The 115,343-nt window shown below is 55.9% G+C and carries 119 protein-coding genes and 1 tRNA gene (1 of these 120 only partly in view); 84 read left to right on the plus strand and 36 right to left on the minus strand.

Annotation, left to right across the window (positions count from 1 at the left end; all coding sequences use genetic code 11):
- Window positions 1-453 carry the end of a universal stress protein gene (locus A6F49_RS12495; RefSeq protein WP_043058804.1) on the plus strand. It extends 522 nt beyond the left edge of the window, so only the last 453 of its 975 coding nucleotides appear in the window; the start codon falls outside the window, past its left edge; its stop codon occupies window positions 451-453.
- 32 nt (window positions 454-485) lie between these two features.
- On the opposite strand, the gene A6F49_RS12500 is transcribed toward A6F49_RS12495, so the two are convergent.
- A complete protein-coding gene (locus A6F49_RS12500; protein ID WP_150119490.1) occupies window positions 486-1,247 on the minus strand; it encodes an IclR family transcriptional regulator in 762 nt (253 codons plus the stop codon).
- Window positions 1,248-1,401: 154 nt separating this feature from the next.
- Here A6F49_RS12500 and A6F49_RS12505 point away from each other — a divergent pair, with 154 nt between their 5' ends.
- Complete coding sequence (locus A6F49_RS12505) at window positions 1,402-2,076, plus strand: hypothetical protein (protein WP_043058802.1); 675 nt, start codon at window positions 1,402-1,404, stop codon at window positions 2,074-2,076.
- 33 nt (window positions 2,077-2,109) lie between these two features.
- On the opposite strand, the gene A6F49_RS12510 is transcribed toward A6F49_RS12505, so the two are convergent.
- Window positions 2,110-3,462: an MFS transporter gene (locus A6F49_RS12510; RefSeq protein WP_043058801.1), complete on the minus strand. Its 1,353-nt coding sequence runs from the start codon at window positions 3,460-3,462 to the stop codon at window positions 2,110-2,112.
- 171 nt (window positions 3,463-3,633) lie between these two features.
- Window positions 3,634-4,293, minus strand: coding sequence for a GntR family transcriptional regulator (locus A6F49_RS12515; RefSeq protein ID WP_043058800.1), 660 nt, complete (start codon window positions 4,291-4,293; stop codon window positions 3,634-3,636).
- Window positions 4,294-4,454: 161 nt separating this feature from the next.
- Between A6F49_RS12515 and glyA the strand changes: the two genes are divergently transcribed.
- Genes glyA through A6F49_RS12545 form a run of 6 tightly spaced genes read left to right on the plus strand, consistent with a single transcriptional unit; the run spans window position 4,455 to window position 12,227 of the window.
- Window positions 4,455-5,771 (plus strand): serine hydroxymethyltransferase, encoded by a 1,317-nt coding sequence (glyA, locus tag A6F49_RS12520; protein ID WP_043058799.1) that lies wholly within the window; start codon window positions 4,455-4,457, stop codon window positions 5,769-5,771.
- 2 nt (window positions 5,772-5,773) lie between these two features.
- The gene (locus A6F49_RS12525) at window positions 5,774-6,991 is read left to right on the plus strand and encodes a sarcosine oxidase subunit beta family protein (RefSeq protein ID WP_043058798.1); all 1,218 of its coding nucleotides are present in this window, start codon (window positions 5,774-5,776) and stop codon (window positions 6,989-6,991) included.
- Between the two features lie 15 nt (window positions 6,992-7,006).
- Window positions 7,007-7,297: a sarcosine oxidase subunit delta gene (locus A6F49_RS12530; RefSeq protein WP_043058797.1), complete on the plus strand. Its 291-nt coding sequence runs from the start codon at window positions 7,007-7,009 to the stop codon at window positions 7,295-7,297.
- Between the two features lie 29 nt (window positions 7,298-7,326).
- Entirely contained in the window at window positions 7,327-10,251 is a 2,925-nt protein-coding gene (locus A6F49_RS12535; protein ID WP_052505042.1) for a 2Fe-2S iron-sulfur cluster-binding protein, read from the plus strand.
- Entirely contained in the window at window positions 10,244-10,831 is a 588-nt protein-coding gene (locus tag A6F49_RS12540) for a sarcosine oxidase subunit gamma (RefSeq protein WP_235604988.1), read from the plus strand. Before A6F49_RS12535 ends, A6F49_RS12540 begins: the two co-directional genes overlap by 8 nt.
- A gap of 4 nt (window positions 10,832-10,835) precedes the next feature.
- Window positions 10,836-12,227: an L-serine ammonia-lyase gene (locus A6F49_RS12545; RefSeq protein ID WP_043058796.1), complete on the plus strand. Its 1,392-nt coding sequence runs from the start codon at window positions 10,836-10,838 to the stop codon at window positions 12,225-12,227.
- A gap of 4 nt (window positions 12,228-12,231) precedes the next feature.
- On the opposite strand, the gene A6F49_RS12550 is transcribed toward A6F49_RS12545, so the two are convergent.
- Complete coding sequence (locus A6F49_RS12550) at window positions 12,232-12,768, minus strand: dihydrofolate reductase family protein (RefSeq protein ID WP_150119491.1); 537 nt, start codon at window positions 12,766-12,768, stop codon at window positions 12,232-12,234.
- Between the two features lie 404 nt (window positions 12,769-13,172).
- On the opposite strand from A6F49_RS12550, the gene A6F49_RS12555 reads away from it, so the two are divergent.
- From A6F49_RS12555 to A6F49_RS12620, 13 genes are all read left to right on the plus strand, one after another.
- A complete protein-coding gene (locus tag A6F49_RS12555) occupies window positions 13,173-14,177 on the plus strand; it encodes a methionine ABC transporter ATP-binding protein (protein WP_201120321.1) in 1,005 nt (334 codons plus the stop codon).
- Complete coding sequence (locus A6F49_RS12560) at window positions 14,177-14,854, plus strand: methionine ABC transporter permease (protein ID WP_235604989.1); 678 nt, start codon at window positions 14,177-14,179, stop codon at window positions 14,852-14,854. The genes A6F49_RS12555 and A6F49_RS12560 overlap by 1 nt, the downstream gene beginning before the upstream one ends.
- Window positions 14,855-14,883: 29 nt before the next feature.
- Window positions 14,884-15,729, plus strand: coding sequence for a MetQ/NlpA family ABC transporter substrate-binding protein (locus A6F49_RS12565; protein ID WP_150119492.1), 846 nt, complete (start codon window positions 14,884-14,886; stop codon window positions 15,727-15,729).
- Between the two features lie 1,132 nt (window positions 15,730-16,861).
- Window positions 16,862-17,476, plus strand: a complete 615-nt coding sequence (locus tag A6F49_RS12575) for a metal ABC transporter permease (RefSeq protein WP_235604990.1) — start codon at window positions 16,862-16,864, stop codon at window positions 17,474-17,476.
- 327 nt (window positions 17,477-17,803) lie between these two features.
- On the plus strand, window positions 17,804-19,021 hold the full coding sequence (locus tag A6F49_RS12580; protein ID WP_043058792.1) for a sarcosine oxidase subunit beta family protein: 1,218 nt from the start codon (window positions 17,804-17,806) through the stop codon (window positions 19,019-19,021).
- Window positions 19,022-19,034: 13 nt separating this feature from the next.
- Window positions 19,035-19,334 (plus strand): sarcosine oxidase subunit delta, encoded by a 300-nt coding sequence (locus tag A6F49_RS12585; RefSeq protein WP_043058791.1) that lies wholly within the window; start codon window positions 19,035-19,037, stop codon window positions 19,332-19,334.
- Window positions 19,331-22,258 (plus strand): FAD-dependent oxidoreductase, encoded by a 2,928-nt coding sequence (locus A6F49_RS12590; RefSeq protein ID WP_082911774.1) that lies wholly within the window; start codon window positions 19,331-19,333, stop codon window positions 22,256-22,258. The genes A6F49_RS12585 and A6F49_RS12590 overlap by 4 nt, the downstream gene beginning before the upstream one ends.
- Complete coding sequence (locus tag A6F49_RS12595; RefSeq protein WP_043058790.1) at window positions 22,245-22,865, plus strand: sarcosine oxidase subunit gamma; 621 nt, start codon at window positions 22,245-22,247, stop codon at window positions 22,863-22,865. Before A6F49_RS12590 ends, A6F49_RS12595 begins: the two co-directional genes overlap by 14 nt.
- Window positions 22,866-22,973: 108 nt before the next feature.
- Complete coding sequence (locus A6F49_RS12600) at window positions 22,974-24,140, plus strand: RtcB family protein (RefSeq protein WP_043058789.1); 1,167 nt, start codon at window positions 22,974-22,976, stop codon at window positions 24,138-24,140.
- Between the two features lie 24 nt (window positions 24,141-24,164).
- Window positions 24,165-24,443 (plus strand): hypothetical protein, encoded by a 279-nt coding sequence (locus A6F49_RS12605; RefSeq protein WP_043058788.1) that lies wholly within the window; start codon window positions 24,165-24,167, stop codon window positions 24,441-24,443.
- A 2-nt stretch (window positions 24,444-24,445) separates the two neighbouring features.
- Complete coding sequence (locus tag A6F49_RS12610; RefSeq protein WP_043058787.1) at window positions 24,446-24,880, plus strand: FAS1-like dehydratase domain-containing protein; 435 nt, start codon at window positions 24,446-24,448, stop codon at window positions 24,878-24,880.
- Between the two features lie 10 nt (window positions 24,881-24,890).
- Complete coding sequence (locus A6F49_RS12615) at window positions 24,891-25,358, plus strand: MaoC/PaaZ C-terminal domain-containing protein (protein WP_043058786.1); 468 nt, start codon at window positions 24,891-24,893, stop codon at window positions 25,356-25,358.
- A gap of 4 nt (window positions 25,359-25,362) precedes the next feature.
- Complete coding sequence (locus A6F49_RS12620) at window positions 25,363-26,469, plus strand: UDP-N-acetylmuramate dehydrogenase (protein ID WP_043058785.1); 1,107 nt, start codon at window positions 25,363-25,365, stop codon at window positions 26,467-26,469.
- Window positions 26,470-26,549: 80 nt separating this feature from the next.
- On the opposite strand, the gene A6F49_RS12625 is transcribed toward A6F49_RS12620, so the two are convergent.
- Window positions 26,550-28,817: a YhgE/Pip family protein gene (locus A6F49_RS12625; protein WP_043058784.1), complete on the minus strand. Its 2,268-nt coding sequence runs from the start codon at window positions 28,815-28,817 to the stop codon at window positions 26,550-26,552.
- Window positions 28,818-28,917: 100 nt separating this feature from the next.
- On the opposite strand from A6F49_RS12625, the gene A6F49_RS12630 reads away from it, so the two are divergent.
- Both A6F49_RS12630 and A6F49_RS12635 read left to right on the plus strand, forming a co-directional pair.
- The gene (locus A6F49_RS12630) at window positions 28,918-29,577 is read left to right on the plus strand and encodes a TetR/AcrR family transcriptional regulator (RefSeq protein WP_082911775.1); all 660 of its coding nucleotides are present in this window, start codon (window positions 28,918-28,920) and stop codon (window positions 29,575-29,577) included.
- A gap of 158 nt (window positions 29,578-29,735) precedes the next feature.
- On the plus strand, window positions 29,736-30,566 hold the full coding sequence (locus A6F49_RS12635; protein ID WP_052505013.1) for an IclR family transcriptional regulator: 831 nt from the start codon (window positions 29,736-29,738) through the stop codon (window positions 30,564-30,566).
- A gap of 19 nt (window positions 30,567-30,585) precedes the next feature.
- Here the strand turns inward: A6F49_RS12635 and A6F49_RS12640 are convergent, their stop codons facing one another.
- From A6F49_RS12640 to mshD, 11 genes are all read right to left on the minus strand, one after another.
- Window positions 30,586-32,010 (minus strand): MFS transporter, encoded by a 1,425-nt coding sequence (locus A6F49_RS12640; RefSeq protein ID WP_043058782.1) that lies wholly within the window; start codon window positions 32,008-32,010, stop codon window positions 30,586-30,588.
- A gap of 394 nt (window positions 32,011-32,404) precedes the next feature.
- Window positions 32,405-32,935 carry a DUF4442 domain-containing protein gene (locus tag A6F49_RS12645; RefSeq protein ID WP_201120322.1) on the minus strand — a complete coding sequence of 177 codons (531 nt, stop codon included), beginning with the start codon at window positions 32,933-32,935 and terminating at the stop codon, window positions 32,405-32,407.
- A gap of 186 nt (window positions 32,936-33,121) precedes the next feature.
- Entirely contained in the window at window positions 33,122-33,598 is a 477-nt protein-coding gene (locus A6F49_RS12650; protein WP_043058781.1) for a GNAT family N-acetyltransferase, read from the minus strand.
- Between the two features lie 58 nt (window positions 33,599-33,656).
- Window positions 33,657-34,112 (minus strand): hypothetical protein, encoded by a 456-nt coding sequence (locus tag A6F49_RS12655; RefSeq protein WP_043058780.1) that lies wholly within the window; start codon window positions 34,110-34,112, stop codon window positions 33,657-33,659.
- Window positions 34,113-34,235: 123 nt separating this feature from the next.
- Window positions 34,236-35,408, minus strand: coding sequence for an aspartate-semialdehyde dehydrogenase (gene asd / locus A6F49_RS12660; RefSeq protein WP_235604991.1), 1,173 nt, complete (start codon window positions 35,406-35,408; stop codon window positions 34,236-34,238).
- Window positions 35,409-35,414: 6 nt separating this feature from the next.
- The gene (locus A6F49_RS12665) at window positions 35,415-35,657 is read right to left on the minus strand and encodes an NF038396 family protein (protein ID WP_235604992.1); all 243 of its coding nucleotides are present in this window, start codon (window positions 35,655-35,657) and stop codon (window positions 35,415-35,417) included.
- The gene (locus tag A6F49_RS12670; RefSeq protein ID WP_043058779.1) at window positions 35,650-36,231 is read right to left on the minus strand and encodes a dihydrofolate reductase; all 582 of its coding nucleotides are present in this window, start codon (window positions 36,229-36,231) and stop codon (window positions 35,650-35,652) included. The genes A6F49_RS12665 and A6F49_RS12670 overlap by 8 nt, the downstream gene beginning before the upstream one ends.
- Entirely contained in the window at window positions 36,185-37,012 is an 828-nt protein-coding gene (locus A6F49_RS12675; protein WP_043058778.1) for a thymidylate synthase, read from the minus strand. The genes A6F49_RS12670 and A6F49_RS12675 overlap by 47 nt, the downstream gene beginning before the upstream one ends.
- 14 nt (window positions 37,013-37,026) lie before the next feature.
- Window positions 37,027-37,392 (minus strand): GNAT family N-acetyltransferase, encoded by a 366-nt coding sequence (locus tag A6F49_RS12680; RefSeq protein ID WP_043058954.1) that lies wholly within the window; start codon window positions 37,390-37,392, stop codon window positions 37,027-37,029.
- A gap of 74 nt (window positions 37,393-37,466) precedes the next feature.
- Window positions 37,467-38,477, minus strand: coding sequence for an NUDIX hydrolase (locus A6F49_RS12685; RefSeq protein WP_052505011.1), 1,011 nt, complete (start codon window positions 38,475-38,477; stop codon window positions 37,467-37,469).
- A gap of 11 nt (window positions 38,478-38,488) precedes the next feature.
- Window positions 38,489-39,397, minus strand: a complete 909-nt coding sequence (mshD, locus tag A6F49_RS12690) for a mycothiol synthase (protein WP_043058777.1) — start codon at window positions 39,395-39,397, stop codon at window positions 38,489-38,491.
- A gap of 107 nt (window positions 39,398-39,504) precedes the next feature.
- Here mshD and A6F49_RS12695 point away from each other — a divergent pair, with 107 nt between their 5' ends.
- The 3 genes from A6F49_RS12695 to ygfZ all read left to right on the plus strand — a co-directional run bounded on the left by A6F49_RS12695 (window position 39,505) and on the right by ygfZ (window position 42,355).
- Window positions 39,505-40,311 carry a hypothetical protein gene (locus tag A6F49_RS12695; RefSeq protein WP_043058776.1) on the plus strand — a complete coding sequence of 269 codons (807 nt, stop codon included), beginning with the start codon at window positions 39,505-39,507 and terminating at the stop codon, window positions 40,309-40,311.
- Window positions 40,312-40,486: 175 nt separating this feature from the next.
- Complete coding sequence (locus A6F49_RS12700; RefSeq protein WP_043058775.1) at window positions 40,487-41,149, plus strand: nitrobindin family protein; 663 nt, start codon at window positions 40,487-40,489, stop codon at window positions 41,147-41,149.
- A gap of 9 nt (window positions 41,150-41,158) precedes the next feature.
- On the plus strand, window positions 41,159-42,355 hold the full coding sequence (gene ygfZ / locus A6F49_RS12705) for a CAF17-like 4Fe-4S cluster assembly/insertion protein YgfZ (protein WP_052505040.1): 1,197 nt from the start codon (window positions 41,159-41,161) through the stop codon (window positions 42,353-42,355).
- On the opposite strand, the gene A6F49_RS12710 is transcribed toward ygfZ, so the two are convergent.
- Window positions 42,352-43,113 (minus strand): hypothetical protein, encoded by a 762-nt coding sequence (locus tag A6F49_RS12710; RefSeq protein ID WP_043058774.1) that lies wholly within the window; start codon window positions 43,111-43,113, stop codon window positions 42,352-42,354. The two genes, ygfZ and A6F49_RS12710, sit on opposite strands and share 4 nt — an antisense overlap.
- Before the next feature lie 273 nt (window positions 43,114-43,386).
- On the opposite strand from A6F49_RS12710, the gene A6F49_RS12715 reads away from it, so the two are divergent.
- On the plus strand, window positions 43,387-44,556 hold the full coding sequence (locus A6F49_RS12715; RefSeq protein WP_043058773.1) for a YkvI family membrane protein: 1,170 nt from the start codon (window positions 43,387-43,389) through the stop codon (window positions 44,554-44,556).
- Window positions 44,557-44,587: 31 nt separating this feature from the next.
- Here A6F49_RS12715 and A6F49_RS12720 read toward each other — a convergent pair whose 3' ends face one another.
- The 10 genes from A6F49_RS12720 to A6F49_RS12765 all read right to left on the minus strand — a co-directional run bounded on the left by A6F49_RS12720 (window position 44,588) and on the right by A6F49_RS12765 (window position 52,661).
- Window positions 44,588-45,382, minus strand: coding sequence for an amino acid ABC transporter ATP-binding protein (locus A6F49_RS12720; protein WP_043058772.1), 795 nt, complete (start codon window positions 45,380-45,382; stop codon window positions 44,588-44,590).
- Window positions 45,372-46,079 carry an amino acid ABC transporter permease gene (locus A6F49_RS12725; RefSeq protein ID WP_082911777.1) on the minus strand — a complete coding sequence of 236 codons (708 nt, stop codon included), beginning with the start codon at window positions 46,077-46,079 and terminating at the stop codon, window positions 45,372-45,374. The genes A6F49_RS12720 and A6F49_RS12725 overlap by 11 nt, the downstream gene beginning before the upstream one ends.
- The gene (locus A6F49_RS12730; protein ID WP_082911778.1) at window positions 46,076-46,828 is read right to left on the minus strand and encodes an amino acid ABC transporter permease; all 753 of its coding nucleotides are present in this window, start codon (window positions 46,826-46,828) and stop codon (window positions 46,076-46,078) included. The genes A6F49_RS12725 and A6F49_RS12730 overlap by 4 nt, the downstream gene beginning before the upstream one ends.
- 55 nt (window positions 46,829-46,883) lie before the next feature.
- Window positions 46,884-47,771 carry a transporter substrate-binding domain-containing protein gene (locus A6F49_RS12735; protein ID WP_043058771.1) on the minus strand — a complete coding sequence of 296 codons (888 nt, stop codon included), beginning with the start codon at window positions 47,769-47,771 and terminating at the stop codon, window positions 46,884-46,886.
- Window positions 47,772-48,100: 329 nt separating this feature from the next.
- Window positions 48,101-48,535, minus strand: coding sequence for an aspartate 1-decarboxylase (gene panD, locus A6F49_RS12740; protein ID WP_043058770.1), 435 nt, complete (start codon window positions 48,533-48,535; stop codon window positions 48,101-48,103).
- A 126-nt stretch (window positions 48,536-48,661) separates the two neighbouring features.
- A complete protein-coding gene (locus tag A6F49_RS12745) occupies window positions 48,662-49,327 on the minus strand; it encodes an ABC transporter ATP-binding protein (RefSeq protein ID WP_043058949.1) in 666 nt (221 codons plus the stop codon).
- 18 nt (window positions 49,328-49,345) lie between these two features.
- Window positions 49,346-50,173 (minus strand): ABC transporter permease, encoded by an 828-nt coding sequence (locus A6F49_RS12750; RefSeq protein ID WP_082911779.1) that lies wholly within the window; start codon window positions 50,171-50,173, stop codon window positions 49,346-49,348.
- Window positions 50,174-50,191: 18 nt separating this feature from the next.
- A complete protein-coding gene (gene modA / locus A6F49_RS12755; RefSeq protein ID WP_043058769.1) occupies window positions 50,192-50,986 on the minus strand; it encodes a molybdate ABC transporter substrate-binding protein in 795 nt (264 codons plus the stop codon).
- On the minus strand, window positions 50,983-51,390 hold the full coding sequence (locus A6F49_RS12760) for a TOBE domain-containing protein (protein WP_043058768.1): 408 nt from the start codon (window positions 51,388-51,390) through the stop codon (window positions 50,983-50,985). The genes modA and A6F49_RS12760 overlap by 4 nt, the downstream gene beginning before the upstream one ends.
- 65 nt (window positions 51,391-51,455) lie before the next feature.
- Entirely contained in the window at window positions 51,456-52,661 is a 1,206-nt protein-coding gene (locus A6F49_RS12765; RefSeq protein WP_043058767.1) for a pyridoxal phosphate-dependent aminotransferase, read from the minus strand.
- Window positions 52,662-52,884: 223 nt separating this feature from the next.
- Between A6F49_RS12765 and A6F49_RS12770 the strand changes: the two genes are divergently transcribed.
- The 5 genes from A6F49_RS12770 (at window position 52,885) to rplA (ending at window position 55,620) form a co-directional block, all read left to right on the plus strand.
- A tRNA-Trp gene (locus A6F49_RS12770) sits at window positions 52,885-52,957 on the plus strand.
- Window positions 52,958-53,073: 116 nt separating this feature from the next.
- A complete protein-coding gene (gene secE, locus A6F49_RS12775) occupies window positions 53,074-53,259 on the plus strand; it encodes a preprotein translocase subunit SecE (RefSeq protein ID WP_235605008.1) in 186 nt (61 codons plus the stop codon).
- Window positions 53,260-53,346: 87 nt separating this feature from the next.
- Entirely contained in the window at window positions 53,347-54,267 is a 921-nt protein-coding gene (gene nusG / locus A6F49_RS12780; RefSeq protein ID WP_043058765.1) for a transcription termination/antitermination protein NusG, read from the plus strand.
- A gap of 135 nt (window positions 54,268-54,402) precedes the next feature.
- Window positions 54,403-54,834, plus strand: a complete 432-nt coding sequence (gene rplK, locus A6F49_RS12785; protein ID WP_043058764.1) for a 50S ribosomal protein L11 — start codon at window positions 54,403-54,405, stop codon at window positions 54,832-54,834.
- Between the two features lie 78 nt (window positions 54,835-54,912).
- A complete protein-coding gene (rplA, locus tag A6F49_RS12790) occupies window positions 54,913-55,620 on the plus strand; it encodes a 50S ribosomal protein L1 (RefSeq protein ID WP_043058763.1) in 708 nt (235 codons plus the stop codon).
- Window positions 55,621-55,752: 132 nt separating this feature from the next.
- Here the strand turns inward: rplA and A6F49_RS12795 are convergent, their stop codons facing one another.
- Window positions 55,753-56,598: an ABC-2 family transporter permease gene (locus A6F49_RS12795; protein ID WP_043058762.1), complete on the minus strand. Its 846-nt coding sequence runs from the start codon at window positions 56,596-56,598 to the stop codon at window positions 55,753-55,755.
- Window positions 56,599-56,764: 166 nt separating this feature from the next.
- Here A6F49_RS12795 and A6F49_RS12800 point away from each other — a divergent pair, with 166 nt between their 5' ends.
- The 5 genes from A6F49_RS12800 (at window position 56,765) to A6F49_RS12820 (ending at window position 60,744) form a co-directional block, all read left to right on the plus strand.
- Complete coding sequence (locus tag A6F49_RS12800) at window positions 56,765-57,997, plus strand: sensor histidine kinase (RefSeq protein ID WP_082911780.1); 1,233 nt, start codon at window positions 56,765-56,767, stop codon at window positions 57,995-57,997.
- A 30-nt stretch (window positions 57,998-58,027) separates the two neighbouring features.
- The gene (locus A6F49_RS12805) at window positions 58,028-58,699 is read left to right on the plus strand and encodes a response regulator transcription factor (RefSeq protein WP_052505009.1); all 672 of its coding nucleotides are present in this window, start codon (window positions 58,028-58,030) and stop codon (window positions 58,697-58,699) included.
- 292 nt (window positions 58,700-58,991) lie between these two features.
- The gene (gene rplJ / locus A6F49_RS12810; protein WP_043058760.1) at window positions 58,992-59,513 is read left to right on the plus strand and encodes a 50S ribosomal protein L10; all 522 of its coding nucleotides are present in this window, start codon (window positions 58,992-58,994) and stop codon (window positions 59,511-59,513) included.
- Between the two features lie 63 nt (window positions 59,514-59,576).
- Window positions 59,577-59,963 (plus strand): 50S ribosomal protein L7/L12, encoded by a 387-nt coding sequence (rplL, locus tag A6F49_RS12815; RefSeq protein ID WP_043058759.1) that lies wholly within the window; start codon window positions 59,577-59,579, stop codon window positions 59,961-59,963.
- A gap of 253 nt (window positions 59,964-60,216) precedes the next feature.
- Window positions 60,217-60,744, plus strand: coding sequence for a histidine phosphatase family protein (locus A6F49_RS12820; RefSeq protein WP_043058758.1), 528 nt, complete (start codon window positions 60,217-60,219; stop codon window positions 60,742-60,744).
- Window positions 60,745-60,822: 78 nt separating this feature from the next.
- Here A6F49_RS12820 and moaA read toward each other — a convergent pair whose 3' ends face one another.
- Window positions 60,823-61,845: a GTP 3',8-cyclase MoaA gene (gene moaA, locus A6F49_RS12825; RefSeq protein ID WP_268751202.1), complete on the minus strand. Its 1,023-nt coding sequence runs from the start codon at window positions 61,843-61,845 to the stop codon at window positions 60,823-60,825.
- 115 nt (window positions 61,846-61,960) lie between these two features.
- Between moaA and moaC the strand changes: the two genes are divergently transcribed.
- Both moaC and A6F49_RS12835 read left to right on the plus strand, forming a co-directional pair.
- The gene (moaC, locus tag A6F49_RS12830; RefSeq protein ID WP_043058756.1) at window positions 61,961-62,458 is read left to right on the plus strand and encodes a cyclic pyranopterin monophosphate synthase MoaC; all 498 of its coding nucleotides are present in this window, start codon (window positions 61,961-61,963) and stop codon (window positions 62,456-62,458) included.
- Between the two features lie 2 nt (window positions 62,459-62,460).
- Window positions 62,461-64,257, plus strand: coding sequence for a molybdopterin-binding protein (locus A6F49_RS12835; protein ID WP_052505008.1), 1,797 nt, complete (start codon window positions 62,461-62,463; stop codon window positions 64,255-64,257).
- An 84-nt stretch (window positions 64,258-64,341) separates the two neighbouring features.
- Here the strand turns inward: A6F49_RS12835 and A6F49_RS12840 are convergent, their stop codons facing one another.
- Entirely contained in the window at window positions 64,342-65,682 is a 1,341-nt protein-coding gene (locus A6F49_RS12840) for a thioesterase domain-containing protein (RefSeq protein WP_043058755.1), read from the minus strand.
- A gap of 8 nt (window positions 65,683-65,690) precedes the next feature.
- A complete protein-coding gene (locus A6F49_RS12845) occupies window positions 65,691-67,466 on the minus strand; it encodes a S8 family peptidase (protein WP_043058754.1) in 1,776 nt (591 codons plus the stop codon).
- A gap of 551 nt (window positions 67,467-68,017) precedes the next feature.
- Between A6F49_RS12845 and rpoB the strand changes: the two genes are divergently transcribed.
- Together rpoB and A6F49_RS12855 are read left to right on the plus strand one after the other, a co-directional pair.
- Complete coding sequence (rpoB, locus tag A6F49_RS12850) at window positions 68,018-71,524, plus strand: DNA-directed RNA polymerase subunit beta (RefSeq protein ID WP_043058945.1); 3,507 nt, start codon at window positions 68,018-68,020, stop codon at window positions 71,522-71,524.
- A 56-nt stretch (window positions 71,525-71,580) separates the two neighbouring features.
- Window positions 71,581-75,471 carry a DNA-directed RNA polymerase subunit beta' gene (locus A6F49_RS12855; RefSeq protein ID WP_043058753.1) on the plus strand — a complete coding sequence of 1,297 codons (3,891 nt, stop codon included), beginning with the start codon at window positions 71,581-71,583 and terminating at the stop codon, window positions 75,469-75,471.
- A gap of 97 nt (window positions 75,472-75,568) precedes the next feature.
- Here A6F49_RS12855 and A6F49_RS12860 read toward each other — a convergent pair whose 3' ends face one another.
- Both A6F49_RS12860 and A6F49_RS12865 read right to left on the minus strand, forming a co-directional pair.
- Window positions 75,569-75,781: a hypothetical protein gene (locus A6F49_RS12860; protein ID WP_043058752.1), complete on the minus strand. Its 213-nt coding sequence runs from the start codon at window positions 75,779-75,781 to the stop codon at window positions 75,569-75,571.
- A 162-nt stretch (window positions 75,782-75,943) separates the two neighbouring features.
- Window positions 75,944-77,125, minus strand: a complete 1,182-nt coding sequence (locus A6F49_RS12865) for a lipid II:glycine glycyltransferase FemX (protein ID WP_043058751.1) — start codon at window positions 77,123-77,125, stop codon at window positions 75,944-75,946.
- A gap of 83 nt (window positions 77,126-77,208) precedes the next feature.
- Between A6F49_RS12865 and A6F49_RS12870 the strand changes: the two genes are divergently transcribed.
- The 35 genes from A6F49_RS12870 (at window position 77,209) to truA (ending at window position 101,541) form a co-directional block, all read left to right on the plus strand.
- Window positions 77,209-78,480: a carboxylate--amine ligase gene (locus A6F49_RS12870; RefSeq protein ID WP_043058750.1), complete on the plus strand. Its 1,272-nt coding sequence runs from the start codon at window positions 77,209-77,211 to the stop codon at window positions 78,478-78,480.
- 464 nt (window positions 78,481-78,944) lie between these two features.
- On the plus strand, window positions 78,945-79,316 hold the full coding sequence (gene rpsL, locus A6F49_RS12875; RefSeq protein ID WP_043058749.1) for a 30S ribosomal protein S12: 372 nt from the start codon (window positions 78,945-78,947) through the stop codon (window positions 79,314-79,316).
- 3 nt (window positions 79,317-79,319) lie between these two features.
- A complete protein-coding gene (rpsG, locus tag A6F49_RS12880; RefSeq protein ID WP_043058748.1) occupies window positions 79,320-79,790 on the plus strand; it encodes a 30S ribosomal protein S7 in 471 nt (156 codons plus the stop codon).
- 90 nt (window positions 79,791-79,880) lie between these two features.
- Window positions 79,881-81,998 carry an elongation factor G gene (gene fusA / locus A6F49_RS12885; protein ID WP_327019967.1) on the plus strand — a complete coding sequence of 706 codons (2,118 nt, stop codon included), beginning with the start codon at window positions 79,881-79,883 and terminating at the stop codon, window positions 81,996-81,998.
- Between the two features lie 271 nt (window positions 81,999-82,269).
- On the plus strand, window positions 82,270-83,460 hold the full coding sequence (tuf, locus tag A6F49_RS12890) for an elongation factor Tu (protein WP_043058747.1): 1,191 nt from the start codon (window positions 82,270-82,272) through the stop codon (window positions 83,458-83,460).
- An 849-nt stretch (window positions 83,461-84,309) separates the two neighbouring features.
- Window positions 84,310-84,618, plus strand: coding sequence for a 30S ribosomal protein S10 (gene rpsJ / locus A6F49_RS12895; RefSeq protein WP_022871386.1), 309 nt, complete (start codon window positions 84,310-84,312; stop codon window positions 84,616-84,618).
- Between the two features lie 23 nt (window positions 84,619-84,641).
- On the plus strand, window positions 84,642-85,295 hold the full coding sequence (gene rplC, locus A6F49_RS12900; protein WP_043058746.1) for a 50S ribosomal protein L3: 654 nt from the start codon (window positions 84,642-84,644) through the stop codon (window positions 85,293-85,295).
- 4 nt (window positions 85,296-85,299) lie between these two features.
- Window positions 85,300-85,908 (plus strand): 50S ribosomal protein L4, encoded by a 609-nt coding sequence (rplD, locus tag A6F49_RS12905; RefSeq protein ID WP_043058745.1) that lies wholly within the window; start codon window positions 85,300-85,302, stop codon window positions 85,906-85,908.
- Window positions 85,909-85,919: 11 nt separating this feature from the next.
- On the plus strand, window positions 85,920-86,225 hold the full coding sequence (rplW, locus tag A6F49_RS12910) for a 50S ribosomal protein L23 (RefSeq protein ID WP_043058744.1): 306 nt from the start codon (window positions 85,920-85,922) through the stop codon (window positions 86,223-86,225).
- A gap of 31 nt (window positions 86,226-86,256) precedes the next feature.
- Complete coding sequence (gene rplB / locus A6F49_RS12915) at window positions 86,257-87,096, plus strand: 50S ribosomal protein L2 (protein ID WP_043058743.1); 840 nt, start codon at window positions 86,257-86,259, stop codon at window positions 87,094-87,096.
- A 14-nt stretch (window positions 87,097-87,110) separates the two neighbouring features.
- Complete coding sequence (gene rpsS / locus A6F49_RS12920) at window positions 87,111-87,389, plus strand: 30S ribosomal protein S19 (protein WP_043058742.1); 279 nt, start codon at window positions 87,111-87,113, stop codon at window positions 87,387-87,389.
- A gap of 32 nt (window positions 87,390-87,421) precedes the next feature.
- Window positions 87,422-87,793 carry a 50S ribosomal protein L22 gene (gene rplV, locus A6F49_RS12925; RefSeq protein ID WP_043058741.1) on the plus strand — a complete coding sequence of 124 codons (372 nt, stop codon included), beginning with the start codon at window positions 87,422-87,424 and terminating at the stop codon, window positions 87,791-87,793.
- A complete protein-coding gene (rpsC, locus tag A6F49_RS12930) occupies window positions 87,794-88,564 on the plus strand; it encodes a 30S ribosomal protein S3 (protein WP_043058740.1) in 771 nt (256 codons plus the stop codon).
- The gene (rplP, locus tag A6F49_RS12935; protein WP_043058739.1) at window positions 88,564-88,980 is read left to right on the plus strand and encodes a 50S ribosomal protein L16; all 417 of its coding nucleotides are present in this window, start codon (window positions 88,564-88,566) and stop codon (window positions 88,978-88,980) included. Before rpsC ends, rplP begins: the two co-directional genes overlap by 1 nt.
- A gap of 2 nt (window positions 88,981-88,982) precedes the next feature.
- Complete coding sequence (gene rpmC / locus A6F49_RS12940; protein ID WP_043058738.1) at window positions 88,983-89,255, plus strand: 50S ribosomal protein L29; 273 nt, start codon at window positions 88,983-88,985, stop codon at window positions 89,253-89,255.
- 11 nt (window positions 89,256-89,266) lie between these two features.
- Entirely contained in the window at window positions 89,267-89,557 is a 291-nt protein-coding gene (gene rpsQ / locus A6F49_RS12945) for a 30S ribosomal protein S17 (RefSeq protein ID WP_043058737.1), read from the plus strand.
- A gap of 398 nt (window positions 89,558-89,955) precedes the next feature.
- The gene (gene rplN, locus A6F49_RS12950; RefSeq protein ID WP_043058736.1) at window positions 89,956-90,324 is read left to right on the plus strand and encodes a 50S ribosomal protein L14; all 369 of its coding nucleotides are present in this window, start codon (window positions 89,956-89,958) and stop codon (window positions 90,322-90,324) included.
- A 3-nt stretch (window positions 90,325-90,327) separates the two neighbouring features.
- Window positions 90,328-90,669, plus strand: a complete 342-nt coding sequence (gene rplX, locus A6F49_RS12955; RefSeq protein ID WP_043058735.1) for a 50S ribosomal protein L24 — start codon at window positions 90,328-90,330, stop codon at window positions 90,667-90,669.
- Window positions 90,669-91,250: a 50S ribosomal protein L5 gene (gene rplE / locus A6F49_RS12960; protein ID WP_043058734.1), complete on the plus strand. Its 582-nt coding sequence runs from the start codon at window positions 90,669-90,671 to the stop codon at window positions 91,248-91,250. The genes rplX and rplE overlap by 1 nt, the downstream gene beginning before the upstream one ends.
- Window positions 91,251-91,323: 73 nt before the next feature.
- Window positions 91,324-91,722 carry a 30S ribosomal protein S8 gene (gene rpsH, locus A6F49_RS12965; RefSeq protein WP_043058733.1) on the plus strand — a complete coding sequence of 133 codons (399 nt, stop codon included), beginning with the start codon at window positions 91,324-91,326 and terminating at the stop codon, window positions 91,720-91,722.
- Window positions 91,723-91,740: 18 nt separating this feature from the next.
- Entirely contained in the window at window positions 91,741-92,274 is a 534-nt protein-coding gene (gene rplF / locus A6F49_RS12970) for a 50S ribosomal protein L6 (RefSeq protein ID WP_043058732.1), read from the plus strand.
- Window positions 92,274-92,648: a 50S ribosomal protein L18 gene (gene rplR, locus A6F49_RS12975; protein WP_043058731.1), complete on the plus strand. Its 375-nt coding sequence runs from the start codon at window positions 92,274-92,276 to the stop codon at window positions 92,646-92,648. Before rplF ends, rplR begins: the two co-directional genes overlap by 1 nt.
- Window positions 92,645-93,376: a 30S ribosomal protein S5 gene (gene rpsE / locus A6F49_RS12980; protein ID WP_043058730.1), complete on the plus strand. Its 732-nt coding sequence runs from the start codon at window positions 92,645-92,647 to the stop codon at window positions 93,374-93,376. Before rplR ends, rpsE begins: the two co-directional genes overlap by 4 nt.
- Before the next feature lie 2 nt (window positions 93,377-93,378).
- Window positions 93,379-93,603, plus strand: a complete 225-nt coding sequence (gene rpmD, locus A6F49_RS12985) for a 50S ribosomal protein L30 (RefSeq protein WP_043058729.1) — start codon at window positions 93,379-93,381, stop codon at window positions 93,601-93,603.
- A complete protein-coding gene (gene rplO / locus A6F49_RS12990) occupies window positions 93,603-94,064 on the plus strand; it encodes a 50S ribosomal protein L15 (protein ID WP_052505007.1) in 462 nt (153 codons plus the stop codon). Before rpmD ends, rplO begins: the two co-directional genes overlap by 1 nt.
- Before the next feature lie 194 nt (window positions 94,065-94,258).
- Window positions 94,259-95,566: a preprotein translocase subunit SecY gene (gene secY, locus A6F49_RS12995; protein WP_043058728.1), complete on the plus strand. Its 1,308-nt coding sequence runs from the start codon at window positions 94,259-94,261 to the stop codon at window positions 95,564-95,566.
- 48 nt (window positions 95,567-95,614) lie between these two features.
- Window positions 95,615-96,232 (plus strand): adenylate kinase, encoded by a 618-nt coding sequence (locus A6F49_RS13000; RefSeq protein ID WP_043058727.1) that lies wholly within the window; start codon window positions 95,615-95,617, stop codon window positions 96,230-96,232.
- A gap of 177 nt (window positions 96,233-96,409) precedes the next feature.
- Window positions 96,410-97,234: a type I methionyl aminopeptidase gene (gene map / locus A6F49_RS13005; protein ID WP_043058942.1), complete on the plus strand. Its 825-nt coding sequence runs from the start codon at window positions 96,410-96,412 to the stop codon at window positions 97,232-97,234.
- Window positions 97,235-97,426: 192 nt separating this feature from the next.
- Window positions 97,427-97,648, plus strand: a complete 222-nt coding sequence (infA, locus tag A6F49_RS13010; protein WP_082911812.1) for a translation initiation factor IF-1 — start codon at window positions 97,427-97,429, stop codon at window positions 97,646-97,648.
- Between the two features lie 36 nt (window positions 97,649-97,684).
- Entirely contained in the window at window positions 97,685-97,798 is a 114-nt protein-coding gene (gene rpmJ, locus A6F49_RS17390; RefSeq protein WP_082911783.1) for a 50S ribosomal protein L36, read from the plus strand.
- Window positions 97,799-98,022: 224 nt separating this feature from the next.
- Window positions 98,023-98,391, plus strand: a complete 369-nt coding sequence (gene rpsM / locus A6F49_RS13015) for a 30S ribosomal protein S13 (protein ID WP_043058725.1) — start codon at window positions 98,023-98,025, stop codon at window positions 98,389-98,391.
- A gap of 57 nt (window positions 98,392-98,448) precedes the next feature.
- Window positions 98,449-98,847, plus strand: coding sequence for a 30S ribosomal protein S11 (gene rpsK, locus A6F49_RS13020; protein ID WP_043058724.1), 399 nt, complete (start codon window positions 98,449-98,451; stop codon window positions 98,845-98,847).
- A 135-nt stretch (window positions 98,848-98,982) separates the two neighbouring features.
- Window positions 98,983-99,975 carry a DNA-directed RNA polymerase subunit alpha gene (locus A6F49_RS13025; protein WP_043058723.1) on the plus strand — a complete coding sequence of 331 codons (993 nt, stop codon included), beginning with the start codon at window positions 98,983-98,985 and terminating at the stop codon, window positions 99,973-99,975.
- 60 nt (window positions 99,976-100,035) lie between these two features.
- The gene (rplQ, locus tag A6F49_RS13030) at window positions 100,036-100,587 is read left to right on the plus strand and encodes a 50S ribosomal protein L17 (protein ID WP_043058722.1); all 552 of its coding nucleotides are present in this window, start codon (window positions 100,036-100,038) and stop codon (window positions 100,585-100,587) included.
- 90 nt (window positions 100,588-100,677) lie between these two features.
- The gene (truA, locus tag A6F49_RS13035; RefSeq protein ID WP_043058721.1) at window positions 100,678-101,541 is read left to right on the plus strand and encodes a tRNA pseudouridine(38-40) synthase TruA; all 864 of its coding nucleotides are present in this window, start codon (window positions 100,678-100,680) and stop codon (window positions 101,539-101,541) included.
- Here the strand turns inward: truA and A6F49_RS13040 are convergent.
- A complete protein-coding gene (locus A6F49_RS13040; RefSeq protein WP_043058941.1) occupies window positions 101,519-102,421 on the minus strand; it encodes a LysR family transcriptional regulator in 903 nt (300 codons plus the stop codon). The genes truA and A6F49_RS13040 overlap by 23 nt on opposite strands.
- Window positions 102,422-102,782: 361 nt before the next feature.
- On the opposite strand from A6F49_RS13040, the gene rplM reads away from it, so the two are divergent.
- The 8 genes from rplM to A6F49_RS13080 all read left to right on the plus strand — a co-directional run bounded on the left by rplM (window position 102,783) and on the right by A6F49_RS13080 (window position 112,486).
- Window positions 102,783-103,226, plus strand: coding sequence for a 50S ribosomal protein L13 (rplM, locus tag A6F49_RS13045; protein ID WP_043058720.1), 444 nt, complete (start codon window positions 102,783-102,785; stop codon window positions 103,224-103,226).
- A 22-nt stretch (window positions 103,227-103,248) separates the two neighbouring features.
- On the plus strand, window positions 103,249-103,746 hold the full coding sequence (gene rpsI / locus A6F49_RS13050) for a 30S ribosomal protein S9 (RefSeq protein ID WP_052505005.1): 498 nt from the start codon (window positions 103,249-103,251) through the stop codon (window positions 103,744-103,746).
- 169 nt (window positions 103,747-103,915) lie between these two features.
- Window positions 103,916-105,952 (plus strand): hydantoinase/oxoprolinase family protein, encoded by a 2,037-nt coding sequence (locus A6F49_RS13055; RefSeq protein ID WP_043058719.1) that lies wholly within the window; start codon window positions 103,916-103,918, stop codon window positions 105,950-105,952.
- Entirely contained in the window at window positions 105,949-107,532 is a 1,584-nt protein-coding gene (locus tag A6F49_RS13060) for a hydantoinase B/oxoprolinase family protein (RefSeq protein ID WP_043058718.1), read from the plus strand. Before A6F49_RS13055 ends, A6F49_RS13060 begins: the two co-directional genes overlap by 4 nt.
- A 74-nt stretch (window positions 107,533-107,606) precedes the next feature.
- Window positions 107,607-108,419: a MerR family transcriptional regulator gene (locus A6F49_RS13065; RefSeq protein WP_052505004.1), complete on the plus strand. Its 813-nt coding sequence runs from the start codon at window positions 107,607-107,609 to the stop codon at window positions 108,417-108,419.
- A 72-nt stretch (window positions 108,420-108,491) separates the two neighbouring features.
- Complete coding sequence (locus A6F49_RS13070; RefSeq protein ID WP_052505003.1) at window positions 108,492-109,934, plus strand: aldehyde dehydrogenase family protein; 1,443 nt, start codon at window positions 108,492-108,494, stop codon at window positions 109,932-109,934.
- 8 nt (window positions 109,935-109,942) lie between these two features.
- Window positions 109,943-111,163 (plus strand): alanine racemase, encoded by a 1,221-nt coding sequence (locus tag A6F49_RS13075; protein ID WP_043058717.1) that lies wholly within the window; start codon window positions 109,943-109,945, stop codon window positions 111,161-111,163.
- Between the two features lie 15 nt (window positions 111,164-111,178).
- Window positions 111,179-112,486 carry a D-arabinono-1,4-lactone oxidase gene (locus A6F49_RS13080; protein ID WP_043058716.1) on the plus strand — a complete coding sequence of 436 codons (1,308 nt, stop codon included), beginning with the start codon at window positions 111,179-111,181 and terminating at the stop codon, window positions 112,484-112,486.
- Between the two features lie 61 nt (window positions 112,487-112,547).
- On the opposite strand, the gene A6F49_RS13085 is transcribed toward A6F49_RS13080, so the two are convergent.
- Both A6F49_RS13085 and A6F49_RS13090 read right to left on the minus strand, forming a co-directional pair.
- Window positions 112,548-113,324 (minus strand): amino acid ABC transporter ATP-binding protein, encoded by a 777-nt coding sequence (locus A6F49_RS13085; protein WP_043058715.1) that lies wholly within the window; start codon window positions 113,322-113,324, stop codon window positions 112,548-112,550.
- Window positions 113,324-114,784, minus strand: a complete 1,461-nt coding sequence (locus tag A6F49_RS13090; protein ID WP_043058714.1) for an ABC transporter substrate-binding protein/permease — start codon at window positions 114,782-114,784, stop codon at window positions 113,324-113,326. Before A6F49_RS13090 ends, A6F49_RS13085 begins: the two co-directional genes overlap by 1 nt.
- Window positions 114,785-115,343 lie beyond the last annotated feature (559 nt).

Genomic DNA, 115,343 nt, shown 5'->3' on the forward strand with positions numbered 1-115,343 from the left:
TATGGCGATCCCACAGATTTTGAAGGAACCGTCGTGGTCGGCGTTGACCTTGATGCTTATCCGGTGGAATTATCCTTGCATGCAGCAAAACATGCTGAATTGTTGGGCAAGTCGTTGACCCTAGTGACATCACAGCCGTTCAGCGGCAGTATGTGGATGCCAGCATCGCCGGTTTATCAAGCAGAGGTCCCCGATCTTCGCAGAGACGTCGCCAACCGGCTTGCCAAAGTTGCCGAACAAGTGGCAGAAAAAACTTCTGCCGAAGTGCACTGGCGGTTCTTTGATGCCTCGCCTGCTGACGCGCTATCGGATGCGGCTCGAACCGCAGATGTCATCGTGGTTGGAACACGCGGTCGTGGTGGCTTTGCCGGTTTGCTGTTGGGGTCGGTTAGCCAGGCTGTGTTGAACCGCGCTGTGACACCCGTACTCGTGGTGCCAACCGCCAGCGACTAACGCAACGAATAACCAAAAATCCAGACTCGTAGTTACTGCGAGTCTGGATTTCCCATGCGTGTAGAAATCATTGCCGCAGTCGCCACACACTGGTCAATCAACGCCTGGGTGGCCTGGTCATCAATCCGATAGGACGGAGCGGCAATCAGGACCGCGGCTACGACTTTGCGCCGATGGTCATACACCGGCGCAGCAATTCCAACCTCGTCATCAAATGTCTCTTGCAAGTTGGTGGCATACCCCTGTCGGCGGACCGCCTCGAGACGTTTTTGTAATTCCGATCGAGTCCATCCTTGCTGCAGCTCGATGGTGTCTTGATCCAATAACACTGTCACAGTTTCTTTGGACATTTCCGCCAAGAAGATCTGCACCGTGGCGGAGCCGGTTGACGCGTAGCGCGCGCCGAGCGGAGAGGTGTGTTTGACGGTGCGATCGGAAGCGATTTGTTCGACGGTGACCGAAACGGACCCTTCCCACACTGCTAAGACTGCGGTTTCCTTTGTTGCATCGGCCAACTCGTGCAGATAGGGGTAGGCCACTTGCCGGACGTTGAGATTTGCCAGCAGCGGTCCAGCAATAGCGATCAGTCCAAGCCCGAGCTGGTATCGCCGGGTGGCAGGATCCTGTTCGACCCATCCTTCAGATTCCAGGGTGGCTAACAGTCGGGAGACCGATGATTTGTGTAACCCCACCTGTTCGGCGATCTCGGTGACGCCAACCAAAGGTTTTTCCGAGGAAAAGCATCGCAGTACGTCAACGACGTTATGGACGACTGAGTTGCGAGGGGAACTCATAGTGCTCCTTTGCTGGCCAAACGTTGTAAGGATCATACGGCATCTGTTTCGCAGCGCCTTATTGTGACCGAAAGATACACACCGGCTGCCCCTGTATAAGAGCAACGGTAAAATGGGACGTTGACCCGAACCGCCCAGCGTAAAGGTGAATACCATGAGCTCAATGGCTGCCAGCGACGTGAGTGCCTTGGCCGAGGCCGCAACCCGTATCGGCGCACGACCGTTTAAGGATGCCACTGGACATTGGTCGAACTCCGTCGAAGTGGCGCTCATGGACACCATCCTCAGCGCGTCAGCGGTTATGGACGGCGCTTATGGAGCTGGTGTGTTGCCGCGACTTCGGGCATATAAAGCATTTCGCGGTCAAGCAAATATGATGCGACTCTTAGCCACCCTGGGACCGTTTGCCCTGGATGATTTCGTGGCTGAACAGCACCACAAGAACCAGCTGATGCATGCTGCTGCAGCGTTGATGGACGCTGGAGTCAATGCCGCCGCAGATGTTGAACCGCAGGCCACCACACAACGCGAAGCACTGGTCTCCACCGACGGCCTATCCGAGCTGGCCTGGGATTATTTCCTCATCATGCTGAATATCGACACCCCGCAACTAGCACAGCTGCGAAACACCTGGCTGGATGATTTCGTCGCCCGTAACCTCGACGTCTCCAGGCTTGATGTGGACGCGCGCGATGCCTTGCTGGCTGAGGTTACGGCGCATCTGCACGCTGAACACCACCGCAAATCGTTTGGTCGCATGCCTGAATTTACGCTGCCGCAACTGTCGCAAGCGATCTTTCGCTCCGAGTACGCTCGGGCAACCAGCTAGGCTGCCGCGAGCGTACTTGATGTTTGAAGGTTGTTAGTCCTGGAGCGGTTTGTGACTTGTTTCCGGCGATAACCAAACGGCAACTAGTGCGATGACGGCTGCGCCCATGAGGTACCAGCCCGGTGCGATGGCGCTGCCGCTGGTGGCTATCAGCAGTGTTGCGATGGCCGGTGCGGTCCCGCCAAAGATCGCATTGCCTACGTTGAATGACACAGCAAATCCTGTATACCGGACTCTGGTGGGGAAGTTTTCGGCCAAGAAGCTTGCCAAGCTGCCATCGTTGAGCGTCAGCATAGCTCCCAGCAGGATCTGGACGAACAAGATGGCAATGATGCTCTCGGTGCCCAACAGCATGAATGCTGGCACGGTCAGCACGATGAATAATATCGAGGCGCTCATCAGAATTGTTCGTCGGCCGAAGCGATCCGACAGGTGACCGGTGAGGAAGATAAATCCAATATAGGTTACCAGCGACACGGTGGTCGTGATGTTGGCTAGCGTTGGATCAATGCCCACGGTCTGGGATAGATATGTGGGCATGTATGTCAGGATGACGTAGAAGCCGACAGCGTTGAGCAGTACGGCTGCGGTGGCGCGAATCAGGGTGCGCCAGTGATCGCGAAACAGTGCCCATACCGGGGCTTTAATGACTTCGTCGTCCTGTGACATTTCACGGAATACCGGTGAGTCTTCCAGTTTGCGACGTATATACACGCCAATCAAACCTAATGGCGCGGCCAAAAGAAACGGGAGACGCCAGCCCCAGGATTCCATCTGTGCATCACTGAGCGTGGCGGTCAGTAGTGTGGCCATGAGCGAGCCGAACAGCAGACCTGCTGCTGTTGATCCCGGAACCACGGCCGCATAGATGCCGCGTTTGCCTTCGGGTGCATACTCCACAAGATACGCCGACGCTCCCGCGTATTCACCGGAGGCGCTGAAGCCTTGCAGGACGCGGAACACTAACAACAGTGCTGGTGCCCACACACCGAGCTGGAGTGCCCCGGGCAGCAAGCCGATGCATACCGTGGAGGCGGTCATAATAAGAATCGACCAGGCAAGCGCATTACGACGTCCGACTCGGTCCCCGATATGCCCCCAAATGAATCCGCCGATCGGACGGACAAGAAATGACACCGCGAACAGTGCAAAGGTCCAGATAAGCCCTTGCGTGAGGTCGTCGGAAGGGAAAAAGACAACGGCGATCACCACGGCGAGATAGCTGTAGGCACCGTAATCAAACCACTCGACAAAGTTTCCAATGAAGCTTGCCACAATGACTTTGCGACGTTCTTTTTTACCGATCCCAGTGGGATGCGGGCGTTCTTGTCCTGAAAGGGTAGGACCGAGATCTTGTTCAGAAGCTAATGCGCCTGAATCAGACATATTTCACCGCCATACACTCGATGTTGCACTTATTGCAACGCTGTTGCACAACAGTAGAGTGTGATCTAGGTTACTGTCAAGGGTGGTGTTGGATCCGTTGGCGTCAAGGGCTTTGAGTGCGAAAAACCCGGCCTCACATGATGGGGCCGGGTCGGGGTTCGAGGGGCTTTACTAGAGGGCCTCGCGCACCATGGTGTAGAAGTTTTTCACGTGCTCTGACGCTGTCTGTTCGGCGGCTTCGGCTTCACCGGCGATGATCTGTTCGAGCAGTGTCGTATGCTCCACGATGTGTTCGTGGAGTGAAGGGAGGCGGTCCGATAGGGCCGCCCAGATGCGAGTGGCAATATTGTCTAAGCGAATCAGGGTTTCTGACAGGTGCTCGTTGTGGGTCACGCTGTAGATCAGCCGGTGCACCGAAAGGTCGTAGGACAATAGATCGCGCTGTGATTGATCGGGGTCCAGGCTTTTGAGTTCATCTAGGACTTCGAGCAGTTGCGCTCGCATTTCGCCGCCCTTGACCTCTGCGGCCCGACGAGCGGCCAGGGGTTCCAGGGCTTGGCGGATTTCTGATACGTGGGCGAGCTCAGTGACATCGACTTGGCTGGCAAACGTGCCGCGCCGAGGGTAGGTGACCACCAGGTGGTCCGCCTCAAGGCGCTTGAGTGCTTCGCGCAGGGGGGTGCGTCCCACCCCCATTTCTTCAGCCAATTGCTTCTCCATGATGGGTTCGCCGGGCTGAATGTCCAGCATGATTAAGCGGTCTAGCAAGATTCGGTAGGCGCGAGCCGACAAGGACTCGCTGTTCGTGTTGACGGTGTCCAACGTGGTCATCAGTGTCCTTTCATTGCTCCTTATTGTGCACTACTTGGGTGCATTCCGCAGCGTTTCAAAAACTTTGGCCCAAACCCTTGACAGACCTGTGATGGACATCATAGTCTGTGATCGGTAACTGATATATCAAATGTCGTTCAGAATTTTTCGAAGGAAAATGCATGACTAGTATCACCTCTCAGGTTGCTCCATCGCTGACTCAAGATCTGGTGGACCTCGATCCAGAAATCGCTGGGTTTATTAACCAGGAACTAGACCGTCAGCAACGCGGTCTAGAAATGATTGCCTCTGAAAACCACACCCCGCTAGCAGTCATGCAAGCCCAGGGTTCAGTGCTGACCAACAAATACGCAGAAGGCTACCCAGGCCGCCGGTACTACGGCGGCTGTGAACACGCCGACTCGGTAGAACGTCTCGCTATCGAACGCGTCAAGAATCTCTTTGGCGCCCAGTTCGCCAATGTGCAACCGCACTCGGGCGCCCAGGCGAATGCTGCGGTCATGCACGCATTGATCCGCCCGGGTGACACGGTCATGGGCCTGAACCTCGCCCATGGTGGTCACCTGACCCACGGCATGAAGTTGAACTTCTCGGGTCGGCTCTACAACATTGTGCCGTACTCGGTCGATGAAAATACCTACGAAGTTGATATGGATGAAGTCGCTAGCCTAGCTCGCGAACACCAGCCGAAGATGATCGTTGCCGGCTGGTCGGCATATCCTCGCCAGCTCGACTTCGCCCGCTTCCGCGAAATCGCGGATGAAGTCGGCGCTTACCTGTTCGTCGACATGGCCCACTTCGCCGGACTGGTAGCAGCCGGACTGCACCCCTCACCCGTTCCACACGCCCACGTTGTCTCATCGACGACGCACAAAACCCTGGCCGGGCCTCGAGGTGGCATCATCTTGACCAACGATGCTGAAATCTCTAAGAAGATCAACTCAGCCGTCTTCCCTGGCCAACAGGGTGGCCCGTTGATGCACGTGATCGCAGGTAAAGCTGTTGCCTTCAAAGTGGCTGGCGAGGAAGAGTTTGCCGAGCGTCAGCGTCGCACTCTGGAAGGTGCAAGAATCCTGGCGGATCGCTTATCACAGCAAGACGTTGCCGACGTTGGGATCTCCGTACTGACCGGTGGAACGGATGTCCACTTGGTGCTCGTTGATCTGCGCAATTCAGAACTCGACGGCAAGCAGGGCGAAGACCTCCTGGAGGAAGTCGATATTACCGTCAACCGCAATGCCGTACCTTGGGACCCCCGTCCACCAATGACGACCTCTGGTCTGCGCATCGGCACCCCAGCGTTGACCACCCGCGGTTTTAGCACTGAAGCATTCGAAGAAGTCGCCGACATTATCGCTGAAACCTTGATTGCCGGGGCTACCGGCAATCGTGATGCACTCCCAGAGCTGGCCTACCGCGTTCAAGCGCTGGCCGATGCTCACCCGTTGTACCCCAACCTTGAACCGTTCGGAGCATAACCATGGCAGAACTCCTCCCACAGCACCCTGAATTTCTGTGGCATAATCCAGAGCCCAAGTCCTCCTACGATGTGATCATCGTGGGCGCCGGTGGCCACGGACTGGCCACCGCCCACTACCTCGCTGCCCGACACGGCATTACTAATGTCGCGGTAATCGATAAAGGCTGGCTGGGCGGCGGCAATATGGCTCGTAATACGACCATCATTCGTTCCAACTACCTCTGGGATGAATCCAGCCTGATCTATGAAACCTCGTTGAAGCTCTGGGAAGAGCTCCCGGAAGAGCTCGACTACGACTTCTTGTTCTCTCAGCGCGGCGTCATGAACCTGGCCCACCACGTCTCGGAAGTCCGCGACTCAGTGCGCCGTGTCAAAGCCAACCAGCTCAACGGTGTGGATGCCGAATGGTTGACGCCGCAAGAGGTCAAAGAAGTCTGCCCGATCATCAACATTTCGGATAACATCCGCTACCCAATTATGGGTGCGACCTACCAGCCGCGCGCCGGTATCGCTAAGCACGATCATGTCGCCTGGGCGCTGGCTCGCTCTGCTGATGCTGCTGGCATTGACATCATCCAGAACACTGAAGTCACCGACATCCTGGTCGAAAACGGACGTGTCACCGGGGTGGAAACCACTCGCGGGAAGATCTCCGCGGGACAGGTTGCTCTGTGCGGTGCTGGGCACTCTTCGCAACTGGCCGAAATGGCCGGGGTGAAACTACCAATCCAGTCGCACCCGCTGCAGGCGCTGGTCTCAGAACTGTTTGAACCGGTCCACCCGACCGTGGTTATGTCAAACCATATCCACGTCTATGTTTCACAAGCCCACAAGGGTGAGCTGGTGATGGGTGCGGGTATCGACACCTACAACGGTTTTGGTCAACGTGGTGCGTTCCATGTGATCCAGGAGCAGATGGCCGCCGCGGTCGAGCTGTTCCCAATTTTCGCTCGCGCGCATGTGCTGCGTACCTGGGGCGGCATTGTGGACACGACCCCGGATGCTTCACCAATCGTGTCCAAAACAGAGGTCGATGGTCTGTATGTCAACTGCGGTTGGGGTACCGGCGGCTTCAAGGGCACACCGGGAGCAGGCTACGCGATGGCTCACACGATCGCTCACGATGAACCGCATAAGATCAACGCAGCGTTTAGCCTCGAGCGTTTCGAAACCGGTCACCTTATCGACGAACACGGCGCCGCAGCCGTAGCCCACTAGAGAAAGGCAATTGCCATGATGCTCATTGATTGCCCGTACTGCGGGCCACGTAATGAAACCGAATTCGGTTACGGCGGCGAAGCACACGTCGCCTATCCACAAGACCCCCACGCTCTCTCGGATAGAGAGTGGGCCGAATTCTTGTTCTACCGCGATAACCCGAAAGGCGATTTTGCCGAACGCTGGGTTCACAATGGCGGGTGCCGCAAATGGTTCAACGCCGTCCGCGACACGATCACCTACACATTCAAAGCCACTTACCCGGTCGGCGCCCCACGCCCCGAGGTTTCCGGAGGTACCAAGTGACACGCACCACCACAGATCAGGACACGCACATGCGTGAGCAATTCGGCACACAGCGCTCATATCGGCTCGCTCCGGACCAAGCGCCCCACGCTGTCGTGGACCACACCGATACCGTTGACGTCGAAATCGATGGCAACCCCACTCAGGCCCTACGCGGCGATACGGTCGCCTCAGCACTATTAGCCACCGGGACCCGCGCCGCAGCAAATTCGATGTACTGGAACCGCCCGCGCGGCGTATTCGCAGCGGGCGTTGAAGAACCCAACTCGCTGGTTCATCTGTCCCCACGCCACGCCGGTGACGTCGAAGAGTCAATGATGACTTCTACCACTGTTCCGGTGACCAACGGATTAAAGGCAACACAGCTTCGTGGATTAGGTAAACTTGACCCTGCTCAGGACCAGGCTTACTACGACCACGTCCACGTCCACACGGATGTATTGGTGGTCGGGGCCGGTCCGGCAGGACTTTCTGCCGCCGCCAACACAGCCGCATCTGGTGCTCGCGTGATGCTCATGGACGAAAAGCCATGGGCCGGCGGGAGCCTGCTTGATGCCCCGTATGAAATCGTCGACGGCGTGCCTGCACCACAGTGGATCAACGACACCGTGACCAAACTGTCTTCGACCGACGACGTCGAGATCCTCACCGACACCACGGTTACCGGTGTCTATGACGAAAACTATGCGATCGCCGTCGAGCGCCGCACCCACCACCTGGACGACAGCCCAGGCGAAGGCATCTCACGTGAGCGCATCTGGCATGTGCGCGCCGATCAGGTTGTGCTGGCCACCGGAGCCCACGAACGCCCACTGGTTTTTGCGAATAATGATCGCCCGGGCATCATGCTGGCTTCGGCCGTGCGCACTTACCTGAACCGCTATGCTGTGCGCGCTGGACAACAGATCGCGGTCTTCACCACCAACGACTCGGTCTACCCGCTGGTGTCTGAGCTTGCCGCGACCGGGGGAGTCGTCGCCGTTATTGATGCGCGGTCCTCAGCCTCGGCCGCCGCCCAACAGGCAGTATCCGAGGGCGTCAACGTGCTGATTGGCTCGGCGGTGATCGACACCCACGCCGGTGACGACAATGAACTCAACGCCGTGACCGTGGCTCCGCTGAACGGCGGTAAACTCGACACGTCCCAAGCCCAGCGCATCGAGGTCGACACCTTGGCGGTTTCGGGTGGTTGGTCGCCCGTCGTGCACCTGCACTCGCAGCGTCGCGGTCGGATCGACTGGGATGCTCAACTCCAGGGCTTCGTCGCGGTGGAGTCTGTCCATGACATGCGCTTGGCCGGTGCGCTGATCGGCAAATACAGTACCGCTTCGGCGTTAACCTCGGGTGCCAATGCCGGTGCCGCAGCCGCCACCGCGGCCGGGTACGAAACCGAAGCCACAGCCGCTCGCGCTATTGACCGCCCGTACGGTCCGGTCGTCCCGCTGTGGATGGTTCCATCCCCGGAGGGTGACGACGCCGATAACTACAACAATCACTTTGTTGATCTGCAGCGTGACCAGTCCGTCGCCGATATTCTGCGCGCTACCGGTGCCGGGATGTCCTCAGTTGAGCACGTCAAGCGTTATACCTCGATCTCTACGGGCGCTGACCAGGGTAAAACCTCGGGCGTGCCAGCTATCGGCGTGATGGCGAATATCCTCGGTGTTGAGGATCTTTCCGAGATTGGTACCACAACCTTCCGTCCACCGTTCACACCGGTTGGTTTCGCAGCCTTAGCTGGACGTCGTCGTGGCAAACTCTTTGAAGTCGCGCGTGGCACACCAATCCACTCGGCCCACGTGGCTGCCGGCGCGGTGTTCGAAGACGTCGGACAGTGGAAGCGTGCTCGCTACTACCCGCAGGGCAACGAAACCATGGACGAGGCCGTCTACCGTGAGTGCGCTGCCGCACGCGAGTCGGTGGGCATGTTCGATGGCTCAACATTGGGCAAGATTGAACTACGCGGCAAAGACGTCCCCGAGTTCCTTAACCGTATCTACACTAACGGCTACATCAAGCTCAAAGAGGGTATGGGTCGCTACGGTGTGATGTGTACACCAGACGGCATGATTTTCGACGACGGCGTGACCTTGCGCCTAGCTGAAGACCGCTTCTTCCTGCACACGACCACCTCGGGTGCCGCTGATGTCCTGGAATGGATTGAAGAATGGCTCCAAACCGAGTGGCCGGAACTCGATGTGTTCGCCACTTCGGTCACCGAACAGTACGCGACCGTCGCCGTGGTTGGACCAAAATCTCGCGACGTCATGCAGAAACTGGCACCGCACGAAGACTTCTCCGCAGAAGGCTTCAAGTTCATGGCCTTCCGAGATATCACCCTGGCCTCCGGTATTCCGGTTCGCGCCAGCCGCATCTCGTTCTCGGGTGAACTCGCCTGGGAATTGGCCGTAGAATCCTGGTACGCATTGGCCGTGTGGGAAGCAGTCGCTGAAGCGGGTGCCGAATTCAATATCACCCCGTACGGCACCGAAACCATGCACGTGCTGCGTGCGGAAAAAGGGTTCATCGTCGTCGGCCAAGAAACCGACGGCACCGTGACCCCGCAGGACGCCGCCATGGAATGGATCGTGTCCAAGCACAAAGATTTCATTGGCAAGCGCTCCTTCTCTCGGGCAGACAATGTCCGCGAAGACCGCAAGCAGCTGGTATCTGTGCTCCCGGATGATCCAACCTTCCGCTTGGAAGAAGGCGAAGCCCTGGTGGCCATGGACACACCCATCGATATCGCTGCCGGACCAGTCCCACAAGAAGGCTGGGTCACCGCCTCGTATAACTCGCCTGCCCTGGGCCGCACCTTTGGTCTAGCGCTGATCAAAAATGGTTTTAACCGCGTGGGTGAAAGCCTCAAGGCCCTGGTTGACGGCGAAGTTGTCACCATGAAAATCGGACCAACCGTTCTATATGATGCCGAAGGAGCTCGTCGAGATGGCTAATGTACAACAGCTGCGGCGCTCACCACTTGCCGCTCGAAGTGAAGAACTACACAACGCCTCCGGTGACGCCGTGGCGGTGCGCGAAATCCCGTTCACGACCCAGGTCGGCATTCGCGCGACCCAAGGAACCGAAGGGTATGACGCGCTGGCAGCAGCCCTTGGTGGGCTGCCCGCGAAAGTCGGCGACGTCGTCGGTGAACCGTCGACTACGGCGGTGGTGTGGATGTCACCGGATGAATTCCTGGCCATCGACAAACCCGACACCGGGTTGGCCGAAACCCTGGAACGCACCCTGGGCGACCACTCCGGTCAGGTCCTGGACCTGTCAGCCAACCGCACGATCATTGAGGTCTCGGGTGAGGCTGCTGAACTGGTGCTACGTAAGTCTTGTCCGCTGGATCTGCACCCGCGTGCTTTCCAGGTCAACCAAGCCTATGTCACCGAAGTCGCCCAAACTCCGCTGATTTTGTGGCGGGTTGCCGAACACACCTGGTGGTTGGCACCGCGAATTTCATTTGCTGACCACGTCACTAACTGGCTGCTCGACGCAATGGTCGAGTTTTCCGGTACGAAAGGATAACTCTATGGCTCTCAGTGTGCTGGACATGTTCTCAATTGGTTTGGGGCCCTCCTCGTCCCACACCGTTGGCCCCATGCGGGCAACAGCCCAGTTCATCAATGGTCTGGACGTCGACACTCTGACGGCTACCGCGCGTGCCAAAGTCGAGCTGTTTGGCTCACTGGGGGCCACCGGTATCGGACACCACTCCGATACCGCGGTGATTCTGGGTCTGGCCGGGCACGATCCGGGCACGATCGAACCTGATCAAGTCGATGGGATCATCGAACAGGTACAAACCACGTCCACCCTGCAGTTGGGGGGTATCAAAACGATTGAGTTCGATCGAGGCCGCGACGTCATCTTGCACCTGCAAAAGTCTCTACCGGGTCACCCGAACGGGATGAAAACTACGGTCTACGGGGCTGATGGCCAAGAGCTGGCCTCCGAGATCAGCTATTCGATCGGTGGCGGATTCGTGGTGACCGAGGATGAGCTCGATAAACCACTGACCACTGAACGCAAAGTCCGCCACCAATTTGGTACTGCCGACGAACTGTTGGAACTATGCCGCGTCCACGACAAATCGATTGCCGAATTGACGTGGGAAAATGAGATCGAATGGCGTGAGCCTGAAGAGATTCGTGCGCAGCTGTTGAAGATTTGGCAGGTCATGCAGGACTGCGTGCAGTCCGGCATTGAGCGTACTGAGACCACCCTGCCCGGCGGGCTGCAAGTTACCCGTCGAGCACCGAAGCTGTATAAGCAACTCACCCAGGGTGGTGAGTCAGAGCGTACCGGAGATACTACAGACGCACTGCGCGGTATCGAATGGGTCAATCTGTACGCCCTGGCCGTCAACGAGGAAAATGCCTCCGGTGGCCGAGTGGTTACCGCCCCCACGAACGGGGCAGCCGGCATCATCCCAGCGGTGATGCACTACTATGCCCGGTTCCTGGATGATGTGACCGATGACAAGATCATCGAGTTCATGCTCACCGCAGGGACCATCGGCATCATCATCAAGACCCAAGCCTCGATCTCGGGAGCTGAAGTCGGATGCCAGGGCGAAGTCGGTTCGGCATGTTCCATGGCAGCCGCAGGACTAGCGGCTGTTATGGGCGGCACCGTAACCCAGGTGGAGGACGCCGCTGAAGTGGCATTGGAACACAACCTCGGGATGACGTGCGACCCAATTGGTGGGCTCGTGCAGATCCCATGTATTGAACGCAATGCCATCGCATCGGTCAAAGCGATCAACGCGGCACGCCTTGCCCTGCACGGCGATGGCAGCCACAAGGTCAGCCTCGACGAAGCTATCGAAACCATGCGCCAAACCGGTGCTGACATGATGGATAAATATAAAGAAACCTCGCGAGGTGGACTGGCCGTCGCGGTCACACTTCCTGAGTGCTAACGTCTCACAACCACGAAGGTCGGCTCGGGCAACCGGGCCGACCTTCGTGGTTGCCGACCGGATTACATGGGGCTAGATGTTGCATACCGGAGCAGGACGGCTCCAGAAGAAAACGGGTGGCGCTCCGTGAGCTCCACCTGGGGCGCTGGTCTGCATTCAGGATGGGTTTTCCCCGGCACAGCAAGGTCGGAGGGACGATGAAGTCGAACTCATCTATCAGGCTCAGCACATTGAATGCGCCAATCAGACTGAGACTGCCGTAGACGATCACGTCACCGGCAGATCGGTCCTTGATCCTCTGGATCTCGATGGCCGTTGCGTCTTCGACCCGGTGGGTTCCCGGCCAGAACGCGACGGCGCCGGATCGTGACACGACGAATTTGTCCATCTGGTCCAGCCGGTGTGCGTAGCGTTTTGTGCCCTCGCCCGCCTGGGTCTCATCGGCAGCAACGGCAGGCCAGTAAGAAGCGAAATCGCCATGCGTGATCCTGCCGAGCAGCAGGGCACCGGCGTTTTCCATCAGGCTGCTCTCATAGTCCATGAGATCGCCGTGGGCGTGAAGCCAGGCTGGGAGTGGGTACGCGACATCCACGCAGGGCAAGTTCAGAGCGTCGCTCTAAGAGCTAAAGACTAGCGCTGGCGGCATGAGGAAACGACTACAAGGCTCACTCGGCAGGCTCACAGCTCGGGCGATCCGAACCATTGCACCTGACCTAGCGCGGGTCCCACCCTCTTGCTGACCGCGACCCTCATCGCCGCCATTGCTATCGATCTCATCACGCTGCCGACCACGTCGATCGCAGCACGTCACGCCAGTCGGATCGTCGGAATCCAAGCTGTCTATTGCTGATTGTGTCCAAACAAATGCGATGACTTGGTGCTTTGAGTAGAGTGACCTGCGTTACTCACACTCACAAGGGCAGTACAGTGATCACACTTGAATCAGTGTCAAAACGCTACTCCGGAAAATTTGGCCATATTGACGCTCTCATTGACGTGTCAGTCCGGGTTGAACGATCAGATATTTTCGGCATCGTTGGGTTTTCTGGAGCCGGAAAATCAACGCTTATCCGCATGGTCAACCGCTTAGAAGAGCCAGATAGCGGAACCATCATGGTTGATGGTGATGACGTGACCGCGATGACGAAAAAACAACTCCTGACCAGTCGCCGCAACGTTGGCATGGTGTTCCAACAGTTCAACCTGCTAGAGACCAAAACCGTCTTCCGCAACGTCGCCATGCCGCTCATGCTGCAAGGCAAGTCCCGTGCTGAAATAGCCCGGCGGGTCGATGAAGTGCTAGACATCGTCGAGCTGTCTGATAAACGCGACGCCCGCGTCAGCCAGTTATCTGGTGGGCAAAAACAACGTGTCGGGATTGCCCGGGCCCTGGCCACCGAACCGGACATTCTGTTATGCGATGAGGCCACAAGTGCGCTCGACCCCAAGACCACCGAGGCGATCCTGCAACTGCTGAAACGCATCAACAAAACAATGGGCGTGACGATTTTATTGATCACCCACCAAATGCAAGTAGTCCAACGAATTTGCAATAAGGTCGCCGTGATGGAAGGCGGCCGAGTGGTGGAACAAGGCTCGGTTATCGAAGTGTTTGGCAACCCACAAACCGCCACCACGCAAGAATTCGTCCGAACGGTGATCAATGACCAAATCCCCGAAGCCGTGATGGACCTAGTTAAAAACGACCCCCGTAATGCGCGCATTTATCGACTGCGATCAGTGGGAGTAGCTTCTCAAAATGCTCTGCTGTCCAAGCTCAACCAGACCACCGGATTAGAAATCAATATTCTGGGTGCCACCATCGAGCAATTAGAAGACACCGTGGTCGGGGTATTCCACGTGCAGCTGGTGGGCAGCGACGACGCCATTGACCGCGGTGAACAGCACATCGATGCCGCCCGGATCACCAAAGAACAGGTGCGCTTCTAATGGACTTTATGGAACAAGACTTCTTCGGTGTTAGCGGTGAAAGACTGCTCCTGGCTGGTGCCCAAACGGTGTACATGCTGGGCTGGAGCATGCTTTTTGGTGCGGTTTTAGGTATCGCCATCGCCCTGCTGTTGGTGATGACCCGGCGCGGCGGACTAACGGAAAACCGGGTGGTCTATTCGATCTTGAACTTCATCATCAACGTCACCCGCAGTGTGCCCTTCATTATCTTGTTGGTCGCGCTCATTCCGTTCACCCGGTTCGTCGTGGGCACCAGTATCGGCAGTCAAGCCGCACTGGTGCCATTGACCATCTACATCACCCCGTTCATCGCACGCATGGTGGAATCCAGTCTGCTGGAAGTCAAACCCGGTGTCATCGAAGCCGCCCAGGCTATGGGTGCCACGAACTGGCAGATCATCCGCCATTTCCTGCTTCCGGAGGCTTACCCTTCGATTGTGCTCTCGCTGACCACCAGCATCGTCGGATTATTGGGTGCCACCGCGATGGCCGGCTATGGCGGAGGCGGCGGCGTCGGCGACCTCGCCCTGACCTACGGTCATCAGCGATTCAATACGCCCTTGATGATCTTCACCATCGTCATCCTGGTGATCTTCGTTCAAGTCATGCAAGCCTTTGGCAACGCTTTATCGCGTAGATTGCGCGAACCAAAATAACACTCATCAACTCATGAAAAGGAACAGCTGTGAAACACCTGACCAAACTAAGCCTGCTGCTGGCGTTGCCCGCCACGCTGGTACTAGCTTCCTGCACCCCACCGGGTGAAGGCGATGCTTCGGCCGGCGACGACGCCGGTGACCGCGGCGAGATTGCGTACTCGAAATCCCAAGGTCCTTATACTGAGCTCTTCGAAGATGCGATCATCCCTATCCTGGAAGAAGACGGCTGGACCTTCCGCGTCGAAGAAGTCTCTGAACTCCTCAACGCCAACATTGCCCTCAACGACGGCGACGTTGACCTTAACGTTGAGCAGCACACGGCGTACATGGACGACTTCAACGAAAACTACGACGGCGATCTCGTGGCGATCACCTCCATCCCGACCGTTCCGGCTGGCCTGTATTCCGAAAACCACGACAGCCTCGACGACATCACCGAGGGCGCTACCATTGCACTGCCGGATGACGCCGCCAATGCCGCCCGCTGCTACTTAGTCCTAGAAAAAGCCGGCTGGATTGAGATCGACGACGACGCAGATCTGGGCAACATTACCCAGGACGATATCGTCGACAACCCGTATAATCTGGAACTCACCGAGATGAAATCGCTGACGATCCCGTCGGCAGCACCCGACTTTGATTTCTACGTTCTGACCGGTTCGATTGTGTACAACGCTGGCATCGACGCCTCGACCGCACTGGAAACCGAAGATATCCTGGACCACCTGGTTTTGAAAGCCGTGGTAAAAGAAGAAAATCAGGACACCGAATGGGCACAGGCCGTCGTCGACGCCTATCACTCAGACGAATTCAAAACCTACCTTGACGAAAACAACGATGGTCTGTGGTGGATCCCTGAAGAGCTTCAGTAACCACTGCTGACAGTACCTACAGGAAATAAGAACGGCGGGGTCAATCGCAAAGAGTGGTTGACCCCGCCGTTTGTCATTTGTAAGGTCCGCACTATTCATCGATGCATTGCCTGGGACTGTCAACTGAGATTTGATCAACTTGCGTACCCTGGTCTGGCAGTTTTGGTTGGACAGTTACACGCGCGTTAGGAACGCTGCACTGGGGGGACTTGCTATGGCACCCCGATGAAGGTTCCACCTCAATGGTGACTCTCCACCTGATAGGTTCATGCCTTTGTTGAAGATGTATCTTGGCAATGCTCAACCCGAGAACTGACGCACGGAGTATTGAAAACCCCGCATCGGCCTCAAACATTGCGGAGCATTTGCTCGCTGCGCCCCGGACTGTGATCGCGGCTGAGTTTACGCTGGCTTTGAGCTTGAAGCCCCGGTTTTACCAGAGGAACCTTCAGCCCTGCAACGGTCCACACAGGGTGAAACTTCTAGCTGAGACACGAACCGGCATCTGGAACATGACAGGTGCCGGTTTTTCATTGAACGAAAGTAGGCTGCGGGGACATTGGTACGCGCAGCGGCCCTATTTCCTGACCGAATTGCGCTGCCAAATGACCCGCGACCGGGTTGGTGCTGACATCGGTGCGTTGGAACTCGAAGGCCTCGTTACCAACCCGCACAAACTCGCTCAAGTGACATCTCAGTGACTGGACGCTGGAAATTCGACCACTGCGGGGTACATCTTTCACCGAAGCAACTCTTCGAAGTATTCACGACCGATTGACGATGCTGCGGTTTGAAGAGATGGCGGTTCTGTGGTGTCAAACTGACCTTACCGATGCCGGTGCCCGTAATGCGGATCGGACCAGTCCTCGTCGCACCAATGAGGCCTTCCCGGAGACCATGGGAATCACGCCGGCGATGACCGGCGAATGTTCTTGGCTGGGATGACAGTTCATGATGATCCTGGGGGCTTGTGATCCGCAGGTTTTACGCTCTGTCGACCAGTTTCCACAGAAGTTCTTCATGGAATCGGTGATACCAATGTGGCGGGACCGATCTTTCTCCCGGCATCATTGTCGTGCCCCTGTTGTGTGGCCGATCGGCTCACAGATTTCTTCAATCTCGGCGGTGTCTCGTGAGATGTTACTGTCCAAGATTCCCAGTCCCGGTCTTAAATTTCTTCGGGTTTAACCTGGCCGCCTATGGACAACTGGAGATTGGCGGAACATCGATCGGACCACAGTATCTGTATGTCATGCTCGGCATGCTGCTGGTCAATATCGTGTTTTTAACGCTGTCCTATCAGCGGCTGAAAATCACGACCTTCGACCCCGAATTCGCAACCAGCCTGGGGATGCGCAGCACCTGGATCAATACGGCATTCATGTTTCTGGTATCCGTGACCGTCACCGCAGGATTTAATGCTGCCGGTGCGATCCTCGTGATCGCACTGGTCATCACCCCTCCGGCAACAGCCTATCTGTTGTCCAAAAACCTTCCGACCATGATCGCCCTGACGGTGGTCATCGCCGTGGTTGGCGCGCTTGCTGGCTTCTGGTTTGCCTATGTGCTCAATGCCGCCACAAGTGCGGCGATATCAGTCTTCTACGGGGTGCTGTTTGTCCTGGCGTTAGCTATCGAACGGTTCATCAAGTTGCGTCGTCGCCGCCTGGTTCGGCCCGAAGCGCGGTCCGTTGCGACCGCCAAGCGACATGATGAATACACGGCGACAGTGCAGGCGGGTGCATAATTTCCGGCGCAAACCTGCCAGGGCGCGCCACTGAGGTCGCCGGGTGTGAAGTAGATCAAACAGAAGCGCGGCTTTTGGCGCTGCACGCAGTTCGACAAACATAAGACGGCGAGCAGTCGCCATCAGGTGCTAGCATGCCGAAGTGGCCGTGCAGCCATCGATCCAGTGCCGGCTATTATTAACGAATCGAAAATGACCGCTACTTTTTAGGCGATGAAAAGCGAAATGTTCCAAAAACTCTAGAACCCTGTCGTTCACGCTTCTATTGTTGTGGGTGCCAGAACATTTCTGGCAATTCAACCACTGACGAAGAATGGGATCGGCACGATGGCAGATCTGCTCCCGGAACACCCGGATTTCCTCTGGCGCAATCCACGACTGAAATCGTCCTATGACGTCGTAATCGTCGGCGCTGGCGGACACGGGCTTGCAACCGCCTACTACCTGGCCAAAGAACACGGCATTACCAATGTCGCCGTGATTGATAAAGGCTGGCTGGGTGGTGGCAACATGGCACGCAACACCACGATTATCCGTTCCAACTACATGCTGGATAAATCCACGCGCTTCTTTGACCGCTCACTCCAGATGTGGGAGGGCCTAGATGAGGAATTAGAATACGACTTCCTGTTCTCCCAGCGCGGTCTGATCACCCTGGCCCACACCGATGCCGAAGTTCGCGAATCCATCCGCCGGGTGGAATCTAACGTGCTCAACGGTGCAGACGCGCAATGGCTGACCCCTCAAGATGTCAAAGCACTGCTACCGATTGTCAATATTTCCCAGGACATTCGCCACCCGGTCATGGGCGCCACCTACCAGGCGCGCGCTGCCATTGCCAAGCACGACCACGTGGCGTGGGCATATGCTCGCAAAGCCTCTGCCATGGGTGTCGACATCATCCAGAACACCGAAGTCACCGGATTCATCAAAGACGGCGATAAAGTCATTGGCATAGAAACCACCCGCGGCAATATCGCCACCGAAAAAGTCGGCATCGCCGTTGCCGGTCACTCCTCCCTGCTGGCCGAAAAAGCTGGTTTCGAGGTGCCGATCCAATCGCGCACCCTACAAGCGCTCGTCTCGGAACTATTCGAACCGGTTCACCCGATGATTCTGACCTCCCACCATATCCACGTGTATGTTTCCCAGGCCCATAAGGGCGAGCTGGTGATGGGCGCCAATACCGACCCGTACACCGCCTATGGTGCACGCGGCGGATTCCACACGATCGAGCGCCAGCTGGCCGCAGCCGTTGAATTGGTCCCAATTTTTGCTCGCGCGCATCTGATTCGCGTCTGGGGCGGCGTCGTCGATATTTCCCCCGACTCGACCCCCATTATTGGCAAGACGCCGGTTGAGGGGATCTATATCAACTGCGGTTGGGGATCCGGCGGCTTCAAGGGCACCCCGATTGGTGGATACACCCTGGCGCACACGATCGCCCACGATGAGCCCCACGAATACAATAAACACTTTGGTTTAGACCGTTACTACACCGGACACCTGGTCGATGAACACTCGGCCTCGGGCGTGCTGCACTAGGAGAGCCGCGACCATGATGCTAATTGACTGCCCCAACTGTGGGCCACGCGATGAAACCGAATTTGAATACGGCTCCCAAGCACACGTGCCGTACCCCAAAGACCCGCAGGCACTGAGCAATGATGAGTGGGCTCAATGGCTGTACTTCCGGGATAACCCCATGGGGTTGCGCGCCGAGCGCTGGGTTCATGTGACCGGTTGCCGCAAATGGTTCAACGCGGTGCGCGACACCGTGACCTATGAATTCAAAGCCACCTACCCGGTGGGCACCCCGCGCCCAGATATCGCACAGTACAACGGAGGCACCCGATGAATACGACTGCTTTGACCACCGGCACTTCTTTCCGGGTTGCCGCAGATGTTGTCCCGGGTGTGGTTGTTGATCGTCATGACGCTGTTGAAGTCACGATCGATGGCCACACGATGCCCGCGTATCGTGGCGATACGGTGACCTCGGCGCTGTTAGCCAACGGTTACCGCAGGGTTGGGGACTCGATCTATTTGGGTCGGCCGCGCGGAGTGCTGGCCTGTGGCATCGAGGACCCGAACTCGCTGGTGACCGTGACTCGGGCCAAGGCGAACACGATTTCCGAGACGATGCTGATCGGACCGACCGTTGAGGTCACGAACAACATGGTCGCCGATCATGTGCAAGGCATTGGCAAACTGGCCGAAACCGCTGATCCGGAATACTACGACTACACCTATGAACACCCCGATGTGCTCGTGGTTGGTGCAGGGCCCGCCGGGCTGGCCGCCGCGCTGCAAGCCTCTCGCGCTGGGGCGCGCGTGCTGATCTTAGATGAGCGAGCCACCTTCGGCGGCAACCTGGTTGGAACACCGGAAGCGGTCATCGACGGTAAACCGGCCGACACTTGGATTGCCGAGACCGTCGCCGAACTCCAGGCCAACGACGACGTCACGCTGCTGGGGCGCACCACGGTATTTGGGGCCTATGAGAACAACTACTTCATGGCCACCCAGCGCCGCACCGATCACCTGGACGAGCAAGTTCCATTCGGCGTATCTCGTGAGCGCACCCTGCATATCCGCGCCAAGCAAGTGGTGCTGGCCACGGGCTCGCATGAACGCCCCATCGTCTTCAAGAATAACGACCGCCCCGGCATCATGCTTGCCTCGGGCATCGCCGGATATCTCAATCGCTACGGCGTGCTGGCCGGCAGCAGCATTGCGCTGTTTACCACTAACGACTCGGTTTACCCGTTGGCCCGTCAGCTGGCCGAGCTGGGGCACTTGGTTGCCGTGGTTGATGTGCGCACCGAACTTTCCGAAGTCGCACTGCAGGCCGTGGCCGCCGGGGTCAACATCATCTCCGCCTCGGTGGTGTGTGATACCGCCTGCAATGACCAGGACGAACTCACCGGCATCACTGTGGCCGAATACCTCGACGACGGCGCACTGGGCGCAACCCGGCGCCTGGAAGTCGATACCCTGGGCGTTTCGGGTGGCTGGTCACCGGTCATCCACCTGCACTCGCAACGTCAGGGCAAGGTCGCCTGGGATCACGAAGTCCAGGGCTTTGTGATTGGGCAGCCGCGTGCTGATTTCCACTACGCCGGATCCGTCACAGGGTCGCTGATGCTGGGCGAAGCCCTGGCCAACGGTGCCCATGCCGGGGCTGCTGCCGCTGATGCAACCGGACACTTCTCGTTTGTGGAAGAACCCGTTGCCGCCGCCGGTCACCGCGGGCCTGTGGCGGCGCTGCGTATGGTGGCCTCACCCGACGGCGAAGACGCAGAAGCTTACGCCAACCACTTTGTGGACTTGCACCGCGACCAGACGGTTGCAGACGTGCTGCGTGCCACCGGTGCCGGTATGTCATCGGTGGAGCACATCAAGCGCTACACCTCGATCTCCACGGGAAATGACCAGGGCAAGACGGGTGCGGTCAACGCGATTGGTGTCATGTCGGAGCTCCTGGACGGGCACACCATGGACGACATCGGCACCACCACCTTCCGCGCCCCGTATTCACCCATCTCCTATGTGGGCCTGGCGGGTCGTCAGCGCGGCAAACTTTTTGACCCACTGCGTAAAACTGCCATGGACCGTGCACACGAAGAACTCGGCGCCGTCTTTGAAATGGCAGGGGAGTGGCGCCGCGCCAGCTACTACCCGCGCGCAGGCGAAACCAAAGCCCAGGCCATCCGTCGCGAAACCATCGCCGCCCGCAACGGGGTGGGCATGATCGACTCGTCTACCCTGGGCAAGATCGAAATCCGCGGCAAGGACTCAGCCGAATTCCTCAACCGGATCTACACCAACGGCTTCCTCAAACTGGCAGTGGGTCGCGGACGCTACGGCGTAATGACCGGCGTCAACGGCAAAGTCTTTGACGACGGCGTGACCCTGCGCCTGGCCGAAGACCGGTTCTTCATGCACACCACCTCCGGTGGCGCCCAGCGGGTGCTCAACTGGTTGGAAAACTGGCACCAAACCGAATGGTCCCACCTGGATGCGACCTTCACCTCGGTCTCCGAACAGTTCTCCACGGTTGCTGTGTCGGGCCCCAAAGCCCGCCGCGTGATGGAACAACTCGCCACCGACGTCGATTTCGCCACTGAAGCCTTCGAATTCATGGAGTTCCGCCACACCACCCTGGACAACGGGATCCCCGCTCGCATCTCGCGAATCTCGTTCACCGGAGAACTCTCCTACGAGCTTGCCGTGCCAACCCAGTACGGGCGGGCCCTGTGGGATGCCGTGGCACAGGCCGGGGCCTCCTACGACATCACCCCGTACGGTCTAGAAGCCCAACGTATTCTGCGTGCTGAAAAAGGTTTCGTGATCGTCGGCCAAGACACCGACGGCACCAACTCACCCCAAGACGTCGGCATGGACTGGGTGGTATCCAAGCTCAAGCAGGACTTTTTGGGCAAGCGCTCATACGCCCTGGATGATTTCCAACGCGACGACCGCGAAGAACTCGTAGCCATTATGGCCACCGATCAGATCTCACTGGTGCGCGACGGCGCAGCACTGGTCACAGCCGAAGATCTCGACGCTCCGCGTCCGGTCGCAACCTCAGGCCACGTCACCGGGTATTACGAATCCGCAGCGTTGGGTCGCACCTTTGGCCTGGCCTTAGTTCGCGGTGGCTCCAAACGCATCGGCGAAAAGCTCTATGCACCCGCCTACGACCCGCCCGTGGAATTTGAAATCACCCCGCTTGTCTCATTCGATCCGGAAGGAACCCGTCGCGATGGCCAACGCTAAACCAGTAGACCCCCGCGCGCTGCGCGAGTCACCCCTGCAACACCTGGCCACCGATATGGAAGCCGCCGAAGTGCTGGGCCCACAGGGCGTGGCCGTCCGTGAAGTCCCATTTGCGACCATGATCGGCATCCGAGCCACACCCGGCGGCAGCGCACATGCCTCCATTGCCGCAGTACTACCGGATGGCCTGCCGAGCGCCGTCGGTCAGGTTGCTGGTGCACCCGATGCGCTCGCAGTCCTGTGGAATTCACCCGATGAATTCCTCGCCGTGTCCGTAACGGAACACCCAACACTGTTGGCGACATTGGAAGCAGCACTGGGCGACGAACGCGGTCACGTCGTGGACTTATCGTCGAATCGGACCATCGTTGAACTCTCCGGGCCAGCAGCGGTGTCGGTGCTCCGTAAGACGACGCCGACGGATGTTCATCCATCCGTGTTCACCATCAATCGTGCCATCACCACCACCTTGGCCCGTACCCCCGTATTGATGTGGCGAACCGATGAAACGACCTGGCGGATCATGCCGCGGGCATCCTTTGCCGAACACATCGCGTTCGTGTTGATGGACGCCATGCACGAATTCAACCACGTGCTGATCGACTGACACAGACACTTTCAAGTAACCGTGCCCGTCCGAAGTCTGCTTCGGGCGGGCACCGTGCTGTGAACAGTCAATCGGTTTGCACCAGCATCTCGGCTACACTGCAGCCATATGGAACGTATCAATGATCAACTCGTCTCCTGGGCCTCGATGCTTGAAGTAGAAACCCGCAAACAGGCCATCACCTCGGCCGAATTGGATTTCATCCACCCGCACATCGCCCTGATGCCTGATGCCCACCTGGGCTACGGCGCAACCGTAGGTTCTGTCATTCCGACACTGGGCGCCGTCATGCCTGCAGCAGTCGGCGTGGATATTGGGTGCGGCATGATCGCGGTGCAAACCCAATTCACGTTCAACGATCTCCCCAAGGATCTCAAAACACTTCGGGAACAGATCGAACGCGCCATCCCGGTTTCTGCAGGCCAATACAACCGCAAAATCCTGACCACCGCCAAACCGCGCATCGACGAATTAGAAACCATGGCACTGCAGATCGACTTCGATCCCGATGCCTTCGACAAAAACTGGCGAGTCCAATTGGGCACCCTGGGCGGCGGCAACCACTTCATCGAAATCTGCCTGGACGACCACGACAACGTCTGGACGTTTTTACACTCCGGTTCGCGGGGCATCGGTAACAAGATCGCCACCCACCACATTGCGATTGCCAAACGCCTCCGTCACGAAGCCGGCGACACCATGCCCCACCAAGATCTGGCCTGGTTTGAAGAAGGCACCCCAGAGTTTAGCCAGTACATTGACCATTTGCATTGGGCTCAGCACTTTGCGCTGTTGAACCGTGAAGAAATGATGGACCGGGTCAACGAACAGCTGGGCCGCTGGGCGGGCGAACCAGTACGTGACATCCAACGGATCAACTCGCACCACAACTTCACCGAAAAAGAAGAACACTTCGGCAAAGAAGTCTGGGTCACCCGCAAGGGAGCGATTCGCGCTCGCAACGGCGATATGGCTTCAATTCCGGGCTCAATGGGGGCTGCCTCATACATCGTGGAGGGCAAAGGCAATGCTGATGCACTCGACTCAGCCCCACACGGTGCAGGACGACAATACTCGCGCCGGGCTGCGCGTCGAGCCTTCACTCAAGATGACTTACGCAAAGCAATGGTCGGCATCGAATACCGCGATACGCATAAATTTATCGACGAAATTCCGCAGGCATATAAGCCGATCGACCGAGTCATGGCGGACTCCACCGAACTGGTGACCATTCGCCACACACTGCGCCAAATCGTAAACGTCAAGGGGGACTAGTCCGCATCAGGGATAATAGAGACCATGTCTTGGATGGATGATAACCCCTTTACCACCGGTTCCCGCACCTACCAACGGGTGTTGATCACCGGGATGGTCATCCTGGGCATCGGTTTTCTCTGTGCCATTGTCGGTGGGCTCACCTCCACTCGCATCCTGTCACTGACCGCCGTATGGGTTATGGGTGCAGGACTCATCACCCACGTGATTGCTCAAATGATCCGGTATGCCGGACGTCGCAAAGAACTGCGCGAAAACCTCGAAGCTGACCGCAAACGTCGCCAACAGCGTGGAAAGGACTAAACATGACTGTTGACATTACCGGCCGAGAATATCCCACGGTTGGCCCGTACCACGTTGGAAGCGAAGAAATCCGCAACTTCGCGACCGCCGTGAAAAATACCCACCCCTTGCACCACGACGTGGAGGCCGCCCGCGCCGCCGGTCACAAAGACCTCGTCGCACCACCAACGTTTCTGGTGTCGATTGCCCAACGTGCCGAAGCCCTGATGGTCAATGACCCCGAGGCCAATGTGGATTTCTCGCGCGTGGTCCATGCTGATCAGCGCTTCACCCCCCACCGCAGTGTGGTCGCCGGTGATGAACTCTATGCCACCGCAACGGTTGGCTCCGTCAAAGAACTCGCCGGCAACCGACTCATCACCACCCACGTGGAGATCACCACTGCCCAAAGCGCGCCGGTGGCGACCATCACCTCGACGTTGCTGATTCGCGGATAAGGACTGTTTCATGATTGCAATCGAAAACCTCACCAAAGGCGAAGTCGTCGCCACCCGCACCATCGACATCACGCGCGCGGACCTCATCCGCTATGCCGGGGCATCGGGCGATTTCAACCCGATCCATTGGTCCGAAGCCACCGCCCAAACCGCAGAACTGCCCGGAGTCATCGCCCACGGCATGCTCTCAATGGGCCTGGCCGTCGACTTGGTCACCGAATGGACCAACGACCCCAGCGCCATCATCGACTACCAGACCCGGTTTTCTGCAATGGTCCCCGTTGAAGAAACCACGCACACCGCTAACCCGGCACGACCATTTGAAAACCCCAATCCCGGGGCACAACTCGACGTCGTAGCAAAAATCGGGGCAATCAACGAAGAAACCAACGTCGTCCGCGTGGATCTGACCGTCACCAACCCCAACGACGACAACGCCCGTGTCCTGACTCGTGCCCAAGCTCAAGTGCAGCTCTAACCGTATGACACAAAACTTACTGGCCAATCACACCACCGCCCGAGTTGGGGGACCAGCCACCACGTGGGTCAAGGTCACCACAGAAGACCAACTGACACTCGCCATTGCTGACGCGGACACCGCCGACGTGCCGTTGCTCGTGGTGGCCGGTGGCTCCAACCTACTCGTCGCTGACGAAGGCTTTCCTGGCACCGTCGTGCAGATCGCAACCAAAGGCATTGAGGTGGTCGAAACCACCGACACCAACGTCCATATTCGTGTGGCAGCCGGACATGTCTGGGACGACGTCGTTGCCTGGTCGGTGGCCGAAGGCCTCACCGGCATTGAAGCCCTGTCTGGTATCCCGGGTTCTACCGGTGCCACCCCGGTCCAAAACGTTGGCGCTTACGGAGCGGACATTTCCCAAACACTGCACAGCATTCGCGTTTGGGATCGCAAAGCCCGCAAGATCATCGAGCTGACCGGTGATGATCTGGAGTTTGGGTATCGCGACTCGATCATCAAGCGATCGATCGTCTCCTCGACCACGAACTTTCGCAATGCATCACCGCGTTGGATTGTGCTCAGCGTTGATTTACAGCTGACCAAAACCGGTGAGCTAGCACCCGTGCGGTATGCCCAATTGGCTCGTGCCCTGAATGTTGAACTGGGTGACAGCGCTCCACTGGAGCACATTCGTCAAACCGTGCTGGACTTACGTGCCAGCAAGGGTATGGTGCTTGAGTCCACGGATTACGACACCTGGTCGACCGGGTCGTTTTTCACCAATCCGATCGTGCCGATTGAAGTGGCCAGCACTCTGCCTGATGAGGCGCCACGCTTCGCGCACCATGAGGCCGGAGAGAACACGGAGACGGTCAAACTGTCAGCTGCCTGGCTGATTGATCACGCTGGTTTCCACAAGGGCTTCGGCCTGAACGGTGAATCCGGAACAGTTGAGGGCAGAGCATCCTTGTCGACCAAGCACACGCTTGCTTTGACGAACCGAGGCAGTGCGACAACCCAAGATTTAGTCAGGATCGCCAGCTTGGTGCGCGACGGTGTTGTAAAAAAGTGGGGCATCACGCTGGTTCCAGAGCCAGTGTTGGTCGGAGTACAGCTGGGAATCTGAGACTAGTCGTGTGTCGGTTATTCGGGCTACGTCACTTCAACCGACACGCATCTCCGCGGTAAGGGTACTCGCACGTCACTTTAGATCGAGACAGGTTCTTTCGCCTCTGGCACAAGCTGGGCAGATCGTTTTGTTGGATGGTTGTGGTGCGCTTTATGCCAGGTCATCAGCACCACGGAGATTAGTCCTACTAGGGACAACAGCAGCCATATGGCCAGCGGTAACAATACGCCACTTGTGTCGAATGCTCCACCAGCAATCAGCGAGCGCAACCCGGTGACCACGTGAGTCATTGGCAGCCAACCGTGCAAGTCTTGTAAGAACTGCGGAGCTGTTTCAATTGGATACGTACCGCCGGCAGCTGATAACTGCAAGACAATCAGTACCAGCGCAAGAAAGCGGCCGGGCGCATCGAAGACAGCAATGAGCATCTGATTCAGTACGAAAAATGTGAGACTTGCAAAGAAACAGAGCGCATATACTCCCGCTGTTTGTGCCATATCAATACCGACGACAAAACGTACAAAGGTGACCATCAACGTACTTTGAGTACACGCCATGATGAACGCTGGGACCATGTTGGTTAACACGGCGCGTAAACGGGAATCAGCAGTCACGATACGACGCACATTTATTGCCGGTTGCATCAAGAAATAGCCCATGGCTCCAACCCATAGCGCTAGCCCCATGAAATACGGGGCTAGACCCCAACCATATCCAGCGACCTCATGAAGACGTTGCTGGACCAATGTGACAGGATCCGAGGCGGTGCCAGCCAGGTGATCGCTTTCCTTATCGGAATACCGCGGAACATTGCCCTTGCCCTCATCAAGTCCTGTCGCAAGATCATCGGCTCCCGTGTCGAGCTGACCTAGTCCACTGTGCAAATCATGAGCTCCTGTAGTTGCATCCCCGGCGCCGGATGCTAAATCGGACGTACCATTGCTCAGCACGGTGGCACCGTTATCAAGCGTCTCAAGTCCGGTGCTGAGCTCACTGGATGCGGCCGCTGCACTATTGATTGCACTGGAAAGCTCTTGTGCGCCATCCACGAGACCGCCGGTCGTAGTCGTAAGACGATCTGCTGACTCGTGCATCAGCTGGCTGCCCTCGGTGCCACGGTCCGCCCCGGAACGCACACGATCCAAGGCCTTCTGCAACTGAGTAATGTCTGTTGAAAGCCCGGCCAGGCCGGTAGCGGTGCCGTTTGTCGTTTCGACACCAGCCACGTCGGCTAGATCCTGTTGCAGTGTCTTGGCCTGTTCCTGTGCCTCCTCGTGGGTGGTTTTTGCTGCCTGTGCGTTGTCCGTCATCGCTTGCACAGCAGCCTGGCGTTGGGCCTCAGATAAGTCTTCCCAGCTGTCTAACAGGTCCTGGCCGTCAGCAGAGATATCATCAGTGTGTTGGGAAGCAGTTGTGAGCAAACCATCAATATTTGCGGCGGCTGATTCAACCCCTCGGGTGTTGTCTAGTGCGCTCTGTGCATCAGTCGCCAGAGTGGCGACCGCCGACGAGGCGTCTGCAATCTCATCAGCTATGTTTTGTATACCGTCGGCGATCTGCTGTGCTTTATTATCAATATCCTCAGCTGTGTCGGGCAGGTCTTGAGTTTGGGCATCGAGGGTGGCGAGGCCGGAGGCTAGCTCACGCGACCCAGAAACGGCCTCACCTGTGCCAGCTGCTAGATCAGCGGCGCCATCGGATAGTGAATTGGCCCCACTGGTTAGTTCGTCAAGACCCACGACCAGATTCCCCGCTCCAGCATGAGCACTGGATGTGCCGTCGGAAAGATCGTGTGCACCATCGGCTGCTTCATCAAGTGCTGTCCCAATCTCCGTGAAACCAACGGTCATCTGTGCTACAAACTCTTCACCGACTTGCTTGGCCACTGACGAGCGAACCGCCTCGCCAACGGTTGCAGCAATATTGCCAGCGATAATATTTGATGCATCGTCGGTAATGATCGTCAGTTGAGACTGGGCTGCTGCCAAAGGGTCCTCGTCGCCTAGAGATGCAGCGCTTGACGAGAAGCTGTTGGGAATTTCTAGAATTGCTCGAATCTGCCCTGCTTCTAGGGCATCATGGGCCTGGTGTTCGTTCATGGTCGTCCAGCTGAAGCTCTCATCAGAGTCCAGTAACGTCTCGGTGAGATCGTCGCCCAGCTGAAGCTCTTCATCATCGCTGGTCGTGGCAGGCTCGTCTTTGTTTACGATGGCTGCGGACATGACCTCTAAGGAAGCGGTGGGATCTTTGACGGACCAGACCAACAGGCTGGCATAGATCAGTGGAATGACGGCCAGCGCCGTCAAGATAATCGTCACCTGAACCTTGGGGTTGAGACGGGACATAAACGATCTCCCAAGCAGAACTTCATACGATACTTTGACACATGTAAATCTTACAGGTGTAAACTTATCCTGCTATGCTGGATCATGTCAATTTCACGGCATGTCTATCGATAAGGATTGGGGTACAAGCATGGAGCAAGTGGCCTCGGGACCCGAAGACGCGGAAAGTTCGGTCAATCCGCGGGCTGAACGTTCTAGGGCAGCTCTGATTGACGCGGTCACCGTAGCTCTGGACGAGGGGCAGCCGGGTGAAGTTTTTAGTGTTGCTGAAATTTCACGAGCAGCGGGGGTAAGCCGACCAACCTTGTATCAGCACTTTGGTGACCTGCCAAACTTGATGCGTGCATCGGCACTGGTGCGACTAACATCGCTATTCGATACGGTCCCGCCACTGCAGGCGCACCCCACGGCGTCTTGGAGGACAGCCGCTACAACGGTGCTGCAAGCTTTGCTCCAAGAGCTGGGGCATCGCCGAGCCTTTTACTTAGCGGTCTTAGACTCGACCGCTGGGCGGGATGTGCGCGAAGATGTGATCGAGTTTTTAGCTTCGCGGATCATTGACGTGCCAGCCCTGGGCGCTGTCATGAAGAAAGTAGAGTCCACTGCTGAAGGACTGCGCGAGCACGCCATGTTCTTAGCTGCCGGGGCTCTCTGGCGTACGGAACGTTGGCTCCGGGATGACAACCCAGAGTCCGCCTCCCAACTCGCTGATCGTTTGAGCCATATTCTGGCAACCACCGGTGGAATGCAACAAGCTTAGGGATTAGCCGCTAATAGAATGTGTGCACCTATATTGATGGTGATCGTGTAGGTTGTAGCACTCAGGGTCCTGTGTTTCGACGATTCAAGGCATACAATGTGTCAAAACATTGGTAGAGCAGGACGAGTTTGTGCTGCATGACTAGGAGTACCGTGACCATGTCTGACGAACAGCCCGCCCGGCAACCACAAGGCGCGCCCGCCGCATTGCTCAACGGGTTGGCTATCTTGGAATCGTTCTCGATTCGGCGTCCGGCCCTGGGCGTTACTGAAATTTCAGAAATCGTAGGTTTGCATAAATCTACGGTGTCCCGGATGCTGCATGGTTTAGCGGAACTGGGCTATGTGCAGCGTGAGCGTGACGGTGGTCGTTACCGGCTCGGCCTGAGTGTTTTGGAACTGTCGGCCCCGCTGCTGGCGGATCTCGATATTCGTGACGCTGGCTTAGAACATTTGGAACAGCTCACAGAAGTTACAGGGGAGACCTCAGCGCTCGGCGTGTGGAGCGGTACCGGTACGATCGTCGTCGACCAGGTAGCCAGCCCGCATCAGGTACGGCACACCCAGCCCATTGGTAACCGTTATAACCAGTGGAACTCTTCATCGGTGCGTGTCATGCTGGCATACCAGCCGATGAAAACCGTTTGCGAATTAGTCGATGGTGGTCTGATCATCCCACCCAAGGGCGGTTTGACTCACGAACTCATTCAAAACGAACTCGATGAGATTCGTCGGACCGGTGTGGCGATGAATAAAGGTTTCACTACTCCGGAAGAATTTGGTGTTGCAGCTGTGGTACGTGACCTGCGAGGTGCTGAGATCGGTTGTGTGATTCTTTCTGCACCGTCGTCGCGCGTCGAGCTCAACGATTCCGCAGAGGACCTGCAGGAGGCCGTGCGCAAGACGGCCAATGATATCTCGGCTCGCCTCGGCGCCCCGGTAGTGTCAGAAAACGGTCAGGGGCATGATTCCGAGGAATCACACCCCTGAGCACGTTTTTATCGACCGGTTAGACCAGAGTTTTCGCCTTGACCGGTTTTTGCTTGGATGGTTTCACTTTGCTATCGGCGGGTAGCACCGGAATAGCGGATGTGATGGGTTCATCATCCAGTCCAGCACCGAGCTGTCGGCCTGCGGTCTCAGGCATCAGGGTTGTGGCAATGAACGCACCGGCTGCCACGACCGTGAGGTAGATAGCAGGGGAGATCGGATTGCCAGTGACATCGATCAGCCAGGTGGCGATATATGGCGCTGTACCGCCGAAGATGGCGTAGGAGACGTTATAGGTGATGCCCGAGGCGGTGTAGCGAACGCGGGTCGGGAAGACCTCGGTCAGAAGCACTGCCGTCACCACGTTGGCAGTGACGGCGCCGAACATGATCATGAGCTGACCGAGCAGTGCCGTGCCAAACGAGCCGCCCGAAGCGATGATATAGCCCGGGATGGCAGCACCACCCAGCAGGATGGCCGAAGCGAACATGGTCTTGCGGCGTCCAATGCGGTCGCATAAACGTCCAGCAAGTGGGGCGGTGCATGCGGCAAGGGTCAACGCAATGACGTTCGAGGCAAGGACAGGTACCGCCTCGAGCTGGACGACTTCCCGCAAGAATGTTGTCATGTAGGTCGAGAAGATGTAGAAGCTCAGCGCGGTCAGCGAGATGTAGCCTGCCAGGATCATCATCGGACGAGCCTGGGTCTTCAGGGTAGAGCGCAACGGGGCATGCTCGGTGGTGTCATCTTCTTCGGCTTCTTGGAACATGGGGGATTCGCCGAGTTTGCGACGGATCCAGAAAGCGATCAGTCCAAGTGGTGCGGCCACGAGGAATGGGATACGCCAGCCCCATGCATGCATAGCCGCGTCACCAATGCCGGTGGTCAGCAGGAAGGACAGCAGGGCTGCTCCCGCAAAGGCAGTAAAGGTCGCGGTCGGCATGGCCGAGCCCCAGCGGGCGCGCTGGTTGGGTGGCGAGTGTTCAATGACATAGGTGACGGCGCCTGCATACTCTCCGCCGGCCGATAGTCCCTGCAGGCAGCGAGCGAGGGTCAGTAGGATCGCAGCCCAAATGCCAATTTGGTCATAGCTTGGTAGGAGTCCGATGGCTGCGGTAGAACCGGACATCAAGAGCACGGTGGTGATGAGGATATTTTTGCGACCGATGCGGTCACCGAGCATGCCAAAGAATGCTCCGCCTAATGGACGAAGAGCGAACGCGACGGCAAAGATGGCAAACGTCTGTAGCAGCGCTACAGCACCGGTGGAATCAGGAAAGAACACGGTGGCGATGATGGTTGCCATGAAGCCGTAGACCGCGAAGTCGAACCATTCCACAACCGTGCCGGCGAAACCGGCGAACGTTACTTGACGTAGGGTTTTGATCGAGACTTGCGAAGTAGGCGTGGGTGTTTGATGAGAGGTTGAGTCGGCAGTCGTCATGGAAGACTCCAGTTCTGGTTGGCCGGGTGCACACAACGTCCAGGACCGCAGCACGGAGCAGGGTTAGCATGTCGGGCGTTGGCGTCACGGTCATGCGGCTCAGTGTTTGAGGTGCTGGAGCGAGTATTGAGTTCTTGATCATGTGCTGGCATGACGTTTCGACGAGTCGTTGTTCTGTACGAGAGAACCCATCTTCGAGGTTGTGATGTGCCGCACATTGCGTTGCTGATCTAACAATTTAGTTGTTAGGTCAGCAACTTGCAAGGGTTTGGCGCAATTGAATTAAAAGATTCTGGGCATGACGAGGTGGGTTGCTTATACCAAGGCCCTTGCTGAGCTGAATGATTCGCTCAAAGGCTAGGTTGGAAGCGGTGTTGGGCGGTCGCCAAGATGATTACTTGTGAGCCTCAGATTCTGGGGTAAGTTGCTCTACGAACTGGGGTTTCCGACGGAAGTAGACCTGTCGTCGGATGATTGCCACGACGTCGTCTTGCTCATCGGTGATTTCGACGTCGAACCAGTGGAGATATTTCTCACCGTTGGCCGTTTTTGTTTTGATGAGGTCCCATGTTTCGTCAGCGACCTGCATGTCAGCGGTAATTTTTCCCCGGCCAGGTTTGACGAATTTTGCTTCAACTCCGACGTCCCACACCAAATATTCTTTGCCGAGACCGTAGACGCCGGCGAACATGAAAAATGGGTCGGTCATGGATAGCATGGTGCCGCCGAATGCTGTCCCGACCAGGTTCCGCGTCAAGATATTGGGTTTATGTGTGACGATCGATCGGGATGCGTCCTGGGCGATGTACTCGGGTTTGATTCCGGCTCCGAGATACGGTGGCCAAATTCGCATGAATCGCTGGAGGAATTTCGGCCCGATGCGCATGGAGGCATATGTGGGGATCTTGAATTTCGGCAGTCGCACGGCGTGACTCCTTATGCTCTGGCGTAGACCGTATTGCGGTCATTCTAGATCACTGGATCACCTTTGCTGCAGTTGCTAGTACTTGGTCTGGATCCATCTGGTCAGCAGCCCCTATTCGCGTCGGCCAAACTGCGATGACGCGACCTTGCAAAGTTGAGACTGCTGCGCTCCTGGGAGCCAGCGGTGTCAGATATCTTTGGCAAAGTAGACGGTGTCGATGCCTGGACCGCGATCATCGGGGATGCGATGTATTTCTGCAAACCCAAGCTGGTGGAGTAATCGAATGTGTGCTTCGTTCGTGGCCCAGGTGCGGGTGGCGACGCCCTGATTGAGTTCTCTAGCGGTTGCTAGAAGGTTTTCGTACATGCGCTGGGTGACACGATTTCCACGGAACGCAGGACGCACAATCACGGTAGTCACATAGTGGTACGGCTTCATCTTTGGTACATTGGGCAGATGAAATCCGGGGCGAAAGCTTAGAAACCCAGCCAGAGTCTCGGCTCGTGTGGCTGGGCTGGCTGTGATGATGTGCTGGTGTGGGATTGACTCGAAATATGCAATAGTGCCCGCTGATTGCGCTGCCAGGGTTGACTTCAGTCCGGTCTGGGTTCCAGACGTTCGCATCGACAGGGGCGGGATAAACGCGGTGTCGGCTTCGACCAAGATGTTCCAAACCTGGGAAGCAATGGATGATTCGACTCCAATGGCAGGCGGGCTGATGCTAATCTGTGGCTTTATGACTGGGGTCCTGTTCTGCGAGTCGCTGATTGACGATAGCATCGATCAGTTCGGCCTCTTCGGTCAGGACCTGGTTGATGGCAATGGCCTTAGCTGCGCGGTGTGTTCGATACACCACCATGAGGGTCGCCAGCAGAAAGCTGATGAGGCTCCCCAGCGTGTAGCTTGTTACCACCGCGGTGCTAGCGTCGGTCGTTGATTGCACAAGCCAGATTCCTACGCCGAGGGATGCGCTGGCTTGCACAAGCAGGCTCCAACTGTAGTTGAGGCCGGCGCGGTGACCGGCTTGCCATGCGGTTACTGAGAACGTGGTGGACCATAGACGGATACCAAACAGATTATTGGGTCTGCCACCGTGACTGCCCGCATAGCAGGCGGCAATGGTGAGAATCGCGCCTTGGAGCAAGCCGGCTGGCAACAACAACACTGCGGGGTCCATGACTGCAGTCTAGCGAATGTGGTTGATCCGACTCCACGGCCCATGAGCCGAGCGTTAAACGGGTGAGCCATCATTTTGATCATGGTGGCTCACGCTGGTGCCGGAGGACCGGCGAATGAGTTTTTAGAGGTTGCCGGTGGCAATCATCAGCATGCGACGTACTGGTTCTGCAGCACCCCACAGCAGCTGGTCACCTACGGTGAACGCCGAGATGTATTCCGGACCCATTGCCAGTTTGCGCACGCGGCCAACTGGAATATCCATGGTGCCGGTGGCCGCAACCGGGGTCAGCTGCTGCATCGAGGCTTCTTTATTATTCGGAATGTATTTGACCCAGTCGTTATCGTTGGCCAGCAGCTCTTCGATTTCATCCAGTGGGACGTCTTTGGTGAGCTTCAGAGTCAGTGCCTGGGAGTGGGACCGCAGAGCACCGATGCGAACAGTGACAGATTCCAGTGGCATGATGTCATCACCGGTGCGACCAAGGATCTTGTTGGTCTCGGCCATGCCCTTCCAGTCCTCACGGGACATGCCATCACCCAGGTCCGAATCAATCCATGGGATCAAGGAACCGGCAAGTGGAGCACCGAACTGGGTGGTGTCTAGGGAGCCATCGCGCTGTGCGGTGATGACCTTCTTGTCGATCTCTAGGATGGCGGAGCTTGGGTTTTTCAAGTCTTCTGCCACGACGTCATGCAGAGTGCCGAAGCCTTTAAGTAGTTCACGCATATGGCGTGCCCCGCCGCCGGAGGCTGCTTGATAGGTCATTGCGGTTCCCCACTCGACCAGTCCGTTGCGCATCAGACCGCCGAGGCCCAAAAGCATCAGTGACACGGTGCAGTTGCCGCCAACGTATTGGTTGATGCCGTTTTTCAGGCCGGCATCAATCTGGTCACGGTTGACCGGGTCCAACACGATGATTGACTCGTCATCCATACGCAGGGCGGAGGCCGCGTCGATCCACAGGCCTTTCCAACCGGCAGCACGCAGTTTTGGGTAGACCTCGTTGGTGTAGTCGCCGCCCTGAGTGGTCAGAATGATCGGCAGCTTGGCCAGGGTGTCGATGTCGTGGGCATCCTGCAGTTTTGTTGAGGTGTCTACACCGGGCAGTTCAGGCACAGCACCTCCAGCATTGGAGGTGGAGAAAAACACCGGGTTGATCTTGGCGAAGTCATTTTCTTCGACCATGCGTTGCATTAGGACGGATCCGACCATGCCGCGCCAACCAATAAGACCAACGGTTGGACGGGATGCTGCATCAGCGTACATTGGAGCTTCCGAAACTTGTTGAGTCATGACGTCTCATTCTACATTCTGTGATAGTGCGTACTTTTTGCGAGCGGAGTATGCCCAGAGTCCGATCCCGATAAATACTTGGGTCAGGACAAGAAGGAAGATGATTCCTGCGATCGTTTTGCCGGTCAGAACCAGATACAGTCCCATGCCAGCACATACCAGTGCCAATAGGGGACCGGCTACCAACCCGAGAAAGGCCAGCACCATCTGGCGCTGGGACACCGGGGCGGTGTTTGTTGTCTTAGTCAAGGGTGCGCTCCCATCGTTCAAACCGGTACTGCACCGAGGATTTGGACGTATGCCAGCCAGCCGATGGATCCTGTTGAGTCAGCGTCCATGAGGTATCAAGTTTGGGTGCATACGTATCGCCATCAACGTGAATGTTGAATAGGCTGCGTTCTACAACGGTGGCTACCTCTAATGTCTGATCATATAGGCTGCCCCCACCAATGACCCAAATCATCGGGCCGGTCTTAAGCTCACCGGCGAGTTGTAGCCCCTGTGCCAGATCGGCGACCACGTGAACATCGCCATGGTCTAATTTGTCATCCGAGGGATCTTCGGTGAGGGTTTTCGATACTACGATTGAGGTCCGGCCGGGCAGCGGTCGGAACGATTCTGGAAATGACGACCAGGTTTTTCGTCCCATCACCAGGACTTCGCCCATGGTGACCTCTTTGAAATGTTTGAGATCTTCGGGCACATGCCAGGGCATATCACCGTCCAGCCCGATGACACCGTCCAGGCTTTGCGCCCAAACGAGGCCGATGTGCGTGCTAGACGGCAACTGGAGCTGAGATAGTGGGGTGGTGTTGGTAGTCAATGACTTCGAAATCTTCCAATTCGTAGCTGAACAGATCTTTGGGTTTGCGACGGAATCGTAGCTGTGGGTACGGGTACGGTTTCCGAGCGAGTTGTTCACGGGCCTGATCGACGTGGTTTGTGTAGATGTGAACATCCCCACCGGTCCACACGAATTCGCCCGGGTTGTAGCCCAATTGCTGGGCCATCATCATGGTCAGCAGTGAGTACTCTGCGATATTGAACGGCACTCCCAGGAACATGTCAGCAGAACGCTGGTAGAGCTGGCAGGAAAGTTTGCCGGGACCATCTTCTTCGGGCTGGACGTGGAACTGGAACATCGCGTGACAAGCAGGCAATGCCATTTCATCGATCTGCCCGGGGTTCCAAGCTGAGACAATGTGACGTCGGGACCCGGGGTTCTGGGCCAGCGATTCCATGACCTGGCTGATCTGGTCAATCGATTCACCATTGGGTGCCGGCCAGGAGCGCCACTGCACACCGTAAACGGGACCTAATTCGCCGTCTTCGTCAGCCCACTCATTCCAAATGCGTACCCCGCGTTCCTGCAACCACTTCACGTTGGAATCGCCGTTGAGGAACCAGATCAGCTCTAAAGCAGCAGATTTAAAGTGCACACGCTTGGTGGTGACCAGCGGGAAATACTCCGCGAGGTTGTACCGGATCTGACGGCCAAATACCGAGTAGGTACCGGTGCCGGTGCGATCCGTTGTCAACGTGCCATTTTCAAGCACATCGGCCAGCAAATCTTCATACGGGGTGTCGATGGACTGAGCAGTCATATTCCTGTTTCGGGTTATCGTTTAGCGGCTGGATTGGTGACAAGATGCAGGTATTCGGGATACCGGCGCAAATAGTCCACAATATAAGAACACTGCGTCGTGAACTTTTGTTCCTGTTTTTCAAACTGATCGAGCAGCAGGGTGGTCAACGCACGGGCATAGCCTTGGCGACCGTATTCTTCTGCCACAATGGTGTGTTGCAAAACGTAGACTTCAGGGTCTTCGTCAGCCATGCGATAGCCGATAAAACCGATGAACGTTGTGTCTCCCGTGTACGGGCTTTCATGGTGTAATTCAAAACGGTCTTTGGCAGGAGCGTGCACTAACCGCAGGTTCTGATGAACGATTTTTTCTGGCTGCGTGCCCGGCAATTTTGTCATAGCCACAGCCTACCAAGGCTGCCTGATCGCGCCTATGGTTCCTCCACAAGATCGCAGCGCTGCGGATCGACAGGTTATTTCACCAGTGGCTCGTAGCGTTCAACCGACACGATCTGCCCTGCACGATGCTTTGCCCGGTGGACTACCAATATGGAGCCTGGCGCCAGCTTAAATTGTTTTTTACTGGTGACCGACTTCGGGTTTATCAGTGCCCGTTCTTCCCGGATCCAGGCTTTGATCTCTTTGAGAATCTGTTTTACTACCCCAGGCTGAGAGCACACCATGATGGGCTCGGGACGTTTGAATTCTTGGCGGAGTCGTCGTGCCAAGAATCTGTTTGGAGCCTCGACGGTTTTATTAAGCCACTTCTTGGTTCGCACTGCTCCACCGTATTTCTTGACATACGGAGCAATGGTTTCCAACGAGCGCGTGTATTTGGAGGTGACGACGCGTGTGGGCTTCCACGCTCGCAGTAAACGGGCGACGGCTTTAGCCTGTTGATATCCAGAATCGGCCAGCGGACGGTCAATTTCGTCTCGAGTCCAGGACTCTGCCGGGGTAGCTTTGGCTTGACGCAGGACCACGAACGGCACGGTTGCCAGTTGGTGAGCCTCGAACGCGGCCTCTAACACGTCGAGAGGTTTCTGATCGAGCTGCTTGGAGAGCATCTGCCGGGCTCGTTGCACATTCACCCAGCGAACGTCATCGAGTTCTTTATTATCGGGACGGGCCTTTTGGTCGATCACCCGGGCTGCCCAATACCAAACCTCTTTGCGCTTATTGCCCTGAGGGGTTTTATATCGGATGATTCCTAAGGGAATCCCAAGTGGCAGATCAAGCCCGACTTCTTCTTTAGTTTCCCGCCATGCTGTTTCTGGCAGGGTCTCATTGGCTCCGAGTCGGCCTTTGGGCCAGGACCAGTCATCAAATTCCGGCCGATGGATCAGCAAGACCTGAAGTGTTCCAGACTTAATGCGCCATGGAATCGTGCCGGCAGCCAGGATTTTTGCGTTGGTTCCTTGTTCAGCTGTGATCGCGGTAGCACGGATAGTGGTGAGCTTACCGAGGCGTTTTGCAGCGCGCATGAAGTGTGAGCCTAGCTGTTGGAAGAGAACATGACGTCGGTGTTTTCCACACCGAAACCCAATGACGTGTAGAGGTTGACCGCTGGGCGGTTTTCATCATCAACATACAACACAATCTTCTCCAAGCCAGAACCGGCCAAGTGGTTCATGCCATGCAGGGTCAGGGCTTTGCCCAGACCGGAGCCTTGCGTATCCGGATGCACGCCGACGGCATAGACCTCTCCGGAGGCCGACCCCACAGGAGTTTTGGTCCAGTGAAAACCCGCCGGAGTGCCCTGAGCATCCTCGACGATGAAAAAGCCTTCCGGATCGAACCAAGATTCAGCTTTGCGTGCCTCTAGATCATCTTGGGTCAGCTGGCCCTGTTCGGGATGATCCGCAAAAGCAGTGGCGTTGAGGGCTAACCAGGCGGCATCGTCGTCACCGGGTACAAATGTGCGGATGGAGTACCCCTGCGGGATCGTCACATCCCCAAAAGATTCCCGATCAATTTCTAGGGCCATCCGATATAGGACCCGGACCGGCTCCAGCCCAGCCTTGATTGCCAAGCGGCGTGCTGCCGGATGATCGCCGTGGCTCCAGGCGGTAATGGCCTGTTGTTCTGCGGCGTGCTGGGCGAGCACCTGTGTGGTCGCATCGACTAATTGCCGCCCGAGTCCATTGCCGCGCTCATCTGGTGTGACCAGCAGCTCAACTACCACGGGCTGTTCGGCGTCTTCGGGAATAACGATTGCTGCACCACCGGTCAGATCGGGGCTGCCGGTGGTGATCAACCATGCCCGGCCGGCGCGCAGCTCGACCCAGGTCTGATCGCCAAAGGGCTCATTGTGGTCGGCCGCGACCCCAAGATCGGCAAGTTTTCGGAGTTCAGCGAGGTGATTCGACGTTTCTGCAGGAGCGTGCACGCGCAATTGAGTCATGCCACCACAATAACGGGTACCGCGATTTTTCGGGCACGGTTGTCGTTAAGCCCAGCTCAAAGCTGGTGCCATGACATGATAGAGGGGTGCGTAGGACTATTTCAGCTTTGACCACGGTCGCCGCCGCTGCGGTGCTGGCTGTGGTGACGGTATTTGTACCCAATTTGCCACAGTGGGTCAGCCCCGTGGTCTTATCGGTGCTGGTCATCGGCTTTTCGATAGCCTGGCCGGTTACGGTCAGCCCCACCCCACGCTGGGGCATCAGCGCGGTCCTAGCGGTGACCGGGTTGGCCTCGGTCTGGGTGGTCTCCTTGCTGCCTGCGCAGGTCAAATTTTCGCCACTGGCTACGGAATTATGGCTGGCACCAGTCGGGGGAGCTGCCGCATTGGGCGTGCTGCTGATCTTTGGAGTACAAACCTTTTCCCCGCCCGGTGGGCTGCAGCGGTTCTTAGCCACCGCCATGCTGAGTGTGGGTGCTGTCATTGCGGCCACCACCGCCGGTTGGGCCATGCTGCTGCGGCAGAAATTCGAAGTAGCTCAAGGCACGCTGGTCATCGAGCGCATCACCGGATTGACCTGGTTGATGCTGACCATACTGGTTGCCCTGGCCGTGGCAGCGCTGGCCACCTTATTGCCGACCCGACGCCGCAACCGCATGATCGCCGTCGTGGTTGGTGCAACACTGGTGGCCATCATCATGCAGGTCATACGTCCCGGGGTGTTATCCGTACCGGCGGTCATCGGCGCGGCAATTGCTGCATTGATCATCGCGCTGGCAGATAGTCTTTCCGAATCCAAAGAGGCCCTGCCGGAGTCGCTGCAACACCCGCTGACGGCGGTCGCACTGGGCACGGGCACAACGATTGTCACCGGGATGGTTGGGTACTTCGTCATCAACGTTTTACCCTGGTAATAATTGACGACACCAAGTCGTATCGAATCGAGATTGTGAGTAAACTAAGGGCCATGTCTGTTGTAGCTTTAGAAATCTTCTTCACCGTCCTCGTCGGCCTGGCTGGCGTAGGTATGGCATTATTCGCACTGCTGGTTATTCGCGGCCTCTACAGAGGTCAGCGCTAAAACCCGACGTGGCTATCGAACTACCCTACGATCTGCTCCCAGAGCTGTCGCCGCTATCCTGGTTGATCGGCTCCTGGGAAGGCCAAGGCCGTCTTGGCGCCGGCGAAGAGGACTCGCAGATCTTCTACCAGCGCATCGATTTTGGCGAAACCGGCCTGCCCTTTTTGCAGTATCGCGCCGAAACCTGGCTGTCTGAAGAAGACGGTACCCTGATTCGCCCGCTCACCTTCGAATCCGGATACTGGGCCATTGACCGGCAGCGGCATTCCGCCGACGTCGGGCCCGGCATGAAACCTGCAGACCCGGTTCCGGCCTACCGCTCAGCTGAAGACGTCGAACGGTTACGGAAAAACGAAACCGATTTTCCCATCACCGCCACGATTACCCACCCCGGCTCAATGTCTGAGCTGTACTACGGGATCGTTCGCGGACCCCAGATCCAACTCAACGCCGACGCGGTCCTCCAGGGCACCCTGGCCGGCACCTACCATTCGGCCAACCGCATTTACGGCCTGGTCAACGGTCAAATGTTCTGGCGCTGGGACGTCGTGGAAACCGATGGCGAAGAACCCAAACCGCACGCCTCGGGCATCCTAGACAAAATGCCATCCGAAAACGATGGTCGTCTGCCACCCGGGAAACCGCACCTGCCCGGCAAACACGAAGCGTAGAGTGTGTACATGCTTGACGTCACTCATATCGAATACACCCCGACAACCTCACCGCTGCTGGCCGGTGAACATGCCATTCACGGCGCGGTCGCAGCCGATTCGATAGACGCCTGGGTCGCCGGCCACTACGGCCAACCGAGCCAGGAACAGCGCGCGCTGGCCAATGGCCAGGCCGTCGTTGACCTCTCGCACTACGGCATTGTTACCATCACCGGGTCCGACCGCCTGAACTTGCTGCACACGCTGACCACTCAAAACTTCCAGGGCATGGTCGCCCCGATCGACACCGAAGCCCTGTTCTTGGATCTGCGCGGCCGCATTGAGATCGCCGTCAAAGTCCATGACGACGGCGAAACCACGTACCTGATTACCGAACCGACCATGAACGCTACCCTGGTCGACTGGCTGACCCGCATGCAGTTTGCCGCCCGCGTTGAGATCGCCGATCGCACCGGAGAACTGGCACTACTTGGCGCAACCGATGAGATCCCCGGCCTGCAAGGCCCCGTGTGGATCGACCCTTGGCCCGGCATTGTTCCCGGTGGTTACGCTTACACCCCTGATCCGGCTGATCACCCCGCCGTACACGAAGACTACGCCTGGCGGCTCTACATTATTGAAGCCAGTGCCCTGGTGGAAACTGTCACCAACCTGCCAGAGGGTTTCCGGATTGCCGGCACGATGGCCTCCGAAGCTTTACGCATCGCAGCGGGACGTCCACGACAACTCGTCGATACCGATGATCGTTCCATCCCACACGAACTCGACTGGCTGCGCACCGCAGTCCACCTCGAGAAGGGATGCTATAAGGGCCAAGAAACCGTGGCACGCGTTCACAACCTGGGTCATCCACCCCGGCGCCTCGTTGGGCTGCTGATCGACGGGTCCGTCCACGGCCTACCCGAAGCCGGCGCCGATATTATCCTGCGCCCCGAAACCGAAGACCCCGAAGCCATGGCCGCTGCCCGCTCCATCGGGACCCTGAAATCCGTGGCCATGCATCACGAAATGGGCGCGGTCGGCACCGCGATCATCCGTCGCAATACCGATCCTGAAGCGCAACTGATTATCCGCGAAACCCCGCCCGAAGGCGCCGAAGATGCCGCACCAAACTTCACGGCAGCCTCCCAGGAGATCCTCACCTCACCGGCAGCGGGCAAAGTCGTCGGGCGCGTTCAAGGACTCAAAGACCTCCGACGTCGCTAAGCAAACGTTACGCTGGTTCGGTATCCCGAGAGGATGAATCCGACGTCGTTGGCCATCTTTTCTCCAATCTCATCACCTACGGGAGTGACCCACTGGGGGATGAGGCCATCAAACATGCACTCTTCGGCGACTCGGGCCAGCATAAACGTCCCGTAGCCTTTTGTGCGTTGGGCTGCCGCGACCAGCACGGCTAATTGGCCCACCGTATCGGAAAACACGTCATAGCCAGCACCAGCAATCGGTTCGGAGTGCTCTCCAAACGCAGAGATCGTAAAATAGTGATCCAGCGCATCCAATGGCTTTGCCACGATATCGTCTGGTGGACAGGCCGCTTCTAGGCGTCGAATGTCCTTGCTATGTGAGGTGACATTGAGCTGAGCATCCTCGTAGTACGGGATGTCTTCGGCGTAGTAGAGCACCTCTTCACCTAGCGAGCGTGCGCCAGCTTCGTAGCCTAGCTGCAGCATGGTGGACTCTAGGGCGAGTACGTCGTCATCAATATTGCGGGCCGCATCAAGGAACCAGGTGGGAGCGTACAGCAGCGAAATATTGAACAGCTGGATAAACGTGGCGGTGTTTGGATCCCAGTCTGTCAGGTCGTGTTCTGCAGCGATTTCGAACCGTTGGATTGCCGAAGCGTCATCATTGGCACGATGCAGGGCATGGGCCTCAATGTCCAGCGAGCGTGCCCAGGCCGCTAAGACAAGATTTTGATTAGCATTCGATAACCCAGGCGAATTGAGGTAGTGATTCGACAAGGGGTGCCTCCAGGAGAAATGGCAACGTAGTTCCTCGCATTGTCTGCGAGCGTCATCACCCCAGCATAACGGGATGTTGTTTCGCATCACAGCGTTGCTGGTCGCTTCCGGATTCCACCGGCCGCGTACGCGCACCGAACGTCCATCAGATGAAACAATCGTGAAAAGTGTTGACCGTCACACCGGCGTGGTTTAGTGTTCTTGCTTAGTGATATATCTCATAAAGCGTCCTTGATATATCAGAAATTGACGACACGGAGCACATACTTTCTCATGAACACCATCACGCGACGAAAGAAAACACACCTGTTTTCCACGGAACGATCAAGCACCATGCGTGTGTTGACCTATGCGGGTGCCATCATGGCATTCCTTATTGGTTCAGGATTCGCAACTGGTCAAGAAATCATGCAGTATTTTGCCTCATATGGCTTCTGGGGCGTGTTCGGCACTGGGCTCCTCGTGCTGGCACTCATCAGCTTTGTTTCCATCCAGTTTCTGACGGTTGGTCAACGCGAGCAATTCAACAAGCCGTCACAAATTTTTGAGTATTATGCTGGCAAGTACGTCGGGAAGTTCTTTGACTATTTCTCCATCCTGTTTGTATTCCTGTCCTTCACCGTGATGGTGGCCGGCGCCGGCGCCGTCTTCGATGAGCACTACAATCTACCAACCTGGGTCGGTGGCTTTGGACTGACTGTTCTGGTGGCACTGACGGTATTATTTGGCCTGAACTCCCTGGTTGATGTGATCGGAAAGATTGGCCCGCTGATTGTCATCATCGCTATTGGCTTGGGCATTGTGGGCATCATCAATGCAGAGACCGGGATCCTGGCCGGTAACGACCTGGTGACAGATCTTGAAATCCAACAGGCCTCAAATCACTGGATCACCGCGGGCCTGAGCTACGTTGGGTTCTGCATGCTGTGGTTGGCGGCATTTCTGACTGCGCTGGGTAAAACCGTGCCAACCCAGCGCGAAGCGCGCGCTGGTGGATTGACTGGCGGTGTCGTCTTTTCCCTGTCGTGCATCATTGTTGGCCTGGGTCTGTTGGCAAATATTGAACGTGTTGCCGGAATGCAGATCCCGATGCTGGTGCTAGCAAATGACATCGCACCATTTGTCGCGTCTTTGATTTCTTTGATGATTCTTGCTGGGATTTACACCACGGCCATTCCACTGCTGTGGACCGTGTCGTCACGCTTCTTCCCTGACGGGACCATGAAGTACAAATACCTCACGATTTTCCTTGCGTTGCTGGGCACGGTCATCGGATTGTGGCTGCCATTTGATGAGATGGTCAACATCGTTTATGTGCTCAACGGTTATGTGGGCGCCATCCTGCTTGCGATCATGGTTGTCGCGACGATCTGGAAATGGGTCGCACGCCGCCGCACGATCGCAGACGAAACTCCTGCAGATCTGAACCCGATACAACGCTAGCCGACAGACAAAGTGTTGCGGGGTGCAGATGCTAGGCATCCCGCAACACTGCTGAGAGAAACTGTTGAGTCCGCTCATGCGACGGGTTGGTGAAGATTGTCTCGGGATCGGCACTTTCGATGATCTTGCCGCCATCCAACATCATCACTCGATGGGAAACGTCGCGGGCAAAGCTCATCTCGTGAGTCACGATCAGCATGGTGACATCTGTCGTGGCGGCCACATCGCGCAAAACTTGCAGAACATCGACGACAACTTCAGGGTCCAGAGCAGAGGTCACCTCATCCAGTAAGAGGATTTCTGGGTCCATGGCCAACGCGCGGGCGATTGCTACACGTTGCTGCTGGCCACCAGATAGTGCCGTCGGGTGGGAGTCGGCTTTGTCTGGCAGACCGACCTGTTCCAGGAGCTGGTGTGCACGCTCAATGGCATCGCGTTTGGCTATTCCCAAGACATGAATTGGTGCTTCGATGATATTTTCTAGCACCGTCATGTTGGGAAACAGATTGAATTGCTGAAAAACCATGCCGATTCGAGTGGTCAGCTGCTTTTGTTGACGTTTTGACACTGGAACGCGTTTTCCGTTGCGCTGCTCGTAAACTAACGGTTCACCGCCGATAAAAATATAACCACCGGTCAGCTCCGCCAGTGTCATGACTAATCGCAAGATAGTAGTCTTGCCAGACCCTGATGGACCAATGAGCGTGACACGTTCGCCACGCTCTACTGTGAAACTGAGATCCTTCAATACGGTCTTGTCATCGAACTGTTTTTCAACGTCTCGAAATTCGATGACCGGGGCGGTGGGTTGAGCATCAGTGTGCATAGGCAAGACGTTTCTCCAAACGGTTAACGAGGACTGCGGTGCCGTAGCTGGCAACCAGGAAGATAACCCCTGCAATGGTGATGGTTTCGATATACCGATAAGTGAATCCACCAATCTCCAAGGCGGTGGTCACCATTTCCATAACGGAGATCGCAATGAGGAACGGGGTGTCTTTAAACATCGAGATGGCGTAATTCCCCAGCGAGGGGATGGTAGAACGCAACGCTTGGGGGATGATGATTCGCCGCCACGTTCGTCCAACCGGCAACGACAGCGCGGTGGTCGCCTCCCATTGACCGGTGGGTACCGAATCGATGCCCGCCCGATATACCTCCGACATGTAGGTTGAATAATGCACCCCATAGACCAACAGGGCGATGGTCATGGGCTCCATCCACACAAATCCATAGAAGACCACAAGTAGCTGGACAACGATGGGTGTCATGCGAATAAAGTTTGCAATCCAGGTGACCAGCCAGGAAAGTGGTTTGGGTAACACGCGGATGAGAATGGCAATGACCAGGCCCAAAGCAGCAGCGATCAGTGTTGCTACCACGGTTACCAGTAGTGTGACTTGAAAAAAGGAACGCAACATTTCGGGAAGGACTTCCCAGGCAAAATCCCACCGCCAGAAACTCGTGGTGTCATCAATATCTGGCGCTTCCACGGTGGTTAATAGTTTATCGAGCCGTATCATCGGGCACCTCCGGGGAGTACCGGTGTGGGCTGATCATCGGGCGACTTCTTAGCCGTGGGGACTGGCGACAGAATCTCTCGAAGGCTTGGTCCTCTGCCGAGCTTAAACTTGGCACGTGCTTCTAACAGACGCATCAGCTGGGTCAATACCAGGGCTATGAGGAAGTAGACCACCAACCCGACAACGGCCAGTGAGAAAAACCAGTCCGTGGTACGACGTAGTTGCAATAGCTCAAAGGTAAATTCGCTCATGCCGATGATATAGACAATTGAACTGCCTTTGAGTAGATGCACCCATAGGTTTGTCAGCGACGGCAACATGAGAGCCCAGGCTTGCGGAAAGATGATTCGACGCATCTTGTGCGGCCACGACATGGATAAAGCAACAGTTGCTTCCCATTGCCCCTCAGGTACGGATGTCAAAGAGGCCCGGACAGCTTCTGCCCCGTATGCGCCGTAATTCAGAGTCAGTCCAAAAACAGCCACGAGCATGGCTTCGAGACTGGGTCCGAACAGCGGCAAAACATAGAATAACCACATCAGTTGTACTAGCAATGATGTGCCCCGGAAGAACTCGATGATAATCCGCGCGGGAATACGCAATAGTAGGTTGGTGCTGCCGGCCATGAGTCCTAATATGATTGCCACAATAAATGCCAGCAGGCCGCTAATAACCGTGAGCTGGATCGTAAGTAGCAGCCCATCCCATAATCGAGGGCCGTGCATGATGAGGGCATCTAAGTAATCCACGAGAACGCCTCAGTCCCTTCGAGTTTCCTTAACAGGTGTGTGGGGGGATAAGGAATTATTCCTCGATATTTTGCAGTGCTTCCAGATCTCCTGCGCACAGGGCTTCGGCAGTCAAATCTTCAGGCGGAACCTCTGCGTCTGTGAACCCGTGTTCTGCAAGAATTTCGCCTAACTCACCGCTAGATTTCAGCTCGGCCAGATGCTCGTTATATTCGGATAGCGTCTCTGTGTCGTTCTGCCGGAACACGGTTGACCCCGCACCATATTGCAACACTCCATCAATTTCTTGGACGAAGGGGTCGGTGACCTCGACACCATCTGCATCTTCGACCATTTGATTCAGTGAAATCGCAGTCATGGCAAATACATCAGCGCGCCCACCTTGGACCATTTCCAGGCCTTCATCAGCGCTGCCCACTCCCTCGTAATCTAATCCCAGATCGGTGGCGTAACCGGCTTCAATGCCCGCGGTGAGGGTCGTCAGTGTAATATCCTCGCCATTTTCTTGGGCTTCCAGGACATCATCGAGATTTTCAACGCCATAGGGGTTGCCCTCTTCGACGACCAATGCGGTTGTATACATGATCTCGGGCTCAGCAAAGGCGGCCTCTTCACAACGCTCCGGGGTGATGGACATACCTGCCGAAATGGCGTCAAAGCGTTCGGCATTGAGACCAGGAATCAAGTTGTCCCAATCAACTAGCTCCGCCTGAACCTCGTAGCCCATCTCGCCAAAGATTCGCTCAGCTAACGCTACGGTGGCTCCGGCTGGATCGCCGTTTTCGTCGAGATATGAGTAGGGGACTTCGCCGGCAATACCGACGGTGATGACATCGCCCGAAGCGGTATCCTCCCCGCTGTCACCGCTGCATGCGGTCAGTGCCAGAAGTGCCGCGGCTGAAAGTGCCGCAGCTTTTGTTGTTTTTGAGATGTTGCGAACCATAAAAGATAACCACCCTCAGGTTGCACCGGATCTGGGGCCGTCGGCGGATGCACCAGGCGGCCAGACTCAAGGTGCGCGTCGTTCGTGTAGTGACGACAATCACTGGTCGTTCAGGATGTGGACTACCTTACGGGCCTGGTTCGAGGGGCTCAACAGCTCAAGAGCTAAAGATTACAACTTTTTTGAAACTTTATGGATTAGAGATGTTGGCGGTCTGACCTGGGTAAAAGGTTATATAGGTGCGCCGGATGCACCCGAGAGCGTTCAGCTCAGTTCGCCGACACTGCAAAGCTGCACAGCCACGTGGGTCGTATTCACATATGAATTACTTAGTTTGTCCGAGCGTCCTGCAACGTGCGTGCGTGTGGTGGCCGCTGGCTGTGGGCGGTCATGGCCTCGGCCGGATCAGTGCCCAGATCGATGATGCGGTTGTGCTCATCAACGTGCACAACGTTGGGATCATAGGTGCGCGCCTCGGCGTCTTCCATCTGTGCATAAGCAATGAGAATGACTAGGTCGCCCGGGTTGATTAGATGCGCGGCGGCACCATTAATGCCGATGACGCCGGAACCGCGTTCACCGGCGATGGTATAGGTCTCAAGCCGAGCACCGTTGGTGATATCCACGATCGACACCATCTCGCCGGGCAGAATGTCCGCAGCATCGAGCAGATCCTGGTCCACGGTTACGGAGCCTACGTAGTGCAGGTTGGCTTCAGTAACGGTAGCCCGATGGATCTTGGCGTGGAACATGGTACGCAACATAGGTTCTGCCTCTCAGCGTTTTTGAAAATAGGTTGCTGGCACGGTAGCCAAAGTCTAAGTGTACTCGCTATGTATTAATGTCGAATCCGTCACCTTTATTCCCACGGGGAAACATAGCGTAGACGGTTAGGTCTGTGATGTGATGCGATAGACGTCGTCGGCCAGTGCATCAATATCTGCTTGATGATGCGTCACCATGACGGTGGTGACGCCTTCTAGAACGTCAGCTAAAAGCTGGCGGATGGCAGGCGCGGCGTGTGCATCAAGTGCGGCCAGTGGTTCATCGAGGAGGACGAGTTGTGGATTCGAGGCCAGCACTCGGGCTATGGCCACGCGCTGAGCCTGTCCGCCCGATAATTGATGCGGTTTGCGCTTGCCGTACCCGGACAGACCAACGCGTTCCAACCATTCTTCGGCTTTACTTTTACGAGCTTTGCGACCGGTGATACCGGCCCGATCCATGCCGTACATGATGTTGTCCAGGGCCGATAAATGCGGGAACAAATGATGATCCTGCGAAAGATACCCGATGCCACGGCGTACTGCAGGAGTCCACACCTTGGGCCTTTGTGCTGGATTTGGGCAATCGAACAGTACCGTACCATCAAGGCGTGCTGTACCGACGTCCGGCATCAACCACCCGGAAAGTGCCATAAGCGTCGTGGTCTTTCCAGAACCATTGGGGCCAACCAACGCCATGACATCACCGGGGGAAACCTCAAAGGCCAGCTCGACGTTGCGTTGTGCCACGGTGAGTTCTACTGCCAGGCCGGTATGGTTTGTGTGATTCATGAGCATGCTGGGATCAACCTACCGGTTCTGGGCTTTTGGTCTGAAGTATGCGACTGCGATGACCACAACCGCAACACAAATGAGGACCAGCGACAGTGCTACAGCGGAATCAGGATCAGTTTCGCGGGCCAGATAAATCTCCAACGGCATGGTCCGGGTGGTGCCTTGCAACGAACCGGCAAAGGTAATGGTGGCGCCGAATTCACCTAGTGCTCGCGCAAAGGTCAGCACCGCCCCTGAAATCAGGCCCGGACGGAGCAACGGGATGGTGATGGTCCAAAAGGTTCGCCATTTTGACGAGCCAAGTGACTGTGCGACACGTTCATAGTGCTCGCCTGACGAGGCCAGGTGGGATTCCAGAGTGGTCACCATAAATGGTAATGAGACAAATGTCTGGGCTAGCACGACGGCGGTAGTAGTGAAGGCAATGTCTATGCCGAGTGCTGACAGGTGCTCACCTATGAGTCCACGGCGCCCAAAGGCTTCGGTGAGGACAATGCCGGCCACAACCGGTGGGATCACCAGTGGTACGTGCACCACTGATCGCATGAGCGTACGACCAGGAAAATGAGTTCGAGCTAACACCAGTGCCAGGGGAACGCCCAAGAAGACACATATAAGGGTGGCAGTCGTTGCAGTGCGAAGAGATAACCACAAGGCATCCAGTGCGGATTGACTGGTGAGTAGTTCTGGAAGATCTGACCAGGTGATCCCTGTTAGTAGCGCGATAAAGGGGATGACAAAGAATGCCCCCGCTAGTAGCGCGACGGCAATTGTTAAAGCAGGTATGCCAGCAGACAGGGTCGGACGAGTCCGAACGCTGTCTGCTGGCCTAGTAGTAGTCATATGTGATGACGCGTGACTTTACGGTGCGGAGAAGCCATTGGCTTCGAGGATGGATTGGCCAGCACCAGAGTGAACGAACTCAATGAATGCATCGGCAGCTTCAGGATGTTCCGAGTTCGACGTGCGCACGATCGGGTAGTAGTTCAATTCTTTGTCAGCTCCTTCAACATCAAACGTATCGACCTCATCGGGAGCCAGCGCGGCGTCGGTTGCATAGACCAGACCAGCATCAGCCTGTCCGGAACGCACCTTGCCCAACACGTCAGAGACTTGCTGCTCTTCCGAGACGGGATTCAACGTAATTCCGGCGGCTTCAGCTAGTGTCTGGGAGAGGGCACCGCAAGGAACTTGCGGTGCGCAAATGACCAGGTTCACGCCCTGAGCATTGGCTTCTTCTAAAGTAGAAACATTTGCTGGGTTATCCGCCGGGACGATGCCCACTAACTTATTGGAAGCAAAGAGATCACGTGAGTCGACCTCAATGAGGTCTGCTTCTTCTGCTGTGTCCATATTGGCTTCATCAGCTGAAGCGAATACATCTGCAGGTGATCCTGCTTCGAGGTTTTGGACCAGTGTGGAGGAACCTGCGAAGTTGAAATCAATGGAGACATTGGGGTGTTCGGCGGTGAATTCCTCTGAGATCTCCTCGAACGATTTTTGTAATGAAGCTGCGGCTAAGACATTCAGGGTAACTTCTGCTTCGGAAGCTGGTGCGCTTTCCGATTCCTGAACATCAGCTTCAGAAGCCCCAGAACTACAGCCGGTCAGAGTCAAGGCGATGGCCGCAGCTAGCGTGGTGAGAGTGCGTTTCATGATGACAGTCCTGTGGTTTCGATAACGACATTGGTTGCTTTGACAGTTGCGATTGCAGGCGAACCGACTTCAATGTCGAGTTCTTGAACTGCTTCGGTGGAAATCAGCGAAACGACCCGAAACGGACCACATTGCAGCTCGACTTGGGACATGACCTTGTCGGAGACAATCTTGGTCACGAGTCCATTGAGCTTATTCCGTGCCGAGGAGGTCAGCTCTCCTGGCACATGTGATCGCCCATCTGCTGCAGCTTGGGCCAGAGCCGCGACCTCAGCCCCGGAGACCACTTGTCGACCGGTCTCATCGGTCGTTGCGGAGAGTTTTCCATTCGTGATCCAGCGGCGGACGGAGTCATCTGAGACGCCCAAATATCCAGCAGCTTCTGATATACGCAAATACGCCATAGACCAAGAGTCTATGGCGTATTTGCGAAAGAAGTAAGTGTTCTGATCCGCAGATGCGGAAAAAGTTACGCGTTGATCAGTGTCTGAATGCGGGAAACGCCTTCGACCAGATCGTCTAGGCCCAGGGCGTAGGAGAGGCGGATGTAGCCGGTCTTGCCGAATGCTTCACCGGGGACAACGGCGACCTGGGCTTTCTCTAAAATGACCTCGCCAAGTTCTGCAGAGGTTTCGACGTATTGGCCGGCAATTTCTTTGCCGAGCGCCTGCGTTACGTCAACGTAGGCGTAGAAAGCACCCTTGGGTGTTGGGCAGTTGAAGCCCTCGATCTCATTGAGCATTTTGACCATAGTCTTGCGGCGTTCGTCAAAAGCTTTCAGCATCTCTTTGACGGCGTCCAGTGGGCCGGATACCGCAGCCAGAGCCGCCTTCTGGGCGATGTTATTGACGTTGGACGTCAAGTGTGACTGCAAAGTTGAGGCAGCTTTGACAACATCAGCCGGACCAATCATCCAGCCAACGCGCCAGCCGGTCATGGCATAGGTTTTTGCCACGCCGTTTAGGATGATCGTCTGGTTCGCCAGCCCAGGTACCGCCTTCAGGATGGGGGTGAATACCGCTTCGTCATAAACCAGGTGCTCGTAGATTTCATCGGTGATAACCCAGATCCCGTTATCTAGAGCCCACTGGCCGATGGCCTTGGTTTCTTCTGGGGTGTATACGGAGCCGGTTGGGTTTGACGGCGATACGAAGACCAGTGCTTTGGTGTTCTCGGTGCGAGCTGCTTCAAGTTGGTCAACGGTGACCTTGTAGTCCGCTTCGGCGCCAGCAAAGACATCAACCGGGGTACCGCCGGCCAACTTGATCGCTTCAGGGTAAGTGGTCCAATACGGTGCAGGCAAGAGAATTTCGTCGGTTGGATCAACAATTGCAGCAAACGCGTTGTACACAGCCTGTTTGCCACCGTTGGTGACAATCACTTGGGACGCATCGACTTCAATGCCGGAGTCACGCAGTGTCTTATCGACAATGGCCTGCCGCAAATCGGGGAGGCCTGCTGCAGGGGTGTAGCGGTGGTTGGCGGGATCAACGACGGCTTCCTTGGCGGCTTCAACAATGTAATCCGGGGTGGGGAAGTCGGGCTCTCCGGCGCCGAAACCAATGACCGGCTCGCCAGCTGCTTTGAGCTGTTTGGCTTTGGCAGTGATCGCAAGCGTTGCAGATTCAGGAATGGCTTGCAGGCGGACAGAAACACGGCGTGCTGGTTCAACCATAGGTGGTCTAGGCCTTTCGACGAGTTACTCACGTCAAACGCGAGCAGAAGAAGTAATCGATGGGGTAATCGTACTGCACTATTGGCTTGATCACGGGATTTGTTGATGTCCTCAGCCGGCTGTAAAACATAAAGATGCCCCCCGATTTGTCGTCTTGGATTGCATTGGCTATGATTGGACTCTGGTGTAGGTCGCACACCAGCTTTTGTGTGCGGTCAACCCTAGGGCAGTGGCGCAATTGGTAGCGCAACGGTCTCCAAAACCGTAGGTTGCAGGTTCGAGTCCTGTCTGCCCTGCGCATGAGGTTCGAAGGAATCGAAGAACCTATCAGCACAATCATTGTGAGCGAGGATTAGTGAGCAAGACATCGTCATCCCGATCCGCTGAAAAGCGCGGGTTCTTTGCTCGGATCATGATGTTCCTGCGCCAAGTCATCGACGAGATGCGCAAGGTGGTCACCCCGACCCGCCAAGAACTCGTCAAAATGACCGGCGTGGTCCTGGTCTTCGTTGTCATTGTGATTGGACTGGTGAGCCTGCTCGACTGGCTGTTCGGTATGGGTGCATCCTGGGTATTCGGTAGTTCTGACGGCCTCTAAAAAACTTCACATATATCGCGGGGCGCTTCCCGTTGTGAAGATGTCAGTAAACACCCGTGATTGACCGTTGAGAAAGCAGGATACCTAGTGTCGGAGAACGAACTCGATCCAAACATCGATTCCAGCGACGTTGAAGAGATCAACGACCTGGTAGAAGATGTCAACGACGACGTCGCAGACGAGCTACAAGAACCAGCTGAAGCAGCGGCCGATGTAGAAAACACCGTTGAAGAACCAGCTTTTGATGAAGACGGCGACCCTGATGAGATAGCGGTTCGCGCCCCAGCTGACGTTGCAGAAGACATCGCTGAAGAAGAACTCATTGAAGAAGTTACCGCTGACGTCGATACGCCACAAGAACCTGCGGTCAAAGATTCAGAGCAAGTCGCCGATGAGTTGCGTGCTCGCCTGCGTCGTGCCCCGGGTGAATGGTACGTCGTCCACACCTATTCTGGTTATGAGCGCCGTGTAAAGGCCAACCTGGAAACACGTATCCAAACTCTTGAAGTTGAAGACGACATTTACGAAATCGAAGTTCCGATGGAAGAAGTCGTCGAGATCAAAAACACCGTGCGTAAGGTTATCAACCGCGTACGGGTGCCAGGTTACGTGCTCGTGCGCATGGAAATGACGGAAGATGCTTGGGCCGCTGTGCGCCACACTCCAGGTGTGACTGGATTTGTTGGCAACGCATATGATCCAATCCCGCTGTCACAGCAGGAAGTCTTTGACATGCTGGCACCGTCGCTGCTGCAAGAGGCAGCCAAAGAAGCTGAAAAAGCTGGCGCACCACTTACCGGCGAAGCGGCCGAAGAAGTGGCGCCACAGGTTTCTGTGGACTTCGAAGTCGGCGACTCGGTCACCGTCAAGGAAGGCCCATTCGAATCTCTGCCGGCAACCATTTCTGAAGTCAAGCTTGAATCTCGCCAGCTGGTCGTCCTCGTGACAATCTTCGAACGCGAAACCCCTGTGACCCTTGGCTTCCACGAAGTCTCCAAGGCTGAATAACTAGATACCAGACTTCACTTCAAGCCCGAAACGCTTTGTTCGGGCTTGTGGTGTCCAGATCACCGCGCCACGGTGATCACCCCGTCGCCCACGCTCCTGTGGATGACGTTATCCGAAGTAGAAAAGGACCCAAAAATGGCCCCGAAGAAAAAGGTCGCCGGTCTGATTAAACTCCAGATCGAAGCAGGTGCAGCATCACCTGCTCCACCAGTTGGCCCAGCACTTGGTCAACACGGTGTCAACATGATGGAGTTCGTCAAGGCCTACAACGCTGAGACCGAATCCATGCGCGGCAACATCGTTCCAGTAGAAATTACTGTGTACGAAGACCGTTCGTTCACTTTCATTACCAAAACCCCTCCTGCATCCCAGCTGATCAAAAAGGCTGCTGGTGTCGCAAAGGGTTCAGGTACTCCTCACACCGCCAAAGTTGGCAAGATCACCACGGCTCAGGCAGCAGAAATCGCTGAAACCAAAATGCGTGACCTCAACGCCAACGACATTGAAGCGGCAACCAAAATCATCGCCGGAACTGCCCGCTCCATGGGTATCACCGTCGAAGGCTAACCTCAAACATTTCTCGAAATTCGTGGTAGGGCCGAGCGCGGTCCGTTGACACCACAACTGCATAAGGAGAACAAGCAGATGGCAAAGCGCAGCAAAGCATATAGAGCAGCCGCAGCGAAAATCGAAGATCGCCTGTACGCGCCAGCTGAAGCAATCGCTTTAGTAAAAGAAACCAACCCGTCCCAGCGCGATAGCACCGTCGAAGTCGCTATGCGCCTGTCGGTAGACCCACGTAAAGCCGACCAGATGGTCCGTGGTACCGCAAACCTGCCACACGGTACCGGTAAAACCGCTCGCGTGGTCGTCTTTGCAACCGGCGCAAACGCTACCGCAGCTGAAGAAGCTGGCGCAGACTACGTTGGTTCCGATGACCTAGTAGAACGCATCCAGGGCGGCTGGACTGATTTCGATGCAGCAGTTGCATCCCCTGACATGATGGGCCTCGTTGGTCGCCTCGGTAAAATCCTGGGCCCACGTAACCTCATGCCAAACCCACGTACCGGTACGGTGACCCCGAACGTCGCGCAGGCAGTCAAAGACATCAAGGGCGGTAAAATCGACTTCCGCGTCGACCGTCACGCGAACCTGCACTTCATTATCGGTAACACCAGCTTCACCGCTGAACAGCTCACCGAGAACTTCGCAACCGCACTGGACGAAATCATCCGTCTGAAACCATCCGCTGCCAAAGGCCGCTACATCAGCAAGTCGACTGTAGCCACCACCTTCGGTCCCGGAGTTCAGATCGATCCAAACGTCACCCGCGTACTCGCTGAAGAAAACTAAGACGACACCCAACTTGCTTGGGTAGTACGTAGCAAAACAGGCCAGGAATTATTTTCTGGCCTGTTTTGTCGTTGACGGCGGAGTCCCAGAACCATCAGGTCCTGGGACTCCGCCGTCTACATCTGTTGGGTATTACTGGACTGCAAAGAACACAGAATCGCCAAAGAGACCCGGTGAAACTTTCAGTGTGCCGTCTGCGATCTCATCTTCTGGTACTTCGATGGCGATGTTGCCGGTGGCAGAAGCACCTTCATACAAAGTTTCGAGCGAATCGAAGCTATTTGGAGTGACCACCATGGAATCATGGCTAGCAAACGAGTTGCCGCCCGCTGAGACGTATTCCACGCTGACCCACGGGGTATCGCCTTCGGGGTTCGTTCCGGTATAGGTCGCGCTGACCTCCACCATGATGTAGAGATTGCCATCAGCTGGAGCTTCATTAAACGGATTCTCAGCCGCAATGGCATCCGTGGCGTTCAAATCAACACTATTGATAGTCACATCCCACTCGGAATTACTAATCGTCGATCCTATGGCTAATGGATTCGCACGTGATCCCTCCTCAGCCTCATTGGTGTCTGCAGAATCTGCGGGTTCTTGCTCTGCCACGACGTCTTCAAGTTCTTGCATCTCGCCTCCATCGGTGGGGGACTGAATCTGTGTTTCTTCATTGAACGCCTCATCGAATGCAGATCCAACCACGCCGATAAAGACGATCATGCCGACAATGGTGCCAACGATTGAGATAATCAGCGCTGCGATGCCCTGTCCACGTTTTTGGTTCTTCATAAAAAGCGAAACGATAGACAAGATAAATGCAATGGGCAGCAGGATCCAGCCAAGAATCATTGCTCCTGGAATCACCGCAAATATTGCTCCAACTATCGCAGCTACCAGAGCAATAATTCCCACCGTATTGCGCGCCTTGGGCGGCTGCTGGTGTGGTTGGGCCGGACGTATATCGGTATTGGTTGTCATAGCGACCTTTCGAATTGGTGCGGGGAAATATGGACATCGCTAACGCTATGAACAATGCCAAGGTGTTCGTACCGCTTAGCGGGTACATCCTGATACCCGATCGGGTATGCCCTATTGACCGAAAGTGTGAATGATTGCCCGGACACGGCGGCTAAACTGACTTATCATGACGACTATGACGAGAAAGAACCGCTGGTGGCCAATACTGGCCCAGGTTGTGGCCATCTCCGGCATGATGCTGACCGGGTTCTTGGTGAGCATGCTGGCGATTTTTACTACCCCGGAAAACTTCGTCGACGTCGCTCAGATGGAGATTTCTGATCTGGGTGCGGTTCGTTTCTTATTCGCTATCCTGTTGTTGCTCTTGATTCCGTGGTACCGGAAAATCCCTCTGGTTTTGATGATTGCGGGCGGTTTCTATGCCGTGATCATTCAAGGCGATCCTTTCGTCTTGGCCGTTGGACTCACCGTGTGGATGGTGCGCGCCGAACATCGGTGGCACTGGATCGTAGCCGGAGTAGGCCTGCTCGGGATCGTCATCAACATTGGATGGCACATTCTTGCACTGCTCAGGATGCCCGATGGTCTCGCGGTTCAGGCTTTCATTGTTGCCGTATTAACCGTTGGCTTTCTTGCGGTGGCGGTTGTGCTGGCAACCTCCATATTGACGCGACAACGCCGTCGCATTGAACAAGCTGATGCCACGGTCGAAGCCGCGGAGCACGATCGAGACAATATCTCTACCCAGATGACGCGACAGACAGAACGTGAGCACTTGGCGCGGGAAGTCCATGACACACTAGCCCAACGGCTCACGGCATTATCGTTACAGACCGGTCAAATGCAAAAACAGCTGGCTCAATATCCTGATGCTGAACTCTCGACCGCCCTGCAAGCAACGAAGCAATATTCAGACCAAGCGTTAAGAGATTTGCGGAACCTTGTGAGTACGTTGCGCGAACACGGAGAGGAAGAAACTGCCGTGCCATCTGTAGCGCCCGATGGCTTCCAAGACCTCAAAAGACTTTTCGATGATGCCTCCGACCAAGGGCTTGTCCTATATCCGCTCATTGTGCTCAACGGCTATGACACAGCACCCGATGAACTGCAGCGTGCAGTCGTGCGAATTACCCAAGAAGCTCTGACAAATGTGATGCGGCACAGTCCAGATCAGACAGTCCAGTTGCGTTTCGAAGGGCAACCAGGGGAGGGGCTGCTCATGGAATTTATGAACCGTCGCGAAACGCAAGCCCAATTCGACGCCGGTAGCGGTACGGGGGTGCTCGGTATTACTGAACGTGCCGAGCTCCTTGGCGGAAATGCTGACACAGAATTTCTCCCAGAACATTTCCGCCTCAGCGTGAGACTTCCGTGGCTACAGGAGCCAACTGCCCAGTAACCTCCCACCTACGGTGCTAAGCTCTTGTGTGTGGCAATTCAGGTGTTGATCGTAGATGATGAAACGATGACGCTCCGGAATCTGGAAGCGATCATCAATGCCGACCCCACGCTAAACGTCGCCGGGACAGCCACCAATGCCATTGATGCAATCCAACAGGTTCGCGCTCTACGACCTGACATCGTCCTTATGGATTTATATCTCCCCGGCGAGTTTGACGGCGTAGAGGCTATCCGGCGGATCCAGAACTCATTCAATCCGCCCAAGATCATCGCAGCTACGAGTTTTGACCTAGAGTCTTATACTCGTGGCGCGCTCGAAGCTGGCGCAGTCGGCTTCATCTTGAAAAACGACGCAGAAACGCTGTTGATCCCCGCAATTCATTCGGCAGCCGAGGGGGACCCCATTGTCTCTCCACAAACCACTGCCCGACTGATCCGAAGCTTCCTCAAGCCGACGACGGCACCAGAAATTGTCCGAGCGCGCGAACGCATCGCCTTCTTATCAGAACGAGAACTCCAAGTAGCCCACCTGATTGGGCATGGCAAGGTCTATAAACAAATCGCCGCCGAACTGAACATCGCACCAGACACAGTGAAATCCACTGTTACCAATGCGATGCAGAAGACCGGGGCTGATAATGGTGCCCAGATAGCATTCTTGGTGGGACAGGCTCGTTTAGACATGGACGAGATGCAATAAGTCTTGCCCCAAAGGGTTTTGTTATCGCTTCACCACTTGACGGGATCTGGCCGATTTGCCAATTCGAAATGCACCCGTGTAAGATATTCTATACCGAAGACCGCCGGTGGTATTTACCTGTGTTAAATAGGTGAAACTATAAAAGCTCATTCGATGAGCGGCCCGCGCAGGTGAACATGACAGCATAGACCAACTGCGTCTTAAGGCAGTTTAGAATCTTTGCGCCCTGTGCACCTGCACGGGGCGTTTTTTATGTTTGAGCGGCCGGCATATCCACAAAGGAAGGAGTGCCATGGCGAATGCTGAAAAAACTGCAGCCGTGGAAGAGCTGACGGAGCTTTTCCGCAACTCATCTGCAGCAGTTGTCACAGAATACCGTGGTCTCACCGTGCAGGAGGTTACGGCACTGCGCCGTGCTCTGGGTGAGAACGCTACTTACGCCGTGGCGAAGAACACGCTGACTGCCATTGCGGCAGAACAGGCCGGAGTAACTGCCCTTGAAGGCAAACTCACCGGCCCTACCGCAATTGCATTCGTCTCGGGTGAAACCGTAGATGTTGCAAAAGTCATTCGTGATTTCGCCAAAGACCACGACAAACTGGTCATCAAGGGCGGCTACATGGATGGCCAGCCTCTTGAAGAATCCGATGTTAGACAGCTTGCAGATCTCGAATCTCGCGAGGTTCTGCTGTCGATGATGGCTGGTGCAATGAAGGGCTCCCTGTCCAAGGCTGCCGCTACATTCCAGGCCCCACTATCGAAGGCTGTTCGCCTCGCAGAAGCGCTGCGCGAAAAGCAAGAACAAGCTGCCTAATCTCAGGCACCCCCGGTGCCGCTGCAAACCTCTCAAGACTTTTATTCAAAAGGAGCCAATATCATGGCAAAACTGTCCACCGAAGAACTGTTGGATGCTTTCAAAGAGCTGTCCCTGCTAGAACTGTCCGAATTCATCAAGGCTTTTGAAGAAGAATTCGACGTAACCGCTGCTGCTCCAGTCGCAATGGCTGCTGCTCCAGCAGGTGGCGGCGACGACGCCGGTGCTGCTGAAGAACAGACCGAATTCGACGTCGTTCTCGAATCCGCTGGCGATGCCAAGATCGGTGTCATTAAAGAAGTACGCGCTCTGACCTCCCTGGGTCTGAAAGACGCTAAAGACCTCGTTGACGCTGCTCCAAAGGCCGTCCTCGAAGGCGTCGACAAAGCTGCTGCAGACGCTGCCAAGGAAGCTCTGGAAGGCGCCGGCGCTACCGTAACCCTGAAGTAAGCTTCAGCCACGGACGATCAGCTTCGTTCTGATCTAGCCTCAACCTCACCCCGCTGCACATGCAGCGGGGTGAGGTGTTTAAACGTAAAACCTTACTCGGCTATGACGACTTCGCTTGCGCGTCACTTCGACAATTATTTGGAGTTACCCCAAGGACACCGATTATTCACCGGATAAAATCTGGTTCCCTGCAGACCGGTATTATCGGCCACGTACATCCGAAAGATAGCTGTATAGCAAACGGGGATAGACAATGAAGTGGGCCTTTGTCCGACATGGACGCACAGAGTGGAGCCGAAAACGACTGCTGCAAGGGCGAACAGATAACCCGTTGAGTGCTGAAGGATATTTCGAAGCAACGAAAGCTGCCCAGAGCCTACAGCGCATGGGGCACTGGCACGCTATCTACTCCTCGCCACTGATGCGATCGGTTCAAACAGCCCAACGGATAGCAGAGATTCTTGGCATTGCTCAGGTGCATAAGGTGGATGAGCTCATTGAACGCGACTTTGGTCCTGCCGAAGGCATCCATCTAGGGGACTTTGACGAAGAGACTCGCAATGAACTCATGTGCGCTGAAGAATCTGATGAGGCACTGAAGACTCGAGCACTTGAAGCATTCCGTTACATTGCACAACAACACCGTGCCCACAACGTCATCTTGGTCGGCCACGGCACGTTCTTTCAACTAGCATTATCCGCAGTACTGGGGTTCGAGCACCCACCGATCCTCAATGGGGATGTTCTAGAATTCCCCGCTGAACGTTTTCTACATCTATAGCTTTCTGCGTGCGTCACCGCCAACGACACCTGAAAGGTGATCGTAAAATGCAAGGCCATGCACCAACCACAGTGATTGTTAGCCGCCGATTGCGCTCATGGTGCGTTCAGGTTGTACGAAGCCTGGCATACCCAAGCCGGTTTTCGTTTGACCGTGTGCTTTCGGTTTATGCCACATCGCTTCACGCCACGCGTCGGCAATGGCATCATCGGAAGAACCATCCCGAAGCAGCCCCATGAGATCAGTTTCTGTATGCGAAAACAGACAGGAACGGACTTTGGCGTCTGCGGTAATCCTGGTTCGCGTGCAGTCCGCGCAGAATGGTTCTGTCACCGAGGCAATAATTCCTACCGTGCCCAGGACTTCGCCTGACTCTTGTGAGATCACGTCAAAGAGCTCCGCCGGTGCCGAGCCGCGAGGGGACTTGTGTGGCGTCAAAGTGTAGACCTGCGAGATCTGTTCTCGAATTTCGGCTGCGGTCACCATGTTGTCTCGGGTCCAGTTATGATCGGCATCCAGTGGCATCTGCTCAATAAAACGTAACTGGTATCCGTGCTTGATCGTCCACGTGAGCAGCTCAGCTGCTTGATCGTCATTAATGTCCCGCAACAACACCGCGTTAATTTTGATGGGATCCAACCCAGCGGCCTTAGCGGAGTGTAATCCTTCAAGTACTTTCGTGAGTCGATCGCGTCGGGTAATTTTTGCAAAAGTATCAGGACAAACGGTATCCAAGGACACATTGATACGAGATAGCCCGGCAGCGACGAGATCGTCGATTTTCTTTTCGAGATTGATACCGTTGGTGGTCATCGCTAGCTCCACCTGTGGGTGTGCATTGTGTACCGATGCAATGATGTCAACGAGGTCTGCTCTGACCATCGGCTCCCCGCCGGTGAAACGGATTCCCTCAATACCAAGCCGAGCGATGGCGATATCAGCTAACCGAATGACTTCATCCGCCGTCAGCATGTCATTCTTTTTGAGCCAGTCCAGACCCTCAGCAGGCATACAATACCGACACCGTAAATTGCATTTGTCGATGAGCGACATGCGAAGATCAGTAGCAGTACGACCAAATTGGTCTATCAAACCAGTCAAGAAGTGCTCCTTACCATCACAACAGATAAAGCGTTGTTGAGGTTGTTAGGGCGGGGGATGGGTGTTTCATCTTATAGTTAGTCTAGACCCTGTCAATAGGCGATGAAAGGTAGTCATGGACCACCAGCTCAGTCACGTACGTTCCGATGGGTCAGCCCACATGGTCGACGTTACCGGTAAAGATACAACGGCTCGAACATCCCGGGCACAAGCTGTGGTGCACACAAGAAGCGATGTCATCGACTTAATCATGGATGCCGATTTGCCCAAGGGCGACGCGCTGCCGGTGGCTCGAGTTGCAGGCATCATGGCTGCCAAGAAAACCTGGGAGACCATTCCACTGTGCCATCCCATTCCACTGGGAAAAATTACCGTTGATTTTGAAGCAGACGTTGACGCAGGCACCCTACGGGTTATCACGTTGGTGAAAACCAAAGGTGTGACCGGCGTGGAGATGGAAGCGTTATCGGCCGTGTCGACGGCAGCGTTGACAGTGTATGACATGATCAAGGCTGTGGATGCCCGGGCGGTTATCACCGATATCAAAGTCTTAGAAAAAACCGGTGGAAAATCCGGAGATTGGGCCATTTCGGAGCCGGGAGATGACTCGTGACGATGTCAACGGAAACCTACGCTGATACCCTGGCCCGCTTATTGCTCGACACCGTCGGGGAATTACCTGCAATATCGTTACCGCTTCGCGAGGCGATAGGATGGCGGCTTGCCGCTGATTTGTTGACCAAACATCCATCTCCGCGATTCGATAATTCGCAGATGGACGGTTATGGGATCGGTTATGCCAACGTAGCAGGCGGCCGCTTTCGTGTTGGACCTGATGTCCCAGCGGGAACCGATCCGACAGATATTTATCACTACGGCGTCAACGGGTATGGTCATGACACCGCTGTACCGATTATGACGGGCGCAAAAATACCTGAAGATGTCGTTGCGATCATACCGGTCGAACAGGCTGATCCACCTCACTTCGTGGACACCGGTGAGTACGTCTATCTGCCCTCGGTCGAGGTTGGTACATTCATCCGGAAAACCGGCAGTGACATGCCTGCTGGAACGTTACTAGCCCGACAGAACACACTCGTGGACGCCGCTCTTGTTGCCGCTGCAGCATCACAAGGAATCGCAGAGCTCACCGTCAAAGCTCGTCCAAAGATTGCCGTCGTCGCTGGTGGCGACGAGGTAGTTGCTGGCAAAACCCCCAGACAAGCACAAATCTTTGATGCCAATACCCCGCTTATGCAAGCCTTTGGCACAACGCACGGTATGGAAATCATTGCCACCGGATCTACAACCGATGAACTCCGCGATTTCCAATCAGAAATCGATCGGCTGATTCGTGATCATGCGCCAGACATCCTCATCACCTCCGGGGGTATCTCCGAAGGAAAATATGAGGTCGTGCGTCAGCTTCTTGATCGTTTGGAAGTATCTTGGGTCGGCAAAATTCAACAACAACCCGGTGGCCCACAGGGCTATGGGGTCTATAATCGCACCCCAATCATTGCCCTGCCAGGTAATCCCATTTCAACTCTGGTTTCACTGCGCATGGTGGTCGTTCCTGCGCTGTGGAAAGCCTTTCGATCCGGTTGGTCACCTCTTGCTGTTCAGACCAAGATCAACAGCACGGTAACCGGTATTCGCGGCAAGACCCAATATCGTCGTGGCACCGTGGGATTACAAGGTGCAGATCTCGTGACACAACTCCAGGGTGAAGCCGGCTCGCATCTACTGGCTCAAGCAGTCGGTTCAAACGCACTACTAGAAATCCCGCCCCTGTCGAGATTTAAACCGGGCCAAACCGTTACTGCACATCTGTTTGCCGATGCAACATTCGACGTCGCCGTCAAACCTTTGCCACATCTGAAACCTCAACCCGTAGTGGATCGCAGCTCTACTGCTGACGGTCAAGGCAAAACCGCTCAAGTGATCATCGCATCCACTCGAGCGGCTGCAGGAACGTATGAAGATGAGGCCGGCCCCCAACTGGTCCAATGGCTGCGTTCTAAAGGCTATGTCACACCAAATGCATTGGTTGTCGCTGACCACGACCTGGCCAACACCATGACACAGCTGATGGCTGAGGACCAAGAAGCTTTGCCCGATCTACTCATTACCAGCGGTGGCACGGGAATTTCTCCAACGGATCAGACCGTAGATGTGATTGGCGAGATCCTTGACGTTCAACTGCCACATGTGATGACGGCAATCCTGCTGGAAGGTCTGCGGCATACGCCGCACGCTGCACTTTCCCGTGGCATCGCCGGGGTAGTAGGCCACACATTCGTTGCGACCTTACCCGGCTCATTAGGTGGAGTCCGAGACGGGATGACGGTGTTAGATGACATCGTGGACCACATTGTCGAACAGATCCGCGGTCAAGACCATCAACGATGAAGAAACTCACTTCGGAGCTCCACACGATGAGGCGATGACCCGGCATGGTTCAACTGCATGTTCTTACTGGCTATCGGCATGGAGCTAGGCACTGACTGCGCTGCGCATTGCCTGCAGCGTTGCATAGGCGACTTCGACACCTTTCACATCGGCATGGTCATTGATGAAGCGATCAGCTTGCAGGTTATACACCTGCCCGGGTGAGAACTTATACGGTGTAGCTGTGTCCCAATCTCGTAAGAATACTTCGGTGGTGTTAACTTCAGGGGTGTGTTGGGCACCGTTTCGTCCCATGCCGCCGTACGGGTCGTTCTTATCACCCAGTGCAGCGGCATTATCGCGTGCAATGCGAGAGGCCAGAGGATAAGCAATCCCCAGAGCCCGGTCGTTTTTCGTATGGGTAATGATAATGGGCCCGGTAGCCCGTCTGTCTTGGACCACGGTGCGGAAAGCGCCGTCATGTTTCTCATCAAATTTTTCTGCAAAACCGTTATGCGAAAAGGCCGCCTGAAGTAACGACAATGACACCGGGGCTTTGCCCGGGGCCATTTGCGCGACTGCTGAGACCACGGCGCGGGCTCCAAAGCTGTGACCGATGAGATGAATAGGCAGCTGCGGGCACCGTTGACGAACCAGCTCAAGCGTCTGGGCCAGCCCATTTCGACCGACCAGGCCAGCACGAGATTTCATTTGATAATACGTCGCATAATTCGCGATGCGAACCGCCGCTGTTTTAATCTTGGACCAGCCGCCACCAAGAAACGCGGCACCACCTTCCTCACGGAAATCTGTTGTACCGACTCCGCCGGCTGATCGACTGCCTGGACCCGAATCGATTATTCCCACAGGATCACCAAAGCGCTCAAAGAGTTCCTCCGGTTCCAATTCAAAAAACTCCCGAGACGCATCGTCCTCGTGTGCTTCAGCAGGGTTCAATGCAGCCCGGATATGCAAGACGAATTCCCGACGTGCCTGTTCGGAGTCCTCCAGCTGAGCGACTAACCCCATGGCGTGGTTGATGTCATTGGACCACACGGGCTCCGTTGACTCAGGGCCGTGATCACCCAGCAGATATGGGTCCTGCTTCAGCGCTTGCAGACTCAGTTGGACCTCGTCACTTTCGGAGAGGCCGACGGCTCCACCACCGGCAATGAGATCCTCGGCAGCGAATTTCTTACTGGGCCAGAACACCTGCAACACCATGGTTCGAGGCAGTATTTTCGACGCAGCAGAATCGACCCGACGAAGACTGGCCAACCATTCGTTGTAGAGCTGTCGTGCTTCCTCCATGTTGTTATTCCACCCGTGGGTCAAAACTAACAGTGACGACGCATCACCACACGCCGTCAGCAGGGCTTCGAGACGATCGGGGTTGTAGATCTCCCCGAGCTTGGTGTATTCGACATCGTATGTTTGGCCGGTCATGGTGACTCCTACACAGACTGAATCGCTTTCATTACATCGACGAGACCGTGACCCTCAAAGTAGCGTTCTCGTCCCAACGGCATGGCGCTGTCTAAAAAGATCCGCTTCACTTCTGCTGGTTGACCAATAAATTCGCGTCGTATTGAAAGAAATGCGGCAATAGCACCTGAGACATGCGGCGCTGCCATGCTGGTGCCGCTGTCATCGATATAGCAAGCACGATCAGCGATGCTGTCCGCACTGCTACTGGCCGAATCATCCGGCGAACTGCTGTGCTGACTTTGCTGAGCAATCTGATCGAGCGCCTCAGTTTTCTTTTGGCCTGCTGCACACGAAAGGATGCGCTCGCCAGGAGCCACGAGGTCAGGTTTCGGTCGGCCGTCACCGGTGGGTCCTTTCGAGGAAAAATATGAAATCCCAAAGGTGTGGGGAGCGTCTCTATGCGTTGAGCCCACGGTGATCGCGGCTTCTGCATTGCCTGGATCATTGATCGAATTGGCCAAACCGACCCGAGTGGTTCGACTACTGGCACTAATCGTGGCATATCCAGTATTGCCTGCAGCTGCCACGACGACCACACCGGTCTGGACTAAGCGATTGACCTCCACGCATAGCGGGCTCTGTCCGCAAGCAAACATTTCAGCGTCAAATTCATAGCCCACGCTGAGATTGACCCCGTGGACACGCAGCTCTTTTGGGTTATCGTTGAGTTCTTCTCGAATGTATTCCAACGCTCGAATGATATTGCTGGAGCGTCCTTGCCCCTGACCATCTAATACCCGCAAGCTGACTAAACGAGCCCGGGGCGCAACCCCGTGCAGACGTCGTTGCTCTTGGTCACCTGACAGGGGACGGGCACGTGTGACAGTCTGACGTTGTGGTGTGTTTTCCAATTGTTCCCCGGGTGCCATCATCACTTCGTGATGTAAGACCACAGCGGAACCGTCGGATGGTGCTTGACCAGCGATGATACCGGCTACGTGAGTGCCGTGCCCCATAGTATCAATCAGTGCATTTTCACGATGGAGGGCAATGCGCCGCTTGCGTTCAGTTTGCGACAGCGCAGCTCCATCGATCAGTTGTTCGTCGGGATCGTCTAAACGTTGGCCGTTGATAGGAATGAAGCATCGATGCAGCCCCTGGACCGATGGGTCGTATAGAACATGGTCGGGTGCAGTACCAAAATGCGGATGTGTCCCATCCACCCCGGAGTCGATCACTGCCCAGGTGATCCCCTCGCCGCTTGCTTCGAAGGTTCGCAAAGCCGCATCGGCCTTGATCGTCGAGATCGAGTGTGTAATGTGAGCCTGGACGGGAAAGTCTGGCCAGAGTTTGTACATAGTCCGGAAACGAAACGCCCCGATCGGCATGGAGTCGGTATTTTCCGACTGGGACGCTCGTGCGCGTTGGGCAGCTTGACGTTCGTCGGCAGCAACGAGGGTCTTCCACTGTGGCATGGTCATTTCACACCGAAAATATGTCTTAGAAATTCTGGTGATTCCCCAGGGTGGATCTTCAGCGAGATCCGACAGATGCTGCTCTGCTGGCTCAACAATAATCGTTCGAAAAAGTTCTGCAAAGGCTTTTGCTGCCTCGGCCAGCCCATCAACGTATTGGACATTTAGCTCGATGAGATAGGGACCGTAGTCCTCTTCGTTAGTCCCAAGCCCCCACAGGGCACGCTTTTCTGGATTTTCCAGCTCAGGTGGAGCTGTCTGCCGGGCCATCCGCTCGGCTCGAAACTCATCGTCCGGCATTCCTGCCGGGTTATCCCGGGGCTCCATACCGCAATTTTATAATCGGAAGTTGACTTGGCCTACAGCATAATGAGTTCACTTGGGTGTTCAGCAAGATCCGGGGCGCAAGCGGTGCAGAAACGGTGTCCTACAGGTGGAGTTTTTATCGCCGTATGGCTCAGCGTTCCATATGCTGGTCTGGTACAAACAGACTTATACGATCGAAAAAGAATCTCGTTTGCATTTCGCAAGGAAGAACTCGTCGCCCTGCCAAGGCGTGATGGGCTCCGACGGGAGTTTGTGGAACAAAACTGCGACCCGCGTCACGCCCGAAAGCGAAATTGTAAATAACTTGAGGGCGCCTACTGGACAAAAGGGGTCAAGTCAAGCTATGCTGATTCTTTGCGTATCCCTGTCTTCAGGTCGTTTTGGTGTTCCCGGCTGACCGTCGGGTTCACCATCTCCACAGGATCATACACAAGAGCGGCTTGACCTTCATATAGCGGTGGGTCCCGTGTCTTTGTCTCGTGGCGTACTTGATTAGATGCTCGGGCACTACGCGTCTATAGATACTTGGAAGGTCTGTGAAAGGATCGCTGTTGGTCGCTTCTAGCACCTCTGAAAACACAACCGCTACAAACTATCGACACGGCGCTTCAGCCGGTCGTGTTTCTTTTGCAAAGATTGCTGAACCACTTGATGTGCCCAATCTTCTTGCTCTGCAGACGGAATCTTTTGACCGTCTTGTTGGCAATGAGCGCTGGGCTGCGCAGGTCGCACGTGCACAAGAAATTGGCGATGATTCGGTAGTTACGACTTCAGGTTTCGGAGAGATTTTTGACGAAATCTCACCGATCGAAGATTACCAGGGCACGATGTCTCTGTCGTTCTCCGACCCAGAGTTCTCGGACCCGAAGATGGACGCTGAGGAAGCCAAGGAACGTGACGCTTCCTACGCGGCTCCGCTGTATGTCAAGGCCGAGTTCATGAACTACAACACCGGCGAAATTAAACAGCAGACCGTCTTTATGGGTGACTTCCCGTTGATGACCGATGAAGGTACCTTCATCATCAATGGTACCGAGCGCGTCGTCGTTTCCCAGCTGGTCCGTTCCCCGGGCGCTTACTTTGAACGCACTCCAGATAAGACCACTGACAAAGATATTTACACCGCCCGCATCATTCCATCACGCGGTGCCTGGTTCGAGCTGGAAATTGACCGCCGTGATCAGGTTTCGGTTCGTTTGGACCGTCGTCGTAAACAACCTGTCACCGTGCTGCTCAAGGCTCTGGGCTGGACCGAAGCTCGCATTCGCGAAGAATTCGGCCAGTATGATTCCATGATGCTGACCCTGGAAAAAGACGGCATTGCCGACCAGGCTGAAGCACTCAAAGATATTTACCGCAAACTGCGTCCGGGCGAACCAGTCTCGGTAGATTCCGCGCAGAACCTGCTGGCAAACCTGTACTTCACCGAGCGTCGTTACGACCTTGCCAAGGTCGGTCGTTACAAACTCAACCGTAAACTCGGCGTCGATGCTCCACTTGGCGACCCAGCCTCCCTGGTGCTCACCGAAGAAGACGTTACCCAGATGGTGCACTTCATCGCGGCACTGCACAATGGTGACTCCAAGATCAAGGGCACCCGTAAAGGCCAAGAAGTTGACGTTCCGGTAGAGGTCGATGACATTGACCACTTCGGTAACCGTCGTATCCGTGCGGTTGGCGAACTGATCGAAAACCAGATCCGTACCGGTTTGTCCCGTATGGAACGCGTGGTTCGCGAACGCATGACCACCCAGGACGTCGAGGCCATTACGCCCCAGACCCTGATCAACATCCGTCCGGTCGTTGCGGCCATTCGCGAGTTCTTCGGAACATCGCAGCTGTCGCAGTTCATGGACCAGGGCAACCCGCTGGCTGGTCTGACCCACAAACGTCGCTTGTCCGCACTTGGCCCAGGTGGCCTATCGCGTGACCGCGCCGGTATGGAAGTCCGTGACGTGCACCCATCGCACTACGGTCGTATGTGTCCAATTGAAACCCCAGAAGGTCCAAACATTGGGCTGATCGGTTCGATGGCAACTTACGGTCGCATCAACGCGTTCGGGTTCATCGAGACCCCGTACCGCAAGGTTGTTGACGGTCGCGTCACCGATACCGTTGAATACCTCACCGCTGATGACGAACTGCACGTCCAGATCGCTCAGGCCAACGCTGTACTGCACGACGACGGCACCTTCGCCGAAGAATTCGTCCTGTCACGTCAGCGCGGAGGTGACGGTGAGCCAGTGCTCGCCGACCCGTTCGATGTCGATTACATGGACGTTTCGCCACGCCAGATGGTGTCAGCTGCAACCGCGTTGATTCCATTCCTCGAACACGACGATGCCAACCGCGCGCTGATGGGTGCCAACATGCAGCGTCAGGCTGTGCCGTTGGTTCAGTCGGAAGCCCCACTGGTTGGTACCGGTATGGAAAAACCGATTGCTATCGACGCCGGTGACTCCGTCATTGCGCAGAAACCAGGTGTTGTTACCGAGGTAGCTGCCGACATGGTGACCGTTATGGAAGATGAAGGCACCACCCGTCACTACCCAATTGCCAAATTCGAGCGCTCCAACCAGGGCAACGCTTACAACCAGGTTGTTCGCGTATCCGAAGGTGCGCGAGTCGAATACGGCTCGGTTCTGGCCGACGGTCCTTCGACCGACAACGGTGAACTCGCACTTGGAAAGAACCTCCTGGTGGCCTTCATGCCATGGGAAGGTCTGAACTTCGAAGACGCGATCATCGTCTCCCAGCGCATGGTCTCCGATGACGTCTTGACCTCAATTCACATCGAAGAATACGAAGTCGATGCTCGTGACACCAAACTTGGTGCCGAAGAAATCACTCGCGACATTCCAAACGTCTCGGAAGAAGTTCTGGCCCAGCTTGACGAACGCGGCATCATCCACATCGGTGCTGAGGTCGAATCCGGTGACATCCTCGTCGGTCGTGTGACCCCGAAGGGTGAAACCGAACTCACCCCAGAAGAACGCCTCCTGCGTGCCATCTTCGGTGAAAAATCCAAGGAAGTCCGTGATACCTCGCTGAAGGTCCCACACGGTGAATCCGGAACCGTTATTGGTGTTCGCATCTTCGACCGCGACGAAGACGACGATCTGCCAGCAGGTGTCAACCAGCTGGTCCGCGTCTATGTTGCCCAGAAACGTAAGATCACCGACGGTGACAAGATGGCCGGCCGCCACGGGAACAAGGGTGTTATCGCCAAGATCCTGCCGGTTGAAGACATGCCATTCCTCGCCGACGGTACCCCGGTCGATATGATCCTGAACCCACTGGGTGTGCCAGGACGTATGAACCTGGGCCAGGTTATGGAACTACACCTCGGCTGGGCTGCTGCCAACGGTTGGAAGATCGAAGGTGAACCAGACTTCCTGAAGAAGCTGCCAAACCTGCCGCGTGAAACCGGCCCGGTCAACGTCGCCACTCCAGTCTTCGACGGCGCCGAAGCCGAAGAAGTCACCGGTCTGCTTGGTCACGTCCACCCGACCCGCGACGGCGAACGCCTGATGGGCACCAACGGTAAAGCCCAGCTATTTGACGGACGTTCTGGCGAACCATTCCCAGAACACGTCTCGGTTGGCTACATGTACATGCTGAAACTGCACCACTTGGTTGACGATAAGATTCACGCTCGTTCAACCGGACCGTACTCGATGATTACCCAGCAGCCGCTGGGTGGTAAAGCACAGTTCGGTGGTCAGCGCTTTGGTGAAATGGAAGTGTGGGCACTGGAAGCATACGGTGCCGCGTATACCCTGCAGGAACTCCTGACCCATAAATCTGACGACGTCCACGGCCGTGTTAAGGTCTACGAGGCCATCGTCAAGGGTGAGAACATTCCAGAACCAGGCGTTCCAGAATCCTTCAAAGTCCTGATCAAAGAAATGCAGTCCCTGTGCCTGAATGTGGAAGTCCTTTCCGCAGACGGCCGGAATATCGAAATGCGTGACTCGGATGAAGATTCATTCCGTGCTGCTGAAGAACTAGGCATCGACCTCTCCCGTGCTGAACCCAGCTCGGTAGAAGAAGTCTAAGTTCACAACACAAATCAGTCTTTCATCCATTTTTAGAACCAGGAGTTCATAGGACAATGTCCCCAGAAAACTCATTCGGCCTCATGCGCATCGGACTGGCCACCGCAGACCAAATCCGCGAGTGGTCCTACGGTGAGGTCAAAAAGCCTGAAACCATTAACTACCGAACACTCAAGCCAGAAAAAGACGGCCTGTTTTGTGAACGTATTTTCGGTCCAACCCGCGACTGGGAATGCTACTGCGGTAAGTACAAGCGAGTCCGCTACAAAGGCATCATTTGTGAACGCTGTGGTGTAGAAGTCACCCGTTCCAAGGTTCGTCGTGACCGCATGGGCCACATCGAACTGGCCGCACCAGTGACCCACATCTGGTACTTCAAAGGTGTGCCATCGCGTCTTGGCTACCTGCTCGACCTTGCACCAAAAGATCTTGAAAAGATCATTTATTTTGCTGCCTACATGATCACCAGCGTTGACGAAGAAGCACGTCACGCCGATCTGCCAAACCTGCAAGCCGAGTACGATCAGGAAGTCAACTTCCTGAAGAAACAACTCGACTCCGATATTGCCGCCATTTCGCGTGAACTCGAAGAAGAGCTCGCCGAACTGGAACAGGCCGGTGCTAAAGCCGCAGAACGCGAAAAAGCCAAGTCCCTGGCCGAAAAGACCATGGCTCAGGTACGCAAACGCGCCGAAGCCGAAATCGCCCAGATGGAAGATGTCTGGGATCGTTTCAAGAACCTCAAGGTCGGCGACCTGGAAGGTGACGAACAGATCTTCCGCTCGCTGCGCGATAAATACGGCGAATACTTCGAAGGCTCCATGGGCGCAGAAGCGATCCAACGTCGTCTTCGGACTTTCGATCTGGAAGGTGAATCTGAAAAGCTTCACGAAATCATCCAGACCGGTAAAGGCCAGCGCAAAACCCGTGCCCTGAAGCGTTTGAAAGTGGTCAACGCATTTTTGACCACCGACAATAAGCCAGAAGGCATGGTGCTGGACGCCGTCCCGATCATTCCACCAGAACTGCGCCCAATGGTGCAGCTTGATGGTGGCCGCTTTGCGACCTCTGACCTCAACGACCTCTACCGTCGTGTGATCAACCGCAACTCGCGTCTGAAGCGCCTGCTTGAACTGGGTGCACCAGAGATCATCGTCAACAACGAAAAGCGCATGCTGCAGGAATCCGTCGACTCACTGTTCGACAACGGACGCCGCGGCCGTGCCGTCACCGGACCGGGCAACCGTCCGCTGAAGTCGCTGTCCGACATGCTCAAGGGTAAACAGGGTCGTTTCCGTCAGAACCTGCTGGGTAAACGTGTCGACTACTCGGGCCGTTCGGTCATCGTAGTTGGTCCTCAGCTGGAACTGCACCAGGCAGGTCTGCCAAAACAGATGGCACTGGAACTGTTCAAACCATTCGTTATGAAACGTCTGGTTGACCTGAACCACGCCCAGAACATCAAATCTGCCAAGCGCATGGTCGAACGTACCCGCCCACAGGTTTGGGACGTGTTGGAAGAAGTCATTACCGAACACCCGGTACTGCTCAACCGCGCACCAACCCTGCACCGCCTGGGCATTCAGGCGTTTGAACCACAGCTGGTTGAAGGTAAAGCTATTCAGCTGCACCCACTGGTCTGTGCCGCATTCAACGCAGACTTCGACGGCGACCAGATGGCAGTCCACCTGCCACTGAGCCCCGAAGCCCAAGCTGAAGCCCGTCTGCTGATGCTGTCGTCCAACAACATTCTGAAACCATCCGATGGTCGCGCAGTTGCTGTGCCATCCCAGGATATGATCATCGGTCTGAACCACCTGACCGATGTTCGCGACGACGTCGTTGGTATTGGCAACGCCTACTCCTCGCTCGGTGAAGCCATCATGGGTATGGATGCCGGCAAGGTTCACCTCAACGCAACCGTCACCATTGGTGTGGACGGCTTTGTGCCATCCGAGGTACAACCCGCCCCAGAAGGCTGGGAACCCGGTCAGCGCGTGAACCTGGAAACCACCATCGGTCGCGTGCTGTTCAACCGCCTGCTGCCAGCCGACTACCCATGGGTAGAAGTTGTAGCAACCAAGGGAACCCTTGGCGAACTGGTCAACGACCTCGCTGAACGCTACCCGCTAGTTGCTACCGCTCGAGCGTTGGACAACCTCAAAGATGCTGGCTTCTACTGGGGCACCTGGTCAGGTGTCACCGTTGCGATCTCCGACATCACTTCGAACTTCGACAAAGCATCGATCATGGAAGGATACGAAGATCAGGCAACTAAGGTTCAAACCCAGTACGAAACCGGTCTGATCTCGGATGATGAACGTCGTGCCGAACTGATCGATATCTGGAACAACGCCACCGACGAAGTTGCTGCAGCAATGCAGTCCGGTATGGGCAAACAAAACGCCATTAACCGCATGGTCACCTCGGGTGCTCGCGGTAACTGGCTGCAGGTTCGCCAGATTGCCGGTATCCGTGGTCTGGTAGCAAACCCGAAGGGTGAGATTATCCCTCGTCCGATCAAGTCCTCCTACCGTGAGGGCCTGTCGGTTCTGGAATACTTCTCCGCTACTCACGGTGCTCGTAAAGGTCTGGCAGATACCGCGTTGAAGACCGCGAACTCGGGTTACCTGACCCGTCGCCTGGTCGACGTTTCGCAAGATGTCATTGTGCGTGAAGAAGACTGTGGCACACGCCGTGGTCTCAACACGACCATTGCTATCCCAGACGATAACGGCGAACTGGTCTTCGTTGACGATATCGAGACCTCGGCCTACTCACGTGTCCTGGCTACCGACGCCAAAGACGCTGACGGCAACGTCATCGTTGAAGCCGGCCAAGACATTGGTAGCACCAAGTTGGACGTCCTACTGGAAGCCGGCGTCAGCCAGATCCGTATCCGTTCGGTGCTGACCTGTGATTCCGCTGTTGGAACCTGTGCCAAGTGCTACGGCCGCTCGATGGCTACCGGTAAGGTCGTCGACATCGGTGAAGCAGTTGGTATTATCGCTGCTCAGTCGATTGGTGAACCAGGTACTCAGCTGACCATGCGTACTTTCCACACCGGTGGTGTCGCATCGGCTGATGACATTACCCAGGGTCTGCCACGTATTCAGGAGCTCTTCGAAGCACGTACGCCAAAGGGTGTTGCCCCAATCTCCGAGGTCGCCGGTCGCGTGACCATCGAAGAAGACGACAAACAAGTTCGTCTGGTACTCACCCCGGATGACGGCTCTGAAGAAATGGCCTACCCGGTCCTGCGTCGTTCACGTCTGCTCGTCGAAGACGGCCAGCACGTTGAGGTCGGTACCCAGCTGGTTGCTGGTGCCATCGATCCGAAGCAGGTCCTACGTGTTCTTGGCCCACGTGCCGCCCAGAAGTTCCTGGTCGACGAGGTCCAAGAGGTCTACCAGTCCCAGGGTGTTGGCATTCACGACAAGCACGTGGAAGTCATCGTCCGTCAGATGCTGCGTCGAATCACCATCATCGACTCCGGTGAAACCGACTTGCTGCCAGGTGAGCTCGCTGACCGCGCTGACTTCGTGGCCGCCAACCGTGCTGCCGTTGCGGAAAGCAAACGCCCAGCCGTTGGTCGTGACGAGCTCATGGGTATCACCAAGGCTTCGCTTGCAACCGACTCGTGGCTGTCGGCCGCATCCTTCCAGGAGACGACCCGCGTTCTGACGCAGGCCGCAATGGAAGGTAAGGCTGATCCACTGCTTGGTCTGAAGGAAAACGTCATCATTGGTAAGCTCATCCCAGCCGGAACCGGCCTGGACCGCTACACCAACGTTGCCGTTGAACCAACCGATGAAGCCAAGGCCAACATGTTCACCGGTGCTGCTGCATTCCCGGATTTTGATTACCCGGGTATGGACACCGAAATCGGTGGCGACTTCCACGCGATCCCGCTGGAAGACTACGGTATGGGTGGCGACTTCCGCTAACCTCGTAGGCCGCTAGAACCGGCCCCAAACACATAGAGAGCCAGTGCGAATATTTGCACTGGCTCTCTCAGGTTTAAACGTAAAAGAAAAACGACCACTACCCGCGGGCACGACGACGCTTGAGAACTTGGGCCATCACGAAACTGTAGACACCAACGAATAAAGCCAGGCTCACGCCCACCCAGTTCGTAGGATTCGTTGCCACGAGTGCAACGACCCCGATGACAATAAACAATGCGCCAAATCCAGTGAGCATCATAACTAATGCAGTCGAGGGAGGGGTGGCGGTTTTGGTATCAATCTTGGCCATGAGACATCAAACTCTCTTCGTCAACAACGAACGGAACGTTATACCTACCTTAAAGGCCATCAGTATATATCCGCTAATACGATGACTGCCCATGCAACACTTTGGCCGCGGTCCCACTCGAGTAGGACCGCGGCCAAGGCGTGATGTCAGAAGGGTTGAACCCTAGCCTCTGCGAGCAAGGTACCGGTTGAACGCTCGAGCCAGGACCTTGTTGATGGGGTAATCCCATTCGCCCATGGTCTCGACGACGTCTGCGCCCATCGTGGTTTTGAACCGCGTGAGACCCGCAAGCTCATGCTCTTTATTCAGGGTGGGGGAGACCCCACCGAGGTCATACCAGCGCGCGCCCGCTTCCAGACTGAGCTTGACCTGTTCCAGTTGCAAAGCGCGCGGAGCATAGCGTTTGGACTCGGCACGAGTCGAAGCACCGTAGACATACCATCCCGTATCTTGCTGCTGAACGTAAATTGCTGAAGCTAGCAGTTGGTTCTCGAAGTGAGCAAACAACACTTTGCACTGTGCGATCTCGGAGGCATTCAGTGCGTTGAACATCGCCTCAAAATAACTCTGAGGACGACCAGTGAAGTCATCGCGCTCAGCGGTTTCCTCATATAAGGCCTGCCACTGACTGATCTCGGAAACATCGCCAACGGAAATCTGCAAATCCGAGCGCATCGACTTTCGAGTCTGACGACGCGAGGTGCTATCCATGCGAGCCAACACGTCCTCGACGGCTTGCACAAATTCAGGAGACTCACGATCCGCTCGCTGCTCGTCAGTGAGCTCAGGCAGCGGAATACGCGCCTGGAATTGAGCCTGACCCGGACCAAAATCCTCGGTCATCTCCGGTTTTTCCCACCCTAAGCGAACCAAGGAATCTTCTAACGACCATGCCGTGGGATCAGACTCGACCGGATGAAGGTCTGGGATCATGTCATGGTCATTGGCCGATAGCGTACGACGAACTGTCTCTGCGTCCCAACGGCGCAGCATAAATGGCAGCCCCATTCGGATCAAAAACGCGCCCTGACTCCGCAGATATGGCACCAGCGGATTCACCAGAGAATCCAGCGCTACGTCCTCTGGATCAAAGATAGGCCCCTCGGCCATATACGCTAAATTGCGCCCCCGAAGACCAGGCACCGGGATCGGTCGGTACAGCACCAGGCTGGTGGCAACCAACTCGTCATTGTCCCACCACCCCAACGATTGGCCACGCCATGCCGCTTTGGTCTGGGGCCAATAGGGGTTCTGAAGAAAGGAAGCCCGCGGCTGGTCGGCGAGGAACCTTTGACGCTGTTCAGTGGAAATCTCTTGGATATTCAGGGTCTTATGTTGTGTCACATCTCCAGCGTACCCCAGCCGTTGATCGTTCCAAGAGGTAGAGCGAGCGGGATCACGGTTGGCAGTTGCTAAACTCGTCCACTATGACCTCACAGATCCCCACCTCCCAATCCTTTGTCCCGGTCATTACCGGGGGAGACCTCGGCGCGTACACGCTGGCCCGCGAATTCCATGAAGCATACGGGGTGGTATCAGCAATCGTTCCAACAGCAGAAAACCTGATTGTTGGTGGCAGCAAAATCACCGAGCTCTATCCTGCTGGAGCCATGTTCGATCCGGATCATGTCGTTGAACACTTGGCTAGCGTTGCTCAACAACTACGGCGCGACGGCGCACGCCCCCTGCTGTTGATAGCAGGCTACGATCATCTGGTTCGTATCATGATCGACCACGCTGAAGCTCTCCGTTCGATGGGATATGTATTTCCTGAGCTCACCACCGCCCAACTTGACCGGGCCTCATTGAAAGACAATTTCTACGCACTGTGTGACGAACTGGCGATCAAGTATCCCCAGACCGCCTCCATTGACTGCTCGCAAGGCACGAACACCATTGACGCCTTCGTGAACTCTATTGCTGAGCTGGGCCTGGATTACCCACTCATTTTAAAGGCTGGTGACGGCGCAGCCTGGGCGAATACGCGCTTTTCCGGTCGACGAAAAGTACACTTCCTGCAAGAACCGCAACAACTGAAAATTATCATCACTCAAGCCATAAACGCTGGCTATCAGGGTTCCCTTATTCTTCAGCAATTCATTCCAGGCCCGGATTCCAACCTAAGAATTCTCTCGCATTTCCGCGATCGAACCGGCGAGAACGCACTGACCGGACTTGCCGAAGTCATCGTCGAAGACCACGCAGCGGGGCTTGAAGGCAACTCACGGGCTGTTGTGGCAGTCGCTGATGCGGCGATGCAAGAACAGGGCGCACGACTCATGGATGCCTTGGACTGGCATGGATTTGGCATGTTTGACATCAAGATCCATGAGACGACGGGCGAACCATATTTCTTGGAGATGAATCCGCGTTTGGGCCGCCATCATTATTATCTGACTGTTGCCGGAGCAAACCCCGCAACGTACCTCTACCGGGAGTTCATTGAAATGAGCGCCCACGGGCAACCGGTGACAACTGAGGGACCTGCTGCTTCACTGACGATCCCTTTAAAACTGGCGAAGCATTATGCTGCACCAGCACAGCAACAACAACTTGAAGCCGCCAAGCGTGCCAACCGTATTGGCTGGCCGTTGCAATACAGTAACGACCGGAACCTGAAGCGAGACCTGTACCAGCGCTATCGTCTGACCAAGGCCGCAGCCGAAGTTGCCCACACACCAGGCACGATGAACGCTTAACCGCTGGATCTTCCCGTACGCGACTGTCTGCGGCGCAAAGACATGGTCCAGGAGGCCAGGAGCCATCCGGCACTGCTGGTAGCGGACAAGAGACTCTGCGTGGGGACGCACACGAGATGTTTTGGAGTCGCTGCGGATCGCTGATGAGCATTGATTGCCTGTCATGTCCAGTCGGCAAACAACTGACCGACTGGGTATGACGGGAGCGCACACGTGATGCATACCCTAATCAGTATGCAAATTGTTGCAATGTGACCGAACCTGGTACACTGAGAACGATTGTTTCAAAGTGGCAGTAGGACTCTGTCCGGGTTGCGGGGAACTTGCGCGACAAATGCCACCTTTTTGCACGTCTAAAGCCGAATAGTCTAAGACGTCGAAAAACGACCAAGCTTTCTTTCGATTCGATGCGCTGCATACCGCCTCGAACCGTTCGAAAGAAGATAAATCATACGGAGAATATTTTGCCAACAATTCAGCAGCTGGTCCGCAAGGGCCGCACGCCAAAAGCAAAGCGTGTTGGTGCGCCTGCGCTTGACGCACGCCCAATGCGCCGTGGTGTGTGCACCCGTGTGTACACCACCACCCCTAAGAAACCGAACTCCGCGCTGCGTAAAGTCGCACGTGTCCGCCTGGCCGGTGGTATCGAAGTTACCGCCTACATTCCAGGTGAAGGCCACAACCTCCAGGAGCACTCCATCGTGCTCGTTCGTGGCGGTGGCGTGAAAGACCTTCCAGGTGTCCGCTACAAGATTGTCCGCGGTGCTCTGGACACTCAGGGTGTCAAAGATCGCCGTCAAGCTCGTAGCCGTTACGGCGCTAAGAAGGAGAAGTAAACCATGCCACGTAAAGGTCCTGCGCCAAAGCGCCCACTGGTAGTTGACCCTGTTTACAGTTCATCTTTGGTCACCCAGCTGATTAACAAAGTTTTGGTCGATGGTAAGAAATCGACTGCTGAACGCATAGTCTACGGTGCCCTTGATGGTACCCGCGAAAAAGGCGGCGACGATCCAGTAGCAACGCTCAAAAAAGCTCTGGATAACGTTCGTCCTGCATTAGAAGTCCGCTCTCGTCGTGTTGGTGGCGCCACCTACCAGGTACCTGTTGAGGTCAAGCCTGGCCGCGCTACTGCTCTTGCACTTCGCTGGTTGGTTACCTTCTCCAAGGCACGCCGCGAAAAATCCATGACTGAGCGTTTGACTAACGAAATTCTGGATGCGTCCAACGGACTGGGTGCAGCTGTAAAGCGTCGTGAGGACGTGCACAAGATGGCTGAAGCTAACAAGGCGTTTGCCCACTACCGCTGGTAAATCAAACACCAACTCAGTACTCATTCCGAGCCGTTGCCTCAACCAGGAGTCTGTGGCTCACGGAACCAGGCAACAACCAAGGGAGAACCTGTGGCACAACAAGAAGTGCTTACCGACCTCACAAAAGTTCGTAACATCGGCATCATGGCTCACATTGACGCCGGTAAAACTACCACGACCGAGCGTATCCTCTTCTACACCGGTGTAAGCCACAAACTGGGCGAAACCCACGATGGTGCTTCAACCACCGACTGGATGGAGCAGGAAAAAGAACGTGGTATCACCATTACCTCCGCTGCTGTCACCAGCTTTTGGCACGGTAACCAGATTAACGTCATCGACACCCCAGGTCACGTTGACTTCACTGTTGAAGTTGAACGTTCTCTGCGTGTCCTCGACGGCGCGGTAGCTGTATTTGATGCTAAAGAAGGCGTTGAACCACAGTCCGAGACCGTATGGCGTCAGGCTGATAAATACGGTGTACCTCGTATCTGTTTCGTCAACAAGATGGACAAACTCGGTGCTGATTTCTACAACACCGTTGAAACCATCAAATCCCGCCTGGGTGCCAAGCCTCTGGTTATGCAGCTGCCAATCGGTGCCGAAAATGACTTCATCGGTGTCGTTGACCTGCTCAGCATGAAGGCTTTCGTATGGCCAGCAGATGCCAAAGGTGACACCAAACTTGGTGCGAGCTACGAGATTGAAGAAATCCCAGCTGAACTGCAGGAAAAAGCTGAAGAGTACCGTAACGAACTCATCGAATCGGCTGCTGAATCATCAGATGAACTGATGATGAAGTATCTCGACGAAGGTGAACTCACCAACGATGAGATCAAAGCCGGTATCCGAGCATTGACCATCGCTGACGACGCCTACCCAGTCTTCTGTGGTTCCGCATTCAAAAACCGTGGGGTCCAGCCAGTCATCGACGCTGTCGTTGACTACCTGCCATCCCCACTGGATGTTGAATCGGTCAAGGGAACTTCCATGAAGGACCCAGAAGAAGAACTGACCCGCAAACCAAGCCTTGATGAGCCATTCTCCGCACTGGCATTCAAGATTGCGGCGCACCCCTTCTTCGGAACGCTCACATATATCCGCGTTTACTCCGGAAAGATCAAAGCGGGCGACCAGATCCTGAATGCGACCAAGCAGAAGCAGGAACGCGTCTCCAAGATCTTCCAGATGCACTCCAACAAGGAAAACCCTGTTGACGAGGCTCAGGTAGGTCACATCTACGCGGTTGTCGGTCTGAAAGACGTCACCACCGGTGACAGTCTGTCGGCCAAAGAAGCACCGATCATTCTGGAATCCATGGACTTCCCAGAACCAGTGATCTCGGTTGCTATTGAGCCAAACTCGAAGGGTGACCAGGAAAAACTGTCGACCGCTATTCAGCGTCTGTCGGCAGAAGACCCAACCTTCACCGTTTCTCAGAACGAAGAAACCGGCCAGACCGAAATCGGCGGCATGGGCGAACTGCACCTCGACGTGCTGGTCGACCGCATGAAGCGTGAATTCAAGGTTGAGGCTACCGTTGGTAAACCACAGGTCTCCTACCGCGAAACCATTCGCCAGAAGGTTGACTCGGTTGACTACACCCACAAGAAGCAGACTGGTGGTTCCGGTCAGTTCGCTAAGGTTGTGGTCTCCTTCGAACCCTTGGTATCCGAAGAAGGCGAAGTCTACGAATTCAAGAACGCTGTCACCGGTGGACGTATTCCTCGTGAATACATCCCATCTGTCGACCAGGGTATTCAGGAAGCCATGCAGTTTGGTGTTCTTGCTGGTTACCCAATGGTTGGTGTCAAAGCAACTCTTGAAGACGGCGCCTACCACGACGTTGACTCCTCGGAAATGGCGTTCAAACTTGCCGGCTCCCAGGTCTTCAAGGAAGGCATCAAACGCGCAAAGCCGGTTCTGCTTGAACCGATCATGTCCGTTGAAGTCCGTACCCCAGAAGAATACATGGGCGACGTCATTGGTGACTTGAACTCCCGCCGCGGTACCATCGAATCGATGGACGATGCAGCAGGTGTCAAGGTCGTCAAGGCCAAAGTCCCACTGTCTGAAATGTTCGGTTACATCGGTGACCTGCGCTCCCGCACTCAGGGTCGCGCTGTCTACACCATGACCTTCAACTCATACGGTGAAGTACCTGCTGCTGTCTCTGAAGAAATTATTCAGAAACACTCCGGCCAATAATTTAGACTTATTAGCTGGCTAGATTTATGGTGGTGGGCTTGGTCCTGCCAAACCCACCACCAGCCAAACGGTGTGTCACCCCGAACATAACGTTTGGTACAGGACTAGGGTCCGGTCCGCGCAGGCGGCCGAGGTTGTTTAGCAATCCACGGACCGGTCCTAACCACCGGGGAAACTAGTAATAACAACATCTGACGTAGACTGGACCAAAGTCAGACCGCCACAAGCGGCTGCATGTCCTTCTCCAGTCGAACAGTTCTAGGAGGAATCTGTGTCGAAGGCAAAGTTCGAGCGGACAAAGCCGCACATTAACATCGGTACCATCGGTCACGTTGACCATGGTAAAACCACCCTGACCGCTGCGATCTCCAAGGTACTTGCCGATAAGTACCCAGAGTACAACGAACAGCGCGACTACGCCGACATCGACGGTGCTCCTGAAGAGCGCCAGCGCGGTATTACTATCAACGTTTCCCACGTTGAATACGAAACCGAAAAGCGTCACTACGCACACGTTGACGCCCCAGGTCACGCCGACTACATCAAGAACATGATTACCGGTGCTGCTCAGATGGACGGCGCAATCCTCGTTGTTGCTGCAACTGACGGCCCTATGGCTCAGACTCGTGAACACGTTCTGCTGGCCAAGCAGGTTGGCGTTCCAACCCTGCTGGTTGCACTCAACAAATCCGACATGGTCGATGACGAAGACCTGCTGGAACTGGTTGAAATGGAAGTTCGCGAACTGCTGTCCTCCCAGGACTTCGACGGCGACAACGCTCCAGTTATCCGCGTCTCCGCTCTGAAAGCTATCGAAGGCGAAGAAAAATGGGTCAAGGCTGTTGAAGATCTCATGGACGCTGTGGATGAATACATCCCAGAACCAGTTCGTGACCGTGACAAGCCATTCCTGATGCCAATTGAAGACGTCTTCACCATTACCGGTCGCGGTACCGTTGTAACCGGTCGTGCAGAACGCGGTACCCTCGCAATCAACTCCGAAGTTGAAATCGTTGGTATTCGTGAGTCGCAGAAGACCACCGTTACTGGTATCGAGATGTTCCACAAACAGCTCGACGAAGCATGGGCTGGCGAAAACTGTGGTCTGCTGCTCCGTGGTCTGCGTCGTGAAGACGTTGAACGCGGTCAGGTTGTCGTAGCCCCAGGCTCGATCACCCCGCACACCCAGTTCGAAGCAAACGTCTACATTCTGTCCAAGGACGAAGGTGGCCGTCACAACCCGTTCTACTCGAACTACCGTCCACAGTTCTACTTCCGTACCACTGACGTAACCGGTGTTATCACCCTGCCAGAAGGTACCGAAATGGTCATGCCAGGTGACACCACCGAAATGACCGTTGAACTGATCCAGCCTATCGCAATGGAAGATGGCCTCGGCTTTGCTATCCGTGAAGGTGGACGTACTGTTGGTTCCGGTCGTGTAACCAAGATCATCGCCTAACTCCCTACGAATTGAGCACATGCTCTAACTAGGTAGTAAGCCAAAATATCCCCTGCCACTCGGCAGGGGATATTTTGTATTCAAATACTCTAGATTCAACCATCTCCCGGCATCGACACTACTGAGAAGGTTGGAACATATTAGCAATGATCGTGTGTTCAAATACGGCTTTCGGTTGACCGTGGTCTGTACAGAAGCAGCTAGAACGGCATCCTAGTCGCAGCATCAGTATGGGGAATTGTACGCGTTTCCGTAGCGGCACTGATCTAACGCCGTGGACTGCTGGGCTTCATCGTGGTGCTAGCACCAGGAATGATCTACAACTATCGAGTTGTTTGTACCTGGCACGTCAACGGTATTGACCCAGCGGTTACGTTGGTATTTAACAGACCTTCCATACTTCTGGGCCCGCTTATATAGAGTGGTCTTTCGCGGAATGACAGGGGACAGCTGAAGCGCCAGTTCGAATGTCAGCACTGCCTCACCAAATATAGCTCTTTGACCGCCAACGCTTTTCAACCGCAACCAGTTCTCGAGCGGAAAGCACTATGCCGGCCGATTGGCTAATCCCCATATAATCTGTCATAATAGACAGGTTGCTCGCAATGAGTGTGCCCAGAAGGCGTAGTACTACGGCTCTGAGCATGCTCTCCAAGAGCAGGCATCAAATTCCCCAGACCGTCTATACAGTGCAGTCTGGCGAGTAAAAAACTTGATGGTCTCACATAGTCGAGGAACCCGTGCAACGGATTCGGCTATGCGAGCGAAAATAACACATGCACCAGCTTCAGCTGTACCGCATGTACACAGGGACAGGTACTCAACTAGTACGGAAATGAGGCAGACGCCATGGCGGGACAAAAAATCCGCATCCGGCTGAAGTCGTATGATCACGAAGTGATCGACACTTCAGCGCGGAAGATCGTTGATACGGTCACACGCGCAGGCGCACAGGTAGTTGGCCCGGTTCCACTACCTACTGAGAAGAATGTGTTCGCCGTGATCCGTTCTCCGCACAAATACAAAGACAGCCGTGAGCACTTTGAAATGCGTACTCACAAACGTCTTATCGACATCGTAGACCCGACTCCTAAGGCTGTTGACTCGCTGATGCGTCTTGACTTGCCAGCGGACGTCAACATTGAAATCAAACTCTAAGCTAGGGAGGTGCTGAGAGAACTATGACCACATCCCAAAAGAATATCAAGGGACTGTTGGGCACGAAGCTCGGCATGACCCAGGTATGGGACGAGAACAACAACCTCATTCCCGTTACTGTGGTTCAGGCTGAGCCTAACGTAGTTACCCAACTTCGCAACGAAGAAGTTGATGGCTACTCCGCTGTCCAAATTGCATACGGGGCAATCGATCCCCGTAAGGTCTCCAAACCATTGGTCGGACACTTCGACAAAGCCGGTGTAACACCGCGTCGTCACGTCGTTGAAATCCGTACCGCTGACGTAGCCAACTACGAACTCGGCCAGGACCTGACCGTTGAACTGTTCGAAGCAGGACAAAAAGTTGATGTCACTGCGAACTCCAAGGGTAAAGGCTTCGCCGGTGCCATGAAGCGCCACAACTTTGGTGGCTCATTCGCTTCCCACGGTGCGAAGAAAAACCACCGTAAACCAGGCTCGGTTGGTGGCGCAGCTACCCCAGGTCGTGTGTTCAAGGGCAAGAAGCTTCCAGGCCGCATGGGTAACGTCAAAACAACCACTCAGAACCTGACTCTGCACGGTATCGATGCAGAGAACAACCTGCTGCTCATCAAAGGTGCAGTACCTGGCCCACGCGGTCGCGTTGTTCTGGTTCGCGATGCAGTGAAGGGAGCCTAGTTCAATGGCTGTCAACAAAGTATCGGTGGATCTACCAGCTGAACTCTTTGACGTCGAAGCAAACGTTGCTCTGATGCACCAAGTTGTCAACGCACAGCTTGCTGCCGCACGTCAGGGAACTCACGCGACGAAAACTCGCGCTGAAGTATCCGGTGGTGGACGCAAACCGTTTCGTCAAAAAGGTACCGGCCGTGCACGCCAGGGTTCGATCCGTGAACCACAGATGACCGGTGGCGGTATCGCACACGGTCCACAATCACGCGACTACTCGCAGCGTACCCCCAAGAAAATGATCGCAGCAGCCCTGCGCCAGGCACTGTCTGACCGTGCCCGCAACGGACGCATCCACGTCGTCGAAGCCCTGATTGATCAGGACACCCCTTCGACTAAAGCTGCAAAAACCGCGCTGGCAGAAGTCCAGAACGAACGTCGTAACTTCCTGGTCGTTATCGACCGGTCCGACGACGTCGCTGCACTGTCAACTCGTAACCTGCAGCATGTTCACACGCTGTATGCTGATCAGCTCAACACCTACGACGTGTTGAAAGCTGACGACGTGGTCTTTACCAAGCCTGCATACGACGCCTTCGTGGCCGCTGCAAGCGCCAAGTAGGAGGAGACCACATGTCAACCAACATCGATAAGAACCCCCGCGACGTGATCCTTGCTCCCGTCGTGAGTGAAAAGAGCTACTCGGACATGGACGAAGGCCGTTACACCTTCCTCGTGGACCCACGCTCAAATAAGTCTGAAATCAAACTGGCTATCGAAAAGATTTTCGACGTCAAGGTGGCTTCAGTCAACACCATGAACCGTGAGGGTAAGCGTCAGCGTACCCGTTTCGGCTACGGCACTCGCAAAGCTACCAAGCGCGCGATTGTCACGCTGAAAGAAGGTTCCATCGACATCTTCGGAGGTCCGGCTGCCTAAGCCGGAGACCACTTAATCGAGGAATATATCTATGGCAATTCGTAATTACAGACCGGTTACACCGGGCCAGCGCGGCTCGTCGGTATCCGAGTTCTCAGAAATCACCCGAACAACGCCCGAGAAGTCGTTGCTCCGCCCACTGTCAAAAACCGGTGGTCGTAACAACCTCGGACGTATCACATCACGTCACCGTGGTGGTGGACACAAGCGCCAGTACCGTCTGATCGACTTCCGCCGTCACGATAAAGATGGCGTACCGGCAAAGGTCGCTCACATCGAGTACGACCCAAACCGTACCGCCAACATTGCACTGTTGCACTACGTCGATGGAGCCAAGCGCTACATCCTCGCCCCAGCTCGTCTGAAGCAGGGCGACATGGTGAAGGCTGGCCCAAATGCCGACATCAAACCAGGCAACAACCTGCCGCTTCGTAACATCCCACTGGGTACCGTGATCCACGCTGTGGAACTGCGCCCAGGTGGCGGTGCGAAAATGGCACGTTCAGCTGGTGCATCCATCCAGCTGGTTGCTCGTGAAGGCAAATACGCACAACTACGCCTCCCATCGGGCGAAATCCGTAACGTTGACATCCGCTGCCGCGCCACCGTTGGTGAAGTCGGCAACGCCGAGCAGATCAATATCTCGTGGGGTAAAGCCGGACGTATGCGCTGGAAAGGCGTACGTCCACAAACCCGCGGTGCCGCTATGAACCCTGTGGATCACCCACACGGTGGTGGTGAAGGTAAGACCTCCGGTGGTCGTCACCCATCGAACCCGAATGGTAAGAAGGAAGGCCGTACACGCCGTCCGAATAAGGCCAGCGACCAGTACATTGTGCGTCGTCGTCCGAAAAGCAAGAAGAATCGATAGGAGCTGATCTCTTTATGCCACGCAGCCTGAAGAAGGGCCCCTACGTAGATCAGCACTTGTACCTCAAGGTTCTTGCTGAGAACGAAAAGGGCACTAAAAACGTTATCCGCACTTGGTCACGTCGTTCGATGATCATCCCGGACATGCTGGGTCACACCATTGCAGTCCACGATGGTCGCAAACACGTACCGGTGTTCGTTACCGAATCTATGGTCGGACACAAACTGGGAGAATTCGCGCCAACGCGTACCTTCCGCGGCCACTCCAAGGACGACCAGAAAGGCCGCCGCTAAGCGCGGTGGCTGATCTTAGAGAGGATTAAGCAATGGAAGCCAAGGCAATTGCACGCTATTTGCGTGTTACGCCAATGAAGGCCCGGCGCGTCGTCGACCTTGTTCGTGGTAAGCAAGCGAATGAAGCCCTGGCCATTTTGAAGTTCGCCCAGCAGGGCGCAGCTGATCCGGTGTACAAGGTACTGGCCTCTGCAGTATCCAACGCACGGGACAAAGCAGACCGCGAAGGCTTGGCCTTCAACGAAGAAGAACTGTTTGTCAGTGAAGCCTTCGTTGACGAAGGTCCAACCATGAAGCGCTACCAGCCACGCGCTCAGGGTCGTGCCTTCGAAATCAAGAAACGCACTAGCCACGTCACCGTGGTTGTTGCAACCGATGAAGATCAGGAAGGTGGGACCAACTAAATGGGTCAGAAAATTCACCCACACGGATTCCGCCTCGGCATTACCAAAGACCACGTTTCCCGCTGGTTCGCTGACTCCAACGTTGAAGGTCAGCGCTACAAGGACTTCGTCAAAGAAGACGTGCAGATCCGCAGCCTGCTGCAGGATGGCATGGAACGTGCCGGTATTTCCAAAGTTGAGATCGAACGTACCCGCGACCGTGTCCGTGTAGACGTACACACTGCTCGCCCAGGTATCGTCATCGGTCGCCGTGGTGCGGAAGCTGATCGCATTCGCCGTGAACTCGAAAAGCTCACTGGCAAGCAGATTCAGCTCAACATCCTAGAAGTTAAGAAACCAGAAACCGACGCACAGCTGGTAGCACAGGGTGTCGCCGAGCAGCTCACCGCACGTGTGGCATTCCGCCGTGCAATGCGCCGCTCGATCCAGTCGGCAATGCGTGCAGGCGCCGAGGGTATCCGTATTCAGGTATCCGGTCGTCTGGGCGGTGCCGATATGGGCCGTACCGAGTTCTACCGCGAAGGCCGTGTCCCGCTGCACACCTTGCGCGCCAACATCGACTTCGGTCAGTTCGAAGCCAAGACCACTTACGGACGCATCGGCGTCAAAGTATGGGTCTACAAGGGCGACTTCACCGATAAAGAATTGGCCGCTCAGGAAGCAGCCGCTCCATCAGGCCGTGGTGGCCGTGGTGGTCGCGGTGGTGCACGCCGTCGCCGTGGTGGCGCCCCATCGGGTGCCCGCGCTGGCGCTCAAGGAGGCAACGCGTAATGCTTATCCCACGTCGCGTAAAATTCCGTAAACAGCACCGCCCAGGCCGTAAAGGTATGGCCAAGGGTGGCACCGAAGTATCCTTCGGTGAATGGGGTCTGCAGGCAACCACCCGCGCATATGTAACCAACCGTCAGATCGAGGCAGCTCGTATCGCGATGACCCGTTACATCAAACGTGGTGGCCACGTGTGGATCAACATTTTCCCAGACCGTCCGCTGACCAAAAAACCAGCTGAAGTTCGCATGGGTTCGGGTAAAGGCTCCCCAGAATTCTGGGTAGCCAACGTAAAACCCGGCCGTGTCATGTTTGAACTGTCTGGCGTCACCGAAGAGGTCGCTCGCGAAGCTCTGCGTCTGGCTGCACACAAGCTGCCAGTCAAGGCTCGCATTGTACGCCGAGAGGGTGGTGAATAACCATGGCATTGGGTTCACCTGAACTGACAACTGAAGCACTCGATGGTTTCGATAACGCACGCCTGCGTGAAGAACTCGACAAAGCAAAAGCCGAGTTATTCAACCTGCGCTTCCAAGCAGCAACCGGTCAAATTGAAAACACCGGTCGCATCAAGATCGTCAAACGCGATGTTGCACGTATCATGACCGTGCTGCGCGAACGCGATCTTGGTATCCGCGAAGAAGTCGAAGCCAGCGAAGAAGACATCAAAGACAAAAAGAAAAGCCGCAAGTAGGCTGAGGAGGAATGACAGTGACTGAGTCTGTTGACACCGCAGCCGCACCAGAGCGCAATTATCGCAAAACTCTGCGTGGAGTCGTCGTCTCCGACAAGATGGAAAAAACCATCGTTGTCGAGATCGAATACTTCAAGCAGCACGCTCTGTACGGCAAAATCATGCGCCGCACCAAGCGCGTCAAAGCCCATGACGAAGAAAACACCGCCGGCATCGGCGATACCGTTCGTCTAGCCGAGACCCGCCCGCTCTCCAAGAGCAAGCACTGGCGCCTCGTCGAAATCGTAGAACGCGCTAAGTAAGCCTTCTGCTTCGACGCACACATTAACACTGCATCCGCATCAAGAACTCCTGATGCGGATGCAGTGTTTTAACACCAACAAGGAATCCAACCCAGCCGAGAGTAGTGAACAACGATTTTCCAAAACCACCTGGCGTGCGGTAGCATGTTGTAGCTGTGCCCTTTTCATAGCTCGGCCATCCACCGGGTATCTGACGACAAGTAAGCACAACATCTTGCATAAACGTGCCTCGGCCCTGGCTCAAAAGCACTGTGCGATCAGTTTGCCTCTGTGTGCAACCCGATCACATACGTCTCACCTAGCTAGGGGTAAGCACAGCAAGAATATTTCCATGACCGTTCCGCAAGGCTCAACCCACCCGAGGGCTGAGAACCAGCGAGACAAGCAGGAGTAAGCAAGTGATTCAACAAGAATCGCGGCTCAAAGTTGCCGACAACACCGGTGCGAAAGAAATTCTCACCATCCGTGTCCTCGGTGGCTCTGGACGCCGCTATGCATCCATCGGCGACGTTATCGTCGCCACTGTCAAAGATGCCATCCCAGGCGGTGCCGTCAAAAAAGGCGACGTCGTCAAAGCAGTCGTAGTACGCACCAAGAAATCGGTTCGTCGCGCAGATGGCTCCTACATCAAGTTCGACGAAAACGCAGCAGTCATCCTTCGTCAGGATAACGAACCACGCGGTACTCGTATCTTCGGCCCAGTTGCCCGTGAGCTACGTGATAACCAGTTCATGCGTATCGTATCGCTGGCTCCGGAGGTGATCTAACCCATGGCGAAGATCAAAAAAGACGATCTCGTACAGGTTTTGTCAGGTAAAGACCGCGGCAAACAGGGCAAAGTCCTGCGCGTTCTTCCAAAACAAGACAAAGTCCTCGTTGAAGGTGTCAACCGGATAACCAAGCACGTTCGTGCAGGCCAGGGACCAGACGGCGCAACCGAAGGTGGACGTGTAGAAGAGGAAGCTCTGATGCACATCTCCAACGTTGCAGTTGTTGATCCTGAAACCGAAAAACCAACCCGCGTTGGTTACCGTTTTGAAGAAGTCGAAGAAGACGGCGAAACCAAGATCGTCAAGGTCCGTTATGCCAAGGCCTCTGGAAAGGAGCTGTAATGACACAGGTATCTGAAAACGCAGCCTCCAAGGTCAGCCCACGTCTGAAGACCAAATACCGCGACGAAATCAAAGCCGAACTCCAAAGCGAGTTCAACTACGAAAACGTCATGCAGGTACCAGGTCTGGAAAAGATCGTGGTCAACATGGGTGTCGGTGAAGCCGCACGTGACTCGAAAGTCATCAACGGTGCCATCGAAGACCTCACCGCAATCACCGGCCAGAAACCACAGGTAACCCGCGCCAAGAAATCCATCGCACAGTTCAAACTGCGTGAAGGTATGCCAATTGGTACACACGTCACCATGCGCGGCGACCGTATGTGGGAATTCCTGGACCGCCTGGTTACGTTCGCGCTACCACGTATCCGTGACTTCCGCGGCCTGAGCCCTCGCCAATTCGACGGCAATGGTAACTACACCTTTGGTCTGTCCGAACAGTCCGTATTCCACGAAATCGATCAAGACAAGATCGACCGTGTACGCGGTATGGACATCACCCTAGTAACCACCGCCAAGACCGACGCCGAAGGCCGTGCACTGTTGCGTGCGCTGGGCTTCCCGTTCAAGGCAGACCAGTAATCCAACTACGTTATAGGTCTTGACCCGGTGTACCGGATCAGGAAACCACAACGAGAAAAGGCTAAAGCCACATATGAGTATGACCGACCCCGTCGCAGACATGTTGACACGTCTGCGCAACGCAAACTCGGCGCATCACGACTCCGTGAGCATGCCGTCTTCAAAACTGAAGCGCGGCGTCGCCGAAATCCTGAAAAACGAAGGCTACATCGCCGACTGGAACGAAGTTGATGCACGTGTAGGCAAAGACCTCGTGCTCGACCTGAAATTTGGTCCACAGCGTCAGCGCTCCATCGCCGGAGTACGCCGCATCTCTAAGCCAGGTCTGCGCGTCTACGCAAAATCCACCAAACTGCCACATGTGCTGGGTGGACTGGGCATCGCGATCCTGTCGACTTCATCTGGTCTGCTGACCGACCGTCAAGCAGCTTCGAAAGGTGTGGGTGGGGAAGTCCTCGCCTACGTCTGGTAACGGAAAGGAAGGGAAACAATGTCACGTATTGGAAAGCTTCCGATCACCGTACCTTCCGGCGTCGAAGTTGCCATCAACGGCTCCGATGTGTCCGTCAAAGGACCCAAAGGTGAGCTGGGCATGAGCATCAGCGGCCCGATTGAAGCCAAGCTCGAAGAAAACACCATCACGGTTATCCGTCCGGATGACGAACGCGAATCCCGTTCGCTTCACGGCCTGACCCGTACCCTGATCGATAACATGATCGTTGGCGTCACCGCTGGCTACTCCAAGAAATTGGAACTGCACGGTACCGGTTACCGCGTGGTTGCTAAAGGCAGCGACCTTGAACTGCAGCTTGGCTTCTCCCACCCGGTTGAAGTCACCGCTCCAGAAGGTATCGCCTTTGCTATCGAAGGCAACACGATCACCGTATCGGGTATCGATAAACAACTTGTCGGCGAAACTGCCGCAAACATCCGTAAACTGCGCGTTACCGAACCTTATAAGGCCAAAGGTATTCGCTACGAGGGTGAAACCATCCGCCGCAAGGCCGGAAAGGCAGGTAAGTAATGTCAACTGTCAGTATCAAAGGCAAAGGCAAAAACGCTGCCCGCCGTCGCCGTCACGCACGTGTACGCAAACGGATTCAGGGTACAGCCGCACGCCCACGTCTGGTTGTCAACCGTTCCGCACGCCACATTTTTGCCCAGGTTATCGACGACGAAGCCGGTGTCACGCTGGTGTCAGCTTCCACCATGGAAGCCGACCTGCGCGCATCCGACGCTGAGAAAACCGATAAAGCTCGCAAAGTAGGCGAAATGATTGCACAGCGCGCTGAAGACGCCGGTGTGACCGCAGTCGTATTCGACCGCGCTGGTCACAAATACCACGGTCGTATCGCAGCAGTCGCTGACGGTGCACGGGAAGGTGGACTGAAGCTGTGACCGAAGCAAACAACGAAAAGGACACACAGGTGACCGAAACAACTCAAGAGGCTGTATCGGAAACCTCGCACGGCTCCGACAGCCAGCACACCGAGCGCGGTGGCCGTGGCCAACGTCGTGGCCAGCGCTCCGAACGTGGCGATCGATCAGACCGCGGCGGACGCCGTGGCGGCCGTGATGACAACAAAGACCAGTTCCTAGAACGCGTCGTTGCCATCAACCGTGTCGCCAAAGTGGTCAAGGGTGGACGCCGGTTCGCTTTCACCGCACTTGTAGTCGTCGGCGACGGCGACGGCATGGTCGGTGTCGGCTACGGTAAAGCCAAAGAAGTCCCAGCTGCCATCGCTAAAGGTGTCGAAGAAGCCAAGAAGAGCTTCTTCCGCGTCCCACGCGTCGGCACGACCATCCCACACCTGTCCCAGGGTGAAGATGCCGCAGGCGTTGTCTTGCTGCGTCCAGCCTCGCCAGGTACCGGTGTTATTGCTGGTGGTCCAGTTCGTGCGGTACTGGAAGCTGCCGGTATTACCGACGTGCTGTCCAAGTCCATGGGCTCGGCTAACGCCATCAACATTGTTCGCGCTACCGTTGAGGCACTGCGCCAGCTGGAAGGCCCCGAAGAGGTCGCAGCTCGCCGCGGACTGCCAGTCGACGAAGTTGCCCCACGGGCAATGCTGCGCACAATCGAAGAAGCCCGTGCCAAGCGTGCTGAAGAAAAGGCAGGTGCATAATCGTGGCAAACTTCGACTCAACCCCGAAGAACCTTGTGCCATCCGACGCAACCCTGACCATCACACAGGTACGCTCGGCTATCGGACGCAAGCCAAAACACGTTGAAACTCTGCGGTCGCTCGGCCTGAGAGGTATCGGCAAGTCCGTTACCCGTAGCGCCGACGCCGTCACCGTGGGCATGGTCAACTCCGTGTCCCACCTGGTAAAGGTCGAGGAGGTCGACTAATGGCTGAAGAACAACAAGAAGCGATCAAACTTCACGACCTGCGTCCAGCAAAAGGCTCGAACAAACGCAAACTGCGTTACGGTCGTGGTGAAGGCGGTAAGGGCGGTAAGACCGCAACCCGTGGTACCAAGGGCACCCGTGCTCGCAATAAGGTGCCAGCAGGTTTCGAAGGTGGACAGCTGCCGCTGTACATGCGCCTTCCAAAACTGCGCGGTTTCAAAAACCCTGCCAAAATCAACTACCAAGTTGTGAACTTGGACAAACTGACCGAATCCTTCCCAGAAGGCGGCGACGTCACCGTTGCTGACCTTGTGGCCAAGGGCCTGGTTCGCAAGAACCAGCCGGTCAAAGTCCTCGGCTCAGGTGACATCGGTGTCGCAGTCAATGTGACCGCCGATGCATTCTCCAAATCAGCTGTCGACAAGATTGCTGCAGCCGGAGGCTCAACAACCACTGCATAACCCTGTTCTGACATAGGACAGCGTGAGCTGATAAGCGGCCCTCGACCGTTGACGAATCTCGTCACAGGTCGAGGGCCGTAGGTTTTAACGTTAGAATGCAAACCGTGCCTTTTCCTTGGCACACCGCGTACAAAAGATCCGGCGCTCTGTCGAATCTACGAAAGTGCAGTCTCGCACTACTGTCAGGAGGACACTTGTTCAGCACGATAGCCAGGGTGTTCAAGACCCCCGATCTGCGGACCAAGATCCTATTTACCTTGGCGGTCATCGCCATTTACCGGATCGGCGTCTTCGTTCCCGCCCCAAGTGTCGACTACGGCAACGTACAAATGTGTCTGGCTCAAGGTGACACCACCGGCGGACTGTACTCATTCGTCAATATGTTCTCCGGTGGCGCGCTGCTCCAGGTATCCATCTTTGCCCTGGGCATCATGCCCTACATCACCGCATCGATCATCACCCAGCTGCTGCGCGTGGTCATACCCGCCTTTGAACGCCTCCAGAAGGAAGGCCCCGAAGGCCAGGCTCGTCTGACCCAGTACACTCGCTACCTGACCGTAGGGCTGGCACTGCTCAACGCGACCACCATTGCCACCCTGGCACGCTCTGGAGCGCTGCTGAACTGCAACGTCTCCCTGCTCAACGACGACAGCATCTGGGCGACCCTGCTCCTGGTGATGACGCTCGCCATGGGCGCCATCGTCATCATGTGGATGGGCGAACAAATCACCGAACGCGGCGTGGGCAACGGCATGTCGCTGATGATCTTCGTATCCATCGCTGCTGGCTTCCCAGCAGGTTTGGCTGCCATCTGGCAGACCCAAGGCTGGCGCATCTTCGGCCTGGTCATGGTCGTAGGCATTGCTATTATGATGCTGATCGTATTCGTCGAAGACTCCCAGCGTCGCATTCCCGTCCAGTACGCGCGCCGTCAGATTGGTCGTCGTACCGTGGGTTCGACCACGACCTACATTCCGATTAAAGTCAACATGGCCGGCGTGATCCCAGTGATTTTCGCCTCCTCAATACTGATGCTGCCGCAGATCCTGATCCAGTTCAACATGCCCACCGACGGCAGTGAACCTGCCGGCTGGATCGTGTGGCTACAGCAGTACTTCGGCACCGGATCCCACCCGCTCTACATGGCCGTGTTCTTCCTGATGACGATCTTCTTCACGTACTTCTACGTGACCATTACCTTCAACCCCCAAGATGTTTCGGATAATATGAAACGTCAAGGTGGTTTCATTCCTGGGGTTCGAGCCGGTCGTCCAACCGTTCAGTACCTGGAATACGTCATCTCGCGGGTAACCTTTGTTGGCGCGATCTATCTTGGTCTGATTGCTATGATCCCTCTGATCGCATTCGTGCTGATCGGTGCCGATCAAAACTTCCCATTCGGGGGCGTCTCGATCTTGATTATGGTTGGTGTAGCCTTGACCACGATCAAGCAGATCGACGCACAAATGGAACAACGCCATTACGAAGGCCTGCTCCGCTAGGCTGGAACACAACCACACGAGACCCAAAGATCAAGGACAGGACAATCTATGACACGTTTGCTCATCATGGGCCCTCCAGGGTCAGGCAAAGGCACCCAAGCGGTACGTATTGCAGACAAAATGGCCATCCCGGCGATCTCGACCGGAGACATCTTCCGTTATAACGTCAAAGAGCTCACTGAGCTTGGCAAAGAAGCCAAAGGCTACATCGATGCAGGCGACTTTGTACCCGACGACGTCACCAACCGGATGGTCGCAGATCGTCTGAACCACAAAGACGTTGCAAACGGTTTCCTCCTTGACGGCTACCCACGCACCCAGGGGCAGGTCGAAGCACTCAATAAGATCATGGACGACAAAGGTGAAGACCTCACAGCAGTCCTGGTCTTGGAAGTACCTGACGAAGAAATCGTCGAACGCCTCCTGGCACGCGCCGAAACCGAAGGCCGCTCCGATGACACCGCAGAAGTCATCCAGCACCGCCTGGATCTCTACCACCAAGAAACCGCTGACTTGATTGAAGGCTACGTCGAGCAGGGAATTGTCGGTCGTGTTGACGGCACCGGAGCCATCGACGACATCACCGAACGTCTGCTGCAGACCATCTACAATATCCGTGCGCGGACCGGAACACTGCCGGTCATCAAACCTCGCTCTGGTGAGTAAACAAAAAGCGTGTTGAAAAACCGACCCGACACATATCGGGTCGGTTTTTCGCTGCCCAACGATACCTTCGGCCGTGGTTGGCAACTGTTGGCCCGACGCACTACGCTGGGTGAGTATTCAGCCGAGTCAACCCGCCCAATCACCGCCTGCCCGAAACACAAGAAATCAGCAACAGGAATGTCACGACAAATAGAACTCAAAACCGATGCGCAGCTGGCTACCATGCACAAAGCCGGCCTAATTCTCCACCAAGGGCTCGACGCGGTCGTGGCAGCAGCACAACCCGGCGTGACCACCGCACACCTCGACCAGGTCTTCCGCACGGTACTGGCTGATAACGGTGCCACCTCCAACTTCTTGGGATATCACGGATTCCCCGCAACCATCTGTGCCTCCGTCAATGACGAGGTCGTTCACGGCATCCCGGGGGAGCGGGTCCTGCAAAACGGTGACATCATCTCCATCGACGCCGGTGCAGTGATCAACGGCTGGCACTCCGACTCAGCTCGATCCGTTATCGTCGGAACACCTGACCCCGCGGATGCACGCTTATCAGCAATCACCGAAGAAGCCATGTGGGCGGGTATCGCAGCTTTTGCTCAAGCCAAACATGTCGGTGAAATCGGTAATGCCATCGAAGACTACGTTCGAGCTCAACCGGGCGAGCCTCTGGGCATCCTGGAGGACTACGTTGGCCACGGTATTGGTTCAGCTATGCATCAAGCACCCGATGTCTTCAACTACCGATCCGGCATGCGCGGTCCACGTGTCAAAGCCGGCATGGTCTTGGCTATTGAACCAATGCTTGTTCGTGGCGATATCGACACGAAAACCCTCGACGACGACTGGACTGTTGTCACACTTGATGGTTCGAATGCCTCACAGTGGGAACACTCGGTGGCGCGCCACAAGGAAGGTATCTGGGTCATTACCGCGCCTGATGGCGGGGCAGCCAATCTCGCCCGCTACGGTGTAACGCCGGTGCCGATCCCACAAAACTAACTCACTGTCAATAGCGTTTGGCATTATTTGGCAACATGCGCTAACATAGTACCTTGGCTGATTCTGCCTTTAAGTTCATCGGTGTGTCCGAAAAAGCTCAAGAACGAATCCGCTCATAAACGCATGCTTTTGTGATTGTCCGGCTCGACAACGTGCCGGAACGATTGCAGGAGATAACAGATTGTGGAGGACATGGCTAAAAAAGAAGGCGTCATTGAAGTTGAAGGAACCGTTTCAGAAGCGTTACCAAACGCTATGTTCCGGGTCCGGCTAGATAACGACCACATTGTGCTTGCCACCATTTCAGGAAAAATGCGTCAACACTATATTCGCATTTTGCCTGAAGACCGTGTGGTGGTCGAGCTTAGCCCATACGACCTCGAACGAGGCCGTATTGTCTACCGCTACAAATAACACTATCCACCTCTGGAACGCTCAAGGAGGAACCCTGTGAAGGTTCAACCAAGCGTGAAGCGGATCTGCGATGACTGCAAGGTTATTCGCCGCCACGGCAATGTCATGGTGATCTGCTCTAACCCACGCCACAAACAGCGCCAGGGCTAAGCCCCAGCGCAATATACATAGGCCCACCATGGGCCGCAGCAACACAGAGCATCAAGCTCAACCTTCGGACAAGACAAAGGCCGAAGACTTACCCGCCAAGTCCAGGACACTGTTTGGGATGTGTCGAGTTCTTCACATCCCGCATTGCACCGCTTGGCCGGAGTTATCCCGGGTAAGGACGTGTTGTTGAAGACCTTTGTCATAAAGAACAGGAGAACGGCCATATGGCACGTCTAGCAGGCGTTGATATTCCACGTGAAAAGCGTGTCGTCATCGCTCTCACCTACATTTACGGTGTTGGCAACAGCCGAGCAGTCCAGATTCTGGAAGCTACCGGCGTAGACGCAAGTACTCGCGTCAAAGATCTATCCGATGACGAAATGATCAAACTGCGCGACTACATCGAAGGCAACCTTCAGGTCGAAGGTGATCTGCGCCGTGAAGTTGCAGCAGACATTCGTCGCAAAGTCGAAATTGGTTCCTACCAGGGGCTGCGCCACCGTCGTGGTTTGCCAGTCCGCGGCCAGCGCACCAAGAACAACGCTCGTACCCGTAAGGGCCCGAAGAAGACTGTTGCAGGACGCAAGAAGTAGTCACTTCTGCTCCCACCCCGTATTTACCAATTCAAGCTTTTTGTAGGAGAGCATTCTATGGCAAAGCCACGCGGTGCGGCCCCACGTAAGGGACGTCGCTCCAAGAAGAATATTACTCAGGGCCAAGCCCACATTAAATCAACCTTTAACAACACCATCGTTTCGATCACCGACACCACCGGTGCTGTCATCTCTTGGGCCTCCGCCGGAGAGATGGGCTTCAAAGGTTCCCGTAAATCAACCCCGTTCGCTGCTCAAACCGCGGCTGAGCATGCTGCTAAGCGCGCCCAGGAACACGGGATGCGTAAAGTTGACGTCTTTGTCAAAGGCCCAGGCTCCGGTCGCGAAACTGCGATTCGTTCACTGCAGGCCGCAGGTCTGGAAGTCGGCTCCATCCAGGACGTCACTCCAGTTGCACACAACGGTGCACGCCCTGCCAAACGTCGTCGCGTCTAAGGCTTTTGAGCACACCACAACCAACGCTCAACAGCCATGTTGACCAACGGTCGTGGATTAATCTAGAAATAATTTCCATCGTTTCCCCCAACTGCGCGCATCAAATGGCGGATCGCGCGCCGAAAGGAAATGTCAGTGCTCATTGCACAGCGCCCCACGTTGACTGAAGAACCCGTTTCAGAAACCCGGTCCCGTTTCGTCCTCGAACCACTAGAACCGGGCTTCGGCTACACTCTCGGTAACTCACTGCGTCGAACCCTGCTGTCGTCGATCCCAGGTGCCGCTGTCACCTCGGTTCGTATCGATCAGGTTCTACACGAGTTCACCACCATCCAGGGTGTTAAAGAAGACGTCACTGAAGTCATCTTGAACGTCAAGCAGCTGTCGGTCTCATCTCACCACGATGAGCCAGTAGTTGCTTACCTGCGCAAGCAGGGACCAGGTGTCGTGACCGCAGCTGATATCACCCCACCGGCAGGTGTTGAGATCCACAACCCGGATCTGCACATCGCTACCCTGAATGAAAAGGGCAAGTTCGATATGGAATTGACCATCGAACGTGGCCGTGGGTACGTAACCGCTGCACAGAACAAATCCCCAGATGCCGAGATCGGCCGTATCCCGGTTGACTCCATCTACTCACCAGTATTGACCGTCACCTTCAAAGTCGACGCTACCCGTGTGGAGCAGCGCACCGACTTCGACAAGCTGACCATCGATGTTGAAACGAAGCCATCCATGGCCCCACGCGACGCACTGGCCTCGGCCGGTTCAACCCTGGTTGAACTGTTTGGCCTGGCGCGTGAACTCAATGTTGAAGCTGAAGGTATCGAAGTTGGCCCATCGCCTGTCGATACCAGTGTTGCAGCAGATCTGGCACTGCCAGTAGAAGACCTGGAACTTACCGTCCGGTCCTACAACTGCCTGAAACGCGAAGGCATCAACACTGTTGGTGAGCTTGTAGCACGTTCCGAAACTGACCTGATGGACATCCGCAACTTCGGTGCAAAATCCATCGACGAAGTCAAGGAAAAACTCGAGGGTCTCGGTCTGTCGCTCAAAGACGGTGGCCCTGGAAGCTTCGACTCGCCTTTTGACTCCCAGGAGTCAAACGAGTACGGGCTCTAAGACATATTTGAACCACTGATTCCCTGCACATAGTGCCGGGAGATCATACAAGGAGAATTCATGCCAACCCCAACCAAAGGACCGCGCCTGGGCGGCGGCCCGGCACACCAGCGTCGTATGCTGGCGAACCTGTCGGTCAGCCTGTTCGAACACAAGTCCATCAAGACCACGTTTACTAAGGCAAAGCGTCTGCAGCCTTACGCCGAGCGTCTCGTCACCTTCGCAAAAGCAGGTGACCTAGCCTCGCGTCGTAAGGTACAGGGTCTGATCGCCGGTAACTCGCGCACAAACAAATCTGTTGTGCACGAACTGTTCACCGTCATCGGCCCAGCCATGGCGAACCGCGAAGGTGGATACACCCGTATCACTAAGATCGGTAACCGCGCTGGCGACAACGCCCCAATGGCAGTCATTGAACTGGTCATGGAACCAGTTTCGCCAAAACAGGCTGTAGTTGCTGAAGCAGAAGCCGTTGCTGAAACCGCAGTTGACGAAGCACCAGCAAAAGAAGCTGTTGAAGTCGAAGAAGCTGTTGAAGTTGACGAAACCGTAGAAGCCGAAGAGACCGAAGAAACTGCTGAAGCAGCCGATAAGGCTGACGAAGACAAGTAAGTCCTCTCAACGGAACCCGTAAAAGCCCCGCACATACTGTGCGGGGCTTTTATGATTACCCGTCGTTGTACAACGACTACACTGACACGTATGCATGACCAGAGCACTTATCGGATTCGCATCGACTTGGCATACGATGGGACCGCCTACCATGGGTGGGCCACACAACCTGGACTTGCCACTATCCAAGAGACCGTAGAAGACGGCTTAGCCACCATTTTTCGCCAGCCGGTAGCCACCACCGTCGCCGGACGTACCGATGCCGGGGTGCATGCAGCCAATCAAGTCATACATTTCGATATTCCGACAGCACTCTGGGAAAAATTGCCCGGTAATCACCGTATGCGGCCCGCTGAGACAGCGATGGTGACGAAGCTCAACGGTGTGCTGGCCAAAACATCTGGTGCGATCCGCATTCGCACAGCCCAGATAGCTCCCGAAGGCTTTGATGCCCGATTCTCGCCGATTGCGCGCAGTTATCGGTATCGGATCGCACTGGAAGAGCTTGACCCCCTCACCCGACACTTCACGTATCACCATCGCAAAGCCCTGGACATTGATCGCATGGTTGAGGAAATTTCTGGGATAGAAGGTTTGCATGATTTCGGGTCATTTTGTAAGCCTCGACCAGGTGCAACGACCATTCGAACACTGCAAGAATTTCGGATCACCCGCGATGAAGCTGTGATAACACTCCATCTAACAGCTGATGCATTTTGTCATCACATGGTTCGAGCTCTGGTGGGAGCCCTGCTGCGGGTCGGCGATGGTTCACGCGAAACAGGTTGGTTACGTAAGCGCCTGACGAACCCTGCGCGCGATTCCGATATGGTCCTGGCACCGGCCCACGGGCTCATCCTTGACCACGTGACGTATCCGGCCGACGAGCAGCTCGGCGCGCGTGCAGCGCAGACTCGAGCCAAACGTGACCCTACGATGCTGCCTTACGACTAATCCGCCGGGCTGCTTCGGTGATGACGGCGACCACAGCGGCAGTATTCGCGGTGACTTCATGCTGATCGGTTACCAGTTCCAACCGCGTCGTGGGACGACCGGTAATTGGCTTGGTTACCACGCCGGGGAAGGAAAACGAAGAAAACGAGGCGGGAAGAATCGAGGCGCCGACTCCGGCGGCAACCAGCCCCATAACGTTTTCCTGGTTAACGGCCCGCTGGACAATTCGCGGTGAGCGCCCCAGGGGGTGGAAGATCTCCATGATATTGGTGACGTAGCCTGGCATCGACTGAAATGGAAATAAGACTAATGGCATTTGGATGAGATCTTCTGACGAGATCTCATCTTCTTTAGCCAACGCGTGATTGGAGGGGAGTACAGCTACGAGCTGCTCCGTTAGAAGTGTTGAAAATTGCAACCCCGATTGCAGGGGAGCATCCCGCATGATGCCGATATCTAAACGATTCTCTAACAGTGCTTCGACCTGTTCACCGGTGGCCATGGGCTGGAGGTCTAGATGAATGCCTGGGTGTTGTAGACGCATGTCACGCACACTGGCCGGGACGAGTTCATAACTGGCCGAAGAAACGAATCCAACCCGTACCCGACCGCGCCGTCCGGCTTTGATCTCGCGAATGTCTTCAACGGCCTCTTCCAAATCTTGCAAGATCGGGCGGATAAGATCCCGGAAGCGGGCTCCCTCGGAGGTCAATGAGACGCGGCGAGAGGTGCGATCGAACAGCGAAACGCCCAGTTCTTCTTCTAACCGCTTGATATGTACGGTCAAAGGTGGCTGCGAAATATGCAGGCGAGCTGCGGCCCGGCCAAAGTGTAATTCTTCGGCGACTGCCATGAAATATTCCAGTTGACGTAATTCCACGATCATTCCTTCTGGCCGGAGCCCATCAGACCGACCACCACAACTCTATACCCACGAGCATCGCGGCTGGTCGGGACAAAGAAGCATGACCGTCCACAGTCGTTTTGCGATGAATGGTGATCCGTAGTAACATGGGTAGCTGTTGTGCGTGTCCTCCCGGATCGCAAGCGCAGCAGCACCCGACGCAGTTGCATCGTCGTTAGGGTCGTTGCGGCACCGGGAAGATCGGACCCGGCTTCACGCCAGCCCTCACCTGGTGTACCGGAGATGCACTGTCAACTTAACAGCAGAGTCGCGCTTATGGTTCTCACGACCATCCGGTTCTGCTGACCGAACACCGACATACGAAGGCTAATACATAGTGCGTACGTTTACACCAACGCCAGACGACGTTGATCGTCAATGGCACGTCATTGACGCCACCGATGTGGTGCTGGGACGTCTTGCCAGCCAGGTGGCAACGCTGCTGCGCGGCAAGCACAAGCCCACATTTGCACCTCACATGGACATGGGTGATTACGTCATCATCCTCAACGCTGAAAAAGTAGCGCTGACCGGTGCCAAGCTGGAACAGAAAAAGGCTTACCGTCACTCCGGTTACCCGGGTGGCCTGACCTCAACCACCTACGCTGAACTGCTGGAGAAAAACCCAGTTCGCGCGGTTGAAAAAGCCATCAAGGGCATGCTGCCATCGAACCGTCTCTCCGACCAGGTTATTAAGAAACTCAAGGTCTACGAAGGTTCCGATCACCCGCACGCGGCCCAGCAGCCAAAAGAATTTATCATCGACCAGGTCGCCCAGTAGGCCCTGAGTTCAAGGAGAACCCATGACTGAAAACGTCAATGAGATCACTGAGGACCAGGAGCTGACCAGCTACACCTCGGAATCTGATGCCCCAGTTGCTACACAAGAAGTTAGCGAACGCCCAGCACTGACCCAATCCGGTCAGGCCGTTGGTCGTCGCAAGCGCGCCATTGCCCGTGTCCGCCTGGTCCCAGGTACCGGAACATGGAAGATCAATGGTCGCGAACTCGACTCATACTTCCCGAACAAACTGCACCAGCAGGAAGTCAACGACCCATTCCGTCTACTTGAGCTCGAAGGCGCCTACGACGTCATCGCTCTGGTCCACGGTGGTGGCCCATCCGGTCAAGCCGGTGCTGTCCGCCTGGGCGTTGCTCGTGCACTCAACGAAATCGACCGCGAGAACAACCGTGGCCCGCTGAAGAAAGCTGGCTTCCTGACTCGTGACGCTCGTGCAGTTGAGCGCAAGAAGGCCGGCCTCAAGAAGGCCCGTAAAGCTCCACAGTACTCGAAGCGTTAATTCGCCAGAACTGTTCAAAACATCCGTCAACCTGTGTTGGCGGATGTTTTGCTTTAACCACCCGCACACGTGCGCTTGACTTCGCGCACAGGAACAGTGTTGTAGACCTCATCAAAACGCTACGATCAAAGATGACCAACCCGATCGTCAAAGGTGTGATGCGACAACAATGAGTCAACACGATCAGCCCTTACACATGGCCATCGATACCGGTGGGACCTTCACCGACGTCGCAATCCGGGCCGACGACGGGACCATGAGCGTCTGGAAACTTCCGTCAACCCCGGCAGCACCAGAACAAGCGGTCATCGCCGGGCTCAAAGGTGCATTGAACCGAGTCGGTGGCACACCACAAGATCTCACCCGATTTGTCCACGGCAGTACCGTAGCAACCAACACCGTGATCACCCGTGACGGAGCACGCATTGGTATGGTCACGACCAAAGGCTTTCGAGATGTGCTGGCAATTGCGCACCAAGCCCGCCCATCCATCTACGATCAACACCAAGCGCGCCCCGAACCACTCATCGACCGCAAACATATTGTTGAAGCCACGCAACGCATGGACGCCACCGGTCAGATCATTGTCGAGCTCGATGAGACCGCACTGCGTACGACCATTGAAGATCTTCGCGAGTTCAACCTGGACGTCGTCGTGGTCTCCTTTCTCAATGCCTATGTGAATCCCGAACACGAACATCGAGCTGCTGAGATCATTCAGGAAGCTGGTATCGCCCATCAGGTTGTGGCAGCAACCGATGTATCGGCTGAAATGCGTGAATTTGAGCGCACCTCGACCGCAGCAATCAACGCCTACGTTTCCCCACGCATTTCGCACTACATTCACCAATTAGAACAAGGACTCACCCAAGCCGGTGTGGAAACCGGGTGGCGGATCATGCAGTCCTCCGGTGGTTTGCTCAGCCCCACAGACGCTGCAGAACACCCCGCACGCACTGTGCTGTCAGGCCTGGCCGGCGGCGTCGTCGGAGCCGCCAACTGGGCCAAACACCTTGAGCTGCAACGCGTCGTCTCCTTTGATATCGGCGGTACCTCCACGGATATTGCCCTGATACGCGATGGCATCCCCGATGAGACACTCTCATCTGAAATTGCCGGGCTCCCACTGAAGCTCCCGTCGGTCGATGTTCACACCATCGGTGCCGGCGGCGGTTCGATCGCCTGGTTAGATTCCGGCGGTGGCCTTCGCGTTGGTCCCCATTCCGCCGGAGCCGATCCCGGCCCGATCAGTTATCAGCGCGGCGGTGAGCATCTTACCGTCACCGATGCCCACGCCGTCATCGGTCGTCTGGGTGATGAGCTGCTTGGCGGAGAATTCGACCTCGATGTACCGGCGGCTCGCGACGCGATGACCGAATGGGGGCAACAGCTGGGCCTTTCTGCCGAAGATACCGCCGAGGGCATTCTGAAGGTCATTACCGCAACCATGGCTCGGGGTATTCGCAAAGTCTCAGTTGAGCGCGGCGTTGATCTACGGGCCTGTGACCTGATGGCCTTCGGCGGCGCCGGCCCGTTACACGGCGCGGATCTTGCCCGGGAACTCAATATGCGCTCGGTAATCATCCCACCTCGGCCCGGAATCGCCTCAGCGGTGGGCATACTCGATGCACCCATCCGCTACGACTATGCGACCAGTGTCGACGTCAACACGCCGCAGGCACTCAGCGACCTTGAGGCGACCTTCCAAGATATGCAAGCACACGCTGGTGCTGATCTGGATCATCCGGAGGCTGAGACCCACTATGAGTCTCTGGTCGATGCTCGGTACATCGGTCAGTCCTATGAGCTCACGGTCGCCTGGGACCCCGACTGGGGGACCCAACGCGAAATCTTTGAACAAGCCCATGAAGAAAACTATGGATTTGCTGATCCGGATGCGGTCATGGAGATCGTCGTCGCCCGGCTGGTGGTGACCCAACCCGTTGAACATGGCGTCCTAGAATCCGTGGCGTCCATCAGCGCTGAGGTCACAGCCACCCACCACCGCAAGGTCTATATCGATGGCTCCTGGCGCGACGTGCCAATTTATGATCGCGCCAGTTTCGGGGAGGCAACCGTAGTGCAGGGCCCGGCGATCATCGAGCAGTTCGACTCGACCATCTATATTCGTCCCGATCAGTCAGCGCAGAACGACACCTATGATTTCCTACATATTCGCTCTGCGACAGACCAGGAGCAGTCATGAACCAGACGTCGTTGAATGCGGTAGAACTCGAAATCGCACGCAACCGGTTAGAATCCATCGCCGAAGAAGTCGGCACCGCACTGATCCAAACCAGCTACTCGCCCAACATCAAAGACCGGCGCGACTGTTCAGCAGGCATCTATGGGCCCGATGGCATGCTCATCTCACAGGCCGAACATATTCCATTGCATCTGGGCTTGATGCCAACCATGATCAAAAACGCTCTGGCCACATACGGTACCGAGAATCTGGTTGACGGCGATGTGCTGATCACCAATAACCCCTATCTCGGCGGGTCCCACCTGCCAGATATGTGTGTCATTACCCCGGTCTTTTGGCATGATGAACTGATTGCCGTGGTCGCCAATCTGGCCCACCATGTCGACGTCGGCGGGATTACCCCGGGCTCGATGGCCACGCATGCCACCGAAATCTACCAAGAAGGTGTGCGGGTTCCCCCGGTCAAACTCTTCGACCGCGGTGTGCTCCAGCGCGAACTGTTCTCGGTATTACTGACAAATATTCGCACCCAGGACAAGACGCGCGGCGACATCATGGCTCAGGTCGCCGCCAACCGACTGGGCGAACGGCGTATCCAGGAATTATTAGCAGAATGGGGCACCCAGCGTTTTGGGCAATCCACTCGGGCTCTGGTTGACTATGCTGCCCGCCGCACCGCAGCCGCCATTGGCCACCTGCCCGATGGCAAGGGGACCTTTACCGATATTCTCGAACACGACGGCAACCGCGAACATCCCACCGAGATCACCGTGACCGTGGAAGTCTCCGGTGAACACCTCACCGTGGACTTCACCGAAACCAACGACCAAGTCTCCGGTGCCGTGAACTGTTCCTGGGCGGTGACCGAAGGCTGCGTGGCCTACGTGATTAAACTGCTCACCGATCCCACCTTGCCTTCCAACGCAGGCCTGATGGAACCGATCACCGTGCACACTCGCAAAGGCTCACTGGTGGCAGCAGTATTTCCCGCACCGGTGGCCAACGGCAATATCCAAACCTCACAGCGCATTGTCGACGCTTTGCTCGGCGCGTTTCACGAATTCGCTCCCGAACATGTCCCGGCGGCCTCCTCCGGGTCGATGTCGATCATGACCATCGGCGGCTTTGACGAAACCACCGGCCAATACTTCTCCTACGTCGAAACCTACGGCGGGGGACAGGGCGCCATGCCGGACCAGGACGGCGCCTCTGCCGTACACACCCACATGACCAATACCCGCAACACCCCGTGTGAAGTCATTGAGCGCGAGTATCCGCTACGCGTTGAGGCCTACCAAATCGCCGAGAACACCGGCGGAGCAGGCACATTCCGCGGCGGCGACGGGTTGATCCGCCACCTAACACTCACCCGCGGCAAAGCCCAAGTCGTAGCCGGCACATCCCGGGTGACCACTGCACCCTGGGGCCTCGCTGGCGGATCAGATGGCACGCCAGGCCATGTCATCCGCCATGGTACTGACGGCGATGAACCCCGAGAATCCATGACCAGGTTCGAAGTCCATGCCGGTGAAGGCATCACCATACAAACCGCAGGTGGTGGTGGCTACGGCACCGCATAGCAGCTACGAGTTGACCCTCCTGCAACGGGAGACCCGATGATGAAGATACCATCACCCAGGAAAGGACCCATTGCATGATGACCATCGGCGAATTCTCCGAGGCTACCGGGCTGACCATCAAAGCCCTGCGACACTACGACGAGGTCGACCTGCTGACCCCGGCAGAAGTGGATCCCAACACGGGCTATCGGCATTATGACACCGCCGAGGTCAAAACTGCGGCAAGCATTTCGATCCTGCGCGAAATGGGTCTATCGCTCAAATCGGTTCAACAGTATCTCAACGACAACACCGTGAGAACACATGTGCTTGAAGAACACCGAAACACGGTCTTGGCGGAACGGCAGCGACAAGACCTGCTGTGGGACGAGGGCATAATGATTCTCGACGAGTACCTCAAAGACTATGAGATAGGCCAGCGCACCGCCCAAGCAATGTCCTGGGTCGGTCATGTCATGCCCACAGACCAGCCGCGACCAGATGACGACGCCGAAGTCCTAGGCTTTCAAGAATTCCTCAAAACCCTGCCACAGTACGATATCAACGTCACCGGCCACACCTGGACTGAATTTCGAACCGATCAGGCCTCAGGCGCCTCGGTGATGTGCCAAGCAGTTGGGCTCACACACGCCGTGCCCACCGTGGTTCCCCACCCGGAATACATTGTCACCGGGACACTGCAGCCCCGAATCGAAAAATACGTTCGCATGAACCCGCTGGTCGCCATGAGTCCCGAACTGTCGGCACCACATCCGGCCGCAGTAGCAATCTTCCATGAAGCTCGTGAGGACGACGTCTTGGGAATCCGTCAGGTCCGAGTACCCGACAGTGACCTGAACAGCATGGAATTGGTCATTGACCTACCAATTCCTTCGACAACCCGTTAGGGTGGCGCACCTGCCGGATTGATAGTTACCAGCTAGTAACAGTACGCTGGGTAACGACCAGAAAGGTAGGCTATGACCGCTGCACAGACCCTTGCCGAAGTCCAACACGTCTACCGAACCGGACGAACCCGCAACGTCGAATGGCGCTTAGGCCAGCTCTCCGCGCTACAACAACTGCTGGAAGACCACGCCGACGCCATCGAAACAGCTCTGCAAACCGACCTTGGCAAGAACGGTTTCGAGTCCTGGGTATCTGAAATCGGTCAGGTCCTCCACGAAATCAAAGCACTGCGCAAACAGGTCGCCTCCTGGGCCAAGCCGCAACGCGTCCGTACACCGATTGCCCTCTGGCCCGCGTCATCAAAGATTCAACACGAACCCCGCGGCACCGTGCTGGTCATCTCCCCGTGGAACTATCCCATCCTGCTCAGTCTGTCCCCACTGGCCGGGGCGGTGGCCGCCGGCAACGCGGTGGTAATGAAACCCTCCGAGATCGCCACCGCGGTCGAAACCCTCCTGGCCGAACTCATACCGCAATACCTCGATCCACATGCCGTTCGCGTCGTGACCGGCGGCCCCGACGTCGTCAACCAGATACTCAACACCGGCCCAGACTACGTGTTTTTCACCGGCTCCCCACGCGTGGGATCCATCATCGCCCAGGCCTGCGCAGAACAGCATATTGATTACACGCTCGAGCTTGGTGGCCAGTCGCCGGTCTATGTGCACGACGACGCCAATATTCGCACTACCGCGACCCGATTAGTCTGGGGCAAATTTTTCAACGCCGGGCAGACCTGCGTGGCGCCCAACCACATCTATGTGCATCAAGCGATCGCCGAGAAATTCCAAGCCGCCGTGCTTGCTGAGCTCGCTCAGCAATTCGGCCCAAATCCCCAGACTCATCCAGACTATCCACGCATGATCACCCCCGATCACACCGCCAGCCTCGCCGAACTGCTGGCAGCATCTACCGGCACAACGCTGCACGGCGGGACCATTGACGCCGAACAACGCTTCATCGAACCGACCATCATCACCGATATCGCTGAAGACGACGCCTTGATGTCGCGAGAACTCTTCGGCCCGGTCCTACCCATCATCCAGGTCACCGGAATCGACGACGCCGTGCACCGCATCAACCAACGAGCCCACCCACTGGCGGCATACGTCTTCACAGAGTCCAACGCCATCAAAGATTCCTTTTGCGATCATGTCGTCGCCGGAGCCATCGGCATCAACATTCCGGTCATGCACGTCGCCAACCCACACCTACCTTTCGGTGGGGTAGGAGCATCAGGTCGCGGCCAATACCACGGCCGGTGGTCACTAGAAACGTTCACCCACCACCGCGCGGTCTTAGACAAACCCACGAGCTGTGACACGATCAAACTGCTGACACAACCGGTACCAGGCTGGGCCAATCGACTGGTCCGACGTTTCTTCTCGGCCGGCAAGAATCCACCCGCCGACAAACGAGCCGCGCAGTACTACCGCACCCGGCCCCCGGAATAGCCTTCGCCATGGACACCAGCTTTCAACTATTACCAACCGGAGAGCCACTGGTTGGCCAACAACATCGCAGGCTCGATGCCGCCAGTCACGACTTAGACGCCCCACTCGCCGTGCTGGATCTGCACGCACTATCAGCAAATGCGCACAACCTGTTGCACCGTGCCCAGGGCAAACCCGTGCGTATTGCGTCCAAATCCATTCGCTCGGTTGAAGTCCTCAACGCCCTGCTGGCCCTTGAAGGGTTTGCCGGCGTCTTGGCTTTCACCCTGGATGAAGCCATCATGCTCGTGCACATGGGCGTTACCGACGACGTCGTCGTGGCATATCCGACGGTGGCCCCCAATGCGTTGGCGAACCTGATCAGTTCCACCCAACTCCTGTCGGCCATCACCCTGATGATTGATCACCCCGATCAACTTCGAGCCATCCAACATGCAGGCACACCCGTGGCACCGGTCCGAGTATGCCTGGACCTTGATACGTCGCTTAGGCTTGGGCCGATCCATATCGGTGCGCGTCGATCACCGATCCACCGGGTCTCCCAAGCACGAGCCGCAGCCGAATATGTCACCGCCTCCGAGCAATTTCGCCTCGTGGGCCTGATGGGGTACGAAGCACAAATCGCCGGGGTAACCGATACCAATCCGATCATGAGGTCACTAAAACGCCTCTCCATGCAAGAGCTCGGCGCTCGCAGACCCAACGTGGTGGCTGCCGTGCAAGCAGTGCTTGCGGCACGAGGACTCCCGGAGCTGGAATTTATCAACGGCGGAGGTACCGGGTCATTGGACTTCACGACAACCGATGACTCCGTCACCGAACTTGCCGCAGGCTCCGGACTGTATGGCCCGCACCTTTTTGATCACTATGCCAGGTTCTCACCACATCCGGCAGCCTTCTTCGGGTTGGACGCCGTACGGATGCCTTCTGCGGATATGGTAACCGTGCACGGCGGAGGCTGGATCGCCTCCGGTGCACCCGGTGCCGACCGACTGCCACAACCTGTCTATCCACCAGGCCTGCGGTATACCACCACAGAGGGCGCCGGCGAGGTTCAAACGCCGCTGAAGGCCCGCGGTGATACGCCGCGTATCGGACAGCGGGTGTGGTTTCGACACACCAAAGCCGGTGAGTTAGCCGAACACGTCAATCATTTTCAGATCCTTACCAATCAGACCATCACCGCCCGCGTGACTACATATCGGGGTGATGGCTACGCATTTCTCTAAGGCGGGCAATCAACTATGGCTCACACCTGGTCCAACTGGTCCAAGACGATCAGCTCAACACCAACTGACGTGGCCACTCCCTGGACCATCGAGGCCCTCGAAACCACCGTCGATGAGGCGATAGCCCAGTGTCGGCGCCTTAAAGCGGTGGGTTCTGGACATTCCTTTACCAGTATCGCTGCCGCGAACGACATCCAGTTGGACCTGAGCAATTACACCGGGATTGTGACCTTCGACCAGCACGCAGGACGCGTGACCCTGCGGTCTGGGACCCGCCTGTGGCAGATAGCCCAGCTCTTGGCCGGCAGCGGGTGGGCCATGGAAAATCTGGGAGATATCAACCAGCAGTCCATTGCCGGGGCCATTTCCACCGGCACCCACGGCACGGGGGTACGATTCGGCGCCTTAGCCTCACAGGTCATAGGACTTGAGTTCATCACTGGCACCGGGCAACGTCTCACGGTGTCTGAAGACCAAGACCCCGAGGTACTGGATGCACTTCGGGTCAGTCTGGGCGCATTTGGCATTGTCACCACGGTGACTCTGCAACTCGTACCCGAATATGATCTACGAACGGTGGAAGCCCCAGCACCCCTGGATGAGGTCCTGGACAATTGGCAAGCATTCAACGACCAGCACGATCACTTCGAAGTCTTCTGGTTTGGACACGATCAGAATGTTCAGACCAAAAGTTCGCAGCGACTCCCGGTCCAAGACCGCAGCCCATCGCCGTTGCAGCGCGCCCAAAACTGGGTCACCGACGAGCTGGTGTCAAACGGTGGTCTGGCGCTGATCAGTCAGCTGGGCCGGCGCTACCGTCGCTTGCTGCCTGCACTCAACCGGTACGCGACCCGAGCGTGGGGCAGCTCCGACGTGACAGCCCACTGGTCGTCCGCGTTCGCTACACCACGTCGAGTCCGATTCAACGAGATGGAATATGCGCTACCATTTGAGACCATTCCAGACGTCGTGCGCGAACTGCGAGCACTGTTCTGTCGCAAGAACCTGGGCAGCACATTTCCGTTAGAGATTCGATCAGCAGCACCAGACACGGCGTGGTTAGCCACCAATCACAGTCAACCCACCGGCTATATCGCGGTGCATCAATATTTTCAACAGGACTTCCGAGAGTATTTCGCCCAGATTGAGCCGATCCTACGTGCTGCCGGCGGGCGACCCCACTGGGGCAAACTCCATACGTTAGCTGCCGCAGACTTCCCCGCGCTGTACCCGAAATGGCAACAGATGCTGGACCTTCGCGAACAATATGATCCCCAGCGCATCTTCGCTAATTCATATGTGACTCGAGTCTTAGGTGCTTAAACCTGATGCGGGGTGCACACCGGAACCGGTGTGCACCCCGCTGATTCAACAACCAATGTCGTCAGAGTACCTTGGACAGAAAGTCCTTGAGCCGGTCTGATGTCGGGTTGCTAAAGATCTGCTCTGGCGGACCGTATTCTTGGATCACGCCGGCATCGATGAAGGCCACTCGGTCAGCGACTTCCCGGGCGAAGCCCATTTCGTGTGTCACCAACACCATGGTCATGCCCTCATCGGCAAGACTACGAATAACACCCAGCACTTCACCGACCATTTCGGGGTCCAGTGCCGAGGTCGCTTCATCAAAGAGCATGATCTCAGGATTCATCGCCAGAGCCCGGGCGATGGCCACACGCTGTTTCTGCCCACCCGATAGGGAGGCTGGTCGTGCGTCAGCTTTTTCTTCGAGACCAACACGGCGCAGTAATTCCAGGGCTTCTGTGCGTGCTCGGTCCTGAGAATACTTTTTGACCTGAGTCGGCGCCAAAGTAATGTTTTCCGCCACGGTCATGTTGGGGAACAAATTGAAGTGCTGGAACACCATGCCAACGTGTTTACGGACTTCATTGAGGTCCACCTTTTCGTCGGACAGGTTGAAGCCACCCAGCCAAATATTGCCCGAGGTAATGGACTCCAAGCCGTTGATGCAGCGAAGCAGGGTAGATTTTCCGGAACCGGATGGACCAATGACACACACAACTTCACCGGTTTTGACGTTGGCGTTGACCCCGCGCAGTACCTCATGGTCACCGAATGATTTGCGGAGGTCCTCGATACGAATGACGTTGGTCTCGTCATCGGAGACCAGTGGAATTGTGGAAGTTTTTGGATTCGCCATTAATTATTCACCCTTCTATCCACAAAGTTTGCCAGAGCGGTCAGCAACCAGACCGCCACGAAGTAAATGGCCGCGACAATCAGCAAGACTTCGGTGGTACGGAAGTTCGCTGCATAGATTTGTTGGGCCTGGTACAGCAACTCGCCAAAACCAATGGCCAGCAGCAATGAGGAGTCCTTGAGCATGATGACCAACTGGTTGATCAGCGATGGTGTCATCATCTTGAACGCCTGTGGGAGGACGACCTTGCGCATCGCCTGACCTTGTGTCAGTGCCAGGGACCGGGCCGCTTCGGTTTGTCCCGGATCGACCGATTGCACCGAACCGCGGACGATTTCAGCGATGTACGCCGCCCCGTTGAGTGACAAGGTCAACGCACCAGCGACCCAGATGGAGATTGGGACGCTGATCAGCTGTGGCAAACCGAAATAAAAGAAGAACGCCCAGACCAGAATTGGCGTGCCACGGAAGACGGCGATAAATGCTGTGGCAATTCCGCGCAGCACAATATTCGACGAGATTTTCATGAAACCAAACATCAAACCCAGTGCCATGGCAATGGCAAATGAGATGCCGGTGATGAGCAAAGTGTTGCGCAGCCCCACCATCAATGCTGGCATCGAGGTTGCTAGCAACCCGAAGAAGGTTGACGGATCCGGGCCGGATTCACCACCGATGTAATGATCAAGAATCTCTTGGTATTCACCGGATTCCTGCAGGTTGGCCAGACCCTCATTAAACATTGCTAACAGCTCTTGGTTCTGGTCCTTATTCACCAGAAAACCGTAGTCACCGGTTGGCTCGGGCTCAGATACCAGCTCCAGACCTGACCCTTGTTGGATCCCGTAGGCAATAATTGGCAGGTCATCAACAAGCGCGATATCGTGTCCCGACTTGACCGATTCCACCATCGTGGTGGTTTGATCAAGCGCATTGATCTCGAAATCGTAGCCCTGTTGCATCTCGCGCGCCCACTCTTCGGAAAGTGAGCCGGTCTTGACCGCCACGGATTCGCCCTCAAGGTCTTCCCAGCCAGAAATGCCTGAGCCCTCAAGAGCGGCGATAGTCAATTCACCGGTGAAATATGGTTCTGAGAAGTCATAGACTTGTTGACGTTCTTCCGTGATCCCTGCACCGGCAATCACTCCGTCCACCTGATTGGCGGTCAACGCCTGCAGAGCCGCATTGAACCCCATAGACCGAAATTCAACACGGAAGCCCTGATCCTCGGCGATAGCCTTCATCAGGTCGATATCGATCCCCACCAGCTCGCCGGCAGGGTCGCGAAATTCAAACGGCGCAAATGTTGTGTCTGTGCCGATGACATACAGTTCGCCTTCTGGATCGCCGCCTTCAGCATCGGGTGCAGTGTCTGCTAGCGCAGACGGCACCAACAAGAAGCTGAAGAGTACCACGAGCCCGGCGAAGACCCATGACAAAAAGGTCTTGTTTTGCCTCATCTCATCACTCCAATTAGCTAGTCAACCATGAAATCAAAGCTAATCCGAGCACGATACAGTTGTACAACCTTCGTCGGCGCTAAGTTGCCGAAGTACGCGACGAATCTCCGATATCAAGCTGTTATGGGTAATATAGGAGAATCTTCGTACTGTCACAGGAGAAGGGGCGCGACGGAATATGCGCATCGACGACGATTTTCAGCGCTGGATGCAACACCACCATCAGACTCGGGCTCTTCCATGACAGATCTACACAGCAAGCACGGTGTGCCACATCGAGTGAGCACTGATGTCAGTAATCATGGGGTGAGTATTTCTCAACGAGAGCAACCAGACCATTTGCCCATGCGAGCTGTCGATCCAGCTCGGCCGATGCAAGACTCATGCATCGTCTCGGCTGCACTGCAAGCGCGAAATGCATACACTCAGCCAGATGCGCCAAACGTATTGCAGCCATTAAGTAGCGTGCATCACGAACGCCATGGCGATCGCATGATAAACCTCGGGCACGCAATGTATCAATGCAAGATGTCTAGAACATCGTGCTTTACCCTGGTAA

Origin of the sequence: Enteractinococcus helveticum, assembly GCF_001657475.1 — a bacterium.
In the GTDB taxonomy this organism is placed as follows: Bacteria; Actinomycetota; Actinomycetes; order Actinomycetales; family Micrococcaceae; genus Yaniella; species Yaniella helvetica.

Bases quoted from the DNA above. Each gene is read 5' to 3' on its own strand.
- A6F49_RS12500 (WP_150119490.1), bottom strand. From the start codon at position 1,247: ATGAGTTCCCCTCGCAACTCAGTCGTCCATAACGTCGTTGACGTACTG.
- A6F49_RS12505 (WP_043058802.1), top strand. From the start codon at position 1,402: ATGAGCTCAATGGCTGCCAGCGACGTGAGTGCCTTGGCCGAGGCCGCA.
- A6F49_RS12510 (WP_043058801.1), bottom strand. From the start codon at position 3,462: ATGTCTGATTCAGGCGCATTAGCTTCTGAACAAGATCTCGGTCCTACC.
- A6F49_RS12515 (WP_043058800.1), bottom strand. From the start codon at position 4,293: ATGACCACGTTGGACACCGTCAACACGAACAGCGAGTCCTTGTCGGCT.
- glyA (WP_043058799.1), top strand. From the start codon at position 4,455: ATGACTAGTATCACCTCTCAGGTTGCTCCATCGCTGACTCAAGATCTG.
- A6F49_RS12525 (WP_043058798.1), top strand. From the start codon at position 5,774: ATGGCAGAACTCCTCCCACAGCACCCTGAATTTCTGTGGCATAATCCA.
- A6F49_RS12530 (WP_043058797.1), top strand. From the start codon at position 7,007: ATGATGCTCATTGATTGCCCGTACTGCGGGCCACGTAATGAAACCGAA.
- A6F49_RS12535 (WP_052505042.1), top strand. From the start codon at position 7,327: ATGCGTGAGCAATTCGGCACACAGCGCTCATATCGGCTCGCTCCGGAC.
- A6F49_RS12540 (WP_235604988.1), top strand. From the start codon at position 10,244: ATGGCTAATGTACAACAGCTGCGGCGCTCACCACTTGCCGCTCGAAGT.
- A6F49_RS12545 (WP_043058796.1), top strand. From the start codon at position 10,836: ATGGCTCTCAGTGTGCTGGACATGTTCTCAATTGGTTTGGGGCCCTCC.
- A6F49_RS12550 (WP_150119491.1), bottom strand. From the start codon at position 12,768: ATGGACTATGAGAGCAGCCTGATGGAAAACGCCGGTGCCCTGCTGCTC.
- A6F49_RS12560 (WP_235604989.1), top strand. From the start codon at position 14,177: ATGGACTTTATGGAACAAGACTTCTTCGGTGTTAGCGGTGAAAGACTG.
- A6F49_RS12580 (WP_043058792.1), top strand. From the start codon at position 17,804: ATGGCAGATCTGCTCCCGGAACACCCGGATTTCCTCTGGCGCAATCCA.
- A6F49_RS12585 (WP_043058791.1), top strand. From the start codon at position 19,035: ATGATGCTAATTGACTGCCCCAACTGTGGGCCACGCGATGAAACCGAA.
- A6F49_RS12590 (WP_082911774.1), top strand. From the start codon at position 19,331: ATGAATACGACTGCTTTGACCACCGGCACTTCTTTCCGGGTTGCCGCA.
- A6F49_RS12595 (WP_043058790.1), top strand. From the start codon at position 22,245: ATGGCCAACGCTAAACCAGTAGACCCCCGCGCGCTGCGCGAGTCACCC.
- A6F49_RS12600 (WP_043058789.1), top strand. From the start codon at position 22,974: ATGGAACGTATCAATGATCAACTCGTCTCCTGGGCCTCGATGCTTGAA.
- A6F49_RS12605 (WP_043058788.1), top strand. From the start codon at position 24,165: ATGTCTTGGATGGATGATAACCCCTTTACCACCGGTTCCCGCACCTAC.
- A6F49_RS12610 (WP_043058787.1), top strand. From the start codon at position 24,446: ATGACTGTTGACATTACCGGCCGAGAATATCCCACGGTTGGCCCGTAC.
- A6F49_RS12615 (WP_043058786.1), top strand. From the start codon at position 24,891: ATGATTGCAATCGAAAACCTCACCAAAGGCGAAGTCGTCGCCACCCGC.
- A6F49_RS12620 (WP_043058785.1), top strand. From the start codon at position 25,363: ATGACACAAAACTTACTGGCCAATCACACCACCGCCCGAGTTGGGGGA.
- A6F49_RS12625 (WP_043058784.1), bottom strand. From the start codon at position 28,817: ATGTCCCGTCTCAACCCCAAGGTTCAGGTGACGATTATCTTGACGGCG.
- A6F49_RS12630 (WP_082911775.1), top strand. From the start codon at position 28,918: ATGTCTATCGATAAGGATTGGGGTACAAGCATGGAGCAAGTGGCCTCG.
- A6F49_RS12635 (WP_052505013.1), top strand. From the start codon at position 29,736: ATGTCTGACGAACAGCCCGCCCGGCAACCACAAGGCGCGCCCGCCGCA.
- A6F49_RS12640 (WP_043058782.1), bottom strand. From the start codon at position 32,010: ATGACGACTGCCGACTCAACCTCTCATCAAACACCCACGCCTACTTCG.
- A6F49_RS12655 (WP_043058780.1), bottom strand. From the start codon at position 34,112: ATGGACCCCGCAGTGTTGTTGTTGCCAGCCGGCTTGCTCCAAGGCGCG.
- asd (WP_235604991.1), bottom strand. From the start codon at position 35,408: ATGACTCAACAAGTTTCGGAAGCTCCAATGTACGCTGATGCAGCATCC.
- A6F49_RS12675 (WP_043058778.1), bottom strand. From the start codon at position 37,012: ATGACTGCTCAGTCCATCGACACCCCGTATGAAGATTTGCTGGCCGAT.
- A6F49_RS12680 (WP_043058954.1), bottom strand. From the start codon at position 37,392: ATGACAAAATTGCCGGGCACGCAGCCAGAAAAAATCGTTCATCAGAAC.
- A6F49_RS12685 (WP_052505011.1), bottom strand. From the start codon at position 38,477: ATGCGCGCTGCAAAACGCCTCGGTAAGCTCACCACTATCCGTGCTACC.
- mshD (WP_043058777.1), bottom strand. From the start codon at position 39,397: ATGACTCAATTGCGCGTGCACGCTCCTGCAGAAACGTCGAATCACCTC.
- ygfZ (WP_052505040.1), top strand. From the start codon at position 41,159: ATGCTTGACGTCACTCATATCGAATACACCCCGACAACCTCACCGCTG.
- A6F49_RS12715 (WP_043058773.1), top strand. From the start codon at position 43,387: ATGAACACCATCACGCGACGAAAGAAAACACACCTGTTTTCCACGGAA.
- A6F49_RS12720 (WP_043058772.1), bottom strand. From the start codon at position 45,382: ATGCACACTGATGCTCAACCCACCGCCCCGGTCATCGAATTTCGAGAC.
- A6F49_RS12725 (WP_082911777.1), bottom strand. From the start codon at position 46,079: ATGATACGGCTCGATAAACTATTAACCACCGTGGAAGCGCCAGATATT.
- A6F49_RS12735 (WP_043058771.1), bottom strand. From the start codon at position 47,771: ATGGTTCGCAACATCTCAAAAACAACAAAAGCTGCGGCACTTTCAGCC.
- panD (WP_043058770.1), bottom strand. From the start codon at position 48,535: ATGTTGCGTACCATGTTCCACGCCAAGATCCATCGGGCTACCGTTACT.
- A6F49_RS12745 (WP_043058949.1), bottom strand. From the start codon at position 49,327: ATGAATCACACAAACCATACCGGCCTGGCAGTAGAACTCACCGTGGCA.
- A6F49_RS12750 (WP_082911779.1), bottom strand. From the start codon at position 50,173: ATGACTACTACTAGGCCAGCAGACAGCGTTCGGACTCGTCCGACCCTG.
- modA (WP_043058769.1), bottom strand. From the start codon at position 50,986: ATGAAACGCACTCTCACCACGCTAGCTGCGGCCATCGCCTTGACTCTG.
- A6F49_RS12760 (WP_043058768.1), bottom strand. From the start codon at position 51,390: ATGGCGTATTTGCGTATATCAGAAGCTGCTGGATATTTGGGCGTCTCA.
- A6F49_RS12765 (WP_043058767.1), bottom strand. From the start codon at position 52,661: ATGGTTGAACCAGCACGCCGTGTTTCTGTCCGCCTGCAAGCCATTCCT.
- secE (WP_235605008.1), top strand. From the start codon at position 53,074: ATGATGTTCCTGCGCCAAGTCATCGACGAGATGCGCAAGGTGGTCACC.
- rplK (WP_043058764.1), top strand. From the start codon at position 54,403: ATGGCCCCGAAGAAAAAGGTCGCCGGTCTGATTAAACTCCAGATCGAA.
- rplA (WP_043058763.1), top strand. From the start codon at position 54,913: ATGGCAAAGCGCAGCAAAGCATATAGAGCAGCCGCAGCGAAAATCGAA.
- A6F49_RS12795 (WP_043058762.1), bottom strand. From the start codon at position 56,598: ATGACAACCAATACCGATATACGTCCGGCCCAACCACACCAGCAGCCG.
- A6F49_RS12800 (WP_082911780.1), top strand. From the start codon at position 56,765: ATGACGACTATGACGAGAAAGAACCGCTGGTGGCCAATACTGGCCCAG.
- rplJ (WP_043058760.1), top strand. From the start codon at position 58,992: ATGGCGAATGCTGAAAAAACTGCAGCCGTGGAAGAGCTGACGGAGCTT.
- rplL (WP_043058759.1), top strand. From the start codon at position 59,577: ATGGCAAAACTGTCCACCGAAGAACTGTTGGATGCTTTCAAAGAGCTG.
- A6F49_RS12820 (WP_043058758.1), top strand. From the start codon at position 60,217: ATGAAGTGGGCCTTTGTCCGACATGGACGCACAGAGTGGAGCCGAAAA.
- moaC (WP_043058756.1), top strand. From the start codon at position 61,961: ATGGACCACCAGCTCAGTCACGTACGTTCCGATGGGTCAGCCCACATG.
- A6F49_RS12835 (WP_052505008.1), top strand. From the start codon at position 62,461: ATGTCAACGGAAACCTACGCTGATACCCTGGCCCGCTTATTGCTCGAC.
- A6F49_RS12840 (WP_043058755.1), bottom strand. From the start codon at position 65,682: ATGACCGGCCAAACATACGATGTCGAATACACCAAGCTCGGGGAGATC.
- A6F49_RS12845 (WP_043058754.1), bottom strand. From the start codon at position 67,466: ATGGAGCCCCGGGATAACCCGGCAGGAATGCCGGACGATGAGTTTCGA.
- A6F49_RS12855 (WP_043058753.1), top strand. From the start codon at position 71,581: ATGTCCCCAGAAAACTCATTCGGCCTCATGCGCATCGGACTGGCCACC.
- A6F49_RS12860 (WP_043058752.1), bottom strand. From the start codon at position 75,781: ATGGCCAAGATTGATACCAAAACCGCCACCCCTCCCTCGACTGCATTA.
- A6F49_RS12870 (WP_043058750.1), top strand. From the start codon at position 77,209: ATGACCTCACAGATCCCCACCTCCCAATCCTTTGTCCCGGTCATTACC.
- rpsG (WP_043058748.1), top strand. From the start codon at position 79,320: ATGCCACGTAAAGGTCCTGCGCCAAAGCGCCCACTGGTAGTTGACCCT.
- rpsJ (WP_022871386.1), top strand. From the start codon at position 84,310: ATGGCGGGACAAAAAATCCGCATCCGGCTGAAGTCGTATGATCACGAA.
- rplC (WP_043058746.1), top strand. From the start codon at position 84,642: ATGACCACATCCCAAAAGAATATCAAGGGACTGTTGGGCACGAAGCTC.
- rplD (WP_043058745.1), top strand. From the start codon at position 85,300: ATGGCTGTCAACAAAGTATCGGTGGATCTACCAGCTGAACTCTTTGAC.
- rplW (WP_043058744.1), top strand. From the start codon at position 85,920: ATGTCAACCAACATCGATAAGAACCCCCGCGACGTGATCCTTGCTCCC.
- rplB (WP_043058743.1), top strand. From the start codon at position 86,257: ATGGCAATTCGTAATTACAGACCGGTTACACCGGGCCAGCGCGGCTCG.
- rpsS (WP_043058742.1), top strand. From the start codon at position 87,111: ATGCCACGCAGCCTGAAGAAGGGCCCCTACGTAGATCAGCACTTGTAC.
- rplV (WP_043058741.1), top strand. From the start codon at position 87,422: ATGGAAGCCAAGGCAATTGCACGCTATTTGCGTGTTACGCCAATGAAG.
- rpsC (WP_043058740.1), top strand. From the start codon at position 87,794: ATGGGTCAGAAAATTCACCCACACGGATTCCGCCTCGGCATTACCAAA.
- rplP (WP_043058739.1), top strand. From the start codon at position 88,564: ATGCTTATCCCACGTCGCGTAAAATTCCGTAAACAGCACCGCCCAGGC.
- rpmC (WP_043058738.1), top strand. From the start codon at position 88,983: ATGGCATTGGGTTCACCTGAACTGACAACTGAAGCACTCGATGGTTTC.
- rpsQ (WP_043058737.1), top strand. From the start codon at position 89,267: ATGACAGTGACTGAGTCTGTTGACACCGCAGCCGCACCAGAGCGCAAT.
- rplX (WP_043058735.1), top strand. From the start codon at position 90,328: ATGGCGAAGATCAAAAAAGACGATCTCGTACAGGTTTTGTCAGGTAAA.
- rplE (WP_043058734.1), top strand. From the start codon at position 90,669: ATGACACAGGTATCTGAAAACGCAGCCTCCAAGGTCAGCCCACGTCTG.
- rpsH (WP_043058733.1), top strand. From the start codon at position 91,324: ATGAGTATGACCGACCCCGTCGCAGACATGTTGACACGTCTGCGCAAC.
- rplF (WP_043058732.1), top strand. From the start codon at position 91,741: ATGTCACGTATTGGAAAGCTTCCGATCACCGTACCTTCCGGCGTCGAA.
- rplR (WP_043058731.1), top strand. From the start codon at position 92,274: ATGTCAACTGTCAGTATCAAAGGCAAAGGCAAAAACGCTGCCCGCCGT.
- rplO (WP_052505007.1), top strand. From the start codon at position 93,603: ATGGCTGAAGAACAACAAGAAGCGATCAAACTTCACGACCTGCGTCCA.
- A6F49_RS13000 (WP_043058727.1), top strand. From the start codon at position 95,615: ATGACACGTTTGCTCATCATGGGCCCTCCAGGGTCAGGCAAAGGCACC.
- map (WP_043058942.1), top strand. From the start codon at position 96,410: ATGTCACGACAAATAGAACTCAAAACCGATGCGCAGCTGGCTACCATG.
- infA (WP_082911812.1), top strand. From the start codon at position 97,427: ATGGCTAAAAAAGAAGGCGTCATTGAAGTTGAAGGAACCGTTTCAGAA.
- rpsM (WP_043058725.1), top strand. From the start codon at position 98,023: ATGGCACGTCTAGCAGGCGTTGATATTCCACGTGAAAAGCGTGTCGTC.
- rpsK (WP_043058724.1), top strand. From the start codon at position 98,449: ATGGCAAAGCCACGCGGTGCGGCCCCACGTAAGGGACGTCGCTCCAAG.
- rplQ (WP_043058722.1), top strand. From the start codon at position 100,036: ATGCCAACCCCAACCAAAGGACCGCGCCTGGGCGGCGGCCCGGCACAC.
- truA (WP_043058721.1), top strand. From the start codon at position 100,678: ATGCATGACCAGAGCACTTATCGGATTCGCATCGACTTGGCATACGAT.
- rpsI (WP_052505005.1), top strand. From the start codon at position 103,249: ATGACTGAAAACGTCAATGAGATCACTGAGGACCAGGAGCTGACCAGC.
- A6F49_RS13055 (WP_043058719.1), top strand. From the start codon at position 103,916: ATGAGTCAACACGATCAGCCCTTACACATGGCCATCGATACCGGTGGG.
- A6F49_RS13060 (WP_043058718.1), top strand. From the start codon at position 105,949: ATGAACCAGACGTCGTTGAATGCGGTAGAACTCGAAATCGCACGCAAC.
- A6F49_RS13065 (WP_052505004.1), top strand. From the start codon at position 107,607: ATGATGACCATCGGCGAATTCTCCGAGGCTACCGGGCTGACCATCAAA.
- A6F49_RS13070 (WP_052505003.1), top strand. From the start codon at position 108,492: ATGACCGCTGCACAGACCCTTGCCGAAGTCCAACACGTCTACCGAACC.
- A6F49_RS13075 (WP_043058717.1), top strand. From the start codon at position 109,943: ATGGACACCAGCTTTCAACTATTACCAACCGGAGAGCCACTGGTTGGC.
- A6F49_RS13080 (WP_043058716.1), top strand. From the start codon at position 111,179: ATGGCTCACACCTGGTCCAACTGGTCCAAGACGATCAGCTCAACACCA.
- A6F49_RS13085 (WP_043058715.1), bottom strand. From the start codon at position 113,324: ATGGCGAATCCAAAAACTTCCACAATTCCACTGGTCTCCGATGACGAG.
- A6F49_RS13090 (WP_043058714.1), bottom strand. From the start codon at position 114,784: ATGAGGCAAAACAAGACCTTTTTGTCATGGGTCTTCGCCGGGCTCGTG.